Annotated in this window: 108 protein-coding genes and 3 pseudogenes (1 of these 111 running past the window's edge); 23 read left to right on the top strand and 88 right to left on the bottom strand. The window is 63.5% G+C overall.

The window, feature by feature from the left end; translation table 11 throughout:
• The 22 genes from Amn_RS28105 to Amn_RS28000 form a co-directional block, all read right to left on the bottom strand.
• Positions 1–53 carry the beginning of an urease accessory protein UreD gene (locus tag Amn_RS28105; protein ID WP_286298904.1) on the bottom strand. The gene continues 826 nt to the left of window position 1, outside the view, so only the first 53 of its 879 coding nucleotides appear in the window; the start codon lies at positions 51–53; its stop codon lies off the left edge, out of view.
• Positions 50–676, bottom strand: a complete 627-nt coding sequence (gene ureG / locus Amn_RS28100; RefSeq protein ID WP_246341083.1) for an urease accessory protein UreG — start codon at positions 674–676, stop codon at positions 50–52. The genes Amn_RS28105 and ureG overlap by 4 nt, the downstream gene beginning before the upstream one ends.
• Positions 677–701: 25 nt before the next feature.
• Positions 702–2,414 (bottom strand): urease subunit alpha, encoded by a 1,713-nt coding sequence (gene ureC / locus Amn_RS28095; RefSeq protein ID WP_263008178.1) that lies wholly within the window; start codon positions 2,412–2,414, stop codon positions 702–704.
• Between the two features lie 14 nt (positions 2,415–2,428).
• Positions 2,429–3,124 (bottom strand): urease subunit beta, encoded by a 696-nt coding sequence (locus tag Amn_RS28090; protein ID WP_067967422.1) that lies wholly within the window; start codon positions 3,122–3,124, stop codon positions 2,429–2,431.
• A 12-nt stretch (positions 3,125–3,136) separates the two neighbouring features.
• On the bottom strand, positions 3,137–3,820 hold the full coding sequence (locus Amn_RS28085; RefSeq protein WP_067967419.1) for an urease accessory protein UreF: 684 nt from the start codon (positions 3,818–3,820) through the stop codon (positions 3,137–3,139).
• On the bottom strand, positions 3,817–4,269 hold the full coding sequence (gene ureE, locus Amn_RS28080) for an urease accessory protein UreE (RefSeq protein ID WP_067967417.1): 453 nt from the start codon (positions 4,267–4,269) through the stop codon (positions 3,817–3,819). The genes Amn_RS28085 and ureE overlap by 4 nt, the downstream gene beginning before the upstream one ends.
• 50 nt (positions 4,270–4,319) lie before the next feature.
• Positions 4,320–5,015: an urea ABC transporter ATP-binding subunit UrtE gene (urtE, locus tag Amn_RS28075; protein WP_154384474.1), complete on the bottom strand. Its 696-nt coding sequence runs from the start codon at positions 5,013–5,015 to the stop codon at positions 4,320–4,322.
• Complete coding sequence (gene urtD / locus Amn_RS28070; RefSeq protein WP_286298901.1) at positions 5,008–5,802, bottom strand: urea ABC transporter ATP-binding protein UrtD; 795 nt, start codon at positions 5,800–5,802, stop codon at positions 5,008–5,010. The genes urtE (Amn_RS28075) and urtD (Amn_RS28070) overlap by 8 nt, the downstream gene beginning before the upstream one ends.
• A 3-nt stretch (positions 5,803–5,805) precedes the next feature.
• Positions 5,806–6,966, bottom strand: a complete 1,161-nt coding sequence (gene urtC / locus Amn_RS28065; protein ID WP_192320524.1) for an urea ABC transporter permease subunit UrtC — start codon at positions 6,964–6,966, stop codon at positions 5,806–5,808.
• A 25-nt stretch (positions 6,967–6,991) separates the two neighbouring features.
• Positions 6,992–7,882 carry an urea ABC transporter permease subunit UrtB gene (gene urtB, locus Amn_RS28060; protein WP_154384471.1) on the bottom strand — a complete coding sequence of 297 codons (891 nt, stop codon included), beginning with the start codon at positions 7,880–7,882 and terminating at the stop codon, positions 6,992–6,994.
• A gap of 72 nt (positions 7,883–7,954) precedes the next feature.
• Positions 7,955–9,202: a transporter substrate-binding domain-containing protein gene (locus tag Amn_RS28055; RefSeq protein ID WP_154384470.1), complete on the bottom strand. Its 1,248-nt coding sequence runs from the start codon at positions 9,200–9,202 to the stop codon at positions 7,955–7,957.
• Between the two features lie 488 nt (positions 9,203–9,690).
• A complete protein-coding gene (locus tag Amn_RS28050; protein ID WP_067967401.1) occupies positions 9,691–10,299 on the bottom strand; it encodes an ANTAR domain-containing response regulator in 609 nt (202 codons plus the stop codon).
• A gap of 13 nt (positions 10,300–10,312) precedes the next feature.
• Positions 10,313–11,467, bottom strand: coding sequence for a transporter substrate-binding domain-containing protein (locus tag Amn_RS28045; RefSeq protein WP_067967398.1), 1,155 nt, complete (start codon positions 11,465–11,467; stop codon positions 10,313–10,315).
• Between the two features lie 267 nt (positions 11,468–11,734).
• Positions 11,735–12,997 carry an ArgE/DapE family deacylase gene (locus Amn_RS28040; RefSeq protein WP_502874776.1) on the bottom strand — a complete coding sequence of 421 codons (1,263 nt, stop codon included), beginning with the start codon at positions 12,995–12,997 and terminating at the stop codon, positions 11,735–11,737.
• Positions 12,997–14,244 (bottom strand): allantoate amidohydrolase, encoded by a 1,248-nt coding sequence (locus Amn_RS28035; protein ID WP_286298897.1) that lies wholly within the window; start codon positions 14,242–14,244, stop codon positions 12,997–12,999. The genes Amn_RS28040 and Amn_RS28035 overlap by 1 nt, the downstream gene beginning before the upstream one ends.
• Positions 14,245–14,269: 25 nt before the next feature.
• Entirely contained in the window at positions 14,270–15,178 is a 909-nt protein-coding gene (puuE, locus tag Amn_RS28030; protein ID WP_286298896.1) for an allantoinase PuuE, read from the bottom strand.
• Between the two features lie 38 nt (positions 15,179–15,216).
• On the bottom strand, positions 15,217–15,960 hold the full coding sequence (locus Amn_RS28025; protein WP_286298895.1) for an aspartate/glutamate racemase family protein: 744 nt from the start codon (positions 15,958–15,960) through the stop codon (positions 15,217–15,219).
• Between the two features lie 9 nt (positions 15,961–15,969).
• Positions 15,970–16,686: an ABC transporter ATP-binding protein gene (locus Amn_RS28020; RefSeq protein ID WP_182574681.1), complete on the bottom strand. Its 717-nt coding sequence runs from the start codon at positions 16,684–16,686 to the stop codon at positions 15,970–15,972.
• Positions 16,683–17,453 carry an ABC transporter ATP-binding protein gene (locus Amn_RS28015; protein ID WP_192320533.1) on the bottom strand — a complete coding sequence of 257 codons (771 nt, stop codon included), beginning with the start codon at positions 17,451–17,453 and terminating at the stop codon, positions 16,683–16,685. The genes Amn_RS28020 and Amn_RS28015 overlap by 4 nt, the downstream gene beginning before the upstream one ends.
• Positions 17,446–18,483, bottom strand: a complete 1,038-nt coding sequence (locus Amn_RS28010; protein ID WP_192320535.1) for a branched-chain amino acid ABC transporter permease — start codon at positions 18,481–18,483, stop codon at positions 17,446–17,448. The genes Amn_RS28015 and Amn_RS28010 overlap by 8 nt, the downstream gene beginning before the upstream one ends.
• 7 nt (positions 18,484–18,490) lie before the next feature.
• Entirely contained in the window at positions 18,491–19,351 is an 861-nt protein-coding gene (locus tag Amn_RS28005) for a branched-chain amino acid ABC transporter permease (RefSeq protein WP_067967374.1), read from the bottom strand.
• A 116-nt stretch (positions 19,352–19,467) separates the two neighbouring features.
• Complete coding sequence (locus tag Amn_RS28000) at positions 19,468–20,676, bottom strand: ABC transporter substrate-binding protein (protein WP_286298891.1); 1,209 nt, start codon at positions 20,674–20,676, stop codon at positions 19,468–19,470.
• Positions 20,677–20,851: 175 nt separating this feature from the next.
• Here Amn_RS28000 and ehuR point away from each other — a divergent pair, with 175 nt between their 5' ends.
• A complete protein-coding gene (gene ehuR, locus Amn_RS27995) occupies positions 20,852–22,261 on the top strand; it encodes a MocR-like ectoine utilization transcription factor EhuR (protein ID WP_286298890.1) in 1,410 nt (469 codons plus the stop codon).
• Positions 22,262–22,297: 36 nt separating this feature from the next.
• On the opposite strand, the gene Amn_RS27990 is transcribed toward ehuR, so the two are convergent.
• Positions 22,298–22,669, bottom strand: coding sequence for a 6-pyruvoyl trahydropterin synthase family protein (locus Amn_RS27990; protein ID WP_067968412.1), 372 nt, complete (start codon positions 22,667–22,669; stop codon positions 22,298–22,300).
• Between the two features lie 216 nt (positions 22,670–22,885).
• On the opposite strand from Amn_RS27990, the gene Amn_RS27985 reads away from it, so the two are divergent.
• The gene (locus tag Amn_RS27985) at positions 22,886–23,416 is read left to right on the top strand and encodes a putative pterin-binding protein (protein ID WP_286298889.1); all 531 of its coding nucleotides are present in this window, start codon (positions 22,886–22,888) and stop codon (positions 23,414–23,416) included.
• Between the two features lie 10 nt (positions 23,417–23,426).
• Entirely contained in the window at positions 23,427–25,844 is a 2,418-nt protein-coding gene (locus Amn_RS27980) for a putative bifunctional diguanylate cyclase/phosphodiesterase (protein ID WP_286298888.1), read from the top strand.
• Positions 25,845–25,859: 15 nt separating this feature from the next.
• On the opposite strand, the gene Amn_RS27975 is transcribed toward Amn_RS27980, so the two are convergent.
• The 15 genes from Amn_RS27975 to Amn_RS27905 form a co-directional block, all read right to left on the bottom strand.
• Positions 25,860–26,312 (bottom strand): urease accessory protein UreE, encoded by a 453-nt coding sequence (locus tag Amn_RS27975; RefSeq protein ID WP_286298887.1) that lies wholly within the window; start codon positions 26,310–26,312, stop codon positions 25,860–25,862.
• A gap of 60 nt (positions 26,313–26,372) precedes the next feature.
• Positions 26,373–27,065: an ABC transporter ATP-binding protein gene (locus Amn_RS27970; RefSeq protein ID WP_286298885.1), complete on the bottom strand. Its 693-nt coding sequence runs from the start codon at positions 27,063–27,065 to the stop codon at positions 26,373–26,375.
• Positions 27,058–27,786, bottom strand: a complete 729-nt coding sequence (locus tag Amn_RS27965; RefSeq protein WP_286298882.1) for an ABC transporter ATP-binding protein — start codon at positions 27,784–27,786, stop codon at positions 27,058–27,060. Before Amn_RS27965 ends, Amn_RS27970 begins: the two co-directional genes overlap by 8 nt.
• Entirely contained in the window at positions 27,783–28,814 is a 1,032-nt protein-coding gene (locus Amn_RS27960; protein ID WP_286298881.1) for a branched-chain amino acid ABC transporter permease, read from the bottom strand. Before Amn_RS27960 ends, Amn_RS27965 begins: the two co-directional genes overlap by 4 nt.
• Entirely contained in the window at positions 28,811–29,677 is an 867-nt protein-coding gene (locus tag Amn_RS27955) for a branched-chain amino acid ABC transporter permease (RefSeq protein ID WP_286298879.1), read from the bottom strand. Before Amn_RS27955 ends, Amn_RS27960 begins: the two co-directional genes overlap by 4 nt.
• A 76-nt stretch (positions 29,678–29,753) precedes the next feature.
• On the bottom strand, positions 29,754–31,001 hold the full coding sequence (locus Amn_RS27950; protein WP_286298878.1) for an urea ABC transporter substrate-binding protein: 1,248 nt from the start codon (positions 30,999–31,001) through the stop codon (positions 29,754–29,756).
• Between the two features lie 87 nt (positions 31,002–31,088).
• On the bottom strand, positions 31,089–32,126 hold the full coding sequence (locus Amn_RS27945) for an alpha/beta fold hydrolase (RefSeq protein ID WP_286298875.1): 1,038 nt from the start codon (positions 32,124–32,126) through the stop codon (positions 31,089–31,091).
• Positions 32,127–32,439: 313 nt separating this feature from the next.
• A complete protein-coding gene (locus tag Amn_RS27940) occupies positions 32,440–33,105 on the bottom strand; it encodes an ANTAR domain-containing response regulator (RefSeq protein WP_286298874.1) in 666 nt (221 codons plus the stop codon).
• 43 nt (positions 33,106–33,148) lie between these two features.
• Positions 33,149–34,258 (bottom strand): transporter substrate-binding domain-containing protein, encoded by a 1,110-nt coding sequence (locus Amn_RS27935; RefSeq protein WP_286299084.1) that lies wholly within the window; start codon positions 34,256–34,258, stop codon positions 33,149–33,151.
• Between the two features lie 379 nt (positions 34,259–34,637).
• Positions 34,638–35,156: an RES family NAD+ phosphorylase gene (locus tag Amn_RS27930; protein WP_286298873.1), complete on the bottom strand. Its 519-nt coding sequence runs from the start codon at positions 35,154–35,156 to the stop codon at positions 34,638–34,640.
• Positions 35,149–35,520 (bottom strand): antitoxin Xre/MbcA/ParS toxin-binding domain-containing protein, encoded by a 372-nt coding sequence (locus tag Amn_RS27925; protein ID WP_067967357.1) that lies wholly within the window; start codon positions 35,518–35,520, stop codon positions 35,149–35,151. Before Amn_RS27925 ends, Amn_RS27930 begins: the two co-directional genes overlap by 8 nt.
• Positions 35,521–35,710: 190 nt before the next feature.
• Positions 35,711–36,388 carry an SMC-Scp complex subunit ScpB gene (gene scpB / locus Amn_RS27920; protein ID WP_286298871.1) on the bottom strand — a complete coding sequence of 226 codons (678 nt, stop codon included), beginning with the start codon at positions 36,386–36,388 and terminating at the stop codon, positions 35,711–35,713.
• Between the two features lie 2 nt (positions 36,389–36,390).
• Entirely contained in the window at positions 36,391–37,344 is a 954-nt protein-coding gene (locus Amn_RS27915) for a DUF1403 family protein (protein ID WP_286298869.1), read from the bottom strand.
• Between the two features lie 203 nt (positions 37,345–37,547).
• Complete coding sequence (locus tag Amn_RS27910; protein WP_286298867.1) at positions 37,548–39,380, bottom strand: ABC transporter ATP-binding protein; 1,833 nt, start codon at positions 39,378–39,380, stop codon at positions 37,548–37,550.
• Positions 39,381–39,417: 37 nt separating this feature from the next.
• On the bottom strand, positions 39,418–40,614 hold the full coding sequence (locus tag Amn_RS27905; RefSeq protein ID WP_286298866.1) for an aminotransferase class V-fold PLP-dependent enzyme: 1,197 nt from the start codon (positions 40,612–40,614) through the stop codon (positions 39,418–39,420).
• 95 nt (positions 40,615–40,709) lie between these two features.
• Here Amn_RS27905 and Amn_RS27900 point away from each other — a divergent pair, with 95 nt between their 5' ends.
• Positions 40,710–41,528 (top strand): IclR family transcriptional regulator, encoded by an 819-nt coding sequence (locus Amn_RS27900; RefSeq protein ID WP_154384458.1) that lies wholly within the window; start codon positions 40,710–40,712, stop codon positions 41,526–41,528.
• A gap of 9 nt (positions 41,529–41,537) precedes the next feature.
• Here the strand turns inward: Amn_RS27900 and Amn_RS27895 are convergent, their stop codons facing one another.
• From Amn_RS27895 to Amn_RS27785, 22 genes and pseudogenes are all read right to left on the bottom strand, one after another.
• Positions 41,538–41,975, bottom strand: coding sequence for a RidA family protein (locus Amn_RS27895; protein WP_286299076.1), 438 nt, complete (start codon positions 41,973–41,975; stop codon positions 41,538–41,540).
• Positions 41,976–42,062: 87 nt separating this feature from the next.
• Positions 42,063–43,268, bottom strand: coding sequence for an amidohydrolase/deacetylase family metallohydrolase (locus Amn_RS27890; protein ID WP_286298865.1), 1,206 nt, complete (start codon positions 43,266–43,268; stop codon positions 42,063–42,065).
• 1 nt (position 43,269) lies between these two features.
• Complete coding sequence (locus tag Amn_RS27885) at positions 43,270–44,145, bottom strand: ABC transporter permease (protein WP_067967330.1); 876 nt, start codon at positions 44,143–44,145, stop codon at positions 43,270–43,272.
• Positions 44,145–45,086 (bottom strand): ABC transporter permease, encoded by a 942-nt coding sequence (locus Amn_RS27880; RefSeq protein ID WP_067967325.1) that lies wholly within the window; start codon positions 45,084–45,086, stop codon positions 44,145–44,147. The genes Amn_RS27885 and Amn_RS27880 overlap by 1 nt, the downstream gene beginning before the upstream one ends.
• A 77-nt stretch (positions 45,087–45,163) precedes the next feature.
• Complete coding sequence (locus Amn_RS27875; protein ID WP_192320555.1) at positions 45,164–46,690, bottom strand: ABC transporter substrate-binding protein; 1,527 nt, start codon at positions 46,688–46,690, stop codon at positions 45,164–45,166.
• Positions 46,691–47,229: 539 nt separating this feature from the next.
• Positions 47,230–47,487, bottom strand: coding sequence for a hypothetical protein (locus Amn_RS27870; RefSeq protein ID WP_286298861.1), 258 nt, complete (start codon positions 47,485–47,487; stop codon positions 47,230–47,232).
• A pseudogene (locus Amn_RS27865) lies at positions 47,484–48,002 on the bottom strand (molybdopterin dinucleotide binding domain-containing protein); the annotation flags it as partial. The pseudogene Amn_RS27865 and the gene Amn_RS27870, both read right to left, overlap by 4 nt.
• Before the next feature lie 37 nt (positions 48,003–48,039).
• Positions 48,040–48,834, bottom strand: a complete 795-nt coding sequence (locus Amn_RS27860) for an ABC transporter permease (protein ID WP_192320558.1) — start codon at positions 48,832–48,834, stop codon at positions 48,040–48,042.
• A gap of 10 nt (positions 48,835–48,844) precedes the next feature.
• Positions 48,845–49,708: an ABC transporter permease gene (locus Amn_RS27855; RefSeq protein WP_192320560.1), complete on the bottom strand. Its 864-nt coding sequence runs from the start codon at positions 49,706–49,708 to the stop codon at positions 48,845–48,847.
• Positions 49,705–50,811, bottom strand: a complete 1,107-nt coding sequence (locus Amn_RS27850) for an ABC transporter ATP-binding protein (protein WP_286298856.1) — start codon at positions 50,809–50,811, stop codon at positions 49,705–49,707. Before Amn_RS27850 ends, Amn_RS27855 begins: the two co-directional genes overlap by 4 nt.
• Positions 50,811–51,866: an ABC transporter substrate-binding protein gene (locus Amn_RS27845; RefSeq protein ID WP_192320564.1), complete on the bottom strand. Its 1,056-nt coding sequence runs from the start codon at positions 51,864–51,866 to the stop codon at positions 50,811–50,813. The genes Amn_RS27850 and Amn_RS27845 overlap by 1 nt, the downstream gene beginning before the upstream one ends.
• A 57-nt stretch (positions 51,867–51,923) precedes the next feature.
• On the bottom strand, positions 51,924–52,586 hold the full coding sequence (locus tag Amn_RS27840) for an RraA family protein (RefSeq protein ID WP_067967307.1): 663 nt from the start codon (positions 52,584–52,586) through the stop codon (positions 51,924–51,926).
• Between the two features lie 14 nt (positions 52,587–52,600).
• Positions 52,601–53,404, bottom strand: a complete 804-nt coding sequence (locus Amn_RS27835; RefSeq protein ID WP_286298854.1) for a carbon-nitrogen hydrolase family protein — start codon at positions 53,402–53,404, stop codon at positions 52,601–52,603.
• Positions 53,405–53,509: 105 nt separating this feature from the next.
• Positions 53,510–54,405: pseudogene (locus tag Amn_RS27830) on the bottom strand (LysR family transcriptional regulator).
• A gap of 502 nt (positions 54,406–54,907) precedes the next feature.
• Positions 54,908–55,666 carry an ATP-binding cassette domain-containing protein gene (locus Amn_RS27820; protein WP_286298850.1) on the bottom strand — a complete coding sequence of 253 codons (759 nt, stop codon included), beginning with the start codon at positions 55,664–55,666 and terminating at the stop codon, positions 54,908–54,910.
• Positions 55,663–56,877, bottom strand: coding sequence for an alanine racemase (locus tag Amn_RS27815; RefSeq protein ID WP_286298845.1), 1,215 nt, complete (start codon positions 56,875–56,877; stop codon positions 55,663–55,665). The genes Amn_RS27820 and Amn_RS27815 overlap by 4 nt, the downstream gene beginning before the upstream one ends.
• A gap of 10 nt (positions 56,878–56,887) precedes the next feature.
• Complete coding sequence (locus tag Amn_RS27810; RefSeq protein ID WP_067967298.1) at positions 56,888–57,865, bottom strand: ABC transporter permease; 978 nt, start codon at positions 57,863–57,865, stop codon at positions 56,888–56,890.
• 37 nt (positions 57,866–57,902) lie between these two features.
• Entirely contained in the window at positions 57,903–58,961 is a 1,059-nt protein-coding gene (locus Amn_RS27805) for a substrate-binding domain-containing protein (protein ID WP_263008195.1), read from the bottom strand.
• Positions 58,962–59,033: 72 nt separating this feature from the next.
• Positions 59,034–60,089: a substrate-binding domain-containing protein gene (locus Amn_RS27800; RefSeq protein WP_286299072.1), complete on the bottom strand. Its 1,056-nt coding sequence runs from the start codon at positions 60,087–60,089 to the stop codon at positions 59,034–59,036.
• A gap of 33 nt (positions 60,090–60,122) precedes the next feature.
• Positions 60,123–61,382, bottom strand: a complete 1,260-nt coding sequence (locus Amn_RS27795) for a M20 family metallopeptidase (protein ID WP_286298840.1) — start codon at positions 61,380–61,382, stop codon at positions 60,123–60,125.
• Positions 61,379–62,593, bottom strand: a complete 1,215-nt coding sequence (locus tag Amn_RS27790; protein WP_286298839.1) for an ROK family transcriptional regulator — start codon at positions 62,591–62,593, stop codon at positions 61,379–61,381. The genes Amn_RS27795 and Amn_RS27790 overlap by 4 nt, the downstream gene beginning before the upstream one ends.
• 397 nt (positions 62,594–62,990) lie before the next feature.
• A pseudogene (locus Amn_RS27785) lies at positions 62,991–63,268 on the bottom strand (GMC oxidoreductase); the annotation flags it as partial.
• Between the two features lie 24 nt (positions 63,269–63,292).
• On the opposite strand from Amn_RS27785, the gene Amn_RS32760 reads away from it, so the two are divergent.
• Positions 63,293–63,466, top strand: a complete 174-nt coding sequence (locus Amn_RS32760; RefSeq protein ID WP_502874775.1) for a hypothetical protein — start codon at positions 63,293–63,295, stop codon at positions 63,464–63,466.
• 42 nt (positions 63,467–63,508) lie between these two features.
• Here Amn_RS32760 and Amn_RS27775 read toward each other — a convergent pair whose 3' ends face one another.
• The 8 genes from Amn_RS27775 to Amn_RS27740 form a co-directional block, all read right to left on the bottom strand.
• Positions 63,509–64,753, bottom strand: a complete 1,245-nt coding sequence (locus Amn_RS27775) for a quaternary amine ABC transporter ATP-binding protein (RefSeq protein ID WP_502874774.1) — start codon at positions 64,751–64,753, stop codon at positions 63,509–63,511.
• Positions 64,754–64,757: 4 nt separating this feature from the next.
• Entirely contained in the window at positions 64,758–65,630 is an 873-nt protein-coding gene (locus Amn_RS27770; protein ID WP_286298837.1) for an ABC transporter permease, read from the bottom strand.
• Between the two features lie 140 nt (positions 65,631–65,770).
• Positions 65,771–66,775, bottom strand: coding sequence for a glycine betaine ABC transporter substrate-binding protein (locus Amn_RS27765; RefSeq protein WP_154384449.1), 1,005 nt, complete (start codon positions 66,773–66,775; stop codon positions 65,771–65,773).
• Positions 66,776–66,877: 102 nt separating this feature from the next.
• The gene (locus Amn_RS27760; RefSeq protein WP_067967277.1) at positions 66,878–67,882 is read right to left on the bottom strand and encodes an Ldh family oxidoreductase; all 1,005 of its coding nucleotides are present in this window, start codon (positions 67,880–67,882) and stop codon (positions 66,878–66,880) included.
• An 8-nt stretch (positions 67,883–67,890) separates the two neighbouring features.
• The gene (locus Amn_RS27755; protein WP_154384448.1) at positions 67,891–68,460 is read right to left on the bottom strand and encodes a DUF3726 domain-containing protein; all 570 of its coding nucleotides are present in this window, start codon (positions 68,458–68,460) and stop codon (positions 67,891–67,893) included.
• On the bottom strand, positions 68,457–70,151 hold the full coding sequence (locus tag Amn_RS27750; RefSeq protein ID WP_154384447.1) for a hypothetical protein: 1,695 nt from the start codon (positions 70,149–70,151) through the stop codon (positions 68,457–68,459). Before Amn_RS27750 ends, Amn_RS27755 begins: the two co-directional genes overlap by 4 nt.
• Positions 70,151–71,143 carry a membrane dipeptidase gene (locus Amn_RS27745; protein WP_067967262.1) on the bottom strand — a complete coding sequence of 331 codons (993 nt, stop codon included), beginning with the start codon at positions 71,141–71,143 and terminating at the stop codon, positions 70,151–70,153. The genes Amn_RS27750 and Amn_RS27745 overlap by 1 nt, the downstream gene beginning before the upstream one ends.
• 4 nt (positions 71,144–71,147) lie before the next feature.
• Entirely contained in the window at positions 71,148–72,599 is a 1,452-nt protein-coding gene (locus Amn_RS27740) for an aldehyde dehydrogenase family protein (protein ID WP_286298832.1), read from the bottom strand.
• Between the two features lie 96 nt (positions 72,600–72,695).
• On the opposite strand from Amn_RS27740, the gene Amn_RS27735 reads away from it, so the two are divergent.
• The gene (locus tag Amn_RS27735; RefSeq protein WP_154384445.1) at positions 72,696–73,589 is read left to right on the top strand and encodes a LysR family transcriptional regulator; all 894 of its coding nucleotides are present in this window, start codon (positions 72,696–72,698) and stop codon (positions 73,587–73,589) included.
• Between the two features lie 143 nt (positions 73,590–73,732).
• Here Amn_RS27735 and Amn_RS27730 read toward each other — a convergent pair whose 3' ends face one another.
• Genes Amn_RS27730 through Amn_RS27720 form a run of 3 tightly spaced genes read right to left on the bottom strand, consistent with a single transcriptional unit; the run spans position 73,733 to position 75,364 of the window.
• Positions 73,733–74,149: a DUF2177 family protein gene (locus Amn_RS27730; protein ID WP_067967258.1), complete on the bottom strand. Its 417-nt coding sequence runs from the start codon at positions 74,147–74,149 to the stop codon at positions 73,733–73,735.
• A 25-nt stretch (positions 74,150–74,174) separates the two neighbouring features.
• Positions 74,175–74,825 (bottom strand): ChrR family anti-sigma-E factor, encoded by a 651-nt coding sequence (locus Amn_RS27725; protein ID WP_182574697.1) that lies wholly within the window; start codon positions 74,823–74,825, stop codon positions 74,175–74,177.
• The gene (locus Amn_RS27720) at positions 74,822–75,364 is read right to left on the bottom strand and encodes a sigma-70 family RNA polymerase sigma factor (RefSeq protein ID WP_067968396.1); all 543 of its coding nucleotides are present in this window, start codon (positions 75,362–75,364) and stop codon (positions 74,822–74,824) included. The genes Amn_RS27725 and Amn_RS27720 overlap by 4 nt, the downstream gene beginning before the upstream one ends.
• Positions 75,365–75,624: 260 nt before the next feature.
• Between Amn_RS27720 and Amn_RS27715 the strand changes: the two genes are divergently transcribed.
• A complete protein-coding gene (locus Amn_RS27715; protein ID WP_286298831.1) occupies positions 75,625–76,983 on the top strand; it encodes an NAD(P)/FAD-dependent oxidoreductase in 1,359 nt (452 codons plus the stop codon).
• Positions 76,980–77,777 carry a DUF1365 domain-containing protein gene (locus tag Amn_RS27710; protein ID WP_067967248.1) on the top strand — a complete coding sequence of 266 codons (798 nt, stop codon included), beginning with the start codon at positions 76,980–76,982 and terminating at the stop codon, positions 77,775–77,777. The genes Amn_RS27715 and Amn_RS27710 overlap by 4 nt, the downstream gene beginning before the upstream one ends.
• 29 nt (positions 77,778–77,806) lie before the next feature.
• Here the strand turns inward: Amn_RS27710 and Amn_RS27705 are convergent, their stop codons facing one another.
• Positions 77,807–78,589 (bottom strand): SDR family NAD(P)-dependent oxidoreductase, encoded by a 783-nt coding sequence (locus Amn_RS27705; RefSeq protein ID WP_154384444.1) that lies wholly within the window; start codon positions 78,587–78,589, stop codon positions 77,807–77,809.
• Between the two features lie 371 nt (positions 78,590–78,960).
• On the opposite strand from Amn_RS27705, the gene urtA reads away from it, so the two are divergent.
• From urtA to Amn_RS27645, 12 genes are all read left to right on the top strand, one after another.
• Positions 78,961–80,232: an urea ABC transporter substrate-binding protein gene (gene urtA / locus Amn_RS27700; protein ID WP_246340830.1), complete on the top strand. Its 1,272-nt coding sequence runs from the start codon at positions 78,961–78,963 to the stop codon at positions 80,230–80,232.
• A gap of 70 nt (positions 80,233–80,302) precedes the next feature.
• On the top strand, positions 80,303–81,922 hold the full coding sequence (gene urtB, locus Amn_RS27695; RefSeq protein ID WP_286298830.1) for an urea ABC transporter permease subunit UrtB: 1,620 nt from the start codon (positions 80,303–80,305) through the stop codon (positions 81,920–81,922).
• Positions 81,919–83,070: an urea ABC transporter permease subunit UrtC gene (urtC, locus tag Amn_RS27690; protein WP_182574699.1), complete on the top strand. Its 1,152-nt coding sequence runs from the start codon at positions 81,919–81,921 to the stop codon at positions 83,068–83,070. The genes urtB (Amn_RS27695) and urtC (Amn_RS27690) overlap by 4 nt, the downstream gene beginning before the upstream one ends.
• Before the next feature lie 4 nt (positions 83,071–83,074).
• Positions 83,075–83,821, top strand: a complete 747-nt coding sequence (gene urtD / locus Amn_RS27685; protein WP_286298829.1) for an urea ABC transporter ATP-binding protein UrtD — start codon at positions 83,075–83,077, stop codon at positions 83,819–83,821.
• 171 nt (positions 83,822–83,992) lie between these two features.
• Positions 83,993–84,688 carry an urea ABC transporter ATP-binding subunit UrtE gene (gene urtE, locus Amn_RS27680; protein WP_067967235.1) on the top strand — a complete coding sequence of 232 codons (696 nt, stop codon included), beginning with the start codon at positions 83,993–83,995 and terminating at the stop codon, positions 84,686–84,688.
• A gap of 98 nt (positions 84,689–84,786) precedes the next feature.
• The gene (locus Amn_RS27675) at positions 84,787–85,533 is read left to right on the top strand and encodes a GntR family transcriptional regulator (RefSeq protein ID WP_154384439.1); all 747 of its coding nucleotides are present in this window, start codon (positions 84,787–84,789) and stop codon (positions 85,531–85,533) included.
• 69 nt (positions 85,534–85,602) lie between these two features.
• Positions 85,603–86,289 carry an N-acetylmannosamine-6-phosphate 2-epimerase gene (locus tag Amn_RS27670; protein WP_067968388.1) on the top strand — a complete coding sequence of 229 codons (687 nt, stop codon included), beginning with the start codon at positions 85,603–85,605 and terminating at the stop codon, positions 86,287–86,289.
• A gap of 5 nt (positions 86,290–86,294) precedes the next feature.
• Positions 86,295–87,143, top strand: a complete 849-nt coding sequence (locus Amn_RS27665) for an ROK family protein (RefSeq protein ID WP_067967230.1) — start codon at positions 86,295–86,297, stop codon at positions 87,141–87,143.
• A gap of 19 nt (positions 87,144–87,162) precedes the next feature.
• Complete coding sequence (locus tag Amn_RS27660; protein ID WP_067967227.1) at positions 87,163–88,491, top strand: ABC transporter substrate-binding protein; 1,329 nt, start codon at positions 87,163–87,165, stop codon at positions 88,489–88,491.
• A 264-nt stretch (positions 88,492–88,755) separates the two neighbouring features.
• The gene (locus Amn_RS27655) at positions 88,756–89,640 is read left to right on the top strand and encodes a carbohydrate ABC transporter permease (protein WP_067967224.1); all 885 of its coding nucleotides are present in this window, start codon (positions 88,756–88,758) and stop codon (positions 89,638–89,640) included.
• Positions 89,640–90,461, top strand: coding sequence for a carbohydrate ABC transporter permease (locus tag Amn_RS27650; RefSeq protein WP_067967215.1), 822 nt, complete (start codon positions 89,640–89,642; stop codon positions 90,459–90,461). Before Amn_RS27655 ends, Amn_RS27650 begins: the two co-directional genes overlap by 1 nt.
• 73 nt (positions 90,462–90,534) lie before the next feature.
• Positions 90,535–91,596 carry an ABC transporter ATP-binding protein gene (locus Amn_RS27645; RefSeq protein ID WP_067967212.1) on the top strand — a complete coding sequence of 354 codons (1,062 nt, stop codon included), beginning with the start codon at positions 90,535–90,537 and terminating at the stop codon, positions 91,594–91,596.
• Positions 91,597–91,691: 95 nt separating this feature from the next.
• On the opposite strand, the gene Amn_RS27640 is transcribed toward Amn_RS27645, so the two are convergent.
• The 12 genes from Amn_RS27640 to Amn_RS27585 form a co-directional block, all read right to left on the bottom strand.
• The gene (locus tag Amn_RS27640; protein ID WP_067967210.1) at positions 91,692–92,375 is read right to left on the bottom strand and encodes a class II aldolase/adducin family protein; all 684 of its coding nucleotides are present in this window, start codon (positions 92,373–92,375) and stop codon (positions 91,692–91,694) included.
• 3 nt (positions 92,376–92,378) lie between these two features.
• Positions 92,379–92,696, bottom strand: a complete 318-nt coding sequence (gene rhaM / locus Amn_RS27635; RefSeq protein ID WP_067967208.1) for an L-rhamnose mutarotase — start codon at positions 92,694–92,696, stop codon at positions 92,379–92,381.
• A 12-nt stretch (positions 92,697–92,708) separates the two neighbouring features.
• On the bottom strand, positions 92,709–93,998 hold the full coding sequence (gene rhaI / locus Amn_RS27630; RefSeq protein WP_157097239.1) for an L-rhamnose catabolism isomerase: 1,290 nt from the start codon (positions 93,996–93,998) through the stop codon (positions 92,709–92,711).
• Positions 93,999–94,020: 22 nt separating this feature from the next.
• Positions 94,021–94,857: a TIGR01459 family HAD-type hydrolase gene (locus Amn_RS27625; RefSeq protein ID WP_286298819.1), complete on the bottom strand. Its 837-nt coding sequence runs from the start codon at positions 94,855–94,857 to the stop codon at positions 94,021–94,023.
• A complete protein-coding gene (locus Amn_RS27620; RefSeq protein WP_286298817.1) occupies positions 94,857–96,134 on the bottom strand; it encodes an FGGY-family carbohydrate kinase in 1,278 nt (425 codons plus the stop codon). The genes Amn_RS27625 and Amn_RS27620 overlap by 1 nt, the downstream gene beginning before the upstream one ends.
• Position 96,135: 1 nt before the next feature.
• Positions 96,136–97,197, bottom strand: coding sequence for a class II aldolase/adducin family protein (locus tag Amn_RS27615; protein ID WP_067967192.1), 1,062 nt, complete (start codon positions 97,195–97,197; stop codon positions 96,136–96,138).
• A 105-nt stretch (positions 97,198–97,302) separates the two neighbouring features.
• Complete coding sequence (locus Amn_RS27610; protein ID WP_067967189.1) at positions 97,303–98,409, bottom strand: autoinducer 2 ABC transporter substrate-binding protein; 1,107 nt, start codon at positions 98,407–98,409, stop codon at positions 97,303–97,305.
• 58 nt (positions 98,410–98,467) lie between these two features.
• A complete protein-coding gene (locus Amn_RS27605) occupies positions 98,468–99,415 on the bottom strand; it encodes an ABC transporter permease (protein ID WP_286298816.1) in 948 nt (315 codons plus the stop codon).
• Between the two features lies 1 nt (position 99,416).
• On the bottom strand, positions 99,417–100,421 hold the full coding sequence (locus Amn_RS27600) for an ABC transporter permease (RefSeq protein ID WP_067967181.1): 1,005 nt from the start codon (positions 100,419–100,421) through the stop codon (positions 99,417–99,419).
• Positions 100,418–101,932 (bottom strand): sugar ABC transporter ATP-binding protein, encoded by a 1,515-nt coding sequence (locus Amn_RS27595; RefSeq protein WP_067967180.1) that lies wholly within the window; start codon positions 101,930–101,932, stop codon positions 100,418–100,420. Before Amn_RS27595 ends, Amn_RS27600 begins: the two co-directional genes overlap by 4 nt.
• Positions 101,929–103,338, bottom strand: coding sequence for an FGGY-family carbohydrate kinase (locus tag Amn_RS27590; protein WP_286298813.1), 1,410 nt, complete (start codon positions 103,336–103,338; stop codon positions 101,929–101,931). The genes Amn_RS27595 and Amn_RS27590 overlap by 4 nt, the downstream gene beginning before the upstream one ends.
• A complete protein-coding gene (locus tag Amn_RS27585; RefSeq protein ID WP_067968385.1) occupies positions 103,335–104,111 on the bottom strand; it encodes a DeoR/GlpR family DNA-binding transcription regulator in 777 nt (258 codons plus the stop codon). Before Amn_RS27585 ends, Amn_RS27590 begins: the two co-directional genes overlap by 4 nt.
• A gap of 234 nt (positions 104,112–104,345) precedes the next feature.
• Here Amn_RS27585 and Amn_RS27580 point away from each other — a divergent pair, with 234 nt between their 5' ends.
• Together Amn_RS27580 and Amn_RS27575 are read left to right on the top strand one after the other, a co-directional pair.
• Positions 104,346–106,448, top strand: a complete 2,103-nt coding sequence (locus Amn_RS27580) for a bifunctional rhamnulose-1-phosphate aldolase/short-chain dehydrogenase (RefSeq protein ID WP_286298811.1) — start codon at positions 104,346–104,348, stop codon at positions 106,446–106,448.
• 92 nt (positions 106,449–106,540) lie between these two features.
• The gene (locus Amn_RS27575; protein WP_286298809.1) at positions 106,541–106,942 is read left to right on the top strand and encodes a sugar-binding domain-containing protein; all 402 of its coding nucleotides are present in this window, start codon (positions 106,541–106,543) and stop codon (positions 106,940–106,942) included.
• 355 nt (positions 106,943–107,297) lie between these two features.
• Here the strand turns inward: Amn_RS27575 and Amn_RS27570 are convergent, their stop codons facing one another.
• Positions 107,298–108,125, bottom strand: a complete 828-nt coding sequence (locus Amn_RS27570) for a methyltransferase (RefSeq protein ID WP_286298808.1) — start codon at positions 108,123–108,125, stop codon at positions 107,298–107,300.
• A 223-nt stretch (positions 108,126–108,348) separates the two neighbouring features.
• Between Amn_RS27570 and Amn_RS27565 the strand changes: the two genes are divergently transcribed.
• Entirely contained in the window at positions 108,349–109,596 is a 1,248-nt protein-coding gene (locus tag Amn_RS27565) for a site-specific integrase (protein ID WP_263008231.1), read from the top strand.
• A 260-nt stretch (positions 109,597–109,856) separates the two neighbouring features.
• Here Amn_RS27565 and repC read toward each other — a convergent pair whose 3' ends face one another.
• The 3 genes from repC to repA all read right to left on the bottom strand — a co-directional run bounded on the left by repC (position 109,857) and on the right by repA (position 113,585).
• Positions 109,857–111,065 (bottom strand): plasmid replication protein RepC, encoded by a 1,209-nt coding sequence (repC, locus tag Amn_RS27560; RefSeq protein ID WP_263008232.1) that lies wholly within the window; start codon positions 111,063–111,065, stop codon positions 109,857–109,859.
• Between the two features lie 259 nt (positions 111,066–111,324).
• Positions 111,325–112,380, bottom strand: a complete 1,056-nt coding sequence (gene repB, locus Amn_RS27555) for a plasmid partitioning protein RepB (RefSeq protein WP_263008233.1) — start codon at positions 112,378–112,380, stop codon at positions 111,325–111,327.
• An 11-nt stretch (positions 112,381–112,391) separates the two neighbouring features.
• Positions 112,392–113,585, bottom strand: coding sequence for a plasmid partitioning protein RepA (gene repA / locus Amn_RS27550; RefSeq protein WP_182574706.1), 1,194 nt, complete (start codon positions 113,583–113,585; stop codon positions 112,392–112,394).
• Positions 113,586–113,639 lie beyond the last annotated feature (54 nt).

Genomic DNA, 113,639 nt, shown 5'->3' with positions numbered 1-113,639 from the left:
CGCGGATGCGGCGTGGCATGCTCGGGGCGCAGTTGTGGCCAGTGGCTGGTCATCTGAACAACACGTCCGAGAGGATGCGGTCGGCGATCGTGTCGACCCCTTCATTGCTGCGGCAGTTTGTGAGCGCCATCGGCCGGCCGGCGCGCGCGGTGGCAGCCTGTGCTGCCATCGCCGCGAGGTCGACGCCGACATAAGGGGCAAGGTCGGTCTTGTTGACGACCAGCAGATCGCATTTGAGCACGCCGGGGCCGTTCTTGCGCGGAATGTCATCGCCGCCGGCAACATCGATGACGAACATCCACCAGTCGACGAGGTCGAGCGAAAAGGTCGAGGCGAGATTGTCGCCGCCGCTTTCGATCAGGATCAGCTCGACATCCGGGAACAGCGCCTCGAGATCGTCGGCGGCGGCGATGTTGAGGGTGGGATCCTCGCGAATGACGGTGTGCGGGCACGCGCCCGCCTCGACAGCCGCGACGCGCGCCGGGTCGATCAGGCCCGAGCGGCGGATGCGCTCGGCGTCCTCGGCGGTGACAAGGTCGTTGGTGACGATCGCCAGCGACACGCCGCGCGCCGCAAAGGCCGGGATCAGCCGTTCGATCAACGCGGTCTTGCCGGAGCCGACGGGACCGCCGATGCCGATGCGGGCGGCGCCGACGCGCGAGGGAGGCGGATTCATTGAGGTCGTCCTGGTGTCCATGATGTCACCTCAGCATGTAGCGTTGGGTCAACGGCAACTCGTAAGCCGGCTCGCATGTCGCCAGCTCACCATCGACAAAGACGTCGAAGGTCTGCGGATCGACGCGGATGTTGGGACAGGCGTCATTGTGCAGCATGTCCTTCTTCGACAGGGTGCGATTGCCGCGTGAGGGCAGCAATGCCTTCTTCAAATCGAGCGTCGCGGCCAGTCCGCGCTCGATGGCGAGCGGATTGACGAAGCATGCCGACAGTGCCTGCTTGGCCCGGCCGAAGGCACCCCATTGCGGACGCAGCAGCAGCGGCTCGCAGGTCATCAGCGAAGCAGCGCTGTCGCCCATCGCGCCCCAGGCAATGAAGCCGCCCTTGATGACGAGCTCCGGCTTGATGCCGAAGAAGGCCGGGCGCCAGATGACGATGTCGGCCATCTTGCCGTCTTCGAGCGAGCCGACATGTTCCGCGATGCCGAAGGTGCGCGCGGCATTGATGGTGTATTTGGCGACATAGCGCTTGATGCGCTCATTGTCGCCGAAACGCGTCGCCTCCTCGGGCAAGCGGCCACGCTGCTTCTTCATCTTGTCGGCCAATTGCCAGGTCCGGCAGATCACCTCGTTGATGCGGCCCATGCCCTGGCTGTCGGAGCCAAGCATCGAGATCGCGCCGATGTCATGGAGGATGTCCTCGGCGGCAATGGTCTGGGCGCGGATTCGGCTTTCGGCAAAGGCGACATCCTCTGGGATGGCCGGGTTGAGATGGTGGCACACCATCGTCATGTCGAGATGTTCGTCGAAAGTGTTGATCGTGTAGGGGTTGGTCGGGTTGGTCGACGACGGCAGGCACCACGGCACGCCGGCGACGCTGATGATGTCGGGCGCATGCCCGCCCCCTGCCCCCTCGGTATGGTACATGTGGATGGTGCGGCCGTTGATGGCGGCGAGCGTATCCTCGAGGAAGCCGGACTCGTTCAGCGTGTCGGTGTGGATCTGGACTGGGAAATCGAGCTCGTCGGCCACCGTCAGGCAGGTGTCGATCGAGGCCGGCATGGTGCCCCAGTCCTCGTGCAGCTTGAGGCCGAGGCAGCCGGTCTCGATCTGCTCGACGAGCGACGCAGGCCGGTGCGAATTGCCGCGGCCGAGGAAGCCGAAATTGATCGGCCAGTGCTCGGCCGCCTGCAGCATCTTGCCGACGTTGAACGGGCCGCCGCAGTCGATGCCGACAGTAATCGGACCCAGCGAGCCGCCGAGCATGGTGGTGATGCCGGAGGCGATTGCATGGTCGCAGAGCTGTGCGCTGTCAAAATGGACATGGACGTCGAGCGCACCGGCAGTTGCGATCAGGCCTTCGCAGTCGCGCACGGTGGTCGCCGCCGAGACGATGAGGCGCGGGTCGACGCCGTCCATGGTGGCCGGATTGCCGGCCTTGCCGATGCCGACGATCTTGCCGTCACGGATGCCGAGATCGCCCTTGACGATGCCGACGACGGCATCGATCACCGTGACGTTGCACAACAGGAAGTCGAGCGCGCCTTCGGCGCTGGTGACGCCGGCGGCGAGGCCGGCGCCGTCGCGCAGCGTCTTGCCGCCGCCATGCAGGCATTCGTCGCCATAGACGGCGAAATCCTTTTCGACGACGGCGACGAGCGAGGTGTCGCCGAGACGGAAGCCATCACCGGTGGTTGGGCCATACATTGCCGCATAGTCGCGGCGTGACAGGGTTGCCATGATCGTTCCTCCCCTCAGGCGCCGCGGAAGCCGCGGGCGCGGGCATTTTCAAGAGCCGCGGCCTTGGCCGCCGGATCGTCGGCCGAGCCGTTCGACAGTCCGTTGAGGCCGGAAAGCTGCTGCTGTCCGCCAAAGGTGGTCAGCGGCACGTCCTTCTCCTGACCCGGCTCGAAGCGAACGGCGGTACCGGCGGCGATGTCGAGACGCATGCCGAAGGCAGCCGCCCGGTCGAAGTCGAGCGCCTTGTTGACCTCGAAGAAATGATAGTGGCTGCCGATCTGCACCGGCCGGTCACCGGTGTTGACGACCTTCAGCGTCAGCTTGCGGCGTCCGGCATTGAGCTCGATGTCGCCATCCTCGGCGACGATTGCCCCAGGTTCGACGTCGTCGGCCGCAGCACCCGCCGCCGGGCGCAGCGGCTCATGCACGGTGACCAGCTTGGTGCCGTCCCGGAACGTCGCCTCGACCTGCAGCATCGGCAGCATTGCCGCGATCCCGGGCATGACATCTGCCTGGGTCAGGATGGCCGAGCCGATCGACATCATCTCGGCGACCGAGCGCCCTTCCCTGGCACCTTCGAGGATCTCGTCGGTGATGATCGCCACCGCTTCGGGATAGTTGAGCAGGAGCCCCTTGGCCCGCCGCTTGCGCGCCAGTTCGGCCGCCGTATAGATCGTCAGGCGCTCGAGTTCGGTCGGTGTCAGCAACATCGTGGGTACTCCTCAATTCGAAAACAGGCGCTGGCCCGAAGCGCCATGCATGGCGACCGCGATCTCGCAGAGCGGCGTGAACGACCGCAGCGGTTCGTCGTCGCCGACAGGCAAGCGGGCCGCGGCCTCGATGGCAGGCAAAGCGCGTGCGACAACCTTCTGGGCGTCGATGGCGCCGATCACGCCAAGCCGCACGGCGGCAGTCGAAAGCGACGCCACCATCTGGTAACCGCCGATCGCTACGGCACTCGCCTCGTCAAGGTCGAGCGCCTGCCAGGCGAGGCCCTGGACGACCGGCAGGTGGCCGCAGGCTTCGCCCTTGCGGACCATGGCGCGATAGGCGGCAGCGCCGCAGGTTCCGATCCGCTCATGCGTGGTCAGAAGCGCCATGCCGTTGCGGCGCGAGCCCGAGCGCAGCCCCTCGACGAAGGTCGAGGCCTCGACCTCGCGGTCGAGTTCGGCCAACGCCTCGAGATCGCCGCCGAGCCGGTGGGCCCGAACCAGCGCGACACGGTCGGCATCGGCCCAGCGATGGCGGATCTGGATGTCGACGAAAGCAGCGAAGTCGAAGGCACCCAGTTTTCCGGCAAGCGTGGACGAGGCCTCCAGCCCCTGCGAGAAGGCAAAGCCGCCGGAAGGGAACTGCCCGTCTGCATGCTGCAGGGCGACGAGCAGATGTGCCGATGGAACGCTCATTCGGCCTCCTCGGTCATCTCGACGCGGCCGCCCGAGATGAGCGGCTCGATGCGCGCGGCGTAGGCCGTGGCCGGACCGTCCTGGGCGACGAGCAGATCCTCGCCGTCGAAACGCACCCGCCAGTGCAGGTTGCCGGCGTGATAGCCGAGTTCAAGCGCGTCGCTTGCCGAACGCGGCGTGAATCTCAGCCAGCGCTGCTCGCCAGCGCGTACGATCACGGCGCGATGATGGTCGAGCACCAGCACGGCGCCGTCATGCAGTTTCTGGTCGCGTGGCAAGGTGATCGCCACCTCCTCACCCTTGTCGGTTCGCGCCATCAGCCGCCGGCGGTCGAGATCGCCGACGGCCACCGTCACGAACTCCACGGCGTGGTGGTGTTCGAGATGATGGATCGCCTCATGCATTGCCGGATCGCTTCGGCTGCCAAGCACGCCTTCAACTCGGAGCATCTCAAAATCCTTTCTGCGCTTGACCTGCAGGCCCCCAGCCGCCTTCGCGGCTAAAGGCCCATGTGTTTGTGGATCAGTTCGTTGCTGAGGTCGGCGGTGTCGCCGGCCGCCGCGATCTGTCCCTTTTCGAGGATGGCGAAGCGGTGCGCCGCGGTACGGGCAAAACGTATCTTCTGCTCGACCAGGATGATGGTCAGGCCATGGTCCCGGTTGAGCGAAACGATCGCCTCTTCGATGTGCTCGACGATGTTGGGCTGGATGCCCTCGGTCGGCTCGTCGAGAACCAGGATGCTCGGGTCGGTGGCAAGCGCGCGGGCAATGGCCAGCTGCTGCTGTTGTCCGCCCGAGAGGTTGGTACCGCGCCGGTGGAGGTGATCCTTCAGGAACGGAAACAGCGTCCAGACCAGCGGCGGCACCGACGTCTGGCCGTCGGCGCGGGCGTTGCAGCCGAGCAGTATGTTGTCGAGCACGCTGAGCCCGGGCACGATCTCGCGCCCCTGCGGCACGTAGCCGATGCCGCGCCGTGCCCGCTGGTAGGTCAGGTCGCCGCTGATGTCGGCGCCTTCGAACTCGATGGCGCCTTTGGTCTGCACGCCGATGCCGAGCAGGCTGCGCAGCAGCGTCGTCTTGCCGACGCCGTTGCGGCCCATGATGCAGAAGACCTCGCCCTCGCGGATTTCAAGGTTGAGATCGTGGATGATGTGGCTCGTTCCGTAGAACGCGTTGAGGTCTTTGAACTTAAGCATGGCTGAGTGTCGCCGATCCCAGATAGGCCTGTATCACTGCGGGGTTGCGTTCGATCTCCTCGGCCGTCCCCTCGGCGAGCACAGCCCCCTGGTGCATCACGGTGATGGTCCGGCAGATGCGGCGGACGAAGGCCATGTCGTGCTCGATCACCAACACGGTGTGACCGCCGGCGAGATCGAGCAAAAGCTCCGCCGTCTTGTCGGTTTCGGCCGCCGTCATGCCGGCGGCCGGCTCGTCGAGCAGGATGATCTTGGGTTCCTGGCTCAGCACCATCGCCAGTTCGAGCCATTGCAGCTGGCCGTGCGACAGCTCCGAGGCCTTGCGCTTCATCGAGCCGAGAAGCCCGGTACGCTCGGCAACCGCTACCTCCTTGTCGCTCGGCCTCCCTTTCACCCGCTCGAACAGGTTCTCGAAGACGCGGACACGGCGATTGCTCGCCACCTGCAGGTTTTCCAGCACCGTCATGTCCTTGAACACCGTCGGCGTCTGGAACTTGCGACCGACGCCGCTGCGGGCGATTGCGGCCTCGCCGATGCCGGTGATGTTGCGGTCGCGCAGCCAGATCTCGCCTTCAGACGGCAGCGTCTTGCCGCACAGGAGATCCAGCAAGGTCGACTTGCCGGCGCCGTTAGCGCCGATGATCACTCTGAGCTCGCCATCGGCGATCGACAGGTCGACGTCGCGCACGGCGGGAAACTCATCGAAGCGCACGGTAAGGTTTTGTGTCCGCAGGATCGGTACAGTCGACACCGCGCCTGCTTGGGATGGCCTATGAACGGCATTCATCGGTTACGCCTCCCTTGCCGACAGCTCAGACTTGACGAGAAGATCGGCCTTGTCGGGGCGCTCGGTCTTGCCGGAGAGCTTGGCTCCGCCGAGACGCTCAGCCTTGCCGGGACGATCGATGAAAGCCTTGAAGATCCCGGCTATTCCGTTCGGCATGAACAGCACGACGACGACGAAAAGCAGCCCCAGGATGATAGGCCACACCGGCTGGAAAGTCGCGCTTTCGCTGGCCAGCGAGCCGACGAAGTTGACGATCAGCGCTCCGATGCAGGCCCCGAGCAACGAGGCGCGGCCGCCGGTCGCCGCCCAGATCACCATCGAGATGCTGAGCGACGTCGCCATCAGCGACGGCGTGGCGAATTCCGACGTGACCGTGAACAGCATTCCCGCCAGGCCGGCGACGCCGGCCGAGACGCAGAAGATGAAGAGCTTGTAGTTCTCGACGTCGTAGCCGAGATAACGCGCACGCGCCTCGTCCTCGCGAATGGCCTTGAGTACCTGGCCGATACGTCCGGTCAGCATGTAGCGGGCGAGCAGGATCACCGCGATCAACGTCAGCGCAACGGCATAGTAGACGCTCGGTCCGTAGGGGTCGAATTCAAAGCCGCCGATCTCAAGCAGCGCAAGGTTCGCCAACCCGTTAAAGCCGCCGGTCAGCGGCTGGTTGTTGATGATGAGCAATTGCCCGATCAGCGCGAAGGCCAGCGTGATGATGCTGACATAGACGCCGGTCGTGCGCCGCTTGAACATGACGTAGCCGATGCCGGCGGCCAGGATGCACGGCACGACGATGCCCGCGATCATGCCGACCGCCACCGAACGGAACGGGATCCACAGGAACGATCCCGTCGTGACGCAGCACAGGTCACGAACCGCATTGGGCTCCATGTTGAGAAGCATCAGCTGCGGCACCGGATTGTTTTCCGGCACGGCAAGCGTCAGCGACATCGCCAGCATGTAGGCGCCCATGCCGAAGAACAGGCCCTGCCCGAGGCTGAGGATGCCGGCATAGCCCCACGACATGCTGATGCCGATCGCGCAGATCGAATAGACCAGATAGATCGCGACGCGGTTGGTCCAGAAGCTGTTGAGCACCAGCGGAAGCGCGAGCACAACGGCGAAGAAGGCGATGTAGGCGATGATGGAAGCGGTGCGGTAAGTCATGCGCTCGTCCATGTTGCAGCCAAGCTCAGCGGCTCTTGGTGACAAAGAGGCCCTGAGGCTTGAAGAGGAGAATGAAGATCACGACGGCAAACAGGACCGTCCGTCCGTAAACGTCGTTTGCCCAGGTGGCGACGAAACTCTGGACTTCGCCGAGAATGCCTGCCGAGGCGAAGGTGCCGAGCAGATGACCGACACCGCCGGCGACGACGACAAGGAAGGCGTCGACGACATAGGGCGTGCCCATGTCGGGCGACACGGTCTTGAAGCCGGACACCAGAACTCCCGCGATGCCGGCAAGGCCGGAGCCATAGGCGAAGGCCAGCATGTTGACGCGCTTGTCGTTGATGCCGCAGGCCGCGGCGGTGTTCCGGGCGACCGAAACAGCGCGCAACTGGCTGCCGAAGCGCGTCCTGTACATCACAAGCCAGGTGATGGCGCCGAGCGCCAGCGCGGTGACGAAGACGAAGGCCCTGTAGACCGGGATATTGGCGCCGAACAGTTGAATGGCCTGCTGCAGTTCGGCAGGAACCGGAACGTTCTGCAGGTCGGAGCCCAGACCGTCGATCTCGACGCCGAACAGGCCGAGCCCGAAATGGATTCGGATCAGCTGCTGCAGGATGAGCGCGATCCCCCACGTCGCCAGCAATGTATCGAGCAGTCGGCCGTACAGCCTGCGCACCACGGTGCGTTCGATGATCAGACCGAATGTCGCCGTCACCAGAAACGCCAGCGGCAGGCAGAGATAGATGTTGAAGCCGAGATGCTTGGTCGCCAGCACCGTGGTGTAGGCGCCGATCATCACCATCTCGCCATGGGCGAGATTGATGACGTTCATGGTGCCGTAGATGATCGCCAGGCCAAGGGCGACCATGAACAAGATCGATGCGATACTCAGGCCGATGACAAAGGTTTCCATGCCGCTTCCATCCGTTGGTCGGGGGCGCGTGCCGGCACGGAATCCGCGCCGGCACAGCTGGCAGTCAGGGGGCTAGAGCGTCGCCCCGCTCGTCGTGCAGACCCGCTTGTCAGCGGTCTCGCCAACGCTGGAGTAAGGCAGCGGCACCAGCGGTTCTGCGTACTGGTCGACGATGTCGAGCAGGCCGTCGGCGCGGGTCTTGCCGATGCGCGGCGTCAGGTAGCTGTGCAGGTTGTCGGGGTCGATGGTGACCTTGCCCTGGGGTGCATCGAAGGACAGACCGCCGGCATTGGCGACGATCGCATCGGGCGCGAGGTCGCCTGCCTTTTCCGCGGCCATCGCCCACATGTTGACGCCGATATAGACCGCCTCCATCGCAGCGTGGGTTACGGCATCGGCGCCGGCATAAGCCTTGAACGCCTCGACGAAAACCTTGTTCTGCGGCGTGTCGACGGTCTGGAAATAGGGCAGCGAAACATAGCTTCCGAGCGCGTATTCCGGGCCCATCGCCTTGATCTCGACTTCCGTCGTCGTCGAAGCGCAGAGCGGCAGCTTGTCGAAATCGTAGCCCTGGTTGCGCAGTTCCCTGTAGAAGGCGACGATTGAGTCACCCACCACGTTGGAGAAGATCACGTCGGCCCCACTCGAGCCGATCTTGGAGACCATCGACGCCCACTCGGTGTGGCCGAGCGGCAGGTACTCGTCGCCGACCACCTGCATGCCGATCTTTTCGCAGATCGTCTTCGATGTCTTCGCCATTCCGCGCGGAAACGCATAGTCGGAGCCAACGATGAACACCTTGTTCTTGCCCAGGCTCTTCTGCAGCCACGGCAGCGAGTTTTCCAGCTGCTGGTTGGGCACAGCGGAGCCGGCATAGAGCACGTTCTTGGAGCACTCCTCGCCTTCGTACCAGGTCGGCCAGACGAGCAGGCCCTTGCGCCGCTCGACGACCGGCAGCACCGCCTTGCGGCTGGCGGTGGTGTAGCAGCCGAAGATCACCGGGACCTGGTCCTCAATCGTCAGCTTGCGGGCCTTTTCGCTGTAGATGCGCGGCTCGGACGCCGGATCTTCGATGATGGCGCGCAGCTTGCGACCAAGAACACCGCCCTTGGCGTTGATTTCGTCAATTGCCATCTGGGCGCACTGGTTCATCGATTTCTCGACGATCGCGGTGGTTCCGGTCAGTGAATACATGATGCCGACGGGAATCTCGTCGGCTGCCCAGGCCTTGTCGCCGAGACGCAGGATTGAAGGAGCGGCCAGCCCGATTGCCGCGAGGCCCGACGCTTTCAGAAATGTACGCCGATCATGGTTCTTCATAGGTCCTCCTGTTCGCATCGTTGTGCGTTGATTTTTGTGAAGCCGCCCCATTCGCGACCACCTGCACGCTTTATTAGGAACTCCTAATAGTCAATACATCTATAAGTATATTTTTCGTATACCGAATGATTCGACAATTATACGTATATATTCAGCACATATTACTGCGCAGAATTGTAAATAAATACTCTGATTGTGTTTTTTCTTGCGACGTTACGGAGCGAATCCTTTCACGAGTAGGGCAACATGTTTCCAGACACCGGACAAAACGAAGCCGCGCACGCGTTCGCACGCGCTGACCGAAGAGCGTCAAGAAAGTGCTGCAGATCGAACCAACGGCTGCCAACGGCCTTGTCGGGAGCCGAAAAACAAAAAAGCCCGCCAACTCCTGCGAGGAGCTTGCGGGCTACATAGCCACTCGGCGCGGACCACATTGTCTCACACCGTATCGACATCCGAGGTTCACCCGGCGTCAATTATTTTTCATATTAGTCACGCATGTCCTTGAACGTCAAGAGCTCATGCGCGTTGATGATCGCACTCGCCAGATCATCCATTGGCACGCGTTTCGCCATCGCTTGCCGGCGGATGTTCTCATACGCGTCCTGCTCGCTAAGCCCTTGCGTTTCCATGAGAATGTTCTTAGCACGCAGGATGCGGTTGTTGCCGGCCAGCTTGCGCTCAAGCTTGCGGATGCGCTTGCTGGCGTTCTGCCGCTCGAGCCAGAGCGCGCGCGCGATGGTCAAATTTGTCAACAGGCCGAACGGGCGTATCGGCCGCTCGATGACCGCCAGCGCCCCGCACTCCAGCACCACCTGCAGCGTGCTTGGATCCTCATAAGTGACGACCGCAATCAAGGCGGGATCGGATGGCTCCACCGGCCGGAACAGGCTCAGGATCTTGTCACGGTTCTCCTGCTCGATCGAAACCAGCACCACCACCGCCGACGGGTTTATCGCATCGGGCAAGGGCCAGGTCGTTTCGCAACTGCAGCCGATGCGCCTGAGATGCTCGACCAGCGCCAGCCCCGCCGCATCTGGCGGGTGGATGACTTGGACGCGCAGGCCCTTCAGGTCCTGGAGAATGCTGGTTGCCACCGAGAACGATCCGCTAAGCCTTGCGTTTCAGCTGATGGGGTTTGCTCATCCAATCATCGAATGACGCCGTGACGAAGTAGGGGTCGGGCCTGATCCTCGTCTCGGATTGCCAGATGATGTCGAACTTGCCTTCGTCATTGACCCGCCCGATGCGCGACCACAATTCGGTGTGGTGGTTGTCGGGGTCGATGCGTATCCGCCCTTGCGGCGCGTCGAACTCCAGCCCGGCGAGATGTTTGGCCAGCGCTTCCGGTTCGTCCGTACCGGCCAGCTCCAGCGCTTTGGCATAGAGATGAACCTGGAAATAGGCAGCCTCGGCGCCCGCCGTAACAGGGGCGTCGGCGCCGAACCGCTGCTTGAAGGACGATACGAATTGGCGCGCCTGCGGCGTGTCGAGCGTCTCGAAGAACGACGCCGAGGTCAGGTGTCCCGCCGCGATGTCAGGCGCCATCTCGGCGACTTCCGCTTCCGTTGTCGTCAGGCTGGCGATCGGCATCGTGGCGACGTCGAAACCGGCTTCCTTGTAGGCCTCATAGAGCATGACAGCACCCGTACCGACGACCGTCGACACCACGATGTCCGGCTTCAGCTTGCTGATCTGCTTGATGACACGATTGAAATCCTTGCGCACCGGTTCAACGGGCACATAGAGCTCGTCGAGAATGGTCCCCTTGGCTCTCATGACAAGGTCCATGACGACGCGGTTGTATTCGTAAGGGAAGACGTAGTTGGAGCCGACCAGCAGGAAGCGCGTGCCGTAGTTGTCGATCAGATAGCGCGCGAGCTGGACCGCGTTCTGGTTCGACGACGAACCGGTATAGAAGCAACGCGTCGAATACTCGAACCCCTCATAGAAGGTCGGGTAAAAAAGCATGCCGCGATAGGCTTCGATTTCCGGCAGGACGGCCTTGCGCGCCGACGACATGTAGCAGCCGAAGATGATCTTGATGCCGTCCTCGGCGAGGAGGCGAACGGCGAGTTCCTGGTACTTTTTGGCCGAGCATTCCGGATCGTAGAAGACCGCCTTTATCTGCCGCCCACGAACGCCGCCGGCCGCGTTGATCTCCTCGATCGCAAGGCGCGTCGCGTTCGCTTCGGCCGTCTCGGCCGCCGCAGTCACTCCGCTGTTGGAAAACAGGACGCCAATCCGCCAGTCACCAGTCGCCATGCGCTATAAGCCACCTATTGAGCAGGTCGATAGAATACTACCCGGTCATCGGCGCGAGCCGGGCGGAGTCTGCTTAGGGAGATTTGGGAAACGCCACTGTTTCCAGTCCCATAGAGATATCCTGACAGCTCGGGAAAGGCAACGCGGCTCTGCGGATCTGCCGCGAAGGAGAGGAGTGTCCGTGGACAGCGTGTTCCGAGCCATTGCCGGCAGGTAGGCGGTCCATGACCGCCTACCGTCTTGTTCGAATGCCCAAGCCACAAATTGTCAGGCGTTGCCGGTGAGCATGTCGTAAAGCGCCAGCGTCACCACATTGGTTGCCAGGACGAGGTCGTCGATCTTGAGCTTTTCGTCGGCACGGTGCGCATTGGCCTCGAGCATCGTTCGCGGACCGGCGCCGTACAGCACGGTCGGAATGCCGGCATTGCTGTAGTGCCGCGCATCGGTGTAGAGCGGCACGCCGTGCGTCGGGACGGCCTCGCCGGCCAGCTCCGAGGCATGCCTCTGCAAGGCACCGGCCAGGCGTTCCTGCCCGACGAGCGGCTTCAGCGGATTGGCCAGCATCAGCTGGCGGACATGGCACTCGACGCCCGGAATCTCGCGCGCGGTCGCCTCAATGAAGGCGATCAGGTCGCGCGCCACCTCCGGACCGTTCTCTTCCGGGATCATCCGGCGATCGACGCGCATCACGATCTTGTCGGGCACGACATTGGTGTTGATGCCGCCGGAGATAAGCCCCACCACCAGCGATGGCGTGGTGATGCCTTCGACCGACGAGCGCTGCTCCGAAAAACCCGAGCGCAACGAATAGAGCCGGCTCAGTATGTGCGTTGCCGCCTCAAGTGCGTCGATGCCTGTTTCGGGCCGCGCCGCATGGGCGGACTTGCCACGGACGTCGATGTCGAGATGCAAGCAGCCATTGTGGGCAGTGACGACGCCGTAGGACAGGCCGGCGCAGATCGCATAGTCCGGCTTGGTCAAACCCTGCTGAAGCAGATGGAGCGGGCCAATGTCGCCGCCGACCTCTTCGTCGTAGGTCAGGTGGATCTCGATCGTGCCCGACAGCTTCTCGCCCAATGCGCGCAGCGCCAGCAGCGCATAGGCATAGGTGACGAAGTCGGACTTCGAGGTTGCCACACCCCGGCCGTACATCCAGCCATCCTTGATCTCGGCGCCGTAGGGATCAACGGTCCAGCCTTCGCCAGGCGCCACGACGTCGCCATGCGCATTGAGCGCGATCGTCGGACCGGGCCCAAACCTATGGCGGACAATCACGTTGGTGGCACTGATCATGCCGACGCTCGCAACCAGCGCATCGGGCACCTTGTGTCGCTCGACGGTGAAACCAAGGCCTTCATACAATTGGGCAGCGCGATCGGCATGCGCTGCGCAATCTCCGGGCGGGTTGTCAGACGGCACCTTGACCAGCTCCGCCAGCATGCGCACCTGGTCGTCACGATGCAAACGGATGTAATCCAGCAAACGCTCTGAACCGAGGCCGGGGCTTTTTTCGATAGGGTTCGGTTCCATTAGGGTTTTCCCTGAAAATTCTCGATGAAATGCAAGAGCACAGCCGCCCCCGTTGCAACGTCTGCCGCGGTGACCGACTCCTCCGGCGAATGGCTGATGCCGTCCTTGCAGCGAACGAAGATCATGCCGATGTCGGTGACCGTGCTCATCGCCATGCCGTCGTGGCCGGCACCGCTGGGCAGGCGCAGAGGGCGCGTTCCGGCCGCTTCGACGGCGGCCGCGATACGGTCGACGAAATCGGGCGCGCATGGGCAGGACTTGAGATCGAGGATCTTGTCGATGTCGATCTCCACTCCGCGCCTTGCCGCGATGGCCCGGGCAGCGACGCCGAGTTCGTCGAAGGCAGCGTGGCGGACACTGTCAGCCTGCGAGCGCAGGTCGACGGTCAAAGAGACCTCGCCCGGGATGACATTGATCAGTCCCGGGTCGGCCTTGACGAAGCCGACTGTGCCCACCGTATGGGGATGGACCGAGGCGATACGCTCGACCGCCAGCGCGATCTCGGCTGCTGCCAGGAGCGGATCCTTGCGCATGCCCATAGGCACCGTGCCGGCATGATTGGCCGCACCCTTGAGTGTCACGACGGCGCGCGTCTGGCCGCTGATCGCGGTCACCACGCCGACCGACAAACCCTCGGCCTGGAGCACTGGTCCCTGCTCGATATGAAGCTCGACATAGCCGATCATGTCGCCCGGCCGATGGGCTGCCCTGGCGACGGCCTCGGGATCGAGACCGAACGCGATCATGGCCTCGCGAAGGCTGATGCCTTGCGCATCCTTGGCGTTGAACAGGTCGTCACCGAACTGTCCCGTGATGGCGCGGCTTCCGGCGAGCGTCGTCCGGAACCGCGTACCTTCCTCGTCACTGAAGGCGACGACCTCGATACCGAACGGCAGGCGGCGGCCGCGACCGTTGAGCACGGCAACGCAGTCGAGCGAGGTGACCACGCCGAGCGGACCATCATAGCGGCCGGCATGGACGACACTGTCCATATGCGAGCCGGTAATGAGATAGGGCCCGCCGCCGCTTTCGGAATGGTAGCGGCCGACGACGTTGCCGGCCTCGTCGATACGCGCGTCCATGCCGGCATCGTGCATCCATCCGGCAATGGTTTCGGCGGCCGTGCGATGTTGCGGCGACAGATAGAGCCGCGTCACGCCAACGCCCGGCTCGCTGATGCTGCCAAGCTCGTCGCAGCGCCGCATGATGCGCCGCCCGGCGTCGGTTTCGTTGAGGTAAGTCGACATGATGCTATCCCGGAGCCTTGCGCCGCTACTGCCGCTCAGGTGCATGGTGCTTGTGCCAATGGCGGGCGATTTCGTCGCGCCGGCAGATCCAGACGCCTTCGTGCTTCTGGACGTAGTCGAGGAAGCGCAGGAACGAAGCCCAACGCCCGGGGCGGCCGACGATGCGCAGGTGGAGCCCGGTGGACATCATCCGCGGGGTCCTGTCGCTCTCGCGGTAGAGCACGTCGAACGTATCCTTGAGATAGGTGAAGTACTGGTCGCCGGAATTGAAGCCGGCCGCCGCCACAAAACGCATGTCGTTGGCTTCGAGTGTGTAGGGAATGCGCAGATGCTGCTTGCCGTTGACGTTTTCCCAATAGGGAAGATCATCGGCATAGGTGTCGGAATCGTAGAGGAAGCCACCCTCCTCGACCACCAGCTTGAGTGTGTTCGGGCTGCAGCGTCCGGTGTACCAGCCGACCGGACGCTCGCCAGTCACCCGCGTGATCGTGTCGATGGCAAGCTTCATCTGGGCGCGTTCGGTGTCTTCGCCCATCCACTGGTGGTCGATCCACTTCCAGCCATGACTGGCGATCTCGTGGCCGAGGGAGTGCATGATCTTGCCGGCCTCGGGGTAGTGCTGCAGCGCCAGGCCGTTGGCCAGAACAGTGGTGTGGATGCCGCGCTGCTTGAACTCGTCGAATACCCGCCAGAACGCCACGCGCGTGCCATACTCGTAGAGCGACTCCATGTTCATGTTGCGCACGCCGAACAGCTGCGGCGCGCCGATGATGTCGGAGATGAAGTTCTCCGAATGAGCATCGCCGTGCAGAACGCAGTTTTCGGACCCCTCCTCGAAGGCGACGATGAACTGCAGCGCGAGCTTGGCGCCGTTCGGCCAGTTGGCCATTGGCGGCCTGTTGCCGTAGCCGACCATATCGCGGGGGTATGACATTGTTCGATCCTTTCTACCTGTTCCGGACGGACGCCGGCCTAGTCGCGCGGTGCGATTTCAAGATGCTTGACCGATCCGCTCAGCCGCTTGGGCAGCGGATAAGCGAAGTCACCGAATTTGCTGGTGCCGAGCCTCAGGGCGACGATGCCTTCAATGAGCTTGGTCGCAGCGGTAATGCCTTCGATGACCGGAACGCCGATCTGCTCCTGGATATGCGTGGCCAGGTCGGCCATCCCGGCGCAGCCGAGCACGATGGCGCCGATGTCGTCTTCGGCGACGGCGCGGCGGCATTCCTCGACGATGTCACGGCAGGCCGCCATACCGGTCTCCTCGAGTTCGAGGACCTCGAGCCCGCAGGCCCGGACCTTGCGGCACTGATGTTCGAAGCCGTGGACCTGCAGCAGATGCTCGCAGATGATCTTGGTGCGGGCGAGCGTGGTGACCACGGAGAAGCGGGTCGCCACGATGCTGGCGACATGAAAGGCCGCCTCGGCGATACCGATGACCGGCCCGCGCGCGATCTCGCGGGCGGCGAGATAGCCGGGATCGCCGAAGCAGGCGATGACATAGCCGTCGACACCGGCGTTCTCTCCCTCGCGGATACGCTCGAGGATGCCGATCGTGCTCAGCGCCTCGTCATAGTGGCTTTCGATCGACGGCGGGCCGCTCTCGACCGAGACTGACAGGATCTCGGTGCCCGACGAGGCAACGCCTTGCGCTGCAGCCAGGTTCTTCCTGGCAAATGCGGAAGTGGTCGTGGGATTGATGATCTCGATCTTCATGACCTGCCCCTAGCCGCCGAGATAGGCGCGGCGGACGTCGTCGTTCTCGGCCAGCTCATGCGAAGGCCCAGACAAGGCGATCTTGCCCGTCTCGAGCACATAGGAGTGGCTGGAGAGCTTGAGCGCCATGCGCGAGTTCTGCTCGACGAGAATGACGCTGACGCCATTGTCGCGGTTGATGCTGGTGATGAAGCGGGCGATCTCGCGGACGATGATCGGCGCGATGCCGAGCGACGGTTCGTCGAGCAGCAGAAGCCGCGGCTTGGACATCAGCGCGCGACCGATCGCCACCATCTGCTGCTCGCCGCCCGACAGGCTGCCGGCCTGCTGGCCGATGCGCTCGCGCAAGCGCGGAAACCGGGTCAGAATGCCTTCGAGGTCGGCAGCGACACCCGCATTGTCCTTGCGACGATAGGCGCCCATCAGAAGGTTGTCGCGCACGCTCATGAACGGGAAGATGCGTCGCCCTTCCGGCACCATCGCCACGCCGCGTGCCACGATCTGGTCGGGTCCCTTGCCGTCGATGCGCTCGCCGTCGAACCAGATCTCACCACTCTCAGGCGCGGTCAGGCCGGTAATGGCGCGCAGGATGGAGGACTTGCCGGCGCCGTTGGCGCCGATGAGGGAAATGATCTCCCCCTCGCCGGCATTGAGGGAAACACCCTTCACGGCGCGAACCCTGCCATAGGACACGGCGAGGTCCCGGATCGAGAATTGCGCGCTCATAGGCCGATCTCCGTATCTTCCGCGCCGAGATAAGCCTCGATGACCTTCTCGTTCTGCTGGATCTCCGCCGGCGTGCCCTCGGCGATCTTGCTGCCGAAGCTGACGACCACGATGCGTTCACTGACCGACATCACCGCAGCCATGTCGTGCTCGACCAGGATAGGCGTGACGCCCTCGTCGCGAATTTTGCGGATCAGCTCGACGCCGCGCTTGGTCTCGTCCGAGTTCAGCCCGGCAAACGGCTCGTCGAGCAGGATGAGCTTTGGCTTGGCAGCAAGCGCTACCGCGATGCCGAGATTGCGCAGCATGCCGTGCGGCAAGGCGGCGGACACCGTATTGGCAAGATGTGCCATGCCGAGCAGGTCAAGTACGTGATCTGCGTATTCGCCGGCTTCCCGCTCGTCTTTCCTGGCGCGCGGCGTCCGGAAGATCATGCCGGCGAGCGAGGCCTTGCAGTCCTTGTGGTAGCCGAGCAGCACCGTCTCGCGCACGGTCATGTCCTGGAAGCTGGTGTTTTCCTGGAACGTCCTGACGATGCCGTGGCGGGCAACCGCATGCGGTCCGATGCCGGTAATGTCCTTGCCGTTGAAACGGACGGTTCCCCTCGTCGGGTTGAGGAAGGAGGCGATCAGCTTGAAGCAGGTGCTCTTGCCGGCGCCGTTGGGGCCGATGATGGAAAGAATCTCGCCCGCATCCAACGTGAAGTTCAGGTCGTTCACTGCGGTCAGGCCGCCGAAGATCTTGGTCAATCCGCGAACTTCAAGCATTGGACGCCTCCTCCAGCTTGCCGGAGCGCCGCTTGATGACGCTCAGGATTCCGTTCGGCATGAGCAGGATGCACAGGATCATCAGGCCGGAGAAAATGACGGTCTGATAGCGCTGGAACTCATGAAGGAGTTCGAAGCTGCTCATCATGACAACGGCGCCGACCAGCGGGCCAACGACGAATTCGAGACCGCCGACGAAGCAGTAGACCATGAAGTAGACGCTATCGAGCACCTGGAAAGTGGTGGGGTAGACGTTCTGCTGCAGAGTGGCGAAGAAGGCACCGCCGACACCGGCATAGAAGCAGCTGACCATGAAGGCGACGACACGATACTTGGCGACATTGATGCCAAGACTCGACGCCAAATCCTCGTTCTGTCTGAGCGAGCGGAACACGGCGCCGACGCGGCTGGTGTCGAGAAGCCACATGAACCAAAGGCCAAGCAGCATCAGCGTGCCGGCGAGGTAGAAGAACGGCAGCCGCGCGCCCTTTTCGAAGGCCGGAATGATGGTCAGGCCGAACAACGACAATTCGCTCGGAAGCGGAAGGTCGACGATGCCCTGGGCGCCATTGGTCAGGGCCGGAAAACTCAACGCAGTCAGGCGGCAGGCCTCGGTGATGCAGAGCGTGATCATGGCGAAATAGACGCCCTTGAGACGCAGCACCGGCCAGCCGATCAGGCCACCGAGCAGGGCCGCGACGGCTCCCGACAGTGGCAGGCAGATCCAGAACGAGACGCCGAGCCGCGACACCAGGATGGCTGTTACGTATGCGCCGATCAGCGCAAATCCCGCCTGGGCAAGGTTGATGCGACCGATGGCGAAGGTCAGCCAGACACCGAAGCTGATGAAGCTGACGGCAGCCATGGTGGTGAACACGTTGAGCAGGTAGCCATTGGCGCCGAAGACCAGCGGAATGGCAAGGAAGTAACCTGCCGCGATCAGCAGCCCCAGCCCGATGGGCTTCAGCGAGGAGCTTCGCTGCTCGCTTGGGGACAGGTTCACATTTGGCATGGATATGGTCTTTTGCATGGTCGTCTCAGCCCCAGGGCTTACCCATGATCCCGTTCGGCCTCACGATGAGGAAGCAGATCACGATCAGGAAGATGATGAGAAAGGTCAGTGAGCCCGGCAAAAGCGCGTAGCCGACCGATTCGAGGAAACCGAGGACGAAGCCGCCCAGGATGGCGCCGGAGAGCACGCCTGCACCACCGATCATGATCATCAGGAATGCCTTGATCGAGATGGCCGTGCCGGCGCCGGTGTGGACGGCGAAGATTGCCACGAGCAGGCCCCCGGACAGGCCGGCAAGGCCGGTCCCGAGGCCGAAGCCCATGGCCGAGAGCCACTTGAGATTGACGCCCTGAAGAGCAGTCGCCTCGCGGTCCTGTGCCATGGCCCTCAGCGCCCGGCCGGTCTTGGTGTAGCCGATGAAGGCCATCAAGGCGGCGATCAGCATCGCTGCGACGACGATGACGACGATGCGTCCGGTGGGTAGCCTGGCATCGAAAACTTCGATGACGCCGGTTGCGATTGGGGGAACGCCACGCTGCTTTTCGCCGAAGACGATCAGCGCCAGGCTTTCGAGGAACACCGCCGTGCCCATGGCCAGCAGCATCGTCACCTCCTCGCGCTTGACGCGCAGCATCACCGGCCGGAACAGGAACAGCTCCATGGCCACGCCGAGCAGGCCGACGATCAGGAAGGACATGACGAGGCCGAACCAGAACGGCAGCCCGAACACGACATTGAAGTAGTAAACGACGAACCCGCCGATCATGTAGAGCTGACCATGGGCGAAATTCACCACCTTCATGATGCTGAAAATGATGGTGATGCCGAGCGCGATCAGCGCGTAAGTCGTTCCGACGACAAGTGCATTGAGCATAACCTGCGTCATGCGAAGTCTCCTGTGCGAGGATGGACCTTCCGCCCATCCGCGGTCCGCGTCATGCGGACCTCATGCGAGGGAAGTGCGGGCGGCGGTCATTGGGGGCGAACCGCCGCCCGTGTTCGTCAGTCAGGGAGTTTTCCGACGAACAGCGGCTTGTATTCGCCGTTTTCGACCTGCTGCACGACGATCGGCACGGAGACCTGACGTGGCTGGCCGTAGTCGGTGCGGCCGACATATTTCAACTCGCCGCCGTCCTTGAGGAACGGGTTCTTGCCGACGAAGCCGTCGAGTGCCGCCTTGAACACATTGGTGTCCTCGATTGCCTTGGGTCCGGCGCTTTGCAGCGTCTGGATCATGATCTCGGGACCGTAGACATAGAGGCCGGCGACATCGTTCCACTCGCCCCAGTCCTTGGTGTAGCGCTCGATGAACTTGACCATGAAGTCGCTGCGGATCGCCTCGGTGCTGGCACCGCCGGCGGCAATGAACCCGTTCGACGCGTCGCCAGCCACTTCGTAGATGGCCTTCGGGTCCTGCCCGGTCTCGGTGCTCATGGATCCCGTGAAGCCAAGTTCACGCGCCGCCTTGATCAGCGGGCCGACATCCGAGGGCGATACGCCTGAAAGCACGATGTGATCCGGCGAGGTACCGATCACCTTGGTCAGGATCGGAAAGAAGTCGGTGGTGCCGGACTCGTAGGTTTCCTGGTCGGAGACGACCTCCAGGCCGAGCGCCTTGGCGCCGGCTGAGCCTTCGTCACGCTGCTTGATGGGATCGGCGTTGTTTTCGGAGACAAAGGCGATCTTCTTCACGCCCTTGTTGTCCATCAGCCATTTGTAGATGACCGGGCCGACCTGGTAAGATGCCACCATGCCGAGGATCGACTGGGAGGCAGGTGCCTTGTAGAGCGACTTGGAGAAGGCGTAGGGCATGTTGACCGTGCCATTCGCCTCCATGACGGTCTTGGCGCTTTCCGCCGTGGAGTCAGTGTTCGGCCCCTGGATATATTTGACACCTTCCGACACCAGCTTTTCGGCACCGGTCTGGGCGCCCTTGGGATCGCCCTTGTCGTCGACGCACACGACCTCGATCTTGTAGGTCTTGTCGCCGATCGCCACGCCGCCGTCGTCGTTCCACATGCCGGCCCGGGACTTGAACGTCTGACACATGACGCCACCCCAGCCGGCAAACGGCCCGCTCATCACACCCAGCGCACCGATCTTCAGAGTTTCCTCGGCATATGCCGAAGTTCCGGCGACCAATGCTCCGGTTGCCGCTCCTAATATAAGCACCCTGCGCAGGGCACTTTGTCTCTGCTGACGCAATTTCATCTTGTCCTCCATTGTGATACTCGGCTTTCATCTGCAATTGAACCCATGTCAATTGGTTCAATATGCTCAGATTACGCAGTTATGTTCCCTTGTTTTTGTTATTATTTGAGCGTATGTCTGGCACTTGAAGGTGTCAATTATTTCATTGACACGGTGTCAAAGTAGCGAGAGCGGCATGAACTGGAAGCCGGAGATCAGAAAGGGCGCCGGACCGATCTATGTGGCGATCTGCGATGCGCTTGAGCGCGGGATAGCCGAAGGTCAGTTGCAGCCCGGCGAAAAGCTGCCGCCGCATCGCGACCTCGCCTATCGGCTGGGCGTGACGGTCGGCACGATTGCGAGAGCCTACACCGAGGCGGCCGTAAGAGGCCTCGTCGTCGGCGAGGTCGGCCGCGGCACCTTCATCAACGATTTCGACAACCATCGCGACGACATCACCCGGCTGGTGGTGCCGGAAAAACCCCAGCCGGAGGTGATCGACCTCGGGCTCAATCTGTCGGCCATTGGCGAAGCCGACGAGATCCTCAGGTCGACCCTGAAGGATCTGTCGCGGTCAGGCTCCCTCGACGCGCTTCTCACCTATCAGCCCAGCGCAGGCATGATCTCGCACCGCGCCGTCGCATCGCAATGGCTGGAGGGTATCGGGATCAGGGCGCATCCGGACAATGTCATCATCTGCAATGGCGGACAGCACGGCCTTCTGATCAGCATGATGGCGCTGGCCGGCCATGGCGAGTCAATTGCCACGGAACAGCTGACTTATCCGGGTGCAAGGGCCATCGCGCATCAGCTCGGCATCACTCTCGCCGCGGTTCAAATGGACCACGAGGGTCTGGATCCTGCGGCCTTGCGCGAACTCTGCGAGACCAAGCGGCCGAAGGCGCTCTATTGCATGCCCGTTCTGCAGAACCCGACGACGATCACCATGTCCGAGCAACGGATGCGGGAGATCGCCGAGATCATCGAGGAGTATGGTCTCTGGATCATCGAAGACGACGTGTATGGCTTCCTTGCCGAGAACCGGCCGCGGCCCTTCGCCTCTCTCATTCCGGAACGAACCATCTACCTCACCAGCGCCTCCAAGAGCATGGCGCCTGGCTTGCGTATCGGCTTCCTGGTGGTACCGGCCAAGCTCAGCCGCTCCGTCCAGGAGATCGTCACCATGAGCAACTGGATGTCGCCACCGTTCATGGCGGCGATTGTGACCAACTGGATGGCAAACGGCTATGCCGACAAGCTGATCGCCTGGCACCGCAACCAGGCGCATGAGCGCCAGGAGGTGGCTCATCGTATCCTCGGCCACCATGCGGAGCACGCGTCCACATCCTGTTATCACCTTTGGCTGCAGCTTCCCGAACCCTGGCGAATGGATTCGTTCTCCGCCACAGCCCTGCGCGAGGGCGTCAGGGTGATCACCGCCGACGCCTTTGCCGTGAAACGCGATCATGCACCGCACGCGGTGCGGCTTTGCCTGGGAGCAGCACACTCCCTGCCGCAGATCGCGCTGGGCCTGAACCGACTGATGGGCCTGCTCAACTCGCAGCCCAAGCCGCACATGGATCTGCAATCGATCGGCTATGTGTAGCCGGGAAGGCTGACGGAGAGCGGAAGCTGGAGCCGCTTATGCGCGAGCCTTTTGCAGGGCGCGCCCGTTGTAAACCGTACCCTCGGCCTGACCTTGCGCGCCCCGGCGAACCGCCACGCGATCGAGCTGCGGAAACTGAGGTTCCAGCTTGTCCCAGATCCAGCGCGCGACGTTCTCGAGCGACGGCACGGACAGCCCCTCGATCTCGTTGAGATATTTGTGGTCGAGGGTCATCCGGACGACCTCTATCTGCTGCTCCAGCTCATAGAGATTGGCCGGCCAGCCAAAGACCGGGTCGGGGTCTCCGACGAGGTGGACGCTGACCTGGAACGAGTGACCGTGGAGGCCCGAAAAAGGCTGCAGCTGGTGTGCTGCCTCGAAGGTGAACTCCTTGTAAGTCTCGATCATTTTGCCGTCCTGCCCATCTCATGCTCAACCTGGTGCCGGATATCTGCCACCGGCTTCTGAGCCGGTCAATTCGATCAAAACAAGAAACATCCGCTTGCTACTTGCCGATACGCGATATCGTGCTGATTATTGTGGCATATTCAACGTCGTTAATGTGTTTTTCAGTGACCTTTGGCATGGTCCGATGCAAACTGACGGTGCCGGGGAGTACGTGCTATGAATCATCTTGTGTCTTCAATCGTCCGCGCAGTGGCAGTGGCGACGTCATTGGCACTTTTCGCGCTGTCGTCGGCTCAGGCCGAAGACGGCAAACTGCAGGCACCCAAGGGCACCCCGATCCTGGTCATCGAAGGCAAGATCAGCGTCACGAATGGCGATGGTGTGGCCTCGTTTGACCGCGACATGCTCGAAGCGCTCGGCGTTACCTCGATCGAGACCACGACGCCGTGGTTTACGGGTATGGTCAAGTTCGAGGGCGTTCCGCTCCAGAAGATCATGGAACTCGTGGGCGCCGACGGCAAGGAAGCCGTTGCCGTTGCCCTCAACGACTACAAGACGACGATCCCGACGGAGGATTTTGCGCTCCACAACGTGCTGTTGGCGCTCAAGCGCGACGGCCAGTACATGGAGGTCAGCGACAAGGGCCCGCTGTTCATCGTCTATCCTTATGACAGCAAGCCGGAGCTTCAGAGCCAGAAGTTCTATTCGCGTTCGGTTTGGCAGCTGGCCCGGTTGATCATCCGGTAGGGAAGATGTCATGGCCGCTTTGTTGGCGCCTGGATCCCGCCGTGCATTTGCATTCCATCTGCTCAAGGCACTGCTGATTGGCACGATTGCCGTCTTCGCTGTCGCCGCGGCCTATTTGTCCGTCGTCATCTTCGAACGTCAGGCATCTATCGGGAAGCTCTCGCGATACGACGTGGCGTGGAGTGCCAGCCAGGGCGTCAACGAATATCTGCGCCTCTACCAGCGGGTAGCCACGCTGGCTGCTTCGCCAAATGATCAGCTCAAGGCCGACACGCAGCTTCGCTTTCAGATTCTGAAGAGCCGGCTCGGTGGCTTCAGCACCGGCCAGTTCGAGGAATTTGTCGCCGAGACGCCGGAGCGAAAGGCAACAATCGCCCAGCTGTCCAAGTTCGTCGCGGACATGGACAGTGTGATCACCAGGATCGACGCCCCGGGCCAGGCGCAATCCATACTGACGTCGATGCGCGCACTGGAGGCCGAACTGATCGGCCTCGCCTCGGAGGCCAACCAGTACAGTGCCGTGCAGGCGGCCAAGGTCGACGACGAGCTGTTGCGCCTCCATAGCGGCTTTTCTGCCGTGGCGATCGGCTTCTTCCTATGCAGCCTTGCCTTCATTGCCCTTCTAGGGTGGCACAACCGGCTGCTGACGCAGACGTTCGATGCCCTCAATGCGGCCAATGACGATCTGCGCCGTACCTCCGACGACCTGGAGACGGCCAATGCCGCGGTGCTCGGCGCGAACCACGCGCTCGCCACCCAGAACGGCCTGTTCGACGCCGCCCTGAGCAACATGTCCCAGGGCCTGTGCATGTTCGATGCCGACCAGCGGCTCATCGTCAGCAACAGCAAATTCGCCGCCATGTACGGTTTGTCGAACGACAACCTTGCGCCCGGGACCACACCCCAGCAGATCATACAGGCGTCGATCGATGCCGCAACGTCGACGCAGCATAGTGCCGAACTTGCCTATCGCTCCCAGCAACAGCTGATTGAAAAGGGCCAGCCCGGCGTCCTGCTGCAGAAGCTCGTCGACGGCCGCATTGTCTCGATCCTGCATCAGCCGATGGATTCAGGCGGCTGGGTTGCCACCTATGAGGACATCACCGAACGCCATCTCTCCGAAGAGCGCATCGCCCACATGGCGCGCCACGATCCTTTGACCGGGCTGCCGAACCGCCTGATGCTGCGCGAGCGCCTGGAGCAGGAGCTGGCGCATGGCCGCAGGCACCACCAGGATACCGCGGTCCTCTGCCTCGACCTGGACAACTTCAAGAACGTCAACGACACGCTCGGCCATCCCGTCGGCGACGCATTGCTGCGCGAGGTTGCCAACCGCGTTTCGGGCATGGTTCGTGAATATGACGTCGTTGCGCGCCTCGGCGGTGACGAGTTCATCGTCATCCAGCCGGCGGTCAGACGTGACGATGTCGCCCATATTGCGCAACGGCTGATCGAGGCGCTCGAGGAACCGTACCATCTCGACGCCCACCACATCGTCATTGGAGCAAGCATCGGCATCGCACTGGCGTCGGATTGCGATGGGGTTGCCGACGACCTGGTGAAGAATGCCGACCTGGCACTTTACCGTGCCAAGAGCGATGGCCGCGGCAGTTACCAGTTCTACGCGCCGGAGATGGACGACCGGCTGCAACGTCGTCGCATGCTCGAACTCGATCTAAGGGCCGCTGATTTCGACAAGGAGTTCGAGCTGGTCTTCCAGCCGATCGTCAATCTCAAGAGCAAGCAGGTCGCCGTGGTCGAGGCATTGCTGCGCTGGCCCGGTTGCCAGCGTGGCCAGATCCGGCCCGACGAATTTATCCCGATCGCCGAAAGCACCGGCCTGATCGTGCAACTCGGCGCCTGGGTGCTCGAGAGGGCGTGCCGGGAAGCCGTCAAATTGCCGGGCGACGTCAACGTCGCGGTCAATCTGTCGCCGGGCCAGTTCAGGCGGGGAAACATCGTCGACACTGTTGCCAAGGTGCTATCGCTGACAGGCCTTGCCCCCGAGCGGCTGGAACTCGAAATCACCGAATCCCTGCTGTTGGGCGACAACAAGGAAACTCTGCTTGCCCTGAACCGGCTGCATGCGCTTGGCGTCAAGATTTCGCTCGACGATTTCGGGACGGGCTACTCGTCCCTCAGCTATCTCAGGAATTTCCCCGTCGACAAGGTCAAGATCGACCGTTCCTTCATCGCCGAAATCGCCGGCAATCGCGACCATTGGGCGATCGTCAGCGCGATCGTGAACCTCTCGCATGCGCTGGAAATGACCACTGTCGCCGAGGGCATCGAGACCGAGGAACAGCTGCTGATCGTCCGGGCCACCGGATGTGACGCCGTCCAGGGGCACTTCTTCAGTCCGCCAATGTCGGTTGCCCAGCTCAGGCGATATCTCGAGGACCAGCGCGCCAAGCTGACGTTGGCGTAGAGGCGCCGGCGGCAATCATTTGTCCTCGCCGAGGAAAACAACTGCGCCCTGATCGAGCACATGCTGCAGCCGATCCAGAACGTGGCCGGAACCGAGTTCGCCGACGACGTAGAGGTGGTCGCCTTCGAAACGAACCGGCCAGTGCATATTGCCGGCGCAATATCCCAGTTCGATCCCCGCAGCGGCATCGGCCGCCTTGAAAACCAGCCAGCGTTCCGGTTCGGCGCGCACGACGATGGCGCGTTTGTCCTCGATCAACAACACCGCGCCGTCGACGAGCCGCTGCGTACGCGGCAGGGAGATGGCGCAGAGCGTGCCACGATCGGTTCTTGCCGACAGGCGACGTCGCGCGATTTCGCCAGCGTCGAGCATGATGAACTCGACACGGCCTTCATGGTCCAGCAGGTGAAGTCGGGTGCTCAGCTGTTGGTCGGCAGCCAATCCGACAATCGAATTCAGCTTCAACATTCAAGGCTCCCTGGAGCGGCAGGCCGCCGGGTTACAAGGCAATTTGCAGCTGTTTCCAGGTCAGATCCCCAGATGCGCGTCGACCGTCTCCCTGTCGTAGAGCTGGTCCGGAGAAATCTCGGCAACGAATGCGCCCTTCTGGATGATCAGCACACGGTCAGCCAGTTGGCGGATGAAGCGGATGTCCTGTTCGACGAGGATGATGCCGAGGCCGAGCGTGACCTTCAGCTCGCCGAGCTTCTCGGCGATGAGATCGACGATCGACGGCTGGATGCCTTCGGTCGGCTCGTCGAGCAGGATCAGCTTCGGCCGTCCGGCTAGGCAGCGGGCCAGCGCCAGTATCTGCTGCTGTCCACCCGACAGTCCTCGTCCGGGCCGCTCGAGCAGGTCCTTCAGCACGGGGAAGTGGCCGAGCATCTCGGGTATCGCGCTGTCGCCGTCGCGCATGATCTCCCCCATCTTCAGGTTCTCCATGACAGAGAGCAACGGGAAGATGTCCCGGCCCTGCGGCACGTAGCCGATGCCGGCACGGGCGCGCTCGGACGGACTGGCGAACGTCACGTCGCGGCCGTCGAACTCGATACGTCCTTGCGTGGTCTTGATCTGGCCGACGAGCGTGCGCAACAGCGTGGTCTTGCCCATGCCGTTGTGGCCCAGGATGCCGACGACCTCGCCAGGCTTTATGGTGAAGTTGATGCCATGCAGGATCGGGATCCTGCCATAGCCGGAGTGCAGGTTCTTGACCTCAATCATCTTCGGATTTCCCCAGATAGACCTCGCGGACCAGTTCGTTGCCCTGAACCTTGTCCATCGTGTCCTCAATCAGCACGCGGCCCTGGTGGAACACCGTCACCGTCTGCGCGATCTGCTTGATGAACTGCATGTCGTGCTCGACAACGACGATGGCCGCCGACTTGTTGACCTCTCGGATGAGGTCGGCGGTCTTGTTGGTTTCGTCCGCCGTCATGCCGGCAGCCGGCTCGTCGAGCAGGATGAGCTTTGGTTCGAGCGCCACCACCATGGCAAGCTCGACCCACTGGCGCTGGCCATGGGCCAGCTCGCCAACCAGCCTACCCGTCAGAGCAGTCAGCCCCAGCCGCTCCATGACGTCCTTGCCCTTGGCCGCAGCACGCGCCTTGCCGTGCCGCGACCTGGCCGCAACGGAGATGTTTTCCGCCACCGTCAGGTTGTTGAACACGTCGGGCACCTGGTTCTTGATGCCGATGCCCAGCCGGCTGACCTGATGCGGCTGGGCCCGCGTGATGTCGACGCCATCGAACAGGATCTGGCCGGTCGTCGGCTTGAGCTGCGCCGTCAGCATCTTGAAGAAGGTGCTTTTGCCGGCCCCATTGGGACCGATCAGGCAGCGCAGCTCACGCTGCTTCAGGTTGAAGTCGACGCTGGCTATTGCAACGACGCCGCCGAAGCGCTTTTCAAGACCCCGGGTCTCGAGGATGCAGTCGGACGAGGTCATGGCACCCTCCTCTGCTCGACGAGCGGAGCGACATAGGGACGAAACTTCAGCCGCCGAAAGGCATCGCCGACCGTCGGCACCACGCCTTTCGGTACCAACAGGACAAAACCGATCAGGATCGTGCCGAGCACCAGATTGGCATTGAGCAGTTGCTGGGCACCAAGCTTGGTGGCGATCCACTGGATGGCAAAACAGCCGACGATGGGACCAAGCAGCGTCCCGGTGCCACCGACGATCACCCAGATGATCACCTGCGCCGACTGCGCCAGTCCGAAGACATCGGGGCTGATGAACATGCCCCAATTGGCAAACAGGCAGCCTGCCAGGCCGGCGATGGCGCCACCGATGGTAAAGGTCGCCAGCTTGTAGAAACGCGCGTCATATCCGAGCAGTTCGGCGCGGCGTTCGTTCTCGCGGATGGCGACGACGACCTGGCCGAAACGGCTCTTCAACATCAGCCGCAGCCCGACATAGACCGCCAGCAGGATGAGACCGGAGAGATAGAACAGGCCGTCGAAGGAGAGCGCCGCATCGGGCCGACCCGGAAGGTTCAGCGGAGGAACCGCCGGGATGCCGTTGTAGCCGCCAAGAGGTGCTGTGCCGATGACATATTGCGAGCCCGATGTCGCGCCCATGACCTTGTAGAGGATCAATGTCACCGTCAGCGTGATGACGCCGAAATAGACGTCGGTGATACGCGCATAGAACAGAAAGTAGCCGAGCAACGCCGCAAACAGCCCTGGAACGACGATCGAGAGCAGAAGCGGGATGGTGCTGTCGCCGAAGTTGAGGACGGCGATGGCATAGGCATAAGCGCCGATGCCGAAGAAGGCCGACTGGCCGAAGCACAGGATGCCGCCATAACCCCAGATCAGCCCGAGGCTGAGCGCCAGGATCGCCATGATCACATAGGACGTCAGCTCGATCATCATGACCGGGTCGACGATTTGCGGCAGCGCCAACAACAGCACCAGCCCCAGCACCGTGGCGGCAACCAGACCGCCGTTTCCTTGCCAATTCGCGGTCATGCCGCCCTCCTGAAAAAGCGCCCGGTGATGCCTTGCGGCATGAAGCGCAACAGCACGACGGCAGCGGCCAGAAGAGCCACCTCGCCGATAACCGGGGTCGAGAGATATGTGATGATCTGGTCGATCGCACCGAACATGACGGAAGCCGACACCGTGCCTGCGAGAATGGCCGGGCCACCGCCGATGACGGTGATGAACGCCTTGGCGACATAGGCCGCGCCGATTGTCGGCACGATGCCGGTGATCGGCGCCATGACGCCGCCGGCGAGGCCGGCGAGCCCGGCGCCGACGCCGAATGTGACGGCATAGACGCGCGAAGGATTGACGCCCAGTGCTGCAGCCATGTCGGCATTCTGCATCGTGCTGCGGGCGATCAGCCCGTAGCGCGTGTAGCGGAAGACGGCCCAGATCGCGGCAAACACAGCGATTGCGATGACGATGATGATCAGCGAATAGGCGGCGATGCGGTAGTCGCCGATCTGCAGCGATCCGGCCGGCGCCGAAATGCCCTCGGTTGTGTTGCCGAACACCGTCGTCGCCAGGCCAACAAGCAGCAGGCTCAGCCCCCAGGTGGCAAGCATGGTGTCGCGCGGCCGGCCATAGAGGAAGCGGATGATCGTCCGCTCGATGACGACGCCGATCACCCCCACCACGAGGGGGCTGATCAACAGCGTGGCGACCCAGATGTTGATGCCCGCCTTGGTCGCTACGATCGCGGCATAACCTCCGAGCATTAGGAACTCGCCATGCGCGAGATTGATCACCCGCATCATGCCGAAAATGATGGCCAGTCCGACGCTGATCAACGCCAGGCTTGCGACGGCTTTGAGAGCCTCGAAGAAAAGTACTATGAGCAGGTCCATATCGGGCACAGCCTCCTGGATCGCTGCGGGTCGTTCGCTCCAACGCGACCGGACGACCCGCACGCATTCGGATCGTTCAGACCTTGATGACGTACATCGAGTTGTCGTCAGGGTTCTTCTTGAGATCGCAGACGCCCGACGTGTCGAGCGGCTGCTGCTGCGAGAAGCTTTCCAGGATGTTGATCTTGCGGTCCTGGATCTGGCCGATGTTGATGTCCATGACGCAGTGATGCGTCTGCGGATCGATCGAGAACTTACCACTGGGCAGGTCGAGGCTGATGCCGGATTCGAGCGCCTCGATCACCGGCATGCGCTCGGCGGTGCCTGCCCTCTTGACCCCTTCCGCCCACAGATAGACGGACTGGTAGGTGGCCATCGCCAGTTCGGTCACATAGGGGTAGTCGGCGCCGAAGCGCTTGTAAAAACGATCGAGGAATGCCTTGTTGGCCGGCGTGTCGAGCGCTTCGAAATAGTTGAAGCACAGCAGGATGCCGTTGGTCTCCTCGGGCGACAGCACCATCTGCTCGCCGCCGATGGTCATCGTCGTCGAGGCCATCGGGATCTGCTTGTTCATGCCCGCGGCGGCCCACTGGCGGTAGAACGACTGGTGCGCGCCGCCGACAAGGACGAGATAGAGGAAATCCGGCTTGGCTTCCTGGATCTTCTGGATCGTCGAGCCGAAATTGGTGACGTCGAGCGGGAAGAAGTCCTCGCCGACGATCTGGCCCCCGTTGTCCGTGCAGTATTTCCGGGTCCAGGCCGCGGTGATCTGGCCATAATTGTAGTCGGCGGCCAGCGTGTAGATCTTCTTGCCCCATTTGTTCATGGCATAGGGCACGTGCTTGGACTGCTTCTGTGCCGGCGTGATGCCGGTGCAGAAGATATTGCGGTCGCAGACCCCGCCCTCATACTGGGTGTTGTAGAAGTAGAGCGTGTTGAGCCGCCGAAGCACCGGTCGCATCACCTCGCGGGATGCCGACGTGATGCCGCCGAACACGGCCGATACCTTGTCCTTCAAGGCTGCCTGCTGAGAGTATTGCGGATAGAGCCGCATGTCGGTCTGGGTGTCGTAGGTGATCAGGCTGATCTGCTTGCCAAGGAGCCCGCCCGCCTGGTTGATCTCCTCGACCGCAAAGGTGATGGCGTCCTGCATCGGCTTTCCGGCCGCGTCGAGACCGCCGGACAGGTCGAGCAGGCTGGCGATCCTGATCGTGTCCTCTTGCGCGAAAGCGCGGCCACCGATGCTGGCCAGACCGAGGCCCGCCGCGGCTCCGGCACCCGTCTTGAGAAGTGTGCGGCGATTGAGCTGTGAATTCATTATCATTTTTGTTCCCCTGTTTTCCGCGGCCGACGCCAATGCGTCGGCCAGCTGGGTTCATGCTTGAAAATCACATCGCGATATTTTGCCTCGTCAGGCGCCCAGCAACTCCCGCCAGGCTTCGTCGAGGAACTTCACATCCGCCTCCCTGAGTCCGGACCCGCCAGCGAAATGCCCATGGCTCGAACGGAACGGCCGCAGTTCCGCGTTCGGCATGTGCTCGACCTCGAACGCGCTGTCTTCGGGAGGGAAATAGAGGTCGCAGTCGCCCGGCATGACGATCGCCCTGGCCTTGATGGCGCCCAGCGCCTTGCGGAAGTCGCCGTTGTACAGCTCGTTGTCGCTGATATCGCCAGACTGCCAGGTGCGGATCATCGCGACCATGTTGTTGGCATCGCGCAGATTGAACCACTGTTCCCAGTAGCCGACGATGAAATCCTCGACCGAGGCATAGCCGAGCTCGAGATATTCCTCCTTGCGGAAGAACTCCTGTGAAAAGCCCCAGCCGGCGTAGACGCGGCCCATGGCGCGCAGGCCCTTGAAGGGCTGCTCGTCATACCAGCCTTCCTTGAAGGCATCATCGGCCGTCAGCGCGGCTTTCACGCCCTCAAGCATCACGTGGTTATGCTTGGCCGTCTTCGCCGAGCCGGCGGTCGGGCAGATCGTCTCGACCATGTCGGGATAGAGCGCTGCCCAGTGGAAGGTCTGCGCGGCAGCCATCGACCAGCCGGTCACCATCTTGATCCTGGTGATGCCGAACTTCTCGGTCAGCAGGCGATGCTGCGCCTTGATGTTGTCGTAGTAGGTGACATGCGGGAAACGCGCCTTGTTGTAGGGCGGCGGCGTATTGGTCGGCGATGACGACAGTCCATTGCCGAAGATGTTGGGGATGACGATGAAGTACTTGCTCGGGTCGAGCGCGCCGCCTTCGCGGATAACCCACTGGTTGTCGTAGTGGGTCGAGGCCATGTAGGTCAGCAGGACGATGACGTTGCTCTTGTCGGCATTGAGCCTGCCAAATGTCTTGTAGGCCAGCTTTGCGTTGGGAAGGGTCATCCCCTTCTGCAACTTGAGATCGCCAAGCTCGAAGATCTCGTAGTCGATCTCCTTGTCTATTTTCCATCCAGCCATAGGTTCCTCCTGCTTCTGGCAATAGTTCAGGGTTCAGGCGTTCCGACATGGACCGCCAGTTGCAAGTATTTCTCGAAGGCAACAAGTATTCGTTCCAGTTTTGATGAAACCGGTTCAGCTTCTCCTGCTGTGTTCCGCGTAATTCTGCCATCCAGGTTTCAGCAGGTAGAAAAACGCAAAAAACCCCGCGCACTCAGAAACCTGAGTTTGCGCGAGGTCTATCTAGATCCTCTATGAAACGCAGCGCTTTTGCTGCGGATGCAGGCTCTTTCGGAGCCTTCGGAGGCCATCAGGCCTCACGAACACTTGAATATTATTCCATCAAGCCGTAGGCGTCAACCAGTGCTGCGGAAATTGCAGCAACCGACGTCTGCCTGGTCATGGCTTGCCGCCGCAGATAGTCGTAAGCCTCGTTGGCACGCAGCTTCTTCTGCGTCATCAGGATCAGCTTGGCCTGCTCGATCTGCCGTGAGGCATGCAGCGTCTCTTCGAGCTTCGCCACTTTGTTCAGCAAGCGCCGTTCGTAGCTGAATATGTGGCGCGCCAGTGCGAGGTTGGACAGGATCGCGGCAGGCTGGCACGGCTTGACCAATATCGCCTGGGCGTTTGAAAGCCTGAGCACGTCGACGGGCACGCCCTTGTCGCCATCGATGACCGCCACGACCGGCACCGGCGGCGCGCCGGACAGCCACGGGGCAGCCGCAAGCACGTCAGCGTCGATTGTCACCAGCGCGAAGTCGAAGCCTATCGGCGGCAGCGTCGGCGCCGGCCAGGCCATCTCGACGCGACAGCCAACCCGCCTGATCTCACGCAACACTGCATCGCCCTGGGCATCACGCGGATGGACAAGAAGCACCGTCGACTGGCGCAGCTCCGCCTGCACACCACCCGATCCGCGCGTGGCTCGTGGTTGCGCAGCACTCGCACGCTGCGAGCCGTCGGCACCGGCTCCGTAGGATCGGCGAGAAGGACCACTCATGACCAATCCTCGTATGCTGTGCACTCAGGCAAATCGGCCACCCTCATGTGACGAGAAACGGATCGGGCCGCAGCGCGACCTTTGATTCCCTGAGGATGTCGAACCGGCCGTGCCCGTCGGCCCTGCCGATGCGCGTCCAGAGCTCGGCGTGGCTGTTCTTGTAGTCGATGCCGATCCGGCCCTGGGGTGCGGCGATCTCGCGGCCGAGCACCGCCGGGCGCAAGGTATCGGTATCCATGCTGTTCGTCTCGGTGACAGCCTGGGCGAAGAGGTGAACCTGGAAATACGCCGCCTCGGCGCACATGTTGGTCGACTCGTCCTCGCCGAAACGCTGCTTGAAGAGACGAACGAAGCGGTCGTTCTCTTCATTCTCCACGCTCTCGAAATAGGTCGCAGCGGTGATATGGCCCGCCCCGACATCCGTTCCCATCAGCCGCAATTCCGCCTCGCAGGTGTTCAGGCTGCCGATGGGCATGGTGTCGGGGCTGAAGCCGGCGTCGGTGTAGGCCTGGTAGAAATGGGAGATCGCCTGGCCGACGACGGTCGAGAAGATGACATCAGGCTTGTCGTTGCGCAGGTCGCGGATGATCGGCCGGAAATCATTCCGGCCCGCACCGAAACCCAGATACTCCTCGCCGACGATCGTGCCGCCCTGGCCGCAGACGAGATCGCGAACGATCCGGTTGGTCCGCCGGGGATAACAATAATCGGTGCCGAGCAGGTAAAACCGGTTGCCATGGGTCGCGAGCAGATAATTGATCAGTTCGATGGTGTTCTGGTTGGGCGACGAGCCGGTGTAGATGATGTTGGGCGAGAATTCGAAGCCCTCATATCGCGTCGGGTACCACAACAATGCATTGACCCGCTCCACCAGCGGCAGCACCGCCTTGCGGCTTGTCGAGGTGTAGCAGCCGAAGATCGTGGTGACGCGATCCTCGATCAACAGCTTCCGCGCATAGTGGGAGTAGAGTTCAGTGCTGGATGTCGGATCATAGATGATCGGCACGATCTCGCGGCCATTGATGCCGCCCGCCGCATTGATTTCGGCGATGCCCAGCATCGTGCCCTTGAGCTGCGTTTCCTCGATCGCCCCGGTGTCTCCGGACTGCGAAAAGAGGACGCCGACGCGCCAGGGCTCGCCCGTCGAGCCCATGCTCAACTACCGTCCACGGCAAGGTGAAATGCGAGCATCCGATCCTCCGCCTTCCAATCCCCTCGTCGGCCGGTTTCCGACCATGGTCCGGCGCAACTTATGACGCTGCTGCCGCAAACCACCCCTACGAGGAATTAGATATTCCTAACATACAAGTTAGATACTCCTAACATACTAGCATGGCGGGACCAATCGAAAACGCTCCTTTGCGTTTGATAACGCCCGCAGATGCCTAGGCGGCAAAGCCGGCAATGCGCTTCGGCAAGGGAGCCGCATAGGCGCGCACCCGTGACGTCCGCAACCCCATAGCCGCGACCTGAAGCTCTCTGCCACGACCCGACTGAGTGTCAGCATGGCAAGGCTGGGCGCAGACAAGCTTTTAGAGCCAGGAGGCCGGTGTCTTCGGCAAGCGCTGATCAGGATCTATGACCTTGAGTATCGGCTGGCCTGGACCGTTCCAGTGCCACAACGCAACGCAACTGCCGCCGGGAGACATGAACGAGGGATAGACGACGCCGTCGAAGCCGTCAGTCAGCAGGCGCTGCCGAAAAAGATGGGTTTCCGGTACCCTGCCCTCATCGAGATCGGAACGCCACTCGCATCTGTGAATGCCGGCATCGATGCCGAGTTCGTCCAGCATCGCGGCATCGGTCAGGTCGGCCAGCCTCGCGTCCGACAGCTCGAGCTGGGCGATCAACGCCGGATGCTGGACAAAACCCTGGTTGTATTCAGCCCAGGCGGTCGACAGCTCACAGGCCGCATACAGCGTCGGCGATCCTACCGGGTTCCAGCGCCCGCCGAAACGCGCAGCGCCCTCGCCCGAAAGCGGCATGTGCGCCCAGCGCGGCACGAAGGCCCGCCACAAGGTTCGCTGCTGACGCAGGGCGGCTTCAGGCATAAACGCCGGAGCGCACCGCCTCCAGATAAGCCAGGACCTTGTCCGCCTTGCCCTCACCGACCAGGTCATAGGCCGTCTTGCCGGCCCAACCCGGGATCGGCTGATGCTTGAACCAGATCGCTGCACGGCTCTCGTCGCCGGCCATTTCGGCGGCCATCGCCAGGATGCGGACGACGGGGCTGAGCGCCTGGTCGACCTTGCGTGCCCCGGAGCGCGCCGTCAGCGTGTTGCGGGCAACGCCAACGAGCCGGGCCAGGTCGGCCTGGGTGACACCCAGCAGCTCCGACACGCGGCGAGCCGAGAGAAACTGCGACCGGGCTTCACCGAAATGGGCCGCCGACATTCCCAAACTCTGAGCTGCCATGACACGTTCCTGACGTATTTTGATATCCACTCGTTCAATATGTGCGCATCATGCGCCCAATTCAAGTCCGGATTATGACCTCCAGGTCATTGCCAGCGTGCATGTTACCCTGCTCGACCCGCTCCCCAACGCATGTCGTGCAGGCGCGCCATCGCCTCCTCCACGGAGACACGTCATGGCAGGCAAGCGGTCAATCCTCGGATTGGTCGACCTCGCCGGCTCCTCCAAGTCCCAGGGCAACATTTCCGGCAAGCAACTGCTCCTTGCTGAGCAGCCCGGCATCTTCGAGCGCTTCGAAGTCGGGCAAATCGCGCAACGTATCGAGGCCGAACTGCGACAGGAACGTCTTGGTGGTAACATAGGTGTAGGGCGCGCCCGGCGTCGGACTGCGTGGTCCCGAGGCAATGAAGTCATGCGACCTCAGCACGCCGATCAGATCGCGGCTGACCTCCTTGCCGAAGAACGCCGTCAGTTCGCCTCGGGTGATCGGCTGGAAATAGGCAATGCACATCAGCACCAACACTTCCGATTGCGATAGCGGGCGCCCCATATCGACCTGGCCGGTCGCAGTGCGGATGGCATCGGCAAACGCCTTCTTGGTGCGATGCTGCCAGCCGCCGGCAACCGAAACCAGCTCATAGGGCCGACCGGCAAGCTCTGCCCTGATGTCGTCGATGATCAGGTCGAGATTGCAATTCCTGCCTACGATCCGAACCAGCATCTCGCGCGGTACGGGTTCGCTGGCGGCAAAGATCACCGCCTCCACCCGGCCCATCCATTCGCGCCAGCGCAGCTCCGGCGGCAGGTGCTCGAGCTCGGTGTCGAGCAATGTCGGCTGATCCTTGTCCTTTCGGCGCGCTTCCGTCATCGCTACAGGCCGTACAGCCGGAAGGAGGCGCGCCCGGAGAGTTCGCGCACCGCTTCGAATGTCTGCAGCCGTTCGAACAGACGCCGTGCCGCAAATCGCGACAGGTTGCGCGTACTCAGCGTACCCGGCACCGCATCGTCATCGAGCAGTCGCCGGATCGCCTCGCCTGCTCCTTTCGCCCGCAGCTTCGGCGTTACTGCTGCCAGCCGGTCGGCGCGCCGTGCGATGTCGAGTGCGAGCCTCAGACCGTCACCGGCCCCGTTTGCCAGAGCCACGCACACTGCCCGTTCGAACGCTGCGTCGCCGGGGCGGATGCGCTTGCCGCGCCCGTCGCCGGAACGGAAGGCCGGGGAAAACAGCTGTGCGGCCAGAAGTGGCACGGGCCGGGGCCAGCGCAGCTTTCGCGCCAAGATCAGATCGGCCAGCCACCACGCCAACGGTTCGGCATCAGCCCGTCCGGCAGCGACATGACTGGCGATCGCTGCCGCGGCAAGCGGCGCCGGCTTGTCCCCCGCGGCCAGTTCCTCTACGGTTTCGGCAAGTTTGTCGGACCTGTCGTCGACGCGCAGCCCGAGCCATTCGATGACCTGCGCCAGCCCGCCGGCGTCGATCATTGGCGGCCGCGAGGCCAGATGGCGCCATGCCCCCAGAATGCTGCCGGCAGGTCCGGGATCTCCACCTGCAGGGCGCAGATACCAGGCGTCACGCAACGCGGCCTCTTCCTCGGAACGCCCGGCCAGCCGGACTGCGGCGACAGCGCATTTGAGCGCCTGCCGCTGGCGCCAGCTGCCGGCCCAAACCGGCTCCGAGCGCACCAAACCGTCGAGGGATGCAAGCGCCGCGCCGGCGTAGAATGCCGCATCTGCGTCATTTGCCACCGGCCCATCCGGCAGCGCCCACGAGGGCACGCGCGGCAACGCAGGCGGGACGGCGGATGCTTGGCTGGCTCGAATCATATGCGTGGAGAGTAGTCGAGCGGTGCGCTTGCTGCCACGGTTGCCGGCAGAAAGCGCACAGCCATTTTTGCCCACAGAATGGAGCCAGAACGGCGCGAGCCATTCGCTTTCCGCAGTCAGCGATCAGTTGTTGAGTGTCGGAGGCCCGCTCCAAGAGCATTGCGCGCAATCTCCCCGCGCTTGCCGCCCTCGACGTCGTCAGGCTAGACCGCCACGAGATGGCCGTCTGATACTTCCCGGAACTGGCGCAGCGGGACCTGGTAGTCCGGCGCACGGATCGGGCATTTCAGTTCGTCCGCGGCCGACATGCGCTTTTCGTGGCGACGATCGGGGTCCGGAACCGGCACAGCCGCCAGCAGACGCTTGGTGTAGTCGTGCTGCGGATTGCCGAAGACTGCCGCACGCGGGCCGATCTCGACGATTTCGCCGAGATACATCACCGCCACGCGGTGGCTGACGCGCTCGACCACCGCCATGTCATGGCTGATGAACAGGAAGGCCAGGTTAAGGCTCTGCTGCAGGTCGAGCATCAGGTTGATCACCTGCGCCTTGACCGAGACGTCGAGCGCCGAGACGCTTTCGTCGGCGACGATGACTTTCGGCTCGAGCGCCAGCGCCCGTGCAATGCAGATGCGCTGCCGCTGGCCGCCGGAGAACTCGTGGGGATAGCGGCTCGCCATGTCAGGCGACAGGCCTACCTTGCTGAGCAGATCGGCGACCAGCTCGCGCCCCTGTTTTGCCGTGCCCATCCTGTGCTCGAGATAGGGCTCGGCAATCGCCTGGCCGACCGTCATGCGCGGATTGAGCGAGGCGAACGGGTCCTGGAAGATCATCTGCACCGATTTGCGCATCTGCCGCATCTCGTGCTTGTCCATGCCAATGACGTCCTTGCCGTCGATCTTGACCGCGCCCGAGGTCGGCTCGATCAGCCGCATGATGGCGCGGCCGGTGGTCGACTTGCCGCAGCCGGATTCGCCGACCAGGGACAGCGTTTCGCCGGCAAACAGGTCGAAGGAAACGTTCTCCACCGCATGCACACGCCCGCCGACCCGGCCGAACAGGCCAGTAGGGATGTCGAAGCGCTTGACCAGGTTTTTCACCTGCAGGACCGGTCTGTCGCGAACGACCGTATCGGGTTTTTCCACGGGCAGTGTGCACTCGCCCGTCGAGGTGTTGACGATGGGAAAGCGGAGCGGGCGGTCGTATTGCTCCATCGAACCGAGCACCGGCACGGCGGAGAGCAGCGCGCGGGTGTAATGGTGCTTGCCGCGATGGAAGATGTCGGCGGTGGCACCGGTTTCCACCTGATCGCCGCGGAACATCACAACCGTGCGGTCGGCCACCTCCGCCACCACGCCCATGTCGTGGGTAATGAACAGCACCGACGTTCCCTGTTCGTCCTGCAGCATCTTGATCAGGTCGAGGATCTGTCCCTGGATGGTGACGTCGAGCGCCGTCGTCGGCTCGTCGGCGATCAGCAGTTTTGGGCGCGAGGCCAGTGCCATGGCGATCATCACGCGCTGACGCATGCCGCCCGAAAACCGGTGCGGATACTCGTCGAAGCGCGAGGCGGCAGAGGGAATGCGCACCTTTTCCAGCAACCGGATGGTCTCGGCCCTGGCGTCGGCGAAGGACATGGCATTATGGCAAAGCAGCGCCTCGGAGATCTGGTCCCCAATGGTGAAGAGCGGATTGAGGCTCGTCATTGGCTCCTGGAAGATCATCGCGACGTCGTTGCCGCGCACCTGCCGCATCTTGTCTTCGGGCAGGTCGGTCAGGTTCCGGCCGTTGAGGACGATCCTGCCCTCGATGCGGCTGGTGTCGGGCGGCAGCAGGCGCATGATCGACAGCGACGTCACGCTCTTGCCCGACCCGGATTCACCGACGATAGCAACGGTTTCGCCGGGCGCGACATCGAAGGAGATGTCGCGCACGACAGGCTTCCATTTGCCGTCGACCATGAACGAGGTCGTGAGTTTCTGCACCGACAGAACCGGATCGACGGTCTGGCCAAGGCTGTTTTCCTGAACGCTCATTATCTCTCCTCCCTGACCTGATCGACAGGCTGCGCGCTCAATCGGGCCAGCGCAGCAGGCCGTCGAAGCGGTGACGGCTGCGGTTCTCGAACGGCGTGGCGATGATCTCGTTGGAGGCGCGTGCCCTGTCGAGTTCCTCGGCCAGGCGCCGGGCGACGATCGTCTCCTGGCCCGGATGCAGGTTGCAGGGGTCGAGGTAGAAGTAATCATGCTCGACCTCGTGGTCACGCACGATGATGGGCTGGTCGCCGCCCGCCAGCGCAGATGCCAGATCCCAGGCCGTGATATGCGCCTCCTGCGCGCTGATGTTGACGCGCAGCCGGTCGAGCGGGTTCTTCGTCGGGTCCGGCTCGATCACGGCGTTGACGCCGGGGCGGCCGTCGAGCGTCTCCTTCCACAGCCTGAGATAGCCGGTCTCGCGTTCACGGATGCCGGCGTGGTCGCGCTTCTCCCAGGCTTCCAATGCGGCCATGGCGCCATAGACGCTTTCCTTGCCGACCTTCATGCCGCGGCCGATGCCGAGGTTCTGCAGGTAGGCGTGTCGGACCAATTCCTTCTTGCCGGCGACGATGCCGGACGTCGGCCCTCCCAGGAACTTGTGACCGGAGTAGAGAACCATATCGGCGCCCTGGGCGAGGAAGATGCGCAAATCATACTCGGACGCCGCGTCGACGATGACAGGCACGCCCCTGGCATGTGCGATCTCGACGAATTCGAGCAGGTTGAGCAGGCCGTAGTCGACGACATGGTGCGACACGACATAGACAGCCGCCGCCGTCTGGTCGGTGATCGCATTCTCCATGTGGAAACGGTGGGTGGATGTCGCCTGTCCGATGATGACCGGCTTCGCCCCGGCAAGGCGGACGGCCTGATCGACAGGCGCGCCATAGCTGACGATGTGCCCCATCTGGATGATTGCTTCATTCCTGGCAGGCGTCTGATCCGGCAAACGTTCGATCGCCAGCAAGTTGTCACCGGTCATGGCGCCGGCGACGGCGAGCGAGATCCCGGCCGAGCACGACGCCGTTATGTAGCCGGCTTCGGCGCCCGTGAGACGGGCGATCACCGCACTTGCCTTGCGTTGGAGATCGTTGATCTCGACAAATTGCGGCAGGATCTCGGCCATCGCGGTGATCGCTTCCGGCACGACGATCGAGGCGCCGAGGCTCGTCATCGTTCCCGACACATTGATCACCGGTCGCAGGCCGAGCTTGCGGCGGACGTCTTCGGTCATTTTCCTCTCCCGTGCATCGGCAAGCGTCGGCTTTCGGCTCGACAAGATATGCCATAATAATGTAATAGATTACCCAGACTATCAGGAGCACGCCCTTGGACGCGATAACTCAATCCACTGATGCTACTGACGAACCGACGTCGGCAAACGGCGCCAGGCGTTCTCGGGTTTCGGGCATCGACCGCGCCCTGCAGGTGATCGACTATCTCTACGAAACCGGCGAGCCGGCGGGCGCCTACGCCATCGCCAAGGCGATCAAGGCGCCGCTGTCGACCGTCTACGTCATCATCGACGATCTCGTCGAGAAGAACATGCTGGCCCGCAGCCCCGATGGTTCCATCTGGCTTGGCGCGCGGCTCTACCACTATGGCCTCGCCTATGCGCGCTCGCTCGACTTCATGGGCGTCGCCAACCGCGAGATGCACGATCTCTGCCGCGACGTCGGCGAAACGGTCCAGCTGTGCGGCCGTGAAGGCGACCACATGCTGGTGCTCGCCATGGCCGACGGCCCGAGCCCGTTCCAGGTCGCCTCCCGTGTCGGCACGCGGGTGCCGCTGAACTGGACAGCATCCGGCCGGCTGCTCGTCGGCCATCTGCCCGAAGCCGAGCGCATCGACCTTTTCAAGCGTTGCGCCCGCATGTCGCCGACCGGTCGTGCAGAAGTGGATGCGACCGCCCTTTCGGCCGCCGCGGGCAAGGCGTTCCAGCAGCGGCTTTCGATGCAGATCGCGGAATCCGACTATGCGGTGGCCTGCATTGCTTCGCCGGTCTGCGACCGCGACGGGAAATGCGTCGCGACGATCTCCATCGTGCTGCCGGAGCAGAAGGTCCTTTCCGACGAGAGCCACTACACAGACCGCGTGCGCGCCTCCGCCGAGCGGATCGAGACCTCGATGGGTTGGCGCAACCGCTAGCGTCATCGCTCAGCTCCGAAGTGCCACGATCGCTTCGATCTCCACCGTGATGTTGCCGGGCAGAGAACCGAAGCCGACGGCCGAGCGCGCGTGGTGACCGGCCTCTCCGAACACATCGATGAAGAGATCAGAACATCCGTTGATGACCTGTGGGTGGTCTTCAAAATCAGGCGACGCATTGACCATGCCGAGCAGCTTGACAACGCGCTTGACCCTCGAGAGATCGCCGAGCGCTTCCTGCATCACCGCCAGCAGGTTGATCCCGACAAGGCGGGCGTGCTGATAGGCCTGGCTGACGCTGACACCTTCGCCGACCTTGCCCGTCCACAACCTGCCATCCGCCTCGCGAGGCCCCTGCCCCGAGAGATAGAGCAAGTCACCCTCGCGCACATGGGTGACGAAGTTGGCGACCGGCGGCGGTGCCGGCGGAAGCTGGACACCCAGCATGATCAGGCGGTCGGCAGGACTTGCGGTTGCGGAGGCGGCGATGGCTTGGGAGGCGGTCAATTCAGGTCCAGTCTCTGGGATCATGTTTCAGCGCCACGACAGGCCATGGCTGTGACGCACGAGCTTGCGGGCGCGTGGCACGTATCGGCTGGCGGCAACGGCCTCCGATCCGATGATTGCGTAACGCGGTTCGAACAGGCGCTTGAGCCGTGAGGTGTCGCCGTTCGAATCGGTGGCTTCGAAGTCGCCGTCGACGAGATCGAAGATGGTGAAATCCGCACGCGCACCAACAGTGATCGATTTCGGCATTTCCACCTTGATCGCCGAGGCGGGCGCATGGGTGACGGCTTCGACGACCCTGCCGAACGGCATGCCGACCGACAGCAGCTTGGACATCGTCGTCGCGAGATCCCAGACCGGGAAATTCATCGAGTGGCCGTGCAGGTCGGTCGAGATCGAGAACGGCATCAATCCGCGCTGGATCGCGGCCTCGGCGACCTTGAACGAGAACGACGCGCCACCATGGCCGATGTCGAGCCGCACGCCTTCGGCAGCGCAACGCTCGGCGAGCGTGAACAGGTCCTCGTCTTCCATGATGCTCGACCCGGCCTTGCCGTTGAAGCAATGGGTGACGATGTCGCCGGGCCCAAGAATCTCCAGTACCTCGTCATAAAGGGCCGGCGGCTCACCGACATGGACCATCATCGGGATCTTCAGGATCTTGGCGATCTTCTTGCCGAGCTTGACCGGGGTCACGCCCCACGACCCCGTGATGACGTGGCTTGCACGCACCTTGATGCCGACGATGTGCTCACTGTTGTCGGCATAGCACTGCAGGATGCGGTCGAGATCGATGTCCTTGATGTCGCGCAGCTCCGGAACACGATTGCAGGCGACGAGGCCGATGGACCCGAGATTGAGGAATGCCTTGATGCGTTCGCGCGCGGGTTCGATGATGTATTCGCGAAAGCCGTGAAAATTGGACTCACCCGCTGACCCGGCATCGACCAGCGTCGTCACGCCGCGTTCGACCCCGCATTCGGACGGCCGGATCGAGATGTCGGTGCCGCCGTACCAGACATGGACGTGCAAATCGACCCAGCCCGGCGAAATCCAGGCTCCCCTGGCGTCTATGCGTTCCGCGCCTTCTGGCGCCTGAAGCGACGGTCCGACGGCTGCGATCATGCCATCCGCCCCCACCAGTATGTCGGTTGGCAGCGACGTGCTGTCGCCAAGGGCGACAGGCCTGACATTGGAAATGAGAAGGGGCTTGGCCGTTGCTGTGGCTGCCATCTTACATGTCCTTTCGCAGTCTCGGGTCGAGCATGTCCCTCAGGCCGTCGCCAACCAGCTGCAGCGACAGCACCGAGAGAATGATGGCGAAGCCGGGAAAGTAGGTCATCCAGTCGGCTTGGCCGATATACTGGCGTCCACCGGCGATCATGGTTCCCCAGGTCGGGATTTCCGGGCTGACGCCCAGCCCCAGGAACGACAAGCCAGCCTCGGCCAGCATGGCGCTGGCGAACAGGAAGGTGCCCTGCACCAGGATGGGCGACACCAGGTTGCGCAGCACGTGCCGTGTCATGATGTGGAAGGTCGAGATGCCCATCGACTTCGCCGCCTCGACATAAGGCAGCTCGCGAATGACGAGCGTCGAGGCGCGAACGATGCGCGCCAGCCGTGGCGCATAGACGATCGACAGCGCCACGATCACCGTGACCAGCGACGGGCCGAGTGCTGCAACAAGAGCAATCGCCAGCAGGATGTCGGGGAATGCCATCATGGCGTCGATGAGCCGCGCGATCGGCGTGTCGAGCGAACGGAAGAAGCCGGCAAGCAAGCCAAGCGTCACGCCGATGAGCGCTGACAGCGTGACCACCGCAGCACCGACCAAAAGCGACAGCCGTCCCGCATAGATGGTGCGCGAGAAGATATCGCGGCCGAATTCGTCTGTTCCGAACCAGAACATCTCGCTCGGCGGCTTCAGTCGGTTGACGATGGAAAGCTTGGACGGCGAGTAAGGCGCGATCCAAGGCGCAAGCAGGGCAAGCAGGACAAAGACCGCCAGCACGATGACGCCAAAGGCGACGGTCTTGCGCTTCAACAGTCGGCGCAGGAACAGGAACTTCGGCTCCGGGGCCGGCAAGGATGCGGAAGCGAGATCGGTCATCAGTAACGCACCCTTGGATCGACCAGCAGATAGAGCATGTCGATGGCGAAGTTGATGAGGACATAGAGGCCGGCAATGACCAGCAGTGCACCCTGGATGACGGGATAGTCGCGCCTCAGCACCGCCGAGACCACAAGGTTGCCGACACCAGGCAGGCCGAAGACCGTTTCGGTGACGACAGCACCTGAGATCAGCACGGCGGCGGTCAACCCGACCACCGTCAGGATCGGGATCAAGGCGTTCTTGAGTGCGTGTTTCAGCACAACGCGCCGCTCGACGACGCCCTTGGCACGCGCCGTGCGGATGTAATCGTCGCCCAGAACGTCCAGCATCGAGGCGCGGGTAAAGCGCAGGATCAGCGCCGACGACACCAGGCCGAGTGCCACGGCGGGCAAGGTGAGATGGTACATCCTGTCGAGAAACGCCGCATCCGGCCCGCCGTAACCGGACACCGGAAACCATTGCTGGCGAACCGCGAACACCTGCATCAGGATCAGGCCCAGCCAGAAGCTCGGGATGCTGGCAGCCAGCATGGCAAGCAGCGTCGAGGCCTGGTCGATGAAGGACCCGCGCCGGTAGGCGGCATAGATACCGATGGGCAGAGCGATGACGCAGGCGATGGACAGCGAAAAGACGGTGAGGAAGAAGGTTGGCTCAGCGCGTTCCATCAAGGCTGCAGACACTGGCATATTGAGGAAAATCGAGTGGCCGAGATCGCCCTTCAACAGTTGGGCGACATAGAGAAAATACTGGACGAAAATCGACTTATCGAGGCCAAGGCGCGTCCTGAGCTCCGCAATGTCCTGGGGCGTGGCATCGGGCCCCAGCATGACGGCGGCCGGATCGCCTGGTGTGACGCGCACGATCACGAAAACGATCGTCACGACGATGAACATCACGACGATCATTCCGGCGATGCGCTGAAGGATATAGCGTATCATGACAGGTCCCGTATCCGCGTTGGCTTCGCGGCAATGGGCGGGCGCCGGTCTGATCGGCGCCCGCTGTTGTCAGCGTCTTACTTCTTGATCGAAGCGTTCCAGAAATAAGGCCACGGAGCGGGATCCACGCCCTGGAGCTTGTTGGAAATCGAGCCCACGGCGTTGAAGTTGCCGATCTTGATGAAGGGCACGTCGCCGTAGATGACCTTCTGCACGTCGGCCCAGAGGGCCACACGCTTGGCCGGGTCGACTTCGGCGGTGAAGGCATCGACCGCTGCCTTGCGTTCCGGCGTGTCCCACCAGCCGGGCGCCGTCGTCGACAGCGAACCGATCAGAGCCGGCTCCGGCAGGAACGGGCTGTGGGTGATGTAGATGTCCCAAAGGCCCTTCTCGGCGCGGCGCTGGGTCAGCGTCGCCCAATCCACCACCTGCAGATCGACATTGAAGCCGGCGAGCTTGAGATACTCGGCGGCGACCTGCGCCATCTTGTAGTGGAACTCGTACTGGCGACTGGTCAGGATACGGACAGGCTCGCCCTTGTAGCCGGCAGCCGCCGCAGCAGCTTTGGCGCCTTCCGGATTGGCGACGTTGTAGTTGCCTTCAACGCCGGCATCGGTGCTCCAGGAGAAACTCGCCGGATAGATGTTGCCTTCGAGCCCGTAGAAATCGGTGCTGCCGAAAGCCGCAGCCAGCATGTCTTCCATACTGAGCGCTTGGCGGATCGCCTTGCGGACTTCGACGTTCTTCGCCGATCCCTCGGCCGTGTTGAAGACGAACACCGGATAACCGAACGGCTTCAGCACGATCGGCTGCGTCGCGGCAGCACCCTTCAGCTTGTCGAAGGATTCCACCGGCAAAGCGTCGACATAATCGTACTGGCCCGAGACGGCGGACTCAACACGGGTGTTGGCGTCGGGCACCGGCACGAAGCGGATTTCGTCGAGGTAGGCATGGCGAGCGCCGCCATAACCGTCGCTCGCTTCCGATCGCGCCGTGTAGCCGTCGTAGCGCACGAGCTGGATGTACTGGTCGGCCTTGCGCTCCTTCAGCATGTAGGGGCCGGTGCCGACAAACTCGGCCATCGTGTCGGCCTGCTTCTCGGACGGAATGATGATCGCGGCCGAGTTGTTGAAGGCGAGCAGCGAGGCCAGCGGCGCATAGGGCTGCTTGAGCGCGATGGTGACGGTCGACGGATCGGTAGCAGTGATCGAGGCAATGAAGTTGCCGGCCTGCTTGCCACGCGAGGCGAGCTTGACCCAGCGGTTCAGCGAGGCGACGACGTCGGCCGAATCCATGTCGGTGCCGTCGTGGAACTTGATGCCCTGGCGCAGCTTGATGGTCATGGTCTTGCCGTCGGCGCCGATCTCCGGCAGCGCCTCGGCGAGAAGCGGGGTCACGGTCCATTTCTTGTCGAAAGTATAGAGCGTCTCGAACATATGCTGCGTGACGATGCCGACCAGGTCGGCAGTCGACGTCATCGGATCGAGCGTCGGCGGCTCGCCAATGGTGGCGACATTGATCACGCCGCCCTTTTCTTGCGCCATGAGATAACCCGACTGCGCCAGCAGAAGTGCTGCAGCCAAGGATGCAAGTTTCAGCTTCATTGAACGTCCTCCCTAACGTATTCCATTTTTATGGAATATAAGCTGTTATTAGAGAGTACATGAGCGATTTCTGCTGTCAATGCCCGTGACGAAGAAGCTGGGAATCTGGGTACAATGCCAAGTATCTCTGGCATTTTTCACAACCCATCCATCCAGTTTCTTTGAAAGAAATGCCTCGATGAAGGGAACCTTGAATTTTCTGGGCTACGACAAGGTCGACGACACACTTTACGAATTGTCGTCCAACGCCCGTTCATCTTGAAGCCATCAGGCCTTCCAACATCGATACCGACTGGGGCTTTCCAGCACACAGACATGGATCCACTCTTGTCTCCAGCCCCGCGTGAAGGGCGGCTGTTTGTGCTGGCATGACGGGCATGGAACCGGTAGCCGAACCAGGCACAGGCGACCTAGCCCGCCCCCGTCGAAGCCGGCATCGCTTCGCGAGGATCGCGGAATGCTCGCCTCCCCGGCGCCAGGCGCAGACATCCTGAGTGGTCACCCCCACCGCGCGATTGGAATGCTGCGTTTGGTCTCCGTCACAAGCTCACGACATAATGCGTGCGCATTGTCCTTGGCTCGCGCTTGGTGATCCTCAGCAAGGCCCCGGCCTCGTCCAACGCATTTACCTGGCGCAACACCAGCGCGTGCGCGACGCCAAAGATGCGGGCGAAGCTGCGGCCGTCATGGGCGATGTCCATCTCGTCTGCCGCGACAACGGCAGCCTGGAGTTTGCTAAGATCGGGATATACCTGCAGGACCTGCTCCACTGCCGCCATGAAGGCGCCATCACTCACGACACCTGGGCCTCGCGGAGCCGGAACGAAACCATGATCGACTTGGATGTCGGCGTGGCGCTTTCGATGCCGGCGCTGGAGAGCGGCACGAGCACGTTGAGCTCGGGATAATAGCCGGCAAGGCTACCGCGCGGGACGTCGTAGGGCACGAAGCGGAAATTGCGGGCGACGCGCTCGATACCGTCATCATGCGCACCGACGACATCGACGCGGTCCCCTGCCCGGGCACCGATCGCCTCGAGGTCGTCCGGATGGATGAAGATCACCTCCCGCTCGCCATAGACGCCGCGATAGCGGTCGTCGAGGCCGTAGACGGTGGTGTTGTACTGGTCGTGCGAACGGAAGGTCTGCAGCGCGAAGCGTCCACCGCTCTTGCGGGCGCGCTGATGCACCGTCTCCTCCGGCAGCGGCCCGGCGGCGAAGGTCGCCTTGCCGGCCTGCGTGTTCCATTCCCGATGCGCCGCGGCATTGCGCAGATGGAAGCCGCGCGGCTTGCGCAGCCGCCTGTTGTAGCTGATCCGGTTGAACCCGGCGGTCACAACCGCCGGACACCTATTTCACGAAGGCCTTGCCCAGTCCCATGGCCCGTTCGACGACCATGATGACGCCAAGCGTCAGCAGGATCAGCAGCGCCGAGGCTGCGGCCACCAGCGGGTCGGCCTGGTTGTAGACATAATTGTAGAGTTCGACCGGGAGCGTGCTGATGCGCGGGCCGGTCAGGAACAGCGTGATCACCACCTCGTCGAAGGAGACGAGAAAGCAGAGCGCTGCAGCCGCGACGATGCCGGGAGTGAGCATCGGCACCGTGACGCGGAAGAACACTGTCAGCGGCTTGGCGCCGAGCGTGCGTGCCGCCTCCTCGCAGGCCCTGTCCTGGGTGCTGAGCGACACCGCCAGCACGCGCAGCGCATAGGGCAGTGTCACCACCAGATGGGCAAACACCAGTCCCTGCATCGTCGCCAGCAATCCGAAGGAGGCAAAGACGATCAGGATGGCGAGGCCGAGCACGATGGTGGGCAGAAGCAGCGGCGCGGTGAACAGGTTGAACAGAAAATCCCGCCCAAGAAACTTCAGCCGCGTCATCACATAAGCCGCCGGCACGGCAATCACGATCGACAGCGCCGTGACGATCGCCGCCAGCGACAGGCTCGTCCAGAACGCCTTCAACATCTGGCTGTTGGCAAACAGCGCCTCGTACCAGCGCGTCGACCAGAAGGTCGGTGGGAAGCGCAGCACCTGGTCACCCGAAAAAGACAGCGGGAAGACGAGCAGGACGGGCGCAAGCAGATAGGCAAACAGCACGAAGACGAGGATGCGCATCGGCCAGGATGTCTTGTGGATTTCCATGATGCCCTCCTCAGTCCAGACGCCGCAGCACGGCGGAATATGCCCAGAGTGCCGCCCCGAAGACGATGAGCACCAGGATCGACAGCGTCGAGGCCAACGGCCAGTTGAGCGTCACGATGGCCTGGTCGTAGATCTCGGTGGCGAGCAGGAAGACGCGGCCGCCGCCCATCAGCTTGGGCGTGATGAAGGACGACACTGCGAGCACGAAGCACAAGAGGCAACCGAGGGCGATGCCGGGCAATGTCAGCGGCAGGATCACCTTCAGGAAGGTCCGCGACGGAGTGGCGCCAAGCGTCCGCGCGGCCTCCTCAACGCGCGGGTCGAGCCGCCCGAAACCGGCCATCAGCGCCAAGATCATGTAAGGCATCAGGATCTCGGTCAGGCCGATGAAGACACCCTTGATGTTGAACATCAGGCTGGGCGCCGGCAGTCCGACGCCCTTGATGGCGCTGACCACCGGGCCGTCGTCGACAAGAATGGCAATCCAGCCATAGGTACGCACAACCGCCGAGGTAAGCAGCGGCGAGATGACGAGCACGGTGAGGAAAGTCCGCCACGAGCCGGTCGACCGATGCAGGTAAAGCGCGATCGGATAGGAGACGACCAGCGTCGTCAGCGTGATGGCGAGGCTGATCCAGACCGAGTTGAAGACCAGTTCGAGATAGAACGGATCGCTCAGCAGCCCGGCCCAGTTGTCCCAGGTGAAGACGTTCTCGATGCCGCCGCCGATGCGCGACTTGTTGAACGAATAGCGAGCGAGGTTGAGCACCGGCAGGATGAAACCGATCGCATTGATCAGCGCGATCGGCAGGAGCAGCATGACGGCCAGTTCGCCGTTGCGCCATTGGCGCGGGAGGGTGGCTGCCGCGCTCATTGGCCGCCGCCCGGATAGACCAGCGTGTCCTCGGCCGACCAGCCGAGCACCACACTGTCGCCGACGCCGACCGGCCTGCGCTCGCGCCGCGTCGCCTCTTCGACCACGATCTCGTCGTCGCCGACACGAACCCCGTACTGGACGAGGTCGCCGACGAAGGTGAGGCCCGACACTGTGCCCTTGACCTTGTTGTCGGCTTCCCTGGTGTCGCTCGCCTGACCCTGGAGATGGATCCGGTGCGGCCGCACGAGGACCTCGACAGCCCCGGGGGCAACCGTGGTGGCGGAGCGGAGCTGTTGTCCGGCAGCCGAGAGGACGCCATCCGACCCGATCTTGCCCTTGAGCTTGTTGGTGCGGCCGACGAAGTTGGCGACGAAGGCCGTTGCCGGCCGCTCATAGACCTCGGTCGGCGTGCCGAACTGCTCGACATGACCGTTTCGCATGACAACGACGCGGTCGCACATCGACAGCGCCTCAACCTGGTCATGGGTGACGAACACCGCGGTGATGCCGCTCTCCTGCTGCAGGGCGCGGATCTGGACGCGCATCTCGTCTCGCAGCTTGGCGTCGAGATTGGACAACGGCTCGTCGAGCAGAAGGATCGACGGCTGGATCACCAGCGCACGGGCAAGTGCTACGCGCTGCTGCTGGCCGCCCGAAAGTTCCTTGGGCTTGCGGTGGGCGAGATGGCTGAGTTGCACCATTTCGAGCGCCCGGCCTGCCCGCTCCTCCGCCTCGCGTCCCGAGACATTGCGCATCTGCAGACCGAACTGGACGTTGCGCGAGACGTTCATGTGCGGGAACAGGGCGTAGCTCTGGAACACCATGCCAATGTCGCGGTCATGGATGGGAAGGCGCGTGATGTCGCGCCCTCCCACCACGATGTGGCCACGGGAGGGCGTGTTGAGCCCGGCGATGATCCTGAGCGTCGTGGTCTTGCCGCAGCCGGACGGGCCGAGGAACGCAACCATTTCACCTTTGCGGACCGAAAGATCGAGCGACGGGATGACATTGACATTGCCGAAGCTGACGCCAATGTTTTGCAGCCTGAGATGCTCTTCGGGGGCGGAAGAGACGGGCATGTGCGACTCCCGGACCAACATCAGCGGCTGAGCGGGATGACGCGGCGGCGCCACTGCTCGGTGATGGCCTCGCGGATCTTGGCGACCTCGAGCCAGTTGATGGCGATCATCTTGTCCATCACGCCGGCCGCCGTGCGTTCGAGCGCCTTTTCCGAGATCAGTGCGGCGGCCTTCGCGTTGGTCGGCGCATAGAACATCTGTTCGGTGAACGCCGCCTGGGCCTCCGGGCTCAGCGCATAGTCGACGAACTTCTTGGCGCTTTCGCTCGCTGGCCCGCCCTTGACCAGGCCGATGACGTTGATCTGGAAGCCGCTGCCTTCCTGGGGCAGCACGACGCCGAGCTTGCCGGCCGACAGGTCGGAATAGACCTGGGCGCGTGCGTTCCAGCCGATGCCGATGGCAGCCGTGCCGCTGGAGATGGGCTGGTAGACGTCGGGGCGCGGTTCCCAGGTCTGGACATTGGGCGCCAGTTCCTCGAGCCGCTTGATGCCGGCGTCGACGCTCTGGATGTAGTCGGTGCCGCCGGCCATCTTGTCGGTAATGATGGTCAGCGTCGTGCCCTGGATGTCAGGCACGGCTGGGATGGAGACCTGCTTGGCGTATTGTGCGTCCCACAGCGCATTCCAGGAGGTCGGTGCTTCTTTCACCTTGTCGGTATTGTAGAGCAGGACAAGGTTGTCGAAGGTCACGCCGACGGCGTTGACGCCGTCGGCCCTGGCCTGCGGGTAGAGGTCGGCGAGGTGCTTGGTGACGGTCTCGTCCATCGGGGCGAAGATGCCCTCATCGGTGGCAGCCTTGGCCACCGAGACGTCCATGATGGCGATGTCGATCTGCGGCGCGCTGACCTGGGCGCGGAGCGTGCCGAGCATCTGGGCCGAGTTCGGCATGCCGTAGAACTCGACCTTGACGTCGGGGTTGGCCTTCATGAAGGGCTCGACGACGGCCTTCACGTAGTTTTCCTGGAAGATGCCCGAATAGGCGGTGAGTACCACCGTGTCGGCCATCGCCGCCGATGCGGCGATGGACATGGCAAGCGCTGTCAGGCTCACGCCGGCGGCGCGTTTGAATGCAGTCATCAGATATTCCTCCGTTCCTGAACCGAAATTGTTCCCGTTTGTCGATATTGGGCCGCGTCAGGCGGCCGAGGCGTCCACAATCCTGGTGGCGCCTGAGATGTCCGGCAGCTTCTCGCCGTTGCGCAGCCGCTCGAGCAGGACGAGCTCGTTCTGCTGCATGCCGATGGCCTTGTCGGCCGCCCATTCGGCCTTCGCGGGATCGAGCACAAGGACGCCGCTCTCGTCGGCGATGATGGCATCGCCCGGGTTGACCGTCTGGCCGCCGACCGACACCGGCACGTTGATCGCGCCTTCGAGGCCGAGGATCTTTGTGGTGATCGGCGACGGGCCGCGGCACCACATCGGCAGATCGACCCGACGGATCTCCGAGAAGTCCGTCGCCGGGCCGTCGATGACGGCGCCGACGATGCCGCCGAGCTTCATCGAATGAGTCACCACGCCGCCCCAGCAGGCGTGCTTGTTGTCGCCGCAACGGTCGACGACGACGAAATCGCCCGGACGGACCAGCTTGGTGAGATAGTGCAGGATGGTCGAGTCGGCATGAGGCAGGCGCACGGTCACGGCAGTGCCGGCGATGCGCTTCTCCGGCAGCACGGCGCGCAGCTCGCGATCCATGAAGCCCGAATGCAGGAAGTGGCCGACGGTAGCTGTCTCGACCTGCTCCATCTTCTTGATGAGGTCAGGCGCGATCTGCTGCGGCATGGCATTGACGACGAACATTGGGGGGCAGCTCCTTAGAGGACGTGGTGCTGGGCGACTGGCACGTCGCGGCGAACATTGGCGACGCGGTTCAGGTCGACCGTGGCGGTGGCCGAACCAACGCCGTCGGAGCACTGGGCGACCATCAGGCCCCAGGGGTCGATGACCATAGAATGGCCCCAGCACCATTTCTTGCCTTCGGCATGGGCGCCGGTCTGGCCGACGGCGACAAAATAGGTCTGGGTTTCGACGGCACGGGCCCGGGCCAAAAGCTCCCAGTGATCCTTGCCCGTCATCAGCGTGAAGGCGGCCGGCAGGACGATGACGTCGGCACCCTTGTCGCGCAGGGCACGGAACAGCTCGGGGAAGCGGATGTCGTAGCAAATGGCGCAGCCGACGGTCGTGTCGCCGACCTTGTAGGTCACCACGTCTTCGCCGCGGCTGATCGTATCGGACTCGCGGTAGGAGACGCCGCCGGGCGTGTCGATGTCGAACAGGTGCATCTTGCGATATTTGGCGATCTCCTCGCCCTTCGGCCCGAATACGACCGTCGCATTGTAGTGGTTGTTGCCGGCCTTCTCGACCATGGAGCCGCAATGCAGGGTGACGCCGAGTTCCCGCGCCAACGACGCCATCCGCTTGTAGGAAGCCCCGTCGGGGAAATATTTGCCGCTGCCATGGACCGCGTCGCGACCCTCGCCGAGGAAGGCGAAATATTCGGGCAGCACCACCAGCTCCGGCTTCTCCGCGGCGACCACCTCGCGCACCAAACGCTCGGCATCGTCGAGGTTCCGCGCCTTGTCGGAACCGGAATTCATTTGCACCATACTGATCTTCATCGAAGTCCTCCAAGTCTCATCTGGAGGTATCGTCAGGCCTCGGCGAGGTGATGACAAACGATAAAGAATTGTCGTCCCCGATAGAAAAAACTTGTGCACCCAAGGCTACGCCGAAACGCCCATCGTGTGCAGCGACGCCTCTCGCGCGATCACCGAAAGCATTGATGGAATTAGATTTTCAGGATCATCGGCATAGACGGCATGGAGCTTGAGCGCCGGGAACTGCGGCGTGATCGAGAGCAGCTGCAGCACGCCCGACGCGATCATCGGCGCCACGAGCGGCAGCGGCAACAACGCGACGCCGACACCATCGCAGGCGAGCCGCGACATCGCCGAAAGCGAGTTCGAATTGGAGATCACGGGGGGCGACACACCCAGTTCCTCGAACTGCCGGAGCAGCCAGATATGCGGCACGCTGTTGCGCGAGAAGGTCAGCACTGGATAGGCGCGAAGGTCCTCCAGATTGAGCCTGCTGTCGCCAAGACCGAAAGAGGGCGCGGCGACCCAGACGCATTCCATGCTGCCGAGGTCGATGTTCTTGAGGCCCGGGCTCAGCACCGGGCCCATCAGCAGCGCGAGGTCCAACCGCCGCTCGCTCACCTCGCGCCCGATCGCCAGCGACGTGTCGACATTGAGATCGAGCCCGAGCGAGGGAAAACGCTCCTTCACGCGTTCGATGAAGTTGGGCAGCCAGGCATGCACGATCGAATCGATGGTGCCGATCGTCACCGTTGCCCTCAGCTGCTGCGGGCTGCCGATCGCCACCTTGAAACTTGTCGCCGCCTTGAGCAGTTCCTCGGCCGGCTGCAACGCCCGCTGCCCGATCGTCGACAGCCGCACGCCACCGGGCAAGCGCTCGAACAGCTCGCAGCCATCTCGGCTTCCAGGCTGGCGATGCGATTGGAAACGGCCGCTTGCGTCGCGTTCAGCCGATCAGCCGCGGCGCGAAAGCTCCCCAGCCGGGCGACCCAGACGAAGGTTTCGACGAAGCGCAGGTTCATCGCCGATCCATAGTCCAGCCAATCGGCCAAGACAAATCAAAGTCGGCACTTCGTCACCATCGCGCCTGTAGCTGCTCGACATACGAGAAGTGGCGATCACAAACCGCTGTCGCCGCAGGTCGGCACCCAACTGGTCAGGCACTTTCAGCATAGCATTTCGACAATGCCCTGCATCAACGTGCGTTCCAGCGCCAAGCGGCCAGAACCGCTCACAAAAAAGACCCGCGGCAACACCGCGGGTCCATAGTTTTGGCATATCCGAGTACACTGGGAGCCCCTCACCAAATCCGGACGGCCGCCGGAGGGGACACTGTCAGCAAGGCAGCTTGTTCTAGCCGCAGCGGCGCATCGTGGACGGGGCGTTCTGGAAGAACCGATCGTCGCCAGCGGGAGCCCAGGCGAGATTCCCCTGCTGCTCGACAAGCTCTCGAGTATTTCAGATCTGGCGCGACATTTGAGTTTCAGTCATTCGCTTTGCCGGCTCCAAAACCCGGGCGCGCAGTCAGCTCTGCTGCAGACCGGTGATCATTGCGATGATCTCGTTCTTGTCGGTCTTCTTGGTCTCGCGCACGCCGATCTGCTTGCCGCGGCGGAGCACGCAGATGCGGTCGGAGAGCTTGAAGACCTGATCGAGGCTGTGGCTGATGATCAGGACGCCGATGTTGCGGGTCTTCAGCGAGGCGACGATCTCTTCCACCTTGGCGGTTTCCGCGACGCCAAGCGCGGCGGTGGGTTCGTCGAGCAGGATCAGCTTGCTGGCCCAATGCGTCGCGCGGGCGATGGCGACACCCTGACGCTGGCCGCCTGAAAGGTCGCGGATCGTTGAATGCGCGGAGGGGATGCGGACATCGAGTTCCGTCACCAGCTTTTCCGTCTCGGCGATCATCCGGCGCCGGTCGAGAAGGCCTAAGGCATTCGTCGGCTCGCGGCCAAGGAACATGTTCATATAGACCGTCTGCTGGTCGGCGAGCGCGAGGTCCTGGTAGACGACCTCGATGCCATGCGCACGCGCCATCGTCGCATTGGACATGGCGACGGTTTCGCCCTCGATTGCGATCGACCCGGAAGTCGGCAGGTACACGCCCGAGATGATCTTGATCAGCGTCGACTTGCCGGCGCCGTTGTCGCCGACCAGGGCGACGATTTCGCCTGGATAGACCTCCAGCGAAAAGTTCTCGATGGCGACGATGCCGCCGAACGTCTTGCGGATATCTTTGAGCCCAAGAACGGGGCGGCCGCTGACGGCAGCGTTCGTGTTCATGCTCTGCCCTCTTCGATCGGCCAGGCGGTGGTTTCGCCGAATGAATTCTCGATGCTCTCCACCTTCGGCACGCCTGACGAAATGCCGGACACACCGACGACATAGGCCCGGGTGACAAACGCTTGTCCGCGGAATCCGAAGACGGCCGTGTCGCCGGGCTTTGGCGCGCCAGGGCCGGTTGCGTCGATCATCGCGTAGTAGTCGATGGCCGAGGGCGGCGGGATTTCGACGCTGCGCAAGGCGCCTGCCGCGACCGTCGGCTCGTCGGAGACGATGGCCTTGACGTCGTAGTCCGGGAAAATCGGGTCGATGTAGAAGCCACCACCGAAACAATAGGCCTTGCCGCCCGAGAGGTGGGAGACTTCGGTGAGATAGAGCATGGCGGGCAACTCCGGCAGGTCATCCACGACATGAAGGGCCGTGGTGCCATGCAGGCCATTGCCAGGCTCGCATTGCGTGGCGCCGGCTTCTGCCAGTGCGGCAAGCAGCACGCTTGAGGTCGTGCCGGGAGCGTTGACCTCGATATTCCGGCGCCCAACCCTCGCCAGCGCCTCAGCGGTTTTCGTCAGCGTTGCGAGATTGGGCGTCGGCAGGACCTTGCGGGCCTGGTGATCGAAGAGCAGCGCCGGGAAGGTGGTGATGCCGGCGAAACGGCCGCCATCAAGGCTGTCGAACATGCCGGCGACCTCAACGACGTCGGCCGCCTCGAACCCGCCTTCGTGCCCGCGGTAGAACGTATCGCCTTCGGCATGGATGCGGGCGAGCAGGTTCTGTACGCGCCCGGCAACCTTGGCGCCGGCTGCGGCCTCGCGCGCCTTTGTCTCATTGAACACGGTCCAGTAATCCGGCTGAAGCACCCTTGCAGCACCATTGGCCTCGTGGCGGGCGACCTGCTGGAGATGGCCGAGATGGCCAAGCTTGAGGCCGGCCCTGTGGGTCGCCTTGGCACAGGCCATATCGACGGCCACGGAACGCTCGATGCCCCCGCGCAGGATCGCCTGGCAGGCCGAGCTCGAGCGGCCGAACTGCTTGGTCATGGCAAAGATCTTCAGGCCGAGCCGCGTCGCCTCGTCCTTGAGGACACCGGCGTTACGCTCGATGGTATCGAGGTCGATCACATAGGCATTGGCCGGGATCTTGCCCTCGCGGTGAAGTTTTTGCGCTGCTTCGACGAAGCCTGGATTGCGCCGGCGCAAGACGTCGAGAAACATTCGATCCTCCTCAGCGGGACTTTTCGCGCAGCGACACGGCGACTGCGGCAAGAATGATGAGACCGCGAACGATCATCTGGTCGGAAACGGAAAGGCCCATCAGGATGAGACCATTGTTGAGCATGCCCATCATCAGCGAGCCGACGAGCGCGCCGATGATCGAGCCCTTGCCGCCATTGAGCAGCGTGCCACCGACGATGACGGCAGCGATGACCGTCATCAGGTCGGTCTCGCCGAGCGTGTATTTCGCGGCTTGCAGGCGACCGGCATAGAGCAGGCCGGCAAGGCCGGCGAGCGCACCTGAGATCATCAGTACGGCAAGCCGCATCTTCGGCACCGAAATGCCGGAAACACTGGCCGCCCGGGCATTGTCGCCGATCGCCAGGACATGCGCGCCGAAACGGGTTTCACGATACAGGATATGACCGAAGGCGACCGCAATCGCCGTCCACCAGATGAGCGACGGAATGCCGAGCAGCGATCCGGAACCGAAGAAGCCGGTGAAGGCCTCATTAGTGACGGGAATGCTGCGCAGGTCTGTCATCGATCGCGACACACCGGCAAACAGTCCCAGCGTCGCAAGCGTGACAAGGAAGGACGGCAGCCTGACATAGGCGACGAGCACACCATTGACGAGGCCGATCAACAGGCCGCATCCGAGCCCCGCCAAGACGCCGGGGACGAGGCCGTAACCCTGCATGGTGACCGCGGCAGCAAGCGCTGCCACGGCAACCGTCGAGCCGATGGAGAGGTCGATCTCTCCCGCCGACATGACGAAGACGAGGCCGATGGCCATGATCGTCACCGGCGCGGTCTGCAGCACGATGTTCGAGAGGTTGCGGACGGTCAGGAACCCGCTGTCCTTCAGCACGATGGCGAAGAACAGGAAGATCGCCAGGAAGCCGACGTAGACGACATATTGCTGCAGGTTGACGCGGCCGGCCAGCCCCGCCGCGCGGACCGCGGCACCCTGATTGGTACTGGACATGATTTATCTCCGTGAATGAGAGCCGACCGGACGTGGCTTATTTCAGGGCATCGGCAATGGATTGCGGGACGTCCTTGTTCAGCGACGTCTTCCAGCCCTCCTTCACCGTGTCCTTGGTGACGGCTAGGGAATCGACGACGAGAAAGGGCGCAGCCTCCTTGCCGAGCATCGCGCCGGCCGCCGAGCGGGCTGCGGTTACGCCGATATTGTAGGCCTCGTCGGCGATCAGCGCCGCGACGCTGCCGCCCTTGACCATGTCGAGCGCCGCCGGCTCATTGAGGTCGAGGGTGACGATCCTGGTGTGGCTGTTGCCTGCCGAGCGCAGCGCGGACAGTACGCTCAGGGCCGGCTCGGCCCAGGTGACGTAGATGCCGTCGAGGTCGGGGTGCTGCGTCACCATCGCCTGGGCGATCTCCTCGCTGCGGGCGGGATCGGCCATGCCCTGCTCGGCGACGATCTTCATGTCAGGATAGTCCTGCTCGATGGTCTTCTTGAAGGCCTGGTCGCGCTGGTTAGTCACGTAGAAATCGGCGTCATGGAAGATGTAGCCGACCTTGCCCTTCTTGCCCAAGGCGTCGGCCATCGCGACGGCGGCCTTGCTGCCCATCTGGAACAGGTCGTCGGAAACGATCGTCACATAGTCCTTGCCATGTTCGTAGCCGGCCGGCGAATTGTCGACGAAGGCGAGCTTGACCCCGGCGGCGCGGGCTGGATCGTAGACGGCGGCGGCGCTGGCCGGATCGACCGGAAGCGACACGATGATCGATGGCTTCTTGGCCAGCACCGTCTCGACATCGGCCTTCTGGCGCGCGCCGTCAAAGCCGGCATCGGTCTGCGCAACGACCTCGATGCCGAGGCGCTTGAATTCGTCCTGGGCACCGGCATTCACCGCATTGGTGTATTCGCTCATCTCGTGCCAGACGAGGGCAGCGGTAAACCTGCCATCCTTGATGTTCTGTTCTTCCTCGGCTGTCAGTGTGACGGTGCTTGCGGCCGTCGGCCCTTCGCCATGCGGTCCTGTCGTCGCGCCGTCTGCCGCGTAGGCGTGAGCGCCCAGAAGGCCGGTCATCAAGGCCAGTGTCGTTGCAATGCGCATGGTTTCCTCCCGTGAAAATGCGATACTCGGGTTACGGGACTGCGGCGGCCTGGCGCCGCCGCAGTCAGGCGGTCACTTCGCTGCGTCGAGCACCGATTGCGGCGCGTCGCGGTTCAGCGAGTCTTTCCAGCCTTGGGACACATTGTCCTTGGTGACCGTCAGCGCCGGGGCAACGACGAAGGCCGGCGTCTGCTGACCGAGCAGCGACTTCATGCCGGCAGCCGCCATGGCGCGGCCGAGTTCATAGGCCTTGTCGGCGACCAGCGCCGTCACATTGCCGCCCTTGACCATGTCGAGGGCGACCGGCTCGGCGAGATCGAGCGTGACGATCTTCGTCTTGGTGTTACCCGCGCCGCGCAGCGCCGCCAACACGCCGTCCGCCGGCTCGGCCCAGGTGACGTAAATACCGTCGAGATCCGGATTTTTCAGCAGCATCGCATTGGCCAGCTCCTCGGCGCGCGCCGGATCGGAAATGCCCTGCTCCGCGACGATCTTGATGTCAGGATAGTCCTTCTCGATGGTCGACTTGAATGCCTGGTCACGCTGGTTGGTGACGTAGTAGGTGGCGTCGTGGAAGATGTAGCCGACCGTACCCTTGCCGCCGATGGACTTGGCCAACGCATCGGCCGCCTGCTTGCCCATCTGGTAGAGGTCGTCGGTAACGACCGCGGCGTAGTCCGTACCGTGCTTGTAGTCCTTTGGCACATTCGACAGGAACACCAGCTTGGCGCCGTCGGCGACGGCCTGGCGGAACGCTTCGGCCGACGTCACCGGATCGAGCGGCAATGCCAGGATGACGTTCGGCTTGGCGGCAAGTGCTGTCTCGATGTCGCTGCGCTGGCGCGCGGCGTCGAACTGGGCATCCGTCGTCACGGCAATGTCGATGCCGGCGCGCTTGAACTCATCGGTCGCGCCCTGGCCGACCGCATTGGTGAAGTCGGACGAGGTGTGCCAGAGCAGTGCTGCCTTGTAGCCCTTGTCCTTCAGCGCCGCGATGTCAGCGTCACTGAGCGTGACTTCGGAACTCGGCGTTGCTGCCTCACCGGCCGGGCCGACGGTCTGGCCAATGGCAGTTCCGGCGCTCATGATAAGACCGGCCGTCAAGGCTCCGGTCAGCCATTTTGTCATCTGCATGGTCTCACTCCCTTTGGTTCGGATGGTTCAGTCAACTGTTCCGCAAAAACGCGCCATGAAGGCCGCAAAGCCGATGACGCCCGCGAGAAATTCTTCGATCTCGACGTGTTCGTTGTAGGTGTGGCAATTCCGGATATCGCCGGGCGCGCAATAGACCGCGGGGATACCGAGCCGGTTCACGAAGAAGGGCGATTCCGACCAGAACGGCGCCCCTTGAACGGTGCCGCGCCCGGACAGCGCGCTACCGATCGCCTGCGACAGCATCGCGACCTCAGGGGAGCCCACATCAATCTCGGCTGCCGTACCGCCGAGTGCATGGTCTCGACCGGCAGGGTAGGAAAAGTCCACCGCGATATCCGGGTCGTCGATGGCGCCACGCACGGCGGCTTCGATCTCTGCGGCTGCCTGGTCGAGCGACTCGCCCGGCAGAAGCTTGCGGATCAGCGACAATTCGCATTTTTCCGGGACGGCGATGTAACCGCCACCGCTTAGCCCGGTGATCAGCAGGAAGGAACGGCCGACAAGCGCGTGCTCGGCGCGAGCGGAAATTACGTCGGAGTGTTTCCACAGTGCGCTCATCGCCGCGTGGCTGGCGCGCAGCGCATCCTTGCCGAGTTCCGGCACACCGAAATAGGCCGAGCGCCCAGTGATGGTAATGTCGGTGATGAAGAAGCCGATCTGCGCCGGGTAAACGGCAAGCTGCGTCGGCTCGACATAGATGACGAAATCAGGCCGCTCGACCTCGCCGGCCTCCATGCGTGCCACGTAGTCCTTGATGCCGGCCGAGACGCCGGTGCCCGGCTGGCCGCTCTCCTCGTCGCCGACAAAGGCGAAAGAAACGTCACCGGCAAGCTGGATACCTGCCGCATCGAGAAGCGCCATGGCAGCAAGCGACGAAGTGATGCCGGCCTTGAGGTCGCCTGCCCCACGGCCCCAGATCGCGCCGTCGACGATGGCCGCGCCAAAGGGATCCTCACGCTCGGTACCGGCCCAGTTTTCGCGCCAGCCATCGACATGGACGACGTCGGTATGGCCGATGAAGAGCAGGCGTTTGCCGCCGCCGGCGCCTTTGCGCTCGCCCCAGACATTCGGCCGCCCGGGCAGGAAATCTGCCGTCGTCACGTCGGAGAGGCCGAGCTTGCGCATCGCGTCGGCAAGATAGGCGACGACATTGGCCTCGTTGCCGGTGATGCTGTCGCGATGGATCGCGCCGCGGAACAGGTCGATGGCTGCATCGCCATCGAGTGCCGCGCGAAGACGGCCGAAAAGGTCGCTTTCTACCGTCATTCTGCGGCCTCCTGGGGGGATTCCGCGCCGGTAGGCGGAAGGGAAAGGCCGGCATTCGGCGTTGCGACGCCGAAGAGCGTGTTGTGCAGCTGGCTGAGGCCAACCGCCGTCGCCCCGACAAGTGCCGCCCGCGCCCCAAGTTCGCCGGAGACGACGTCGACCGGGTAGGGAAAGCACTGCGGCAGGAAGTGGCGTGCGCGCTCCAGGATTTCTGGTCGAAGGCCGATGGAGCCGCCGAGGATCACGAGTTGCGGGTTGGCAATGGCGCAGATAGCGGCAATGCCGCAGGCGACCTGGCGCGATGTTTCGTCGATGGCGGCAACGGCCGCTGCGTCTCCGGCTGCGGCGCGTTCAAATATGACGGGAACGCTGATGTTCTCGCCGGTGGCAGCTTCGTAGCGCTCGATGATACCGTGCGTGGCGACCGCGCGTTCATAGGCACCGACCCGAAGCGACTCCGGATCGAATGGATTGGCGCCAATCGGCAGGAAGCCCATTTCGCCGGCCGCGTTGGCCGCGCCGCGCACGAGATTGCCTCCAAGGATGAGCCCGCTGCCGATACCCGTGCCGAGCGCCACATAGGCAAGATTGTCGATACCCTGCCCCTGGCCTTGCCAACTTTCGCCGAGTGCCGCGAGGTTGACGTCGTTTTCAAGAACGACGTCGAAGCCAAGCGCTTGCCTGAAGGCCTCCAGCACATCCATGGTGTCGAAATCGCGGATATTCGGCGCAAGCAGCACCCGGCCGGTGCGGTTGTCGGGCGCACCGGGAACGCCCACGACTGCAAGCCGCAGTTTGTCACGCGCCACCTTGGCCCTTTCACCGGCCGAAAGCGCCATACCGGCGATCTGCGTGACGAGCGGCCTGCCTCCGCGCAGATCAGTCGGAGCTGTATCTTCGATGACGATCTGTCCGGCAAGATCGGTCACCGCCACACGAACCTTGGTGCCACCCAGGTCGACGGCGACGATGAAAGCGGCATCGACGACCAGCTCATAGGTAACTGCCGTACGCCCGACATGACCACTCGTGCGCCCGGTCTCGCGCACCCAACCGCCATCCTCCAGGTCCCGGACGATTTCGGATATCGTTTGCTTCGAGAGCCCCGTCAGCTTGGCGATGGAGGCGCGCGAAATCGGCCCACCCTGAACGATCGCTTCCATGACGGAGCGCTGCGAGAATTGCCGGGAGATACGAGGTGCATCGGTCATATCGGCTCTATTAGTTCGTTCTGTCACCGAACTAAATGTCAATATACGTGCTTCGTCAAGATGATTTCAAACTGTGTCGCCAGGCGAAGGCTTGCCTCCTCCTTCGGCGCCAGTCCGCAGTGCGGCGCGAGCGCAGACCGACCTGGCTGCAGCTCCGCCAACACGGGTCTTCCAGTACGACCGGCCCGAAAGGCTCTTCAGGATGGGCGATGATGTCGCGTTCGAGATCGGCGATCTCAGTGTCCGATTACGCCGTCCGCATCCGGTAACAACGACGAGCGGATGGAAGAGTTGTCGAAATCGTTGACGGCGTTGGCGCAGTAGTCGTCAGATGCGTGCCAGGCACGCTGCACGCCCATGCTACGGCGCTCAGGCTGAAGGCGACGAAACCGGCTGCTGGCTCGCTGGCGCGCTGAGTCCGGCCGACGCCGGGCGCGATCCCGATGGCGGCGTTCGATGCGGCGAGCAGGAGGTTGCCGCGCACGATGTCGTCGGCGTTCGGCTCGGTCGGGAAGACCGAACTGTCGATCACCTGAGGCCCTCGATGCCCCTCACCTTCAGCTGGCCGTCGACGACGGCCATCGCACCCTCGCCCATGCGGCACGAGCCGCAAGGGTGGTAGGTGCTTTCCATCGTCTCGCGCACCCAGGCGTAGATCTCGCCATTGTCGCGCACATGTTGGGGCCACTGCGCACCTACGTGACCGAAACTCCGATTTGCGGCGTCGATTTCGCCTGGGCTGCGGCGACCCCGCACATGGCAGGCACGCTGCTGCTGTTGCTTTCCGGCGCCTACATCGGCTTTCTCCCCGACCATTATGCCGAGGAGTCGGTGGCAAAGGCGATCTGCAGCTCCTGCTGCCCGAGCGCATGACCTTCGAGGATCCGTTTTACATCGCCTACCCCCGCTCGCGCCTCACGCGCGGCAGAGACCCTGGCCCAGGCGATCATCGGCCGCATTCGATGATCGCTTTACAACATCATCGAGCACCTGCGGCCTCTGGCGATGGTCCAAGTAGGCGGCGCCGCTCGACCGACACAGCGACTTAAATGCCAATTCGCGAGTGAGGACTCCGGCGGGCGCTCCACCGTCCATGACCACGACGGCATCTTCATCCGCCAGGAGCGGAAAGGTCTGGCGAAGTGTCGCCGCAGCGTCGATGCATGCAGCCCTCTTCGCACTATCCGGCTCGCCTGAGGTAACAACGCGCATCTCCGTACCATGCGTGACGATCACCGCCGGATGTTGGCGCAACAGCACGGCGGCCTGGTCACCCGTGGCTTCCGCCTGCGTCAGGACGGGAACCTTGGCAAAGGCGTCGTTGGCATGGAGCGCACGCGACAGGTCGACCTTGCGGACGAAACGCTCGACATAGTCGTCCGCCGGGCGGAACAGGATCTCTTCGCCGGTGCCGACCTGGCGCAACTCGCCATCCTTCAGAATGGCGATACGATCACCGAGATGCAGGGCTTCATCGAGATCATGGGTGATAAAGATGATGGTCTTCTTAAGCCGTGCCTGGATCTGCTTCAGCTGTTCCTGCATGTCGCTTTTGATCAGCGGGTCGAGCGCGCTGAAGGCCTCGTCCATCAAGAGCACGTCTGCCTGCGTCGCAAGCGCCCGGGCGAGGCCAACCCGTTGCTGCATGCCGCCCGAGAGCTGGCGGGGAAAGCGGTGCTCGAACCCCTTGAGGCCGACGAGTTCGAGCTGCTCCATGCCGCGTGTCAGCGCCTCGGGCCGATCCACGCCCTGCAGGATCGGCCCGCAGATCGTGTTCTCCAGCACCGTCTGATGCGGCAGCAGACCGAAGCGCTGGAACACCATGGAAATGCCGCTGCGGCGAAACGCCAACAATTCCCTGGCGTTCATGTCCATGATGTTGCGGCCGTCGACCAGGATGCGGCCGGCTGTCGGCTCGATCAGCCGGTTGAAATGACGGATCAGCGTCGACTTCCCGGAGCCCGAAAGACCCATGATGACAAAGGTCTCGCCGCGGCGGATCGAGAAATCGATCCCCCTGAGGCCAACGATGCAGCCGGTCTTCTGCAGGACCTCGGCCTTCCCGGCGCCAGCGTGGAGTGCAGCCATTGCATCGTCCGGTCGGCTGCCGAAGATCTTGTAGACCTTATCGACCTGAATTTTCACGTCCGAAACGGTCACGATCCTACTCCCCGTGCTCGAGGTGTTTCTGGGCACGCCTGCCGTAGGACTGTGCGATGCGGTCGAAAATCACGGCGAGGAAGACGATGGCGATGCCGGCGACAAGGCCACGGCTTACCTCCAGCCGCTGGATCCCCTGCAACACCTGGTAGCCGAGCCCGCCGGCGCCGATCATCGATGCGATGACCACCATCGACAGCGCCATCATCGTCGTCTGGTTGATGCCGGCCATGATGGTCGGCAGGGCGAGCGGGATCTGGACCTTCACCAGCTTCTGGCTTGGTGTCGCACCAAAGGCGACAATCGCCTCGACCACCTCGCCGTCGACCTGGCGGATGCCGAGATCGGTCAACCTGATGACAGGTGGAATGGCGAAGAAGACGGTGGCGAGGATGGCCGGGATCTTGCCCGGCCCGAACAGCATGACGAAGGGGATCAGATAAACGAAGATCGGCAGCGTTTGCATGATGTTGAGCAACGGCAAGGCAATCGAGCGCAGCCTGTCGGACCGCGCCATGACGATGCCGAGCGGAATGCCAACCACAACGGCGACAATGGTCGCGGCGAGCATCAGCGCTACCGTCGCCATGGCGTCGTTCCACAGGCCAACAGCGCCGATGAAGAACAGCATGACGATCGCGCTGCCCGTCATTCGCAGGTTACGCGAGGCCGAGTAGGTCAAAAGGGCGATGCCGGCGATCGTGACATACCAGGGCAACCATTGCAGGAAGGCCTCCATGGCACCGAGCAGCTTGAGCAGCGGTGCAAGCAACCGCTCGAGCGTGTCGCCGTAATTGGCAACGACCCAGCTGAAACCGTCATCGATCGCGAAGCGGAGCCCGCGCGTGTCCAGAAGCTCGGGAAAATTGTCTGCCACGGCATGACCCTTTCAAGGTTGGCAACCCGCGGCTCTCGCGGAGGCGGCCAGTTGCCGACGTTCCGCGGACAAGCGCCATGGGCATCGTATGCGAAGGGGCGGCCGCGCCCGGGGGAAGATACGCGGCCGCCAGGCTGCGATCAGAGCGCAGCCTTCACCTTCTCGGCGACATCGGCCGGGACCCATTTCGTCCAGATCGTTTCGTAGTTCTTGAAGAAATAGGCGGCGACTTCCTCGGGCGAAGCCTTGTTGTCGTCGCCCCAGGCCAGCACGTCGCTGATCTCGACGTTGGGCACCTGCATCTTCGACAGGAACTCGGCCACGGCAGGCGCCTTGTCCTTGAGGCTGGTGGTGGCCGCGACCGCAACTTCACCGACCGCCCAGCCCGTCAGTTCCGGCTTTTCGCATTTGGCATCGGTGAGGCAGGTGAATTTTGCCTGGTCGTAGGCCGGCATCTCGAGAACCTTGAGCTTGTACTTGCCGATCACTTCGGTCGGGCCCCAGTACCAGCCGATGAACGGCTTCTTGCGCGAGACCTGCCTGGCGATCATCGCCTTGAGGTTCGCACCCGAGCCGGTCGGATAGACCTCGTAGGTCGCTTCCAGGTCGAGCGCCTTGACCAGATTGTTGGTGATGATCTCGCAACCCCAGCCGGGCGGACAGGCATAGAAGCGGCCTTTGCCCGGGCTCGACGCGTCCTCGAACACCTGCCAGTTGTTCTTGAGATCGCTGACGGAGCGGATTTCCGGATGAGCCTCGGCGATGTAGTCAGGAATCCACCAACCTTCCTGGCCGCCGCTGGCGAAGATGTCTCCCGCCTTGTAGACGGTTCCCTTGGCCAACATCTGGTCCCATGTCGACTTGACGGTGGAGACCCAGAGCTCGGGTGCGATGTCAGGCTCTCCCTTGGCCAGCATGGAAGATGCGGTCGGCACGGTATCGCCGGGCACGATCTGGACGTTGCAGCCATAGCCTTCGGCCAGGATCTCCTTGGTGACATAGGCGAGCGTACCGGCAGACAGCCAGGTCATTTCGGCGATCGTGATCGGGTCCTTCGTCCCGCATTCCGTGGCCTCGGCGGCATTGCTGCCGAGCACCATGCAGGCAAGGCAAACTCCCGCAAGAATGGATGTCTTGAGCTTCATCGCAGTTCCCTTTGTTGTCGTTGTGATGGCCTCGAGGGATACGATGTCGAAAGCAGTCACTTTTATCAAACCGAAATAACTGATCCGGATTTCAGAAAAACTTTAGCGGCAGAGTGTTTCGATCCGATCCACGAGGCCGGCATCGACCCGCACGCCCTCCCGTTCATTGCGGCGCCGCGCAGCCTGGCGGCCGCTACCCGGGAGGCGGACATCGCCCTGATTGGCGATAGCTGCCACGAGACTTGCGACCTGATGTGAAAAGCCCGTCGAAAACGCCCTGGGGTCAAAAGCGATGAAACACTGTCCGGTTCTCGGCGGCCCGCCCGCCGTTCCGGAAAACGGACTGGCATCCTTGCTGAGAACGGCACCGGCAAGACAGGACGCCAGGATTTCGACGAGAAGTCCGACACCAAAACCCTTGTGGCCGCCGGCCGGCAGCATCGAGCCCTTCAGAGCGGCAGCCGGATCCAGCGTGTCAGCGCCATGTTCGTCGATGGCCCACCCGGGTTCGATCGGCCGGCCCTCCCGCGAGCGCAGAAGAATCTCCGATTTCGCCACCACACTCGCCGACTGGTCGAGCACCAGCGCGGCACCGCCTGCGCCATCCGGAGCGCCAAGCGCAAACGGATTGGTGCCGATCACCGGCAGGCGCCCGCCCGGCGGCGCTATCGACGCCGGCGCATGGGTGGTGCACAACCCGAGCAGTCCCGCCTCGGCGATACGCTCGGCATGGTGGCCAACTACGCCGCAATTGTAGGAATTGAACACCGTCATTGCAGCGACGCCGTTGCGCCGTGCGGCGGCAATGAAACGATCCCACCCGGCGTCGATGGCGGGATGGGCGAAACCGGTCGCCGCATCAACGACCACAGCGCCTGGGCGCGGCTGCGACACGGCGGGCCGTGCCTTTCCGTCGACCTTGCCGCAGCGGACATGATCGGCATAGATCGGCACATAGAGCAGGCCGTGGCTGCGGATGCCGTCGCGCTCCGCCAGCATCGTCGATCGGGCAACGGCCGCCGCATTGTCCTCGCTGGCTCCCGCTGCGGTCAGCGCACGCAGGCACAGCTGCTCGACCGCGGCGAGCGTCATTGTCCGCTCCGTCATGAAATCCCTCAATCGTTGTCGGTGGTGCCCGCGCCGGCGCCCTGGGCCCGCGACAGTTCCGAGGCCGGCACATAGGTCCTCGCCGCAAGGCCGAGCGCTGCCGCGTAGGCCGCAGCGTCCGTCGCAGCCGGTCGCGGCGATCGACGCGGCATAGGCATCCCGCCGTCGGGTGGGGAATGCAGCCGCAGGCTCAACGCCGACGCGGCCAGTTCCGCAGGATTCGCCGCCAGCGCCAGCGGCTCCACACCGCCATCATAACGCAGGGTGAGGTTCATCGCCGTATTGGCAGCCACCGCTCCGGCGAGGCCGATCAGCATCAAGCTGCAGCTTCGTCCCTCGAACGCAATCTCGGCAGTTTCACCACAGCAGAGTGCATCGATGGCCGACTGGTCGCCGAGAACCTCCGCTTGGCTGCCAAGCGCGTCGATCACGACCCCGACAGCGTCGATGCCGCGCGCCGAGAGCCAGACGGCTGCCTGGCCGACATCCTCCGCCACGCCATGAGGCAATCCGGCGCCGCAGGCTGCCTTGCGGGCGAGCGTCTGCACTTCGTTGTAGGACAGCAGGATCGTCGTCATCTGAGCACCGGAAGCCAGCAATCGTCGGTTTCGCCGGCAGCGATTTCGTCCCGCGTCGGCGCCCCCTGAAAAAGTGTGATGCGTGTCCAGCGATCCGAACGCGGGTCGAATTTCGATGCGCCGAAAAAGGCAAGCTTGCAGCGCAGCATGTTGATCGGCAGGCAGCGGTCCGAGAGCAGGTTGTCGCGGATTTCCGAATAGGGTGCGATCGCCGCCATCTGTATGCGGCGTACCGCATGGCGATGCTGAGGGAAGCGGGCAAGGAACGCGGCGACGGTTTGTGTTTCCGCCTCGTCCTCAAGGTCGGCGGCAAGGCGCTGCACCTGCCGGGCGATGTCGAGCGGAAGCTCGAGATCGGCGCCAGCTTCGGCGGCACGGCGGCCAAGCCGGGGCTCCAGCTTCTCCTCCGAAACATACCAGAACTGGGCGGTTTCCGCCGGCCTGTCGAACGCGATCGTCAGTGCCCAGCCATAGTGATCACGCAGCAGCCTGCGAAGCGCCGCAAGCCTCATGCCTGGCTGCAGCGTCGTTTCCCGCACCGCTGCCATGCCGTCTGTGAGATCGTCGTTTTCTGCCCCCGCCATTTCGATGACAAGCGCTGCAAGCAACTCCTGGAAGTCCACCGACATGAATTGCGAGCGCTCGAGCAGTGACGCCACCGGCGACGATACGGCCCGCAGGCGAGCGGGGTCGATCCATGCCTGAGCCTCGGCCCACTCTCCACGCAGGCCCAGGATGCGCGCCATCAAGGAATCGTCTTCGACCGACCATTGATCGAGATGCCTGCCCGCCTGCCGCCAGAGATCGCCGAGCCGATCCAGCGCGGCAGCATCCAGGTATCGTTTCGCCCGCACCCGCGCCAGCGCGGTCTCGCGCGCAAATACCCAGTTGTTCAGCAGCTGCGGATGATTGGCCAGGAACGGCGCCATGCCGAGACCGGTGGAGTTGCCGACTCCGATGTGGCGGCGCAGCTCCGGCGCAAGCGGCACGAAGGTTTCCGGCGAGCGGCGCCTGGCAACGTGCTCGACGAGATCGTGGGAGAATTCGCGGATCAGCCAGACCGTCAGCATCTCGGCCTGGAAGGGACCGGTGAGCCCCTCGCGTTCCGCCAGCACGCAACGGTCGGCGATGCCGAACTTGCCGTTGCCGTAGACGGCGGTGGTGCGCAGGAGATAGCCGACTTCACCAAGCCGGTCGCGTTCCGGCTGTCGCCCACGCGCCAGGCTGTCGACGACATGCTCGAAGAAACGCACGGACTTGTTGGCGCGGCTCAGCACCAGGTCGCGCGGTCCAAAACGCCCCGCCTCCTGGCGCGGCGCATTTTCCCGCAGCCGTTCGATCTCGGCCTTGTCGGGAATGCCGTCATAAAGCACGAAGCTGGTGTCCCAGGCCTCGGCGATGACGCGGTCGGAGCGCTGCTCGTCGGGAAGCGGACAGGAAAAGGCAACAAGGCTGTAGTCGTGCCCACCCAGCCTGAGCGTGTAGACCGCATCGCCGAACCCGTTGTCGTCCATGCTCCAGACCGGGCGGCGCACCGTCGCACCGCTTGAAGCAAGACGCCGGATCAGCGTGCGCAGGAAGCTGAGCCGTGTCGGAAAGGAAGCGCCCATCCGCCGCAGGCGCATGACGACGTCGGGCGAGCGCATGGCTAGCTGCGGCGCGGTCGCAATGGCTGTTGCCCTGTTGGCCATCACATCGGTCCAAACGATTGGGTGTAGAACCGAAGCCAGTTGCCACCCATGATGTCGCTGACTTCCTCATTGGAGAAGCCTACCTTGCACAGCCCGTCACGGAGATTGCCAAGGTCGGCATTGCTGGTGAACCAGCTCGGCTGCCGCGGAAAGCCGGCCGCCGAAGCCGAGCCTTCACCATAGTCCGTGACCTTCGACCAACGGCCATTGCGCATCCAGGCGACCACCGAGTCCGGTTGGTCCTGGCAGAGATCGCTGCCGATGCCGAGATGCGCGACGCCGTAACGCGAAGCGGTCTCCGCGACCATGGCGCAGAAGCTCTGCAGCGTGCAGTTCGAGCCGCCCTTCATGTGGTGGGGGTAGAGCGACAGGCCGAGCATGCCACCCGATCGCGTCAGCGCCTTAAGCACCGTATCGGACTTGTTGCGTAAGGCCGGATGCCACCAGTGCGGATTGGCATGGGTGATGGCGATCGGCCTCGCCGAGAGCTCGATTGCCTCAAGCGTCGAGCGCTCGGCGGAATGGCTCATGTCGACGACCATGCCGACACGATTCATCTCGGCGATCGCCTGGCGCCCGAAGCGGGTGATGCCGGGGTCTTCGCCCTCGTAGCAGCCGGTGGCAAGCAGTGACTGGTTGTTGTAACTCAGCTGCATGAAGCGCACGCCAAGCGCATGGCAGACCTCGATCAGGCCGATGTCGTCTTCGATCGGCGACGGGTTCTGCAGGCCGAAGAAGATGGCCGTGCGCCCCTCCCGCATCGCCCTTTCGATGTCGCTGCCGGCGCGACCTGGAAAGATGAGATCAGAATGGCGTTCGAAATGGCGGTTCCAGGCAATGATGTTCGCCACCGTCTCGCGGAAATTCTCATGATAGGCGATGGTGGCATGTACCCCATGCACGCCGCCCGCGCGCATCTGGGCGAAGACGTCCGCACTCCAGTTGGCATATTGCAGGCAGTCGACGACAGGGCTGGCGATCTTCGCGTCCATGACCTTACTCCGGCTCCCCTGCTCGAATATACGCTGTCTTGACCTGGGTGTAGAACTCGGCCGCCGAGCGGCCCTGCTCGCGCGAGCCGAAGCTCGAGCCCTTCCGGCCGCCAAACGGCACATGATAGTCGGTTCCCGCCGTCGGCAGGTTGACGGTGACACAGCCCGTCTCCGCATGTCGCCGGAAATGGCTGGCACGAGCGAGCGAGCGGGTGAAGATGCCGGCGACCAACCCGAAACGCGTGTCGTTGACGGCGGCGAGCCCTTCGTCATAGCAGCCGACCTTCTGCACGGCAGCGATGGGCGCAAACATTTCCTCGCGATTGAAGTCCATCGCATTGGTCGTCCCGGTCAAAAGCGCCGGCGCCATGTAGAAGCCGTCATGGGCAAGTTGCAGCCGCTCGCCACCAACCGCCACTTCGGCGCCAGCGGTCCGGGCACGATCCATCCAGGCAAGGTTCGCCGCAAGCTGGCGCGCGCTGACGACGGGACCGACCTGCGTGCCATCCGCCAGGGCGTGACCGACCTTCAAGCCACCGACGGCAGCGGCCAATTTCTCGACGAAGGCATCGTGGATGCTCTCATGTATGACGAGGCGCGAGGACGCGGTGCATTTCTGGCCTGTGCCCGAGTAACCGCCGCCAACGGCGGCCGCCACAGCCAGGTCGATGTCGGCATCATCCATCACCAGCAGCGCGTTCTTGGAGCCGAGCTCGAGCTGGAACTTCGTCAGTCTCGCGGCTGCAGCCACGGCCACCTGGCAGCCAACCTCGTAGGAGCCGGTGAAGGTGATGGCATCTACGCCTGGGTGGCCGGCAAGCCCGTTGCCGACAACCGGGCCTGGGCCCATCAGCAACTGGAACGCCCCATCCGGCAGGCCGGCGCGATGGATGATCTCTGCAAGAGCCCAGGCCGAGGCCGGTGTCTCGTTGGCGGGCTTCCAGATGACGGCATTGCCATAGGCAAGCGCCGGCGCGATCTTCCAGCTGGCGGTGGCGGTCGGAAAGTTCCAGGGCGAGACGACGGCCACCAGCCCCATCGGTTCGCGGCGCATGTCGATCTCGATGCCGGGACGCACCGATTCCGCGTTTTCGCCAAGCTGCCGCAGCACCTCGGCCGCGTAATAGGTGAAGAACTGGCCGGCGCGGAACACCTCGCCGCGACCTTCCGCCAGCGGCTTGCCCTCCTCGCGCGACAACAGCCCACCCAGTTCGGCTGACCGCTCCATCAGTTCATTGCCGATCCTGTTGAGGATGGCCTGACGCTGTTCGAGCCCGGTCGCCCGCCAGGCCGGCATCGCCGCCCGGCCAGCTGCGACCGCCTCGTCGACATCGCCCGTATCGGCCTGGGCATATAGACCGATCAGGTCGGTGACATCGGACGGGCTGCGATTTTCGTGGAAGCGATCGCCCTGCCGCCACCGGCCGCCGATCAGATTGGCGTAGCGTTCTGCCATGTCGATCTCCATTGCTCGCCTGAAAATCCGCCACCGCCCCACTTCAATCAAGCATATATTTCTGTTATCAATTTCAGAAGAATTGAAGTTGGTGTGATGATCAAACTGGAAGCATTGCGGGTCTTCGTCACGGTTGCCGAGAGCGGCAACATCAAGGACGCAGCCGATACGGTTGGCCGCACGGCCTCAGCCGTTTCGATGACCCTCAAGCAGTTGGAAGACGAGATCGGCGGACCGCTGTTCCAGACCGATCGCAAGAACAGCCTGACGGCGCTTGGCAATCTGATGCTCGATCTCGGCCGCGAGCAGATCCGCAGCTTCGACAAGTCGATCGGCATCATGCGGGCTTTCGCGCATAGCCGCATCGGCAGCCTGTCGATTGCCTCGGTACCCTCGGTCGCCACCAACGTGTTGCCGCCCATCCTGCAGCGGTTCCTGGAAACCCGACCACAGGTCGAGGTCGAACTGTTTGACATCGACAGTGCCCAGGTGCGGCGCATGGTGGAAAGCGGCGTCGCCGACATAGGCATTGCCGGCGAGAGCCGTGCTGGCGGCGGCGTCGAATTCACGCCATTGTTCAGCGACCGGTTCAAGCTGCTCTGCAAGGACGATCACGAACTCTGCCAGCTCGAACGTCCTGTCGAATGGAGCGATCTGCACGGCGCGACGCTGATCCGCAACGGCGCATCCGACAGGATCGATGCGGAGGCGTACAAGCAGCTCTCCGCACGGTCGCTGATGACCGTCTACAACGTCACCTCGCTGGTTGCTTTGGTGAAGGCCGGGCTCGGCCTGACCATCCTGCCGTCATTGACCATGCATGGCGCCCATGATGGCGTGGCGGTGCTCGAACTGGCCGATGCGGCGGCAAGCAGGCAAGTCGGACTGGTCGAACGGCGAGACGTCTCGCCCTCACCCGTGGCCGCTGCTTTCCGTGCCTTCGCCCTGAAAGAAATCCCGGCACTGGTTGCAAGTCGCCTCGAAGACTAGGTGATCGCCCTGACCGTTATGCCTCGCCGATCGGCTGTCGCTCTCTCATCGAGAGCGATCAAGCCTGCCAGCGCCACCGGGTCGATGAAGACGACCTCGGCTCCTGCCTTGCCTGTTGGCTATGCCGCGAAAGGCAGCCCTCATCAGCTCGGCCTGGCCATCGCCCAGGCGGTGACCAGATACCCGATCGTTGCGGCAGTGCCGGTGAGAGCGACGCCCCAGGCCATGTCGACGACGCTGACCGTCACCGACCAGTTCTTCAGCGTGGCCAGGTTTGTCATGTCGTAGGTGCCGTAGGCGACGAGGCCGAGAAGAGCGCCATTGATCAGCGCTGTCGTCCAGCTCGCGCCGTTCAGCGCCGGCATTGTCGCGAAGTGCACGATGCCTGCGACATAGACGAGGTAGAACAGGCCGGCGACGCCGAAATGGGGCTGGTCGAGAAGCAGGGCGCCGATGCGGCTGCGGTAGAAGTTCGTCGAGATGGTCGACAGCCACAGGAAATCGAGGCCGAAGAAGACGATGGCAGTGGCGACGTAGGCAGTGGCGTAGCTGGCGATCATAGGCTGCTTTCGAACAACGGACCGGTCAAATCCCAAGCAGAGGCTGGATCGCCCGCATGATCCAGCTGCGGAACTGCAGCGGCGCGTCGGTCACCGCAAGGCAGATACAGTCGGCTTCAGGCGTAGCTACCGGTTGGTGCGTCAGGCTGGCGTCGGCGTCCTCGAGGTCGCCACGCGCAAACAGACCCGTGCCATCATGAAAGCTGCCGGCCAGCACCAGCGTCAGCTCGCGGCCGCCATGGCTGTGCTCCGGCACCGGCTTGCCGGCGGGAATGCGCAGCAGCCTGACCATGGTTTCGCGATCACCCGTCTTGATAGGGATCTGGTACGCGCCGCGTCCGAGCGGCCGCCATTTAAGCGTGTCGAAATCGCCACCGACATAGGAGCGCAACGGCTCCGGCAAGCCGCCGCTGTGCCCAACAGAGCTTTGGCGGGCGGCCGCGGTCTCGGGTTGCTGCAAACGGCTGCGCACGCTGGCCCAGGACTGGTCGACCGAGGCCTCGTCTTCCATCGTATCGAGCAACTCGCCGCCGACGGCCTCGGCCACTGTCAGGCGACGCCGGCAGGCTGGGCACAGCGCGAGATGCGTAGCCACCGCAATGCTCCAGCCCTCAGCCAGGCTGCCGGCGGCATAGCTGATGAGCAGGTCGTCGCTGATATGGTGACGAATGGTCACGACACGTCTCCGGAGCGGGCGAGCGCGGCCCGCAACTTGTCGAAGGCCAAGCGCATGCGCGACTTGACCGTCCCGAGGGGCAGGTTCAGGCGCTGCGCGATCGCGCTGTGCGACTGGTCTTCGAAAAACGACAGTTTGAGCAGCGACGCCTGTTCCGCAGGCAGGGCTGCAATTGCATGGTGAAGCTGTTCCGATGTCTCGCGCATGTCGAGCTCGGCATCGGCGGGAGCGACATCGTCGGGCACGAAGGCGGGATCTTCCGGGTCGAATTCCGGTCGCCTTTCACGCCGGAAAGCGTCGATGCGCAGGTTACGCGCAATGGTGAAGATCCAGGTCGACGCCGCCCCCTTCGCCGGATCGTAACGCTCCGCCTTGTTCCACACGGCGATCATGGTTTCCTGCATCAGTTCCTCGGCCTGCTGGCCGTTGCCACCCGTCCTCGCCATGTAGGCCTTCACGCGTGGTGCGAAGTGGCGAAACAGCTGTTCATAAGCTTCGATGTCCCGCCGGGCACCCACAGCGCACAGCAGTTCTCGCATGTCGGAACCATCGTCGACGCCAGTCGGGCGGTTCATGTCGGCAGTTCCCAAATCACCATGCCATGGCACGGAGCGCCAATGCCCCGCCTTGAAGCGTTTCTGCCACGCCGGAACGCCGATGGAAACGACCGTGTTCATGCTGTTGGTACGCCGGCGAGCGACCGCCGGATCACTCGCTTCGGAAAAATTTCGCGTCCCAGCGATCCGCCGGGGCCTGCGCTCCGTATCCAGCAGCATAAGGCGCAGCGGAAAGGCGAGACGTGAGCATCGACACCAGCAAGGAATTGCCCGATCACGCGCGCCGCGTCGCCGTCATCGGATCCGGCATATCAGGTCTTTCGGCAGCCTGGCTGCTCGGCCGAAAGCTTGATGTCACGCTCTACGAAAGCGAGCCTCGCCTTGGCGGCCATTCCAATACGGTCATGGTTCCGACCAACAACGGCGCCCTGCCCGTCGACACCGGCTTCATCGTCTACAACGAGCGCAACTATCCCAACCTCGTCGCCCTGTTCCGTGAAATCGGCGTGCCGACGGCAGCTTCCAACATGTCGTTCGCCGCCTCGCTCGAAGGCGGCAAGCTCGAATATTCGGGCTCCGGCCTCAACGGCCTGATCGGCCAGCGCGGCAATGTCATCCGGCCGCGCTTCTGGCGAATGATGCGTGACATCCTGCGCTTCTACCGCGAGGCGCCGGCGCTGCTCATTCGCGCCGACCTGCACGGCGTCAGCCTCGGCGAATATCTCGATCGCAACGATTATGCTCCGGCTTTCGTCGAGGACCATTTGCTGCCGATGGGAGCAGCGATCTGGTCAACAACGGCACGCGACATGCGCGCTTACCCACTGCTCGCCTTCGTCAGGTTCTTCGCCAGCCATGGCCTGCTCAGCCTGGCCGACCGGCCGAAGTGGCGAACCGTGCTTGGCGGCAGCCGGGAATATGTTCGCCGGCTGAGCGCCAACTGCGCCGACAACATCAGGCTGAGCACGGCGGTCGGCAATATTGCGCGCAAGAACGGCCGGGTCGTCGTCACCGACACCAAGGGACATGCCGACACCTTCACCGATGTCGTCATCGCCACTCATGCCAACCAGGCGCTCGACCTGCTCTCCGACGCCGACCAGCAGGAGCGGGCTTTGCTTGGCGCCTTCCGCTACACCAACAATCTGGCGGTGCTGCATTCAGACGAGAACCTCATGCCGCGACGCAAGCGGGTCTGGTCAAGCTGGAACTATATCGGCGAGGACCGCGACGACAACAGCCAGCCGCTATGCGTGACCTACTGGATGAACCAGCTGCAGAACCTCGACATGCGCCATCCCCTGTTCGTGACGCTCAACCCGACGCGCCAGATCGATCCTGCAAAGATCATCGGGCGCTACGACTACACCCATCCGCTGTTCGACCAGCGCGCGCTCGACGCCCAGCAGCAGCTCTGGCGCCTGCAGGGCCGACGCCAAACCTGGTTCTGCGGTGCCTATTTCGGCTTCGGTTTCCACGAGGACGGCCTGCAATCCGGCCTCGCTGTTGCCGAAAGTCTCGCGGACATCAGGCGACCATGGAAGGTGCGCGACGAATCCGGGCGAATTGCGCTGATGCCCCGGCTGGAGGCAGCCGAATGAGCCTGCGCTCCGCGCTGTTTTCTGGCACGGTCACGCATACGCGGCTCAGGCCGCGTCGCCACAGGCTACACTACCGCGTCTTCTCGCTGCTGCTCGATCTCGACGAAATGCCCGGTGTCAGCGTGACTTCCCGACTGTTCGGCTACAACCGCTGCGCAATCCTCAGCTTCTGGGATGCCGACCACGGCGACGGCAGCGCCAGCGGCCTGCGCGGCTGGGTAGAGGCGCAACTGGCCAAGGCCGATAGGCTGGAGAGCGGCATGCGCATCCGGGTGCTCTGCTATCCCCGAATCCTCGGCTACGTCTTCAATCCGCTGACGGTTTATTTCTGCCACGCGCCCGATGGCCCGCTCAGGGCGATCCTCTACGAGGTCTGCAACACCTTCGGCGAACGCCACACCTACGTCATTCCGGTCGACGCCGGAGCGAGCGGCCCGATACGTCAAGGCTGCGCAAAGGAACTCTACGTCTCGCCCTTCATGCCGATGTCCTGCTTCTACCGCTTCCACATCGAGCCGCCCGGTGACAGGGTCCTGGTGCGCATCGATGAATCGGACGCCGAAGGCCCACTTCTTGCCGCCTCCTTTGCCGGCAGGCGTCAAGAGCTCACCGACCGCGCCTTGCTCGGCGCCCTCTTCCGCTACCCGCTGATGACGCTGAAGGTGACGCTTGGCATTCACTGGGAGGCGCTGCGCATCTGGTGGAAGGGCATCCCCGTCCACCGGCACAACGCCGCAGTTCAAAAGATCAGCACCACCGTCGTGACGACAAGGGTTCCGGAACACGCGCAATAGAGCCGGGTCCACCGACCTTCGCCGTGCCGTCAGTCGCGGACCATGCGCCGCGTGATCACAAAGCGCAGCCGCTCTGGCATCGCCGCCAGGAGCTTCATCGACAGCACCATCTTCCATGGAAAAGCGGTCATGAAACGCCGCGATTTCAGGCCAGCCATGATGTGGTCGACCGCAGCGTCTGCCGAGATCATGAACGGCATCGGAAAATCGTTCTTCCGTGTCAGGGGCGTGTCGACGAAACCCGGACAGACGAGGCTGAGCCGCACGTTCCGAGCCGCGAGTTCAGGGTGGAGCGCTTCACACATGTTGATCAGCGCTGCCTTGGTCGCGCCATAAGCTGCAGCGCCCGGCAGGCCGACGAAGCCTGAAACCGAAGACACCACGGCAACGTGCCCGCCCTGGCGCGCCAGCATGCGCGGCATCAGCGCAGCCAGGCAATGCACGCAGCCCATCAGATTGACGTCAACGGTGGCGCGAAAGGCGCCGGCGTCGAACTCAGCGGCGGCGTCGCGCGCATAGGTGCCGGCGTTCAGCACGGCGAGATCGATCGGCCCGATTTCGCCCTCTATGCGGGCAACCGTCTCGAGTACGGTCGCCTCGGCGGTCACGTCGAGCGGAAATGCACGGATACGACCCGGCGCCTCGGCGGCCAGTTCGGCGAGATCGCTCGCCGTCCGCGCGCTTGCCACGACCTGCCAGCCTTCGCTGGCAAGCCGCAACGCCAAGGCGCGGCCGATGCCGGAGCCGGCGCCAGTGACCCACGCCAGCCGCCTGTTGCTCACGACCCGCCCAGCATCGTTGTTCCGGCGCATGGCTGCTCCTCGGAATGCCCGTTCTCCCTCTCTTACGAGCAAAGCCGGGGATTGGTTCATGGCTCCCAGCATCTCGACGGCCGGCATAGCCGCGAGGGCACTATTGCTCATAGTTTATGCAAAAATCAGATCTGGGCAAAAAACTGGCAATATCTGCTGTGCAATGCACAAATCCTGGGACACCGGCTGGCGGCATGAGCAGCCATGCCTTCGGGTGCATTAGGCCAACCTTATGAAAATGCGCGACTTTCCCTGCCTCCAAACTGGCCCTGAGCGATTGGCATGACGGTTGCATGACATTGTTCAGTGCAACAAAGCCAAATGGGAGAATGGTAATGAGGGGACATTTCGCAAACTGGACCGCCGCAGCCATGGCCGGGATAGTCGGCGCCGGGCTCAGCCTGGCGTCGCCCTCCGCGGCGGCGGACGACACCATCAAGGTCGGCGTGCTGCATTCGCTGTCCGGAACGATGGCGATTTCAGAAACGACGCTGAAAGACACGATGCTGTTCCTCATCGAAGAACAGAACAAGAAGGGCGGGTTGCTCGGCAAGAAGCTCGAGGCCGTCGTCGTCGATCCGGCCTCGGACTGGCCGCTGTTTGCCGAAAAGGCACGCCAGTTGATCGAGCAGGACAAGGTCGCCGCCGTCTTCGGCTGCTGGACCTCGTCGTCACGCAAGTCGGTGCTGCCGGTCTTCGAGGAGCTCAACAGCCTGCTGTTCTATCCCGTCCAGTATGAAGGGGAGGAAAGCCAGCGCAACGTGTTCTACACCGGCGCCGCGCCCAACCAGCAGGCCATTCCTGCCGTCGACTATCTGATGAACGAAGAAGGCGTGCAGCGCTGGGTGCTCGCCGGCACCGACTATGTCTATCCGCAGACGACGAACAAGATCCTGCAGGCCTATCTGCAGTCGAAGGGCGTCGCCGCCGAGGACATCATGGTCAACTACACGCCGTTCGGGCATTCCGACTGGCAGACCATCGTCTCCGACATCAAGAAGTTCGGCTCGACCGGCAAGAAGACCGCCGTCGTCTCGACCATCAATGGCGACGCTAACGTGCCGTTCTACAAGGAGCTCGGCAACCAGGGCATCAAGGCCGAGGACATTCCGGTGGTCGCTTTCTCGGTCGGCGAGGAAGAACTCGCCGGCCTCGACACCGCGCCGCTGGTCGGCCATCTCGCCGCCTGGAACTATTTCCAGTCAGTCGATAGCCCCGCCAACGCCGAGTTCATCTCGGCCTGGAAGGGCTACACCAAGAACGACAAGCGGGTGACCAACGACCCGATGGAAGCCCATGTCATCGGATTCAACATGTGGCTGAAGGCGGTCGAGAAGGCCGGTACCACCGATCCGGACGCCGTCATCGACGCGATCGTCGGTGTCTCGGTGCCGAACCTCTCGGGCGGCTTCTCGACAATGATGCCCAACCACCACATCACCAAGCCGGTGCTGATCGGCGAGATCCAGGCCGACGGCCAGTTCGAGACGGTGTGGCAGACCGCGGGCCTCGTGGTCGGCGACGAATGGTCCGACTACCTGCCCGATTCCAAGGACCTGATAGCCGACTGGCGCGCGCCGATGTCGTGCGGAAACTTTAACGTCGCCACCGGCAAGTGCGGCGGCAAGGGCACAACCAACTAGCCCATCAAGGTGCCGGGCAGGCTATCTCGCCCGGCACCCCAATCCTAATCGCACACAGGTACCATTCCAGATGCAGTTCGTCCGCAGTCTAGTCCTGGCCATTGCCGTCATTTGCGCGAGCCTGCCGTCGCTTGCCCATGCCGACGAGGCGGGCTTGCGGGCATTGCTCACCCGGCTCGCCACGACGACAAACTTCCAGGAGACGGAATCCGTCGTCCGCGATCTTGCCGCCACCGGGGAGCCGGCCGTCGAGCGCATCCTGTCGGCCCTGGCCGACGGCAACCTCTATGTCAGAAAGTCCGACCAGGGCGTCTTCACAGGCAAGGAAGATGGCCAGACGCTTTCGCTGTCCGATGCGCTCGACGGAACGGCAGCCGGCACAGCTGCGAAGGCCGATATTGCCAAGGTCAAGGTCAACAACGCGCTCCGCCGCACCATCCGCGACGTCATGGGTGGGCTTACCCTCGGATCGGCCGATCCAACTGTGAGGCTGTCGGCGGCAAGCACCATGCTCAAGCGCCCCGACAAGACGGCGTTGCCAGCTCTCGACGCAGCGATTGCCGGCGAGACCGACGCCACGGTCAAAGCAGCGCTTGCCCAGGCCCGCGCCGCCGCAGTCCTGGTTTCCGACCTCGGCGAGGCCGAAAAACGCGCTGCCATCGCCGTTCTTGCAAACCGCGGCGACAGCGACGCGCTGGCCCAGCTGACAGCCTTCCAGGCCGCAAGCACCGGCGCATTGGCCGAGACGGCCGCCCGCTCGGTCGCGCAGATCGAGACCAGCATGGCCGCCTGGCAGGTGGCGCAAAACGTCTGGTACGGCATTTCGCTCGGCTCGGTGCTGCTGCTCGCAGCCATCGGCCTCGCCATCACCTTCGGCGTCATGGGCGTCATCAACATGGCCCATGGCGAGATGGTCATGCTCGGCGCCTACACCACCTTCGTCGTGCAGCAGGCGATCCGCGCCTTCGCGCCCGACCTGTTCGACTGGTCGTTGGCCATCGCTTTGCCTACCGCCTTCCTCGTCGCCGGCGGCGTCGGCCTCGCCATCGAACGCGGCATGATCCGTTTCCTCTATGGCCGCCCGCTCGAAACGCTTCTGGCGACCTGGGGTGTCTCGCTGATCCTGCAGCAGGCTGTCCGCACCATCTTCGGCCCGACCAATCAGGAGGTCGGCGCACCGAGCTGGATGGCCGGCGCGTTCCAGCTCGGCCAGCTGACAATCACCTGGAGCCGGCTCTGGATCGTGCTGTTCTGCCTCGCCGTCTTCCTTCTGCTGGTCTTCATCATGAAGCGGACGAGCTGGGGCCTGCGCATGCGCGCGGTGACCCAGAACCGGCGCATGGCCGCCTCGATGGGCATCCGCACGCCATGGGTCGACGCCTTCACCTTCGCACTCGGCTCGGGCATCGCAGGGATCGCGGGGGTGGCGCTGAGCCAGATCGACAATGTCTCGCCCAATTTCGGCCAGGGCTACATCATCGACAGCTTCATGGTCGTGGTCTTCGGCGGTGTCGGCAATCTCTGGGGCACCTTCATCGGCGCGATGACGCTTGGCGTTCTGAACAAGTTCCTCGAGCCTTACGCCGGTGCGGTGCTCGGCAAGATCCTGGTGCTGGTGCTGATCATCCTGTTCATCCAGAAGCGGCCGCGCGGCCTGTTCGCGCTCAAGGGACGGGCGGTGGAAGCATGATCGCGCGTCGCCTGTTTTCCTCCGACCGGCGCATCGCCGTCACCATCGCCACGCTGCTCGCGGCTGCGGTCATCGTGCCAGTGCTCAATCTCGCGGTGCCGGCCGAGAGTGCCTTCCACGTGCCGAGCTACGTCGTGGCGCTGGCCGGCAAATATCTCTGCTATGCCCTGCTTGCGCTCGCGCTCGACCTCGTCTGGGGCTATTGCGGCATCCTGTCACTCGGCCACGGCGCCTTCTTCGCCCTCGGCGGCTACGCCATGGGCATGTATCTGATGCGCCAGATCGGCGCGCGCGGCGTCTACGGCAACCCTGACCTGCCCGACTTCATGGTGTTCCTCAACTGGAAGGAACTGCCCTGGTACTGGCTCGGCTTCGATCACTTCTGGTTCGCAGCGCTGATGGTCATGGCCGTGCCGGGCCTGCTCGCCTTCGTGTTCGGCTGGTTTGCCTTCCGCAGCCGCGTCACCGGCGTCTATCTGTCGATCATCACCCAGGCCATGACCTATGCCCTGCTGCTTGCCTTTTTCCGCAACGACATGGGCTTCGGCGGCAACAACGGCCTGACCGACTTCAAGGACATCCTTGGCTTCAGCGTCCAGGCAAGCGAAACGCGCTCGGCGCTGTTTGCCGCGAGCGCGGTAGCGCTGGCGCTCGGCGTGCTGGTCACCTGGCTGGTGGTCGGTTCGAAATACGGCAAGCTTCTGATGGCCGTGCGCGATGCGGAGAGCCGCACGCGCTTCCTCGGCTGGCGGGCGGAGAACGTCAAGCTGTTCGCCTTCACGCTGTCGGCCATGATGGCCGGCATAGCGGGCGCGTTCTACGTGCCGCAGGTCGGCATCATCAACCCCGGTGAATTCGATCCTGCCAATTCGATCGAGGTCGTGATCTGGACCGCAGTCGGCGGCCGCGGAACCATCGTCGGGCCGATTGTCGGTGCCATCGCCGTCAATGCCGCCAAGAGCTGGTTCACCGGCGCCTTGCCCGAACTCTGGCTGTTCGCACTTGGCGGCCTGTTCATCGCCTCCACCCTGTTTTTGCCGCGCGGCATCGTCGGCCTGTGGGACCGGTGGCAGCAGATGCGGGCCACGCGCGCGGTGCCGGCCGAAGGCAAGGCCGCCGCGCGGACCGAGCCCCAGCCGGCGGAGTGACGGGATGAGCATGAGCGGAACCATCCTCTATCTCGACGGCGTGTCGGTTGCCTTTGACGGCTTCCGCGCCATCAACGACCTGTCGCTGGTGCTCGACAGGGGCGAGATGCGGGCCATCATCGGCCCCAACGGCGCCGGCAAGACGACGATGATGGACATCGTCACCGGCAAGACCCGTCCCGACAGCGGCGAGGTCTTTTTCGACGGCCAGATCGACCTGACGCGTCATGACGAGGCCGAGATCGCCATGATGGGCATCGGCCGCAAGTTCCAGAAACCGACGGTGTTCGAGAACCATACTGTCGAGGACAACCTGCTGCTGTCGCTCAAGGGGCAGCGCTCGATCTTCCCGGCACTCTTCTATTGCTCTTCGGCAGCCGACCGCCGGCGCATTGACGACATCCTCGGAGTCATCCGGCTCGGAGCCCGGCGCAACGAGCCGGCTGCCGGCCTGTCGCACGGCCAGAAGCAATGGCTCGAAATCGGCATGCTTCTCGCGCAGGACCCGAAGCTGCTGCTCGTCGACGAGCCGGTAGCCGGCATGACGGACGCCGAAACCTTCGAGACCGCCCGCCTGCTCAAGGACATCGCAGAGACGCATTCGGTCATCGTCGTCGAGCATGACATGCATTTCGTCCGCGAGCTCGGCGTCAAGGTGACCTGCCTGCACGAAGGCTCCGTGCTGTCGGAAGGCACGCTCGACTTCGTCTCGTCAGACGAACGTGTCGTCGAAGTCTATCTGGGGCGCTGACGATGTGGTGGCGCGGTACTTATCTAGCGACGGTCCCAAAGCGGGAAACTCCGGCATCGCCGCAGGCCATGTCGCAAACGAAATTCACCAACCTCCCCTGGCGCTCCGGAAGGGCCGCCACCCCCGTCCTGGCGACGGGGGCGCGGGGGGCCCAGTCGATGGAGCCGGGCGATGCTTGAGGTCAACGACGCCGTTCTCCACTACGGCGCGGCCGAGGCGCTGCGCGGCGTCTCGCTGCGCGCCGACGCCGGCAAGATCACCTGCGTGCTTGGCCGCAACGGCGTGGGCAAGACAAGTCTGATGAGATCGATCGTCGGCCAGCACAGGCTGACATCGGGTACGGTTGCCTTCGAGGGGAAGGCGCTCGACCGGAGCGCGGCATACGATCGCGCCCGGTCGGGCATCTCTTTCGTGCCGCAGGGGCGCGAGATTTTTCCGCTGCTGACGGTGCAGGAGAACCTGGAGACCGGCTTCGCGCCGCTGAAGCGGGGCGAACGCACGGTGCCCGAACACGTCTTCGAGCTGTTTCCTGTTCTGAAGCAGATGCTGGCACGGCGCGGCGGCGACCTCTCGGGCGGTCAGCAACAGCAGCTGGCGATCGGCCGGGCGCTGGTCATGCGGCCGAAACTCCTGGTGCTCGACGAGCCGACAGAAGGCATCCAGCCGTCGATCATCAAGGACATCGGCCGTGCCATCCGCTACCTGCGCGACACCGCCGGCATCGCCGTGCTCCTGGTAGAGCAATATCTCGATTTCTGCCGCGAGCTCGCCGACGTCGTCTACATCATGGACCGTGGCAGGATCGTCCATACAGGCGCCGCCGGAGACCTCGATACGCCCGAAATCCGCAAGCTACTGACGGTGTGAGCCGCAAAGAGACTGGAAAACGACCCGACAAGGACAATACCAGTTTAACACCTGAAAAAAATTCTGCATAAAGGAGCGACTTTCCACAGGTGGCTCCGATGGGCGATCAGGCAATCCTCGACTTCCTCGCAAGACAGCTTTCCGGCGAGAGCGGCGAACCGCTGTACCGGCGGCTGGAGGACGCCATCAAGGAGGCGATCGGTGCCTCCCACCTCAAGCGTAGCGCCGTCATCCCCAGCGAACGCACGCTGTGCGATGCGCTCGGCATTTCGCGCGTCACCGTGCGCAAGGCGATCGACGGCCTCGTCTCCGACGGGCTGCTCGACCGCCGCCAGGGCGCAAAGACCGTCGTGTCGTCGCGCCTGGAGAAGTCGCTGGCAACCATGACCAGCTTTTCCGAAGACATGCGCTCGCGCGGGCTTGAACCCGGCTGCGTCTGGATTTCGCGAGAGATTTCACGGCCTTCGCCAGCCGAAATGATGGCCTTGGGCATCTCCGCCAGCGAAAAGGTCGTGCGCCTGCGCCGCCTGCGCACCGCCGACGACACACCCATCGCCATCGAGATCGCCACGCTGCCGGCACGTTTCGTGCCGGATCCCCAGGCGGTCGGGGAATCGCTCTACGAATATCTCGAGGCCACCGGCGCCCTGCCGGTCCGGGCACTGCAGCGCATGCAGGCCAAGCCCGCCACCGACGAGGAGCGCCAGCTTCTCGCCACGCCCGAGGACACCTCTTTGCTGGTCATGGAACGTCGCTGCTTCCTCGCCGACGGCCAGATCGTTGAGTTCACCCAGACCAAGTACCGCGGCGACGTCTACGACTTCGTCATCGAGCTGATGCGATAATACCAGTATAAATCCTGTTGCAATCTGGTATTGGACTGCTACCGTCTGGGCATCACAGGAGATGCCCGCGTGCCGCTTGACTTCAAAGCCCTCGACAATGGCCTGATCGTGTCCTGCCAGCCGGTGAAGGGTGGCGCCATGGACAAGGCCGAGATCGTCGTGGGCTTCGCGCTGGCGGCCATCGACGGCGGCGCCGCTGCTCTGCGCATCGAATCCGCCGAATATGTCGCTGCCGTCCGCGCCGCCACCAACAAGCCGATCATAGGCCTGGTCAAGCGCGACCTTGATGACACGCCCGTCCGCATCACGCCCTGGCTCGAAGACATCGACGCGCTGGCCGCCGCAGGTGCCGACGTCATCGCCTACGATGCCACCCAGCGCATCCGCCCGGTTGCGACCAACGCGCTGATCGAGCGTATCCATTCCCACGGCCGTGCCGCCATGGCCGACTGCTCCGTCATCTCCGACGCCGAGCAGGCGCTGGCCGAAGGCGCCGACGTCGTCGGCTCGACGCTCGCCGGCTACACCGGCCCGGTCGAACCGACCGAGCCCGACTTTGCGCTGATGGCGGCGATGCGGAAGCTGACGCCTCACGTCGTCGCCGAGGGCAATGTCCGCACCCCCGCCCAGGCGCAGCAGGCGCTGGCGTCCGGAGCCTCGATGGTCGTCGTCGGCTCTGCCATCACCCGGCCGGAATATGTGACCTCGTGGTTTCGCTCGGCGCTCGACGAAACCATCGCCAAGGCCGGAGCCTGATCACCATGGCTGAGGCCGTTCTTGCGCTCGACATCGGCGGCACCAAGATGCTCGCAGCCCTGGTGCGCGAGGACACGGTGGTCGAAACGCACAAGATGCCGACGCCGCGCAGCGGTGATCCGGAGCAATGGCTGACGTCTCTGTTCGACGCCATTTCAGGCTGGAGGGGCCGCTACGACACTGTAGGCGTCGCCGTTTCCGGCATAATCGACGACGGCTGCTGGTCGCCGCTCAACCGCAAGACGCTCGATATCCCCGACGGCTTCCCACTGGTCGCAACCGTCAAAAGGCTCGCCGGCACCGACGCGGTGCTCGCCGCCAATGACGCACAGGCCGCTGCCTGGGGCGAGTTCTCCTGCGGCGCCGGCCAGGGCGAGGACCTCGTCTTCCTCACCATCTCCACCGGCATTGGTGGCGGCATCGTCGTCAACGGCCGCCTGCTCGGCGGTCTATCAGGCCATTTCGGCCTGCTGCGCAGCCTCGACGAGAACGCCGGCGTCCTCGAGGACCACGTCTCCGGCAACTGGATGGCGGCACAAGCGGCACCGCGCCAGGCCGGTGCCACCGCGCGCGAGGTCTTCGAGGCAGCAGCTGCAGGCCAAGCCTGGGCGCAGGACATCATCAAAGCATCGGTGCGTCAGACCGCCCTTCTGTGCCGCAACATCCAGCTCATGCTCGACCCTGCCCGCATCGTCATTGGCGGCGGCATCGGTCTGGCACCCGGATATCTCGAATCCGTCCGGCAGGCACTGGGAAGCCTGCCGCCACGGCTCACCCCGCAGCTTCACGCGGCAGCACTCGGAGAGAGCGCCGGCGTCGTGGGCATCGCGGATCTAGCAAAACGTCAGAACTGAACTAGAGGGAGAACACGACATGACATTTTCGACGCTCAGAAAGGGCGGCCTGATCGCGGTTGCGATCGCCAGCCTGATGGCGAGCCCCGCCTTCGCCAAGGTGACCGTGCTCGGCTGGCCGGGCGGCCCAGAGGAGACCGCGCTGCGCGCCGCCGCCGACGCCTACAACGCCAAATCCGACACGTCCGACGCCAACAAGGTCGAGTTGCTGTTCTTCAACCGCGACGGCTTCTGGGACAAGCTGCAGGCCGACCTCGCCGCCGGCTCGAAGGCCTTCGACGTCAACCTGCTCGCCACATACTCCATCGGCCGCTATGCGCCGTTCATGGAGCCGGTCGAGCTTTCGGACGAGGCCAAGGCTGTCTATGGCGACTCCGTGCTCTCCACCATGCAGTATGAAGGCAAGCAGTTCGGCGTGCCGACCGATCTTTCGCTGCACTTCATGTATTACCGCAAGGACCTGGTCGAGGCGCTGCTCAAGGATGACGCAGCCAAGGCCAGATTCGCCGAGATTTCCGAGAAGCACCTCGGCAAGAAGCTCGAGCCGAAAAACCCGGACGAGTGGACCTGGGACGACTACGCGGCGACGGCGCTCTACTTCACCCAGGCCGTCAACCCGGACAGCCCGACCCGCTACGGCACCGTACTGCAGCTCAAGAACTTGCTGTTCAACATGATGGTGTTCCAGTCGCTGCCGCGTTCCTACGGCGGCAACTGGATGGACGAGAGCGGCAAGGTGACGGTCAACTCCGACGCCTATCGCAAGGGCCTGGAGACCTACAAGCTGCTCTATGACGCCGGCGCCACCCCGCGTGACTCGCTGTCCTACGAGTTCGCCGAAGCCAACGCCGCCTACGCCTCCGGCCAGGTTGCGGCGATGATGCAATGGAACGCGGCTGCCTCCGACCTGACCTCCAAGGAGAAGTCGCCGACGGTTGCCGAGGTCACCGAGACCATCGCCCCGCCGGCCGGACCCGAGGGCCGCTTCACCCACATCCATGGCCTCGGCTTCGGCCTCAACAAGAACGCCGAGAACAAGGATGGCGCCAAGGCCTTCATCAAGTGGCTGTCGTCGAAGGAAGCAGCGCTGATCTACGCCAGGAGCAGCGGCGCGCCGGCACTCACCCCCGACGTCGTCAAGGAAGTCGCGGCCGAGCGCCCCGACCTGGTCAAGCTCGGCGAGTTCGCCAGCAAGTATGGCTACGTCATGAACGGCGGCACCTCGGCCAAGGCGCTCTCGGTCTACGAACTCCAGGCCAAGGAGTTCACCGGCTACTGGTCGGGCCAGCAGTCGCTCGACGACGCCCTTGCCAACACCGAAAAGGGCATGACCGAGCTGCTCAAGTAATCGGCTGGCCGGCGGCAGCACCAGGCCGTCGCCGGCCACTCCTACAGGTTCGGGATTTCGGCACTTCTCCGCGCTTCTGTGCCCCTGGTATGGCCGGGCGATCCTGGCATCCGTTTTGCTCCCACGGGTCCGAGGTGTCGAATCCTGAGCCCGTCCAGATGCATGCCCCCGACACGACCGCCGCTTCGGGGGTCGGCCAGCCACCATTGCTTCCATTGGAACGCCGGCCTTAAATCCATTGGAACGCCAGCCTTAGATCGATTGATGACAACGCTTTCGCAACGCGCCCCCTCGTCCGAATTCCGTCTGCTGGCAGTGCCACTGGTGCTGTTCCTGCTCGTCTTCCTTGGCTTCCCGGCTGTCGTCAATCTCGTCTACTCGGTCTCCGAGGTCAGTTTCGAGACCCTGCGCAGGCCTGAGATCACGGGTTTCTCCAACTTCGCCGCCGTCTGGAACGACCAGGCGTTCTGGCAGGCGAGCTGGTTCTCCTTCCGCTTCGGCCTGCTGACCGCACTGCTCGAATGTGCGCTCGGCCTGTTCCTCGCCATCTTCCTGTCGCCGCTCATCGAAAAGCGCAGCTGGCTGATGGCGATCCTGATGTTGCCGTTGATGGTGGCGCCGGCGCTCGTCGGCCTGATGTACCGCCTCGTGCTGCACGAGTTCGTCGGCCCGGTGCCCTATTATCTCTGGACCTGGTTCGGCGCGAGCTTCTCGTTCCTTGGACCGGGCTCGGCTTTCTGGACGCTGGTCGTCGTCGAGACGCTGCAATGGACGCCGTTCGCCTTCCTGTTGTTCTACATGGCCTACCAGGCCATCCCCAAGGAGATCGTCGAGGCCTCCGCCATGGACGGCGCGCGCTACCGCCACCGTCTCTGGTACATCGAACTGCCGCTGATGGCGCCGACGATCGTGGTTGCCCTGCTCATCCGCTTCATCGATGGCTTCCGCGTCTTCGACAATGTCTATGTGCTGACAGGCAGCGGCCCGGGCGGCTCCACCGCTTCACTGTCGATCTATATCTACGAAGCCTTCTTCAAACAGGGAGCTATCGGCAAGGCGGTCGCGGCTTCGGTCATTCTGTTCGTGGTGTCGTTTGCCGTGCTCTACGGCCTCAACGCGCTTGCCGCCCGTCGCAAGGGAGCCCGCTGATGATCAACGCCCTCCGCTGGATCGTCTTCGCCATCGCCGCACTGGCGATGAATTTCCCGATCCTCGTCACGCTCTCGACCTCGTTCAAGAGCGCGCGCGAGCTGTCGACCAATCCGGGCCTCTGGGTCTACGCACCGACGCTCGAAAACTACGCCACCGTGTTTACGGTGTCCGACCGGTTGAACATTTTTCTTTATCTGGTGAACAGTGTGGCTGTCGCGGCCCTCGGCACGCTGCTTGCGGTGGCGCTGGCTTTGCCCGCTGCCTATGCGATCGCCCGCGGCAAGCTCGGCGAACGCACGCTGTTGCCGCTCATCGTCAATTTGCGCGCCGTGCCGCTGATCATTTTCGCCATTCCGCTCTACATGATGTTTCAGTGGCTCTCGCTGCTCGACACGCGCCTCGGCCTCGGCCTGATCCTTGCGATCGTCAATCTGCCCCTGGCGCTGGTCATCCTGGTCAACGCCATCCGCGACCTGCCCGGCGAACTCGACGAGGCGGCACTGATGGACGGCGCCACGCGTTTCCAGATCCTGACCAGGGTGATTGCGCCGCTCTGTCGCCCGGCCATCGTCACCAGCCTGATCTTCGGCTTCATCACCGCCTGGAACGAGTTCCTGTTCGGCCTGATGCTGACCACGTCCAAGGCCGTGCCCATCACCGTCGGCGCTTCGTTCTTCTTCGCCGCCAGCGGCGGCGGCGTGCAGTGGGGCGTCGCCTCGGCCGTCATGATCGTCGGCGCCCTGCCGCCGATGCTGCTCGGCCTCATCATGTATCGCCAGATCAGCGGCTCGATGACGGCAGGCGCGGTCAAGGGCTGAACGCATATCAGCCCGAAAATCCCGTGATTTTCGGCATGCGCGATGTGCAGAAGAGAGTTTCCAGGAGGATTCTATGGGTACGATTTCGCTCCAAAAAGCAGGCAAGCGTTACGGCGGCACCGAGATCATCAGGGATCTCGACCTCGACATTTCAGATGGCGAGTTCGTCGTCATTGTCGGCCCATCCGGCTGCGGCAAGTCCACGCTGCTGCGCATGATCGCCGGCCTCGAGGAAACCACCTCCGGCCACCTTTTGATCGACGGCCGCGACGTCACCAGGGCGCCGCCGGTCGAGCGCCAGCTTGCCATGGTGTTCCAGTCCTACGCGCTTTATCCGCATATGACCGTACGCCAGAATATGGGTTTTGGGCTCAAGCTGGCGAAACTCTCACCGGATGCGATCAAGGCCAAGGTCGACCAGGCCGCCGACACGCTGAAGCTCACCCATCTGCTCGATCGTTACCCGCGCCAGCTCTCGGGCGGCCAGCGCCAGCGCGTCGCTATCGGCCGCGCCATCGTGCGCCAGCCGGTCGCCTTTCTGTTCGACGAGCCGCTGTCCAACCTGGACGCAGCGCTCCGCGTCGACATGCGGCTGGAGATCGCCAAGCTGCACCGCTCGCTCGGCGCCACCATGGTCTATGTCACCCACGACCAGGTCGAGGCGATGACGCTGGCCGACCGCATCGTCGTGCTCAAGGAAGGCCGCGTCATGCAGCACGGCAGTCCGCACGAGCTCTACGAGCGGCCCGCCAATCTTTTCGTCGCCCAGTTCATCGGCAGCCCCAAAATGAACGTGCTCGCCTGCGCCCCTTCAGGTGACGGCAAGCTCGACCTGTCCGGGCAGGGCGCGCTGTCCCTCACCTTCGCTGGCAGGCCGACCCAGCTCGGCGCCCGCCCCGAGCACCTGTCGCTCGTCGCCCCCGACAACGGCAACTGCCGCGGCACGGTCGAGGTCGCCGAATATCTTGGCGGCAACACCAGCGTCTTCGTCCGAAACGATCAGCTTGGTCTGATCAACGTCAATGCGCCCGCCGACACCCCAGTCCGGATCGGCGAGACTGTCGGCATCGCCATCGACGGCAAAAGGGTATCGCTGTTCGATGCTGACGGTGCGGCCATCGCCCGCGCGGCCTGACCGCCCATTCGGCTTGCGGCAGGCCGGCGTCAGCCGCGAGTCGGTGTGTCCGTCTCGCTCGACATACTCGGCGAGTACCTCAGCCGAAATGCCGCTCAGCCCTCGCGTGGACGCGCCACGTCGTTGGTGCCTTCGGCGTCGGGTGCCAGGCCATAGCTCATGCGGCGCATCTGATCGATCACCCTCCCCATCTCCTCGTCGGAAAGGACCGGCGGCTCACCGAGCATTAGCGCCTGGACATACATGCGCGACAGCGTCTCCACTTCGATCGCCAGCCACAGTGCGTGTTCGAGGTTGGTGCCGAGCGAGATCTGGCCGTGCTGGCCGAGCAGGCAGGCAAGCCGATCCTTCAGCGCAACAAGCGCGTTGTCCGACAGCGCCTGGGTGCCGAAGGTGGCATAGGCGGCACAGCGGATGGTGGTGCCGCCGGCAACGCCGGTCATGTAATGGAACGACGGAATGGTCCTGTGGTGGCAGGCGAGCGTCGTCGCATAGACCGAATGGCAATGCAGAACGACGCTGATGTCCTCGCGCGCCTTGAGTATGTCGCGGTGGAAACGCCATTCCGATGACGGGCGGCGGCCGACATAGGTGCCGTCGAAATCCATCTCGACGATGTCATCAGGGCCCATGATATCGTAAGGCATACCCGACGGGGTGATGAGGAAGCTGCGGCCCGACCGCACCGAAAGGTTGCCTGCCGTGCCCTGGTTGATACCGCTCGAATTCATGCGCCGGCAGATCGACACCATCTCCTCGCGCAGTGCCTTGTCAGTCATTGTCTACTCCAGATGAAAAACCTTGCGCAGCGGCACGACCAGCGGCTCGTCGCGGTCGGTGTACTGCATGGTGTCGGCCATGAAGTCCCACCAGCGGCGGTTGACCTCGGTTTGCGGCAGCCTGTCCATATCGTGGTCATCGGTGCGGACCAGCGTGGCGAACAGGTGATTGGTCTCGGGATCGAGCCAGATCGTGTAGTCGGACACGCCCGCTTCGCGTAGCGCAGCACTGAGCTCCGGCCAGATCTCGTCGTGGCGTTTCTCGTACTCGGCGGCCTGGCCCGGATTGAGGACCATGCGGAAGGCGATGCGCTCGGGCATGTCCTGACCCCCTCAGACGATGCCGCCGCCACCGCCGACCGACGCCGGCCGCTCGGCCGCGACCTTCTGGCGGTAACCGCTGGCACGGTAGGCTGCGACCGGATCGATGGCGCCGCCCCGGTTCAGCCGCGCCATGGCAAGGATCGGCTCGACATCAGTACGGTAGGCCGCCTTCAGCGTCTGCGTCGCCATCAGTGCGTCATTGTCTTCCTGAAAGCCTTCGAGCGCCTTGCGGTCGACCAGCAGTGCGGCGGCATAGGCCCGCTGAACCTCGACGGCCGACAGCATCAGGCTTTCGATCGGGTCGGTGACGTTGTGGCTCTGGTCGAGCATGTGCGCAGGGTGAAAATCCTTGGCGCCGGAAAGCTCGGCGTCGACCAGTTCGTTGAAGACCAGGAACAGGCGATAGGGGTCGATCGATCCGGCATCGAGATCGTCGTCACCATATTTCGAGTCGTTGAAGTGGAACCCACCCAGCTTGCCGAACTGGATCAGCCGGGAGACGATCATTTCGATGTTGACGTTGGGGGCGTGATGGCCAAGGTCGACGAGGCAATAGGCCTTGTCGCCCAGTTCCTTTGATATGATGTAGTTGGTGCCCCAATCCTGCACGACGGTCGAATAGAAGGCCGGCTCGTACATCTTGTGCTCGGTGAACAGTCGCCAGTCGCCTGGCAGCGCCGCATAGATGTCCTTCATCGCGTCGAGATAACGCTCGAAAGCCCGGGCGAAATTGACCTGGCCGGGGAAGTTCGAGCCATCGCCGATCCACACCGTCAGCGCCTTCGACCCCAGGGTCTTGCCGATTTCAATGCACTCGATGTTGTGCTCGACCGCCTGGCGGCGGACGGCTGGGTCTGCGTGGCTGAGCGAACCGAACTTGTAGGACTGCCTCTGCCCCGACGCGTCGGAGAAGGTGTTCGAATTCATCGCATCGAAGCCGAGGCCGAAACGGGCCGCGGCCTGCTTCAACCTGCTGGCGTCGGCCTTGTCCCAAGGGATATGCAGCGAGACGGTCGGCGTCGCCCGCGTCAGCTGGTTGATGACGGCGCAATCCTCGACCTTGTCGAACACGTCGCGCGGTTCGCCCTGGCCGGGAAAGCGGGCAAAACGGGTGCCGCCGGTGCCGACGCCCCAGGACGGGATTGCGACGCCGAAGGCCTCGACCTTGGCAAGAATGGCGTCGATGGCGATGCCGCGCCGGTCGAGCTGCGCGCCGAGCGACGCGTAATCGGCGCGCAGGGCTTTCTCCCTGTCGGCGTTGCTCTTTTCAACGGCGCCGCCCGATATCATCGTTTCCATCATATCCTCCTCTTGCGCGGCCTCACCACGCAAATGTCCGCACAAGAAAGTTAGGAATAGCGCCATGTTCGGCGAACAGCCGTTCACGCTCGGCCTGACTGCTCGTCTCGAGAACACCGGTCATGACAAGGGCGGTCCGCAGCCCAACCCCTTGCCCACCTGATATGTCGTGCTCGATGCTGTCGCCGACGCAGACGACGCGCACCGGGTCGGGATTGCCGAGCATGTCGAGCGCAGCAGCGTAGATTTCGGGAAACGGCTTGCCGATCCAGGTCACCGCACCGCCAAGCTCGGCGTAGAGTTCGGCGATGCGTCCGGCGCCGAAGCGCGGTCCGACCGAGGTCAGCATGATCTTGTCGGGATTGGTGCACAGGCACCTTGCGCCGCGCGCGGCGGCGGGCTGGAGCAGCCGGCGGTAGTGGTCGAGGTCGAAACGGTCGCCCTCGCTGGCAGAGAGCAGGACGATGTCGGCCTCTTCGCCGGGTTCGACCAAGGTCAGCGGCAGGTTTTCGACGGCGGACCGGTCGCCATCGCGGGCTATGAGCAAGCAGCGCAGGCCTGCTTCGCTGCCGAGCTGCTTGCGCAGGCTCCGCCAGGCGACCTCGCCCGAGGAGAGAAAATGACCCCAGCTGCCGGGCACGAAACCGAGCCTGGCAAGCCGTGCCTCGTTGGGCGCCGAACGTTTGCCCGAATTGGACAGAAGCAGCGTCCGCTTGCCAAGCTCCTGCAGCCGCACCAACGTCTCGACCGCGCCAGAGTAAGGCGCCACGCCGTCGTGCAACACGCCGAACTGATCGAGGATGAAGACGTCGAACCGCTCGGCCAGATCGCGAATGCCTGCAAGCTGGAGTGCGGACATCACAGGTCTCCCACGGCTTCGAGGCCGATGAGCGCCAGTCGTGCGGTGCCGGCGGCGGCCTCCTGGGAATGCGCCGGCGGGAACGGCACGCCGAGCCTGTTCTGGCGGATCGCGGTCCAGGCTGGGTTGGATGCCCCGCCGCCGAGGCTACGCATGGACTGCAGAGGCGGCGCACCGAGTTCGGCCAACCTGTCATAACCGAGCTTCTCGATGGTGGAGATGCCCTCGAGCATGGCCTGCAGGAAGCCCGCATCATCGGCAGGGCGCGGCGTGAGCCTTGGCGGCCAGGCGGGATCAAGCACCGGAAAGCGCTCGCCCGGTTCGAGCAACGGGTAGAAATCGAGACCGGTCGAAACATCAGGGTCGATGGCGGCGGACAGCCGTACGATCTCATCTGCGGAAAAGAAGTGGGACAAGACTTTGCCGCCGCTGTTGGAGGCGCCGCCGGCGAGCCACATGCCATTGAGGCGGTGGCTATAGATGCCGAATTCGGGCGCGAAGATCGGCCGGTCACACAGCAGCTTAAGCGTCAGCGTCGAGCCGAGCGCCGTGACGCCGTCGCCCGGCCTGTCGGCGCCGGTCGCCAGGAACGAGGCGCAACCATCGGTGGTGCCGGCGATGATCTCGACCTCTTCGCTCAGGCCGAGGGCCTTGGCCATGGCTGGCTCGATGGTTTCGATCGGCGCGCCCGGCGCCACCACGCGTGGCAGAAGTGCGGTCCTGAGCCCAGCTGCAGCGAGCCAGTCCGGCCAATGCCGGTCGATCGGATCGTAGCCGGTCTTCAGCGCATTGTTTTCGTCGGTGGTACCGAAATGGCCGGCGAGGCGTCCCGCGATCCAGTCGGCCTGGTGCAAGATTTTTGCGACGCCGGGCACGGATTGGAAGACCAGCGCCTTGGCCAGACCCGACGTGGTGCCGTGGGCCGCGCTTTCGGCCGGGATGACGGCGGCGATGCGGGCCAGCAACGCCTCATCACCGACCTTGTCGTCATACATCAGCGGTTCGGCGAGCGGCACACCCTGGCCGTCGACAGGCAGCAGCGTGCCGGAGGTGGCATCGACGGCAATGGCATGGACCCAGGTGCGGTCGACCTGGACAAGCACAGCCTTCAACGCCACCTCGACAGCCTGCCACCAGATTTTCGGGTCGCGCGGGTTGGCGCCGAAGTCCGCGAGTTTGGCCGCGCCCTGCGCCACGATCTCGAAGCCGGGCGTCATCACCACGGCGCGCGCACCTGACGTGCCGAGGTCGATGCCGATGGCGAGCGGGGTACTCATCTCAGGCGATCTTCTTGGCCGCGGCCTTGCGGGCGAGGTCCTGCCGGTACTTCTCGGCATCCCAGTCGGTCAGCTGCAGATGCTCTTCCGGTGTCAGCACCCGTACCGGCGCATTGTCCGGGACGCGTGCCAGGACATCGGCGAGGCAGCGGGCCATAGCATCGGCGCCCGGCGTCGCATCCCTGCGCATCAGTATACCCGTTCCGGGAAACAGGATCGAGACCGGCGACGTGCCCAAGCGTGCGACCACTGCAGCGACGTCTTCTCCGTCACGGGCGATGACGGAGCCGGTTCCAAGGAAGATCACGTGGTCCGGGTAAAGGCTGCCCTTGGCCGCCAGGTCCAGGCTCACGGGGTCGGTCGCAGCGGCATGCGCGGCATCGGCCGACGGAAGGCGATAATTCGTACCGTCGGCGAGTTGAGCGAGGCGAGCAGCATCGAGCGCAGGAGCGCTGCGCGGTGCAACACGCAGCCTCGCCTTGACATCCTCAAGCAAGGCCTCCGCCCCCGCCACCGTATCGGCCGCGACGACGAGACCATGATTGCCAAGGATCAGCACGTCGGGCCGCTGGCCGCGATGTTCCGAGATGGCGAGCGCCAGCGGCAAGCCCGGCCGCGCATAAGGCACACAAGCCCAGTTCAACCCCGCGAGGCGCGGGCCAACCTGTTGGACGCAGTCATCGCGCACGGCCTGCGCAATGGTGTCGACGCAATGAACGTGCAGAACCACGCGCTGCGGCATCAGCGCATGCACCGTCGTCTCGATGGACGGCCGCAGGCCCGAGCTGTTGAGAGCAGCGATGGTGAACTGATGCGCCTGTTCGGCAGCGGGATCGATTGCCTCGACGGCCGCGATCAATGGTGCCATTTCCACCGGCACCATGATGTCGCGCTCCAGCGCATGCGCCAGCCAGGTGCCGGAGGCCTTGATCCAGAGCGTACCGCCGACCTTGAGCGAGGTGTTGCCGCCGGCGCCCTGCGTCAGCAGCGGGTCGCCGCCGATGCGGGCAGAGACGGCTTTCAGCTGTTCGAGTTCGGCTTGCCAGCCGGCCGCTTCTGGCATGGCGGCGGTCCTTTCAAATGCGGGGTGAAGTTGGCCGGCAGCGCACTGCCGGCCAACCCCGAAATCAGAAGACGACCGGGGGGATGGCCGTCTCCCGTTTCGATCTCAGAAGTCGAAGTTGTTGATGTTGTCCTTGTTGAAGACGGTCGGCGCGCCGAGCAGGATCTCCGAGCCGTTGATAACGGAGAGATCGCCGAGCTTGCCAGCCTTCACCGAGGTCGCACCGGGAGCCAAAGTGCCGTCGGCAACCGCGCGCAGCACGTAGGCCGCGGCATAGCCGAGGTCGACCGGGTTCCAGAGCACCACCGACTTGACGCAACCGGCACCGACATAGGGCTTCATCGCGTTCGGCGTGGCGAGGCCGACGACGGCGACGCTGCCGCACTTCTTGGCCTGGGTTACGGCGTCGGCAGCGGCCGGCGTTGCCACACTGGTCATGCCGAAGATGCCCTTGAGCTCGTCGCCATACTTGTTGATGAGCGTGTTCGACTGGTTGAAGGACAGGATGTTGTCTTCCTGCGCCTCGACCGTTTCGAGCCACTTCATCTTGGGATGGCACTTGGCCTGGTAGGCGGCCATCTCGGCGATCCAGCGCGCCTGGTTCGGCGTGGTGAAGGTCGAGGTGACGATCGCGAAGGCACCTTCATCGCCGATCTCGGCGGCCATCGAGTCGACCATCGCCTTGGCAATGCCGTTGAACTCGGCCTGGTTGACGAACCACTGGCGAGCGTCGGGCGACGAGTTGGCGTCGTAGCCGACGACGTTGATGCCGGCGCCGAGCGCCTTCTTCAGCACGGGGGCGATGGCGACCGGATCGTTGGCGGCGAACAGGATGCCGTCGACGCCCGAGGTGATGTAGTTGTCGATCAGCGTGATCTGGTCGTCGATATTGGCCTTGGACGGACCGTCGGTCTTGGCGTCCATCGAGCCCATTTCCTTGGCGGCGTCGGCAATGCCCTTGGACGTGGCGTTGAAGTAGCCGATGCCGACCAGTTTCGGCACGTCGACGACCTTGATCGTCTTGCCTTTGCGGTCGGGCGCGTTGGTCGGCTGGCCGCCGTCATAAGGCTTGGCGGCTGCGGTCGCGGGCGTGGCGTCGCAGGCCAGCGGGTTGGTCGGCAGGTCGTCGCCGCCCGTCCAGACAGACTGGGCATTGCTGAGGCTTGTCGAGAACGACAAGGCCAAGAGCGCGGAAAGTACTACGTTACGCATTCCATCCTCCATTGATCGTCCGGACACTGTAGAGCGGCAGTGAAGGACGTTGCTCTCCCTAGGTTCGAGTGCCGCTCCTCTCGAAGAGGTTGCTGGCGAGGATCGCCAGTATAAGTACCGCGCCGATCAGCATGATCGTGCCGTCACCCTTGATGCCGGCAAGCGACAGGCCGTTCTTCAGCGCCTGGATCAGGCAAAGTCCGATGATGGTGCCGATGATCGTTCCGCGCCCACCGAAGATCGAAGTACCGCCAAGCACCACCGCGGTGATGGCGTCGAGCTCGATGCCGGTGCCCATGTCGGAGCGCGTCGTAGAGACGCGGGAGACGAAGATGACGGCGGCAACGGCTGCGGCGAAGCCCGACGCGGTGTAGAGCGCCAACTTGGTCTTCTCGACCGACAGGCCGGAGAAACGGCTGGCGACCTCGTTGGAACCGACCGCGTAGACCGTGCGGCCCCATGTCGTATAGGCAAGGATGACCGAGGCAACGACGGCCGCGAACAGCAGGACCCACAGTTGCGTCGGCACGCCGAGCACGTCCTTCTGACCCAGCACGTAGAACCATTCGGGATAGCCGCGCACCGAGCGTGCCTGGCTGATACCCTCGGCGAGGCCGCGATAAAGTGCGAGCGTGGCCAGCGTGGCGATCAGCGGTGGCACGCGGAAGCGCGTGATGATGACCCCGTTGACGAAGCCGGCAAAGGTTCCCGCTGCAATGGCGGCGGTAGCCGCGACCGGCAGTGGCAGGCCAACATTCTGCCAGAACACACCGGTCAGGATCGCCGTCAGGCCAAGGATCGAGCCAACCGACAGGTCGATACCGCCGGTAGCGATGACGAAGGTCATGGCGATCGCGATCAGCCCGATCTCGGTCATCAGCCGCCCCTGGTTGAGCAGGTTGTCGACTGTGAAGAAGCGGTCCGACTGGAACGACAGGACGATCAGGACGACGACCAGCAGCAGGGCCAGGAAGGTTTCGTGACGGATGAGGGATTTCAGCTTCATCTCATGCCCCTCTGCCGCGACGGCGCAGCATGTCGGCCAAAACGGTTGCCAGGATCAGCAGGCCGATGACGGCGCGCAGCCAGTAGGCCGAGACGTTGACGAAGATCAGCGCCGATCCGATGGTGGCGAACAGGATGGTCGCCAGCGTCGAGCCGATCACCGTGCCCGAACCACCGAGGATCGACACGCCGCCGATGACGGCAGCTGTGATGACGGTCAGCTCGAGATTCGGTGGTACGGTCGACTGGATGACCTGCAACTGGGTGGCGAACAGGATTGTTGCAAGACCGGCAAAGGCGCCGTGGATGACGAAGACGGCGACGGTTCGGCGCGCAATCGGGATGCCGGTGGCAAGGGCCGCCTCGGCATTGCCGCCGATGGCATAGAGCGAGCGGCCGAAGGCGGTATAGCGCATCCAGAATGCGGCAAGCAGCGTCAGCACCACCATGAACACCAGCGGCACCGGCAGTCCGAAGATCTGCTTCTGGGCGATCAGGTAGTCGGGCGGCAGGTCGGTGATCCAGGTACCGCCGGTGACGCTGATCAGGCCGCCGCGAAGAATGGACAGCGCGCCGAGCGTCACGACGATGGATGGTATCCTCGCATAAGCAACGAGGATGCCGATGATGGCATTGACCGCCATGCCGACAACAACCGGCGCCAGCCAGGCGAACCAGATCGGATAGCCCGCGACCGCAAGCGACCCCGAGATTGTCGCGAGCACGCCGATCAGCGCGCCGACCGAAACGTCGATGTTGCCGGTGACGATGACCATCGCCATGCCGATGGCGGCAACCGCGATATAGGCATTGCCGGAGAAGATGGTGGTCAGATTGTTGGCGCTGATGAAGCGCGGATTGACCATCGTGACCACGGCAAACAGGACGACGATGGCGGCAAGCACCACAATCTCCTGGCCGTATTCGGCGAAAAGCCGCTTGAAGAAGCCGGGGCGCTGAGGGGCCGTGCGTGAGCGGGCGGTCGCTTCGACGGTCGTCGTCATCATGCCGCCTCACCGCTGCGATGCGCGGTCATGGCGGCGCCGACGCGCTCGGGCGTGGCGTCGGCGCGGTCGATCTCGCCGGTGATCTGGCCGCCGCTGATCACCAGCACGCGGTCGCTCATGCCGAGCACCTCAGGCAGCTCGCTCGAAATCATGATGATGGCCACGCCCTGTTTCACGAGCTCTCCCATAATGGTGTGGATTTCGGCCTTGGCCCCGACATCGACGCCGCGCGTCGGTTCGTCGAGGATCAGCACCTTGGGCATGGTCTCCAGCCATTTGGCGATGACCACCTTCTGCTGGTTGCCGCCAGAGAGTTCGCCGACCGGCTGACCGATGTTGCGGCAGCGGATGCTGAGCCGCTTGACCGCGTCCAGCGCGCGCTGTGCCTCCTCGCCGGCCTTGATGAAAATGCCCGACGACAGCCGCTCGATGGTTGCCATCGAGACGTTCTTGCGGATGGCCATGGCCTTGACGAGACCCTGCAGGCCCCGGTCCTCCGGCACATAGGCGATGCCCAGATCGCGCGCCTGGCGTGGCGATCCGATGCGCACCGCCTTGCCTTCCATTTCGATCTCACCCGACGTTGCCGGCGTCATGCCGAACAGGGTCAGTGCAAGTTCGGTTCGACCGCTGCCGACCAGACCGGCAATGCCGAGGATTTCGCCGCGCCTCAAAGCAAACGAGATGTCGCGCACATGACGGCCGTGATTGAGCTTCGTCACCCGAAGCACGGTGCCGCCGATGCTGGCCTGCGCTTTCGGGAACAGGCTTTCGATCGAGCGGCCGACCATCATCGACACGAGCTGGTTCTCGTCGACCTCGCCGATGTCCCTGGTGGCGACATGGGCGCCGTCGCGCAGCACGGTCACGCGATCGGCGAGCGCAAAGATCTCGGGCATGCGATGGCTGACATAAACGATGCCGACTCCACGTTCGCGCAACTGCCTGACGACTGCCATAAGCCGCTGGACATCGGACTCGACCAGCGACGCGGTCGGCTCGTCCATGATCAGGATGCGGGCATTCTTGCTCAGCGCCTTGGCGATCTCGACGCGCTGGCGCTGGGCGACCGACAGGCTCAGAACCTTGGTGTCGACGTCGAGGTCGAATGTGTCGAGCTGGTCGAGCAGATCGCGGGTACGGCGGCGCACCTCGGCCCAGTCGATGATGCCCGTGGCCGTGCGCGGATAGTTGCCGAGGAAGACGTTTTCCGCCACCGACAGCTCGGGAAACAAAAGCAGCTCCTGGTAGACGGTGGCAATGCCCGCCGCGCCGGCGTCGCGCGTCGTGGAGAATTTCAACTCCCTGCCGTCAACGGTGATGGTGCCGGCGTCTGGCGTATAGAGGCCGGACATCATCTTGATCAAAGTCGACTTGCCGGCGCCGTTTTCGCCCAGCAGCGCATGCACCTCGCCGGGGCGGACGTCGAAGCTGACGTCCTTCAGCACCTTCACGCCGCCGAAGGACTTGGACATGCCGGTGAGGCTGACATAGGCGGTCGAATTGCTCATCGGCTCGCCTCCTTCGCATCAGGCCTTGCCGCCCTGGCAGCGGCGCGCGCGCCGTCGGCCAGTTCGCGCCAGCGAGCGCGGTAAGTGTCGAGACCGGGAATCTGGCTCGCCGACACCGGCACGGTCTCGTCTCCGAACGGCTTCAGGCCAAGCGCCTTGAAGGCCAGTGCCGCGGCGCCCGTTGCCGACCCTTCGCTCATCATCGAACGCACGACCGTCTGCGTCGGGCGCAATTGCGCCAGCATGGCGGTGAACAGGTCGATCTTCGCCAGGCCACCGTCGATGACCAGGAGATTTTCCGACTTGATCAGGTCGAGCGACAGGTCGGTCATCATGGCGACATAGAGTGCGGCGACCGCCGCCCTCTCCTCGCCGCTGACGTCGCCGCCGACGATATGTCCCTTCGTCTCGGGGAAAGGTCCGCCGGCCGCCCATGACGGCATGGCGAAGATGCCACGCTCCATCACGCGCTCGACTGCGGCCTGTGAGATCGACTTGTTCCAGTTGTCGCTGATGAGGTCGTATTCGCGCCCGCCCATGAAGCGCAGCGACGGCGCCGGTTCACCATTGACCGTCACATTGGCGATCATGTCGCGCTCCTGGTCGAGCGCGCCGAGCGGACAGTCGAGATTGATGATGATGACCCAGGTGCCGGTCGAAACCAGCGTGAAGTCGTGCAGCCCGGTCATGCGGTAATAGGCCAGCGCCGCGTTGGAATCATGCACGCCGTTATGCACGGCGATCGCCCGGGTGCTGCCATCCGCCATGGTGACGCTGGCCTCTCCGACGATCGCACCTGCCGGCGCTATCGCGGGGAAGCGATCACGCCAGCCGAGCCGCTCGACCAGCGAGCTGTAGTCTCGCTCGAGCGGTGCCCAAAGCTGGCTGTGCGCACCGAGATAGGACCATTCGGAAAGCTTGCGCCCGCTGAAGCGCCAGACCCAATATTGCGGATAGCACAGGATCGCCTCCGTGGAGGCGAACGCTTCGGGTTCTTCGACCTCAAGCCAGTAGATATGACGGGCGATGGAGAAGCCCAGCGGCAGCCAGGGCGTGTAGGTCTCGGAGAAGTTTGGCAGGATCGGGTCGATCTTGCCGGCAATCGCCTCCGGCAGTTCCTGTTCATAGTCCAGGATCGGATGCAGCAGCTCATTGCCGCGCACCAGCGCAAAAGCGCATCCGTGAGCGGAGACCATCATCCGGGTCACGTCATGGGCCGCTGCAACCTCGGCCAGCTCATGGTTCATCCAGGAAAACAGGCGCTCGTCGTCGAGCACGCTCTTTCCGCGATAACTATGCCAGTCCGGCTTGGTGCGGCGTTCGTCGAGCAGCGTGCCATCGGGCGAGAACACGAACAGCTTGGAGTTCGTCTTGCCGAGATCGAAGACCGCCAGCGCCCCGCTCATGCCCCGCCCCCGTTGGACGCGATGCGCAGTGCGATACCCGCGCCCTCGAGCATCTTGGCATGCTGATCAGACAGGCCGTCATCGGTGATGACCATGGCCAGCCGTGTCAGCGGCAGGGCGACGTTGCGCGCATGGATAGTGAACTTGCGGCTGTCGGCGAGGACGACGATCTGGTCGGCGTTGTGACTGAGCTCCTGGATCGAGCGCACCATCAGCGGATGCGATTCGAGCAGGCCGTCCGGGCTTATGCCCTGCGCGCCGAGGAAGAACTTGGAGGCATAGAAATTGATCGGCTGCGACGGCGAATAGATGACCCTTGGCTCGCGATGCAATTCGCCGCCCGCCAATGTCAGGCTGCACTTGCCGTGCTCGCCGAGATAACCCGCCAAAGGCATGGAGTTGGTGAACAGGCGGACATTGCGGTCGGCCAGCTTGACGCCGAGATGGAAGCAAGTCGAACCGCCGTTGACGATGACCGCGTCTCCGTCCGCAACCATGGTCGCGGCCAGTTCGGCGATCAGGCGCTTGGGCTCGACGGCCAGATCACGGTTCTCGTCATAAGGCCGCGCAAACGCCGTGCCTTGCGCCGCGCCATCAAGTGCCGAGATGCCGCCATAGACCTTGCGGGCACCGCCGGCCTCGTCGATCTTGTCGATGTCACGCCGCACGGTGGCTGCGGAAACGCCTAGATGCTCTTGCAGATCACGCACCGACGCAAAGGGCCGGTCGCGCAAAAGCTCGACGATCTGTCGCTGGCGGACCAGGTCGTTCACGAAAACACCTCCCATGGCTTCGCGAAAAGGCAGTGCCATGAGCTAACTTACGCAAATCCAATTGATGCGCAAGCGAATTGTGACGAAAATAGCTCATATCGCGCTGCAACTAGATCATGATGCGGCGCACAATGATCAACTTCAATCTTTTTGCGATTGACAAACCGCACGGCTTGGCCTGATTTTACGGCCAAACGAGAGCGGCGCCCGATCTCGCGCCGGGAGGAATCCGACATGCCCGACACCAACGCCACGCGGCTTGCAAATCTGTGGGACGACGCCAGGGCGGCCGCCATGAGCGAGCCGGAGCGGCTGGTCTATCGCTCCAACATCCTGGGCTCGGACAAGCGTGTCACCAACTATGGTGGCGGCAACACCTCGTCCAAGATCATGCAGAAGGACCCGCTGACGGGCACAGAAGTCGAGGTTCTGTGGGTCAAGGGTTCGGGCGGCGACAGCGCGTCGATCAAGCTCGACGGTTTCGCTACGCTCTATATGGACAAGCTGCGCGCGCTGAAGGGGCTCTATCGTGGCCTCGCCCATGAGGACGAGATGGTCGGCTACCTGCCGCACTGCACCTTCAATCTCAACCCGCGCGCTGCCTCCATCGACACACCGCTTCACGCCTATGTTCCAAGGGCTTACGTCGACCACATGCATCCCGACGCGATCATCGCGATCGCGGCCGCCAAGGATTCACAGGCTCTGACATCAAGAATCTTCGGCGACGAGATCGGTTGGCTGCCGTGGAAGCGCCCGGGCTTCGAACTCGGGCTCTGGCTCGAAAAATTCTGCCTGGAGAACCCTTCGGCCAAGGGCGTCGTGCTCGAAAGCCATGGCCTGTTTACCTGGGGCGACACGCCCAAGGCGTGCTATTCCACCACCATCGACACCATCAACAAGGCGATCGGCTGGTTCGAAAGCGAGGCAAGGGGCAAATCGGCTTTCGGCGGCGCGGTCGCGACGTCGCTGCCGGCAGACGATCGCCGGGCTTTCGCAGCACAGCTGATGCCGCGCATCCGCGGCATGATCTCGCAGCAGGGCGTGCGCAAGCTCGGTCATTTTGACGACAGCGATGCCGTGCTCGAGTTTGTCAACTCGCGCCATCTGCGCGATCTCGCGGCCCTCGGCACCTCCTGCCCAGATCATTTCCTGCGCACCAAGATCAGGCCGCTGGTGATCGACTTCGATCCTGCGAAGGCTGATGTGGACACAGTGATTGCAGCGCTGCCCAAGGCACTGGACGATTACCGTGCCGGCTACCAGGCCTATTACGATCGCTGCAAGCACGCAGACTCGCCTGCCGTGCGCGACCCCAACGCCGTGGTTTACCTGATGCCAGGCGTCGGCATGTTCACCTTCGCCGCAGACAAGGCAACGGCCAGGATCTCCAGCGAATTCTACGTCAACGCCATCAATGTCATGCGCGGTGCCTCATCGGTGTCGACCTATGTCGGCCTGCCCGAGCAGGAAGCCTTCGACATCGAGTACTGGCTGCTCGAGGAGGCCAAGCTGCAGCGCATGCCCAAACCCAAGTCGCTGGCAGGCCAGATCGCCTTCGTCACCGGCGGTGCCGGCGGCATCGGCAAGGCGACGGCCGTCAGGCTTCTGCGCGAAGGCGCCTGCGTCGTCATCGCCGACATTGACGAGGCCGCACTTGCCACCGCGCATGACGAACTCGGCAAGGCATTCGGCAAGGACTTCGTGCGCCCGGTCCGCCTCGACGTCACCGACGAAACAGGCGTGGCCTCGGCCTATGCCGACAGTGCGGTCGAATTCGGCGGCACGGATATCCTGGTCTCGAATGCCGGCATCTCGTCCTCGGCGTCGATCGAGGACACGGAACTCGCCATGTGGAACCGCAACATGGACATCCTCGCCAAGGGCTACTTTCTGGTGTCGCGCGAAGCGTTCCGACTGTTCAAGCGGCAGCAGATCGGTGGCAACATCGTCTTCATCGCCTCGAAAAATGGACTGGCCGCCTCACCCAATGCAGCAGCCTACTGCACGGCCAAGGCGGCCGAGATCCATCTCGCGCGCTGCCTGGCGCTCGAAGGCGCGGAGCATCAGATCCGGGTCAACACCGTCAATCCTGACGCCGTGCTGCGCGGCTCAAAGATCTGGACCGGAGAATGGCGCGAGCAACGCGCGGCAGCCTACTCGATGCAGCCCGACGACCTCGAGGAGCACTATCGCAAGCGCTCGATGCTGAAGCGCTCGGTCTTTCCCGAGGATATCGCAGAGGCGGTCTACTTCCTTGCGTCCGACATGTCGGCGAAGTCGACCGGCAACATCATCAACGTCGATGCCGGCAACGCACAGAGCTTCACCAGGTAGTGCTCGTTAGAATTCCCTGAGCCGGCAAAAGGGCGGCAAAAAAGTCAGCACCTGCCGGCTCCCGGTTTCGTGGGGGGTTTGACTGCGGTCGGATGACCGGAGTTGTGACCTGCCGCCTGGCAGCAGGTCATCGTCGATTTCAGTCGGGCATTTTCCGTCTCCAATGTTCGTCGGCCGGCTCATGCGGTCGTGGCAGCCATGTCGTTCGTAGCGAAGTCGTGAACCTCGAGCAGCTCGACGCCTATCTTGCAAAAGGTGCACAGGCAGTCGTCTGCAGACGGTTTATCGATGCGAACGGTCAGGCCATCCCCGGAGAGATCGACCATCGCATGATCGGCATCGCGCTCGACGACATGCGCGGCAAGGAAATGGGCCTGCTCACCTCGTGCGGAACTGACAGAGTGCTTGCAATTCGCGCCACGCTGAATGGTGGATTTGCAACGCACCTGGCCACATGCGCGAAAACCGCTGAAGCGCTGATCGACCTGGCATAAGGCCGCAACTTGATCTGACGTTTCCGTGCTGTCGGGCCGCCAAATCCAAAACAAAGTGATTGGCTGGCGGGTAAGACGACGAGGGCGCCCGGGCAGATGCTTGCACGCCGCGTTCCAACGTCACGTTCGGCGCGCCGGCGGATGTCAGTCCGCGCTGAGGCCATGCAAGGTCGAAAGCAGGCCGATCAATCGTGAAAGCCGACGGATCAGCCCGCAAGGCGCGCACGAAACAACGTGCAGCCGTCCGCCAGGCGCGACCTGGATATATCCCCGAATCCAGCCTCGGTCATCCACGCGCGATACTGGCCTTCGGTGTACGATTCGCCGTGGCGATAAAGGTTCAAGAAGGTGAGGTTCAGAAAGACACCTTCAGGCGGGCCGAGGCGGTCGTCGTCGACGACACCCCAGCCCGCAATCGCGATCTCGCCTCGTGGCGTGAGGCAATGCGCCGCGTTCGGCGTGCCTGATCAGGCGGAAGGACCTGAACGACGGCTTTCAGGATCGCCAGATCGTGCCGACCGGTTGATGGCGCAACGGTGATGTCCCCCTCTTCGACAACCACGTCATCGACACCATACTCCGACAGGATTTCTGGCGCGGCCGCTGCAACCGTTGGAAGCTCCATCAGTGTCGCCGCGATCTGCGGCCATCGCTCGCGAAGCCCGACGAGGGTGGTCCCGGGGCCTCCGCCAATGTCGATCACCGATCCGATCGCGGAGAGGTCAATCTCCTGGGCCAGGTATCGGCCGAAAATTACGGCGCCTGGCGCCAGCTTTCGGCTGAATGCCGCAGCGGCCTCAGGCCCCGCTTGCGAAAAGTCGTGCAGTGCAGCCGGCCGGTTCAGTCGCAGCGACTCTGCGGTCAGCAGGTCGGCTCCCCAGAGCTCGCGCAAGAGCGCATGATCACCGCCACGATAGGTCTTCTTGGATGCGTCAAGAAAAGCCGACGCTTCGGCTCCATTGCGAAATCGACCATCCTCGACTTCGAGTAGACCGATGCTGGCGAGCGCGTAGAGGAGCCGCGACAGACGATCGGGGGCGATGTTGAACAGGGCTCCGAGATTGTCAGCCGTCAACGCGCTGTCCCCGAGCTGGGTGAAGATGCCAAGGTCCAAACCGGCGCGAAGCGCCAAGGCACGAGGCACCGCTGCGATCACGTCGTCGATCCGGTCAGAACCTACCATCTCACGTCCCCTGCGCACCCCAGGATCACGGTTGAAGCAGATCGGGTTCAACCGTGGCAACCCCAACAAGCAGCGGCCAGAAATTGTGTCCCAAAGCGAAGGGCATAGCGTATCTCAGCTGTGCGGTTACCTTCGCCTTTTGCACCTAAAGCGCACAGCCTGTCGAACACATCAAATGAACGATAATGTTGCATTATCATTCATTTGATGGCCTACTGCCGAAATGGCCTCTAACGTCGAGCAAAACCCGGAAAACCATATCAAACTGCGTTCGCCTCGACGAGAGAGCAGCCCTGAAAACGCTATTCTGGGTAAAAATCGCCGTCATGACGATGTTTCCGTCGATGAACTGCCCGACATTGTCGATGTCGTGATGGCAATGGGCCGGCAGGCGGAGGCGGCCATCGAGCCCGGCGCTGTCGTCGACGGCGGAGGCACCTCTCCTGCCCTCGCGTCCGACGAAGTCTCGCCCGTCGGCCGCCTTCCGGGCCAGCTCGATGAGCTTGCCGAGCGTGCGCGCGGTTATGTAAAGGCGGCCAGTTCCGCCAACACCCGCCGCGCCTACGCCGCCGACTGGAAGCACTTTTCCGACTGGGCCCGGCGCCAGGGTTTTGCCACCATGCCGCCGGATCCCGAGACCGTCGGGCTCTACATCACCGCGCTCGCTTCCGGCGCCGGCATCGGCGACAAAAAATCCGTGTCGACCATCGAACGACGGCTCGCGTCCCTGAGCTGGAACTATGCCCAGCGCGGGACAGAAAAGCTCGACCGGAAACACCGTGCCATCGCGACCGTCATGGCCGGCATCCGCAATGCCCACGCCCGCCCTCCCCGGCAGAAGGAAGCGCTCCTGCCCGAAGATCTGATCGCCATGCTGGAGACGCTCGAACGCGGCACGTTGCGGGGCTTGCGCGACCGCGCCATGCTGCTGCTCGGCTTTGCCGGTGCGCTGCGCCGCTCCGAGATCGTTGGCCTCGATTGCGGCCGCGATCAGACCCAGGATTCTTCGGGCTGGATCGAGATCTTCCCCGGCAAGGGCATATTGGTCACCTTGCGTGGCAAGACCGGCTGGCGCGAGGTTGAGATCGGCCGTGGATCGGCCGACTCCACCTGCCCTGTCGTGGCCCTGGAGACCTGGCTGAACCTTGCCCGCATTTCCCATGGCCCACTGTTTCGCCGCGTGACCGGTCAAGGCAAAAAGGTCGGCACCGAGCGGCTCAACGACCAGGAAATCGCCCGTCTGGTCAAACGTACCGCCCTTGCCGCCGGCGTCCGCGGCGATCTGACCGAGTCCGAACGGACCGGGCTTTTTGCCGGCCATTCGCTGCGTGCTGGCCTTGCCTCTTCGGCCGAGGTCGAGGAGCGCTACGTGCAGAAGCAACTCGGCCATGCCAGTGCAGAAATGACCCGCAAGTACCAGCGCCGCCGCGACCGCTTCCGCGTCAATCTCACCAAGGCGAGTGGACTCTAGCGCCGTCCCCTCCAATTCCGGAAGTGGACGCATTTGAGAATGCCGCCCCGGTCACATAAAGCACCTCGATGAGGTCCGCGTGCGATTGCCACGGCATATCAGTAGCCCGCCGCAGATCCCTCCCCAAGCAAATTGCTGTGCCTGGTAGAACGCGGCCCGCTTCGGAGTTGTAGCTTCCTCTACCCGCCGCAGCTTCCCCAAGGCAGTGATCGATGTCCCGACCGGAATTCAGCTGCCACCCAGCTTCTGCCCGCCCGGCGTCATCCCGCTTTGGCCTGGACCCCTCCCCTGCCGCGCAGCAGCGCCATGAGCACCGGGCCGATCGAGAATTCACCGGCCCGCGCTTTCGCCGTCAGGCTACGCAGATAGCCGCCCGGGCTGGAAATCGCCTCGCCCTTCTGCAGCATCGCCGCCACCATGATCGCGGCATCCACCGCCCCCATCGCCTCGCAGGCCTGGTTCCAGGCATCCGGACTGACGCCGAGGGCGCCGCGCACCAGATTTGCCGTTTCCACCAGATCCGCCCAGCCCGAAATGCCGTTTCGTGCGTAGTCCGCAATGTCAGGGCAGGCACGCAGCACCATGCCAAGCGGATAACCCGTTGGCGGCTGGCTCCTGGTTTCAGGTTTCACCGCAGCGGCCGTCCCTTGGCCTTTTTCGAGGCCGGGTTCAAATTCATAAGGGTGTGTATTTGAATTCTGTATGTGGCGCTCGGAATGAGACTCATTGGCGCTTGTTTCTTCAGTTTTTACGTGACTTTCCAGCGCCTTGCGTACCTCCTGGGCAAGCGCAGCCAGATCGGCGGCAATCGGTTCGAGCTCGAGCCGGCTCGCCGTGCGTGGAATAGCCGCCACTATGTCACGATAACTGAGATGCAGGCGTGGCCAATCAGCCGCAATGCCCTCCTCGAGGCCGAATGCGATCATCTTGGCGATGTCACGACGCAGGATGGTGATGCGCTCGCGGACGAGCAGAAGCGACCGCCGCTCAGCCCTCACTGCCTCGGCCATGCGCTCGAATTCTTCGGCACGGGCCAGAAGCGGCGTCAGGTCGAAGCCAAAGGCCTGCTCGATCGCACCGTCAAAGCCTTTGCGGGCATAGCGCTTGCCATTGGGGCTGTCGCGGCGCACCACCAGGCCGCAGTCGACGAGCACCGAGAGATGCCGCCTGAGCGTCGCCGGCGCCATGCCATGCGCCCTCAGCGCCAGCTGGGCATTGGACGGAAATACCACCAGCCCCTCCCCTTCCACGAGATCCGTGTCGGGATGGAAGCTCAGCAGCGCGTTGAGAACAGCAAGGGCGCGATCGCTGGCGCCAAGCAATTGCTTGGCCTCGCAGACGGCACGGAACACCTGCCATTTGTTGGAGCTGGCGCCAGGCGCGCAGCTGTCGGCCGCCATCTGACCTGCCACCATGGCAAGCGACAACGACCGCCGCCCAAAGGGCGTCGTCGAGATATGCTCAGTCATCCTTGTTTTACCTCAGTCGAGGCAAGCCGAAGGCATTCCGGAACGCGTCCAGTGGTTGACAAGTCGGCCCGGAAATGATTCTCTCACAATTGCTACATTGATGAGGGCTTCCGGAATGGCAACGTTTCGGGGGCCTTTTTCTTGCCGATTATCCTTCTGTTTCCGATCCTCTACGCGTTGGAACCTACGCTTTACGCTCCATCACCCGCGGGTGGCGCTGCGTTGAGGCAAACGCCCGTGCCGCTGGCTGTGGACAAACCTAGCCTTGCCCGGCCGAGCGGCCACGCTCCTGTTCGAACCTCTCCAACAGCTTGGGCAACTCCTCATCGAGGAAGTCTGCTAACCCATCCGCTGCCTTTTCCAGAAAATCGATCCTGGCTTTGCCCTTGGAAACAGTCAGACTTGCAACCGCCCTGCCCTTGCCATCGCGGATTTCGCGCACGGCGCCGGCGATTGGCTGCGTCTTGCGCTGCAGGTGCATGAACAACATGTTGAAGCGTTCGTCGCTCGTTGCAGCAAGGAAGCGCTGGCTGGTGACCTCGTCGTCGGCCTTGACGCGAGCCGCCTCGCTCTTCAGCAGCTCGGCCAGTGCCATCCAGCGCGGACGGCCGATCTTGGGGGCCGCGCCGATCGCGCGTACGACCTGTTCAGGCACCGCGTCGGCCACCTGCAGGAAGCGCGTCATCTCGGCCTTGTGCAGCGACAGCGCGTCCTGAACGACGGCGCGCTCGAAGCCTCTGGCGATCAGCTCGTGGGCGAACAGCGCCCGCTCGATGAAGGAGAGGTCACGCCGCTCGCTGTTTTCCTTACCCTGGGCGAGCACCAGCTCGACGTCGGAGAGCGGCCGGACGATGGCCAGGACGGGAACGCCGAGCTTTCCGGCAGCGCGCACGCGGCGATGGCCGTAGGCAGTCTGGTAGCGCCCCGGCTTGTCGGGATGCGGCCTGAGCAACACCGGAACCTGCTGCCCAGACGTCTCGATGCTGCTGACCAGCGCGTCGAAATCCGGATCCTGCGCGCCATGGTCGAGCCGGTCGGCGACGAACGACGCCTCGATCAGTGACGCGTCGACCTGGCTTACACGCTCGGCGGCATCGAGGCTTTCCTTGAGCCTGCGTGCCTCCTCGATCTCCTTGGACAGGCCACCGAGCGACAGGCCCATGGCCTTGACGGCTCCAGAGGCGCTGCGCTGGCGCGCGGCATCCGGCTCAGCCGTTTTCGTCTCAGGCGCCTTCTCGGTCGGAGTTGCGGCCACAGGCGCCGGTTCGACCGTACCGAACAGCGCCTTGAGCTGATCCTTGCGGTTCAATGCCATGCCAGCCTCCCTCACGCCGCCCGGTTCCATGCCTTGAGCATCAGGCTCTCGATCTCGCCGTTGACAGCTGTCAACGACTCCATGGCGCGGTCATAGGTGGCACGGCTGAAGCTCTCACGTGACACTTCGTAAAGCGTCTGCTTGGTCAGGCCCGCATCCGAAAAGGCGGTCGACTTGACCAGCGGCGCGGTCAGCACCCGATCGCCGAACAGCGAGCGCAGGAAACCGACGATCTGGGTCTGCGGTCCGTCATTGGGCTCGTAGCGCGTTATCAGGTAGCGCATGAAATCGAAATTCAGCTCGCCGCCGGCCTCCCGCACCACCGACAGAAGGTCGGCGGTCATGAACAGGAACTGGCTCATCGAGGCAACGTCGAGCATCTGCGGGTGAATGGTCACCAGCACCGAGGTCGCCGCGCACAGCGCCGACAGGGTCAGGAAGCCGAGTTGCGGCGGGCAGTCCATGACGACGACGTCGTAATTGTCGGCAACGGTCTGCAGCGCTTCCTGGACACGTGCAAAGAACATCGCCTTGTTGTCGCCGGCCTGCCGCGCCGCCAGCATCTGCGGCGTCGTATGCTCGAACTCCTGAAGCTCAAGATTGCCGGGCACAAAGTCGAGCCCGTCGAAATAGGTGCGGCGGATGATGTCGGTCAGCGGCCGGCGCTCCTCGTCATAGCGGATCGCGCCATAGAGCGTGTCGTTGCCGTCGAGATCGAGTTCCGGCTGGTAGCCCAGCAGTGCCGACATCGAAGCCTGCGGATCGAGATCGATCGCCAGCACCCGGTAACCGGCCAGCGCAAGATGCTGGGCAAGGTGCGTGCTGGTCGTGGTCTTGCCCGAGCCGCCCTTGAAATTGGTGACCGCGATGACCTGAAGGTGTTCGCCACGCCCGGTGTCGCGGCGCGGCAGATAATGGCGCGCCTTGGTGGGGTTCTGCTCGGCCAGATGCCGGCGCAGCCCGTTGATGTCGTCGAGTGCGTAGTAGCGTCGCCCCCCTGCCCCGGTTTCGGGCTGCGGCCCTTCGCCTGCGATAGAGAGCTGGCGCAGATAGCCGTCGGTGACACCGATCAGACGTGCGGCTTCGCCGCTCGAAAACTTGCGCAGGACCTTCTTCGAGGTCGGCGAAAACAGCCGGTCGCGCATTGCCTGCAATTGCGCCGACAACATCTCGGCGTCCCGCGCAATGGCACGATCAGTCGCCATGACCTCGGCCTCGTCGCTCGCGTTTTCCGCCCGTGCTTGAACTGCCCCAACCAA

Source organism: Aminobacter sp. Y103A (genome assembly GCF_030294925.1).
GTDB lineage: Bacteria > Pseudomonadota > Alphaproteobacteria > Rhizobiales > Rhizobiaceae > Aminobacter > Aminobacter ciceronei.
The sequence above is the reverse complement of the archived record's forward strand: the minus strand, read 5'-3'. Positions and strand labels throughout refer to the sequence as shown.

Excerpts from the sequence above, each read along its gene's own strand:
- Amn_RS27875 (WP_192320555.1), bottom strand. The coding sequence starts at position 46,690 with ATGAAGCTGAAACTTGCATCCTTGGCTGCAGCACTTCTGCTGGCGCAG.
- Amn_RS27800 (WP_286299072.1), bottom strand. The coding sequence starts at position 60,089 with ATGACAAAATGGCTGACCGGAGCCTTGACGGCCGGTCTTATCATGAGC.
- ureE (WP_067967417.1), bottom strand. The coding sequence starts at position 4,269 with ATGCTCCGAGTTGAAGGCGTGCTTGGCAGCCGAAGCGATCCGGCAATG.
- repB (WP_263008233.1), bottom strand. The coding sequence starts at position 112,380 with ATGGCATTGAACCGCAAGGATCAGCTCAAGGCGCTGTTCGGTACGGTC.
- urtB (WP_286298830.1), top strand. The coding sequence starts at position 80,303 with ATGCAGTTCGTCCGCAGTCTAGTCCTGGCCATTGCCGTCATTTGCGCG.
- ureC (WP_263008178.1), bottom strand. The coding sequence starts at position 2,414 with ATGGCAACCCTGTCACGCCGCGACTATGCGGCAATGTATGGCCCAACC.
- urtE (WP_067967235.1), top strand. The coding sequence starts at position 83,993 with ATGCTTGAGGTCAACGACGCCGTTCTCCACTACGGCGCGGCCGAGGCG.
- Amn_RS28010 (WP_192320535.1), bottom strand. The coding sequence starts at position 18,483 with ATGCAAAAGACCATATCCATGCCAAATGTGAACCTGTCCCCAAGCGAG.
- Amn_RS27850 (WP_286298856.1), bottom strand. The coding sequence starts at position 50,811 with ATGTTGGTCCGGGAGTCGCACATGCCCGTCTCTTCCGCCCCCGAAGAG.
- Amn_RS27610 (WP_067967189.1), bottom strand. The coding sequence starts at position 98,409 with ATGCGTAACGTAGTACTTTCCGCGCTCTTGGCCTTGTCGTTCTCGACA.
- Amn_RS27795 (WP_286298840.1), bottom strand. The coding sequence starts at position 61,382 with ATGACGGTAGAAAGCGACCTTTTCGGCCGTCTTCGCGCGGCACTCGAT.
- Amn_RS27985 (WP_286298889.1), top strand. The coding sequence starts at position 22,886 with ATGAATCATCTTGTGTCTTCAATCGTCCGCGCAGTGGCAGTGGCGACG.
- Amn_RS27595 (WP_067967180.1), bottom strand. The coding sequence starts at position 101,932 with ATGAGCAATTCGACCGCCTATGTCAGCCTCACCGGCATGTCCAAGTCC.
- Amn_RS27805 (WP_263008195.1), bottom strand. The coding sequence starts at position 58,961 with ATGCGCATTGCAACGACACTGGCCTTGATGACCGGCCTTCTGGGCGCT.
- Amn_RS27750 (WP_154384447.1), bottom strand. The coding sequence starts at position 70,151 with ATGGCCAACAGGGCAACAGCCATTGCGACCGCGCCGCAGCTAGCCATG.
- Amn_RS27815 (WP_286298845.1), bottom strand. The coding sequence starts at position 56,877 with ATGTTTCTCGACGTCTTGCGCCGGCGCAATCCAGGCTTCGTCGAAGCA.
- Amn_RS28085 (WP_067967419.1), bottom strand. The coding sequence starts at position 3,820 with ATGAGCGTTCCATCGGCACATCTGCTCGTCGCCCTGCAGCATGCAGAC.
- Amn_RS27895 (WP_286299076.1), bottom strand. The coding sequence starts at position 41,975 with ATGCTGGGTGTCCAGCTTCCGCCGGCACCGCCGCCGGTCGCCAACTTC.
- Amn_RS27705 (WP_154384444.1), bottom strand. The coding sequence starts at position 78,589 with ATGCGCCGGAACAACGATGCTGGGCGGGTCGTGAGCAACAGGCGGCTG.
- Amn_RS28025 (WP_286298895.1), bottom strand. The coding sequence starts at position 15,960 with ATGAAGATCGAGATCATCAATCCCACGACCACTTCCGCATTTGCCAGG.
- Amn_RS27855 (WP_192320560.1), bottom strand. The coding sequence starts at position 49,708 with ATGAGCGCGGCAGCCACCCTCCCGCGCCAATGGCGCAACGGCGAACTG.
- rhaM (WP_067967208.1), bottom strand. The coding sequence starts at position 92,696 with ATGCCCGAGCGCATCGCCTTCCGCATGGTCCTCAATCCGGGCCAGGCC.
- Amn_RS28020 (WP_182574681.1), bottom strand. The coding sequence starts at position 16,686 with ATGAGCGCGCAATTCTCGATCCGGGACCTCGCCGTGTCCTATGGCAGG.
- Amn_RS27615 (WP_067967192.1), bottom strand. The coding sequence starts at position 97,197 with ATGCCAGAAGCGGCCGGCTGGCAAGCCGAACTCGAACAGCTGAAAGCC.
- Amn_RS27930 (WP_286298873.1), bottom strand. The coding sequence starts at position 35,156 with ATGCCTGAAGCCGCCCTGCGTCAGCAGCGAACCTTGTGGCGGGCCTTC.
- Amn_RS27740 (WP_286298832.1), bottom strand. The coding sequence starts at position 72,599 with ATGGCAGAACGCTACGCCAATCTGATCGGCGGCCGGTGGCGGCAGGGC.
- urtD (WP_286298829.1), top strand. The coding sequence starts at position 83,075 with ATGAGCATGAGCGGAACCATCCTCTATCTCGACGGCGTGTCGGTTGCC.
- Amn_RS27965 (WP_286298882.1), bottom strand. The coding sequence starts at position 27,786 with ATGACCTCGTCCGACTGCATCCTCGAGACCCGGGGTCTTGAAAAGCGC.
- Amn_RS27905 (WP_286298866.1), bottom strand. The coding sequence starts at position 40,614 with ATGACCGAAGACGTCCGCCGCAAGCTCGGCCTGCGACCGGTGATCAAT.
- Amn_RS28090 (WP_067967422.1), bottom strand. The coding sequence starts at position 3,124 with ATGTTGCTGACACCGACCGAACTCGAGCGCCTGACGATCTATACGGCG.
- Amn_RS27820 (WP_286298850.1), bottom strand. The coding sequence starts at position 55,666 with ATGAACACGAACGCTGCCGTCAGCGGCCGCCCCGTTCTTGGGCTCAAA.
- Amn_RS27975 (WP_286298887.1), bottom strand. The coding sequence starts at position 26,312 with ATGTTGAAGCTGAATTCGATTGTCGGATTGGCTGCCGACCAACAGCTG.
- Amn_RS27660 (WP_067967227.1), top strand. The coding sequence starts at position 87,163 with ATGACATTTTCGACGCTCAGAAAGGGCGGCCTGATCGCGGTTGCGATC.
- Amn_RS28035 (WP_286298897.1), bottom strand. The coding sequence starts at position 14,244 with ATGTCGACTTACCTCAACGAAACCGACGCCGGGCGGCGCATCATGCGG.
- urtE (WP_154384474.1), bottom strand. The coding sequence starts at position 5,015 with ATGCTTAAGTTCAAAGACCTCAACGCGTTCTACGGAACGAGCCACATC.
- Amn_RS27755 (WP_154384448.1), bottom strand. The coding sequence starts at position 68,460 with ATGACGACGATCCTGCTGTCCTACAACGAAGTGCAGACGCTCGCCCGC.
- Amn_RS27605 (WP_286298816.1), bottom strand. The coding sequence starts at position 99,415 with ATGAAGCTGAAATCCCTCATCCGTCACGAAACCTTCCTGGCCCTGCTG.
- Amn_RS27575 (WP_286298809.1), top strand. The coding sequence starts at position 106,541 with ATGACCGGAGTTGTGACCTGCCGCCTGGCAGCAGGTCATCGTCGATTT.
- Amn_RS28040 (WP_502874776.1), bottom strand. The coding sequence starts at position 12,997 with ATGGAACCGAACCCTATCGAAAAAAGCCCCGGCCTCGGTTCAGAGCGT.
- Amn_RS27885 (WP_067967330.1), bottom strand. The coding sequence starts at position 44,145 with ATGACCGATCTCGCTTCCGCATCCTTGCCGGCCCCGGAGCCGAAGTTC.
- ureG (WP_246341083.1), bottom strand. The coding sequence starts at position 676 with ATGAATCCGCCTCCCTCGCGCGTCGGCGCCGCCCGCATCGGCATCGGC.
- Amn_RS27960 (WP_286298881.1), bottom strand. The coding sequence starts at position 28,814 with ATGACCGCGAATTGGCAAGGAAACGGCGGTCTGGTTGCCGCCACGGTG.
- Amn_RS27600 (WP_067967181.1), bottom strand. The coding sequence starts at position 100,421 with ATGATGACGACGACCGTCGAAGCGACCGCCCGCTCACGCACGGCCCCT.
- Amn_RS28045 (WP_067967398.1), bottom strand. The coding sequence starts at position 11,467 with ATGGCGACTGGTGACTGGCGGATTGGCGTCCTGTTTTCCAACAGCGGA.
- Amn_RS28015 (WP_192320533.1), bottom strand. The coding sequence starts at position 17,453 with ATGCTTGAAGTTCGCGGATTGACCAAGATCTTCGGCGGCCTGACCGCA.
- Amn_RS27720 (WP_067968396.1), bottom strand. The coding sequence starts at position 75,364 with ATGCGAGAACTGCTGTGCGCTGTGGGTGCCCGGCGGGACATCGAAGCT.
- urtB (WP_154384471.1), bottom strand. The coding sequence starts at position 7,882 with ATGGAAACCTTTGTCATCGGCCTGAGTATCGCATCGATCTTGTTCATG.
- Amn_RS27590 (WP_286298813.1), bottom strand. The coding sequence starts at position 103,338 with ATGAGCGGGGCGCTGGCGGTCTTCGATCTCGGCAAGACGAACTCCAAG.
- Amn_RS27675 (WP_154384439.1), top strand. The coding sequence starts at position 84,787 with ATGGGCGATCAGGCAATCCTCGACTTCCTCGCAAGACAGCTTTCCGGC.
- Amn_RS27565 (WP_263008231.1), top strand. The coding sequence starts at position 108,349 with ATGGCCTCTAACGTCGAGCAAAACCCGGAAAACCATATCAAACTGCGT.
- urtC (WP_192320524.1), bottom strand. The coding sequence starts at position 6,966 with ATGACTTACCGCACCGCTTCCATCATCGCCTACATCGCCTTCTTCGCC.
- urtD (WP_286298901.1), bottom strand. The coding sequence starts at position 5,802 with ATGAATGCCGTTCATAGGCCATCCCAAGCAGGCGCGGTGTCGACTGTA.
- Amn_RS27945 (WP_286298875.1), bottom strand. The coding sequence starts at position 32,126 with ATGGCTGGATGGAAAATAGACAAGGAGATCGACTACGAGATCTTCGAG.
- Amn_RS27990 (WP_067968412.1), bottom strand. The coding sequence starts at position 22,669 with ATGATCGAGACTTACAAGGAGTTCACCTTCGAGGCAGCACACCAGCTG.
- Amn_RS27640 (WP_067967210.1), bottom strand. The coding sequence starts at position 92,375 with ATGACTGACAAGGCACTGCGCGAGGAGATGGTGTCGATCTGCCGGCGC.
- Amn_RS27980 (WP_286298888.1), top strand. The coding sequence starts at position 23,427 with ATGGCCGCTTTGTTGGCGCCTGGATCCCGCCGTGCATTTGCATTCCAT.
- Amn_RS27950 (WP_286298878.1), bottom strand. The coding sequence starts at position 31,001 with ATGATAATGAATTCACAGCTCAATCGCCGCACACTTCTCAAGACGGGT.
- Amn_RS28055 (WP_154384470.1), bottom strand. The coding sequence starts at position 9,202 with ATGAAGAACCATGATCGGCGTACATTTCTGAAAGCGTCGGGCCTCGCG.
- Amn_RS27760 (WP_067967277.1), bottom strand. The coding sequence starts at position 67,882 with ATGACGGAGCGGACAATGACGCTCGCCGCGGTCGAGCAGCTGTGCCTG.
- Amn_RS27835 (WP_286298854.1), bottom strand. The coding sequence starts at position 53,404 with ATGAAGATCAGTATGGTGCAAATGAATTCCGGTTCCGACAAGGCGCGG.
- Amn_RS27570 (WP_286298808.1), bottom strand. The coding sequence starts at position 108,125 with ATGGTAGGTTCTGACCGGATCGACGACGTGATCGCAGCGGTGCCTCGT.
- Amn_RS27910 (WP_286298867.1), bottom strand. The coding sequence starts at position 39,380 with ATGAGCGTTCAGGAAAACAGCCTTGGCCAGACCGTCGATCCGGTTCTG.
- Amn_RS27915 (WP_286298869.1), bottom strand. The coding sequence starts at position 37,344 with ATGATTCGAGCCAGCCAAGCATCCGCCGTCCCGCCTGCGTTGCCGCGC.
- Amn_RS27580 (WP_286298811.1), top strand. The coding sequence starts at position 104,346 with ATGCCCGACACCAACGCCACGCGGCTTGCAAATCTGTGGGACGACGCC.
- Amn_RS27765 (WP_154384449.1), bottom strand. The coding sequence starts at position 66,775 with ATGAAGCTCAAGACATCCATTCTTGCGGGAGTTTGCCTTGCCTGCATG.
- Amn_RS27665 (WP_067967230.1), top strand. The coding sequence starts at position 86,295 with ATGGCTGAGGCCGTTCTTGCGCTCGACATCGGCGGCACCAAGATGCTC.
- Amn_RS27790 (WP_286298839.1), bottom strand. The coding sequence starts at position 62,593 with ATGACCGATGCACCTCGTATCTCCCGGCAATTCTCGCAGCGCTCCGTC.
- Amn_RS27735 (WP_154384445.1), top strand. The coding sequence starts at position 72,696 with ATGATCAAACTGGAAGCATTGCGGGTCTTCGTCACGGTTGCCGAGAGC.
- ehuR (WP_286298890.1), top strand. The coding sequence starts at position 20,852 with ATGAACTGGAAGCCGGAGATCAGAAAGGGCGCCGGACCGATCTATGTG.
- Amn_RS27840 (WP_067967307.1), bottom strand. The coding sequence starts at position 52,586 with ATGTTCGTCGTCAATGCCATGCCGCAGCAGATCGCGCCTGACCTCATC.
- urtC (WP_182574699.1), top strand. The coding sequence starts at position 81,919 with ATGATCGCGCGTCGCCTGTTTTCCTCCGACCGGCGCATCGCCGTCACC.
- Amn_RS27620 (WP_286298817.1), bottom strand. The coding sequence starts at position 96,134 with ATGAGTACCCCGCTCGCCATCGGCATCGACCTCGGCACGTCAGGTGCG.
- Amn_RS27655 (WP_067967224.1), top strand. The coding sequence starts at position 88,756 with ATGACAACGCTTTCGCAACGCGCCCCCTCGTCCGAATTCCGTCTGCTG.
- repA (WP_182574706.1), bottom strand. The coding sequence starts at position 113,585 with ATGGCGACTGATCGTGCCATTGCGCGGGACGCCGAGATGTTGTCGGCG.
- puuE (WP_286298896.1), bottom strand. The coding sequence starts at position 15,178 with ATGTCATACCCCCGCGATATGGTCGGCTACGGCAACAGGCCGCCAATG.
- Amn_RS27955 (WP_286298879.1), bottom strand. The coding sequence starts at position 29,677 with ATGGACCTGCTCATAGTACTTTTCTTCGAGGCTCTCAAAGCCGTCGCA.
- repC (WP_263008232.1), bottom strand. The coding sequence starts at position 111,065 with ATGACTGAGCATATCTCGACGACGCCCTTTGGGCGGCGGTCGTTGTCG.
- Amn_RS27625 (WP_286298819.1), bottom strand. The coding sequence starts at position 94,857 with ATGTCCGCACTCCAGCTTGCAGGCATTCGCGATCTGGCCGAGCGGTTC.
- Amn_RS27880 (WP_067967325.1), bottom strand. The coding sequence starts at position 45,086 with ATGATACGCTATATCCTTCAGCGCATCGCCGGAATGATCGTCGTGATG.
- Amn_RS27935 (WP_286299084.1), bottom strand. The coding sequence starts at position 34,258 with ATGGGCTCGACGGGCGAGCCCTGGCGCGTCGGCGTCCTCTTTTCGCAG.
- Amn_RS27940 (WP_286298874.1), bottom strand. The coding sequence starts at position 33,105 with ATGAGTGGTCCTTCTCGCCGATCCTACGGAGCCGGTGCCGACGGCTCG.
- Amn_RS27860 (WP_192320558.1), bottom strand. The coding sequence starts at position 48,834 with ATGGAAATCCACAAGACATCCTGGCCGATGCGCATCCTCGTCTTCGTG.
- urtA (WP_246340830.1), top strand. The coding sequence starts at position 78,961 with ATGGCCGGGATAGTCGGCGCCGGGCTCAGCCTGGCGTCGCCCTCCGCG.
- Amn_RS27845 (WP_192320564.1), bottom strand. The coding sequence starts at position 51,866 with ATGACTGCATTCAAACGCGCCGCCGGCGTGAGCCTGACAGCGCTTGCC.
- Amn_RS27890 (WP_286298865.1), bottom strand. The coding sequence starts at position 43,268 with ATGGCAGCCACAGCAACGGCCAAGCCCCTTCTCATTTCCAATGTCAGG.
- scpB (WP_286298871.1), bottom strand. The coding sequence starts at position 36,388 with ATGACGGAAGCGCGCCGAAAGGACAAGGATCAGCCGACATTGCTCGAC.
- rhaI (WP_157097239.1), bottom strand. The coding sequence starts at position 93,998 with ATGGAAACGATGATATCGGGCGGCGCCGTTGAAAAGAGCAACGCCGAC.
- Amn_RS28005 (WP_067967374.1), bottom strand. The coding sequence starts at position 19,351 with ATGACGCAGGTTATGCTCAATGCACTTGTCGTCGGAACGACTTACGCG.
- Amn_RS27650 (WP_067967215.1), top strand. The coding sequence starts at position 89,640 with ATGATCAACGCCCTCCGCTGGATCGTCTTCGCCATCGCCGCACTGGCG.
- Amn_RS27745 (WP_067967262.1), bottom strand. The coding sequence starts at position 71,143 with ATGGACGCGAAGATCGCCAGCCCTGTCGTCGACTGCCTGCAATATGCC.
- Amn_RS27970 (WP_286298885.1), bottom strand. The coding sequence starts at position 27,065 with ATGATTGAGGTCAAGAACCTGCACTCCGGCTATGGCAGGATCCCGATC.
- Amn_RS28000 (WP_286298891.1), bottom strand. The coding sequence starts at position 20,676 with ATGAAATTGCGTCAGCAGAGACAAAGTGCCCTGCGCAGGGTGCTTATA.
- Amn_RS27645 (WP_067967212.1), top strand. The coding sequence starts at position 90,535 with ATGGGTACGATTTCGCTCCAAAAAGCAGGCAAGCGTTACGGCGGCACC.
- Amn_RS27710 (WP_067967248.1), top strand. The coding sequence starts at position 76,980 with ATGAGCCTGCGCTCCGCGCTGTTTTCTGGCACGGTCACGCATACGCGG.
- Amn_RS27730 (WP_067967258.1), bottom strand. The coding sequence starts at position 74,149 with ATGATCGCCAGCTACGCCACTGCCTACGTCGCCACTGCCATCGTCTTC.
- Amn_RS27925 (WP_067967357.1), bottom strand. The coding sequence starts at position 35,520 with ATGGCAGCTCAGAGTTTGGGAATGTCGGCGGCCCATTTCGGTGAAGCC.
- Amn_RS27810 (WP_067967298.1), bottom strand. The coding sequence starts at position 57,865 with ATGTCCAGTACCAATCAGGGTGCCGCGGTCCGCGCGGCGGGGCTGGCC.